This window comes from Bacillus sp. 3103sda1 (assembly GCF_024159135.1).
Lineage (GTDB): Bacteria > Bacillota > Bacilli > Bacillales > Bacillaceae_G > Bacillus_A > Bacillus_A rhizoplanae.
The window spans coordinates 973358-1088700 of record NZ_JAMYWS010000001.1 but is presented as its reverse complement, the minus strand read 5'-3'; the positions used below and the strand labels follow the sequence as shown (position 1 = coordinate 1088700).

At 36.5% G+C, this 115343-nt stretch carries 110 protein-coding genes and 8 pseudogenes (1 of these 118 cut by a window edge); 43 read left to right on the top strand and 75 right to left on the bottom strand.

What is annotated here, in order from left to right; translation table 11 throughout:
* Nucleotides 1-30 precede the first annotated feature (30 nt).
* Nucleotides 31-516, bottom strand: coding sequence for a DUF1648 domain-containing protein (locus tag NKR74_RS05490; RefSeq protein WP_253628893.1), 486 nt, complete (start codon nucleotides 514-516; stop codon nucleotides 31-33).
* 210 nt (nucleotides 517-726) lie between these two features.
* Here NKR74_RS05490 and NKR74_RS05485 point away from each other — a divergent pair, with 210 nt between their 5' ends.
* On the top strand, nucleotides 727-942 hold the full coding sequence (locus NKR74_RS05485; RefSeq protein WP_098306072.1) for a spore germination protein: 216 nt from the start codon (nucleotides 727-729) through the stop codon (nucleotides 940-942).
* Between the two features lie 163 nt (nucleotides 943-1105).
* Here NKR74_RS05485 and NKR74_RS05480 read toward each other — a convergent pair whose 3' ends face one another.
* Nucleotides 1106-2362 carry a M48 family metallopeptidase gene (locus NKR74_RS05480; protein WP_098306070.1) on the bottom strand — a complete coding sequence of 419 codons (1257 nt, stop codon included), beginning with the start codon at nucleotides 2360-2362 and terminating at the stop codon, nucleotides 1106-1108.
* A gap of 152 nt (nucleotides 2363-2514) precedes the next feature.
* Here NKR74_RS05480 and NKR74_RS05475 point away from each other — a divergent pair.
* Nucleotides 2515-3098: pseudogene (locus NKR74_RS05475) on the top strand (SCO family protein).
* Between the two features lie 311 nt (nucleotides 3099-3409).
* On the opposite strand, the gene NKR74_RS05470 reads toward NKR74_RS05475, so the two are convergent.
* The 5 genes from NKR74_RS05470 to NKR74_RS05450 form a co-directional block, all read right to left on the bottom strand.
* Entirely contained in the window at nucleotides 3410-4315 is a 906-nt protein-coding gene (locus NKR74_RS05470; protein WP_098306066.1) for an AraC family transcriptional regulator, read from the bottom strand.
* Nucleotides 4316-4453: 138 nt separating this feature from the next.
* Entirely contained in the window at nucleotides 4454-5389 is a 936-nt protein-coding gene (locus NKR74_RS05465; RefSeq protein WP_253628892.1) for an ATP-grasp domain-containing protein, read from the bottom strand.
* A gap of 91 nt (nucleotides 5390-5480) precedes the next feature.
* Entirely contained in the window at nucleotides 5481-7013 is a 1533-nt protein-coding gene (locus NKR74_RS05460; RefSeq protein ID WP_253628891.1) for a fatty acid--CoA ligase family protein, read from the bottom strand.
* A 135-nt stretch (nucleotides 7014-7148) separates the two neighbouring features.
* Entirely contained in the window at nucleotides 7149-8138 is a 990-nt protein-coding gene (lplA, locus tag NKR74_RS05455; protein ID WP_098306060.1) for a lipoate--protein ligase, read from the bottom strand.
* Between the two features lie 9 nt (nucleotides 8139-8147).
* Entirely contained in the window at nucleotides 8148-8882 is a 735-nt protein-coding gene (locus tag NKR74_RS05450; RefSeq protein WP_098306057.1) for an MBL fold metallo-hydrolase, read from the bottom strand.
* A gap of 190 nt (nucleotides 8883-9072) precedes the next feature.
* Here NKR74_RS05450 and yhfH point away from each other — a divergent pair, with 190 nt between their 5' ends.
* Entirely contained in the window at nucleotides 9073-9201 is a 129-nt protein-coding gene (gene yhfH, locus NKR74_RS05445; RefSeq protein ID WP_253628890.1) for a protein YhfH, read from the top strand.
* A gap of 40 nt (nucleotides 9202-9241) precedes the next feature.
* Here the strand turns inward: yhfH and NKR74_RS05440 are convergent, their stop codons facing one another.
* A complete protein-coding gene (locus NKR74_RS05440) occupies nucleotides 9242-10255 on the bottom strand; it encodes a LacI family DNA-binding transcriptional regulator (protein ID WP_253628889.1) in 1014 nt (337 codons plus the stop codon).
* Nucleotides 10256-10472: 217 nt separating this feature from the next.
* Between NKR74_RS05440 and NKR74_RS05435 the strand changes: the two genes are divergently transcribed.
* Both NKR74_RS05435 and NKR74_RS05430 read left to right on the top strand, forming a co-directional pair.
* Complete coding sequence (locus NKR74_RS05435) at nucleotides 10473-11417, top strand: helix-turn-helix transcriptional regulator (RefSeq protein WP_253628888.1); 945 nt, start codon at nucleotides 10473-10475, stop codon at nucleotides 11415-11417.
* Nucleotides 11418-11510: 93 nt separating this feature from the next.
* A complete protein-coding gene (locus NKR74_RS05430) occupies nucleotides 11511-12038 on the top strand; it encodes a DinB family protein (RefSeq protein ID WP_253628887.1) in 528 nt (175 codons plus the stop codon).
* 144 nt (nucleotides 12039-12182) lie between these two features.
* Here NKR74_RS05430 and NKR74_RS05425 read toward each other — a convergent pair whose 3' ends face one another.
* From NKR74_RS05425 to NKR74_RS05350, 16 genes are all read right to left on the bottom strand, one after another.
* On the bottom strand, nucleotides 12183-12410 hold the full coding sequence (locus tag NKR74_RS05425) for a DUF2187 family protein (protein ID WP_253628886.1): 228 nt from the start codon (nucleotides 12408-12410) through the stop codon (nucleotides 12183-12185).
* A gap of 202 nt (nucleotides 12411-12612) precedes the next feature.
* Nucleotides 12613-14961: a YhgE/Pip domain-containing protein gene (locus tag NKR74_RS05420; protein WP_253628885.1), complete on the bottom strand. Its 2349-nt coding sequence runs from the start codon at nucleotides 14959-14961 to the stop codon at nucleotides 12613-12615.
* Between the two features lie 184 nt (nucleotides 14962-15145).
* The gene (locus NKR74_RS05415) at nucleotides 15146-15718 is read right to left on the bottom strand and encodes a TetR/AcrR family transcriptional regulator (protein ID WP_098306043.1); all 573 of its coding nucleotides are present in this window, start codon (nucleotides 15716-15718) and stop codon (nucleotides 15146-15148) included.
* Nucleotides 15719-15983: 265 nt separating this feature from the next.
* Nucleotides 15984-18311: a DUF6359 domain-containing protein gene (locus tag NKR74_RS05410; RefSeq protein ID WP_375337693.1), complete on the bottom strand. Its 2328-nt coding sequence runs from the start codon at nucleotides 18309-18311 to the stop codon at nucleotides 15984-15986.
* A 486-nt stretch (nucleotides 18312-18797) separates the two neighbouring features.
* Entirely contained in the window at nucleotides 18798-20219 is a 1422-nt protein-coding gene (hemY, locus tag NKR74_RS05405) for a protoporphyrinogen oxidase (protein ID WP_253628884.1), read from the bottom strand.
* A 22-nt stretch (nucleotides 20220-20241) separates the two neighbouring features.
* A complete protein-coding gene (gene hemH / locus NKR74_RS05400) occupies nucleotides 20242-21177 on the bottom strand; it encodes a ferrochelatase (RefSeq protein WP_253628883.1) in 936 nt (311 codons plus the stop codon).
* A gap of 12 nt (nucleotides 21178-21189) precedes the next feature.
* Nucleotides 21190-22236: a uroporphyrinogen decarboxylase gene (gene hemE / locus NKR74_RS05395; RefSeq protein ID WP_253628882.1), complete on the bottom strand. Its 1047-nt coding sequence runs from the start codon at nucleotides 22234-22236 to the stop codon at nucleotides 21190-21192.
* A gap of 181 nt (nucleotides 22237-22417) precedes the next feature.
* On the bottom strand, nucleotides 22418-24520 hold the full coding sequence (locus NKR74_RS05390; protein ID WP_253631086.1) for a transglycosylase domain-containing protein: 2103 nt from the start codon (nucleotides 24518-24520) through the stop codon (nucleotides 22418-22420).
* Between the two features lie 213 nt (nucleotides 24521-24733).
* Nucleotides 24734-25471, bottom strand: a complete 738-nt coding sequence (locus NKR74_RS05385; RefSeq protein ID WP_098306033.1) for an anti-sigma factor — start codon at nucleotides 25469-25471, stop codon at nucleotides 24734-24736.
* A 10-nt stretch (nucleotides 25472-25481) separates the two neighbouring features.
* A complete protein-coding gene (locus NKR74_RS05380) occupies nucleotides 25482-26024 on the bottom strand; it encodes an RNA polymerase sigma factor (RefSeq protein WP_098306031.1) in 543 nt (180 codons plus the stop codon).
* Between the two features lie 131 nt (nucleotides 26025-26155).
* Nucleotides 26156-26647, bottom strand: a complete 492-nt coding sequence (locus NKR74_RS05375; RefSeq protein WP_098306029.1) for a COG4315 family predicted lipoprotein — start codon at nucleotides 26645-26647, stop codon at nucleotides 26156-26158.
* Nucleotides 26648-26905: 258 nt separating this feature from the next.
* Nucleotides 26906-28345: a PH domain-containing protein gene (locus NKR74_RS05370; protein WP_253628881.1), complete on the bottom strand. Its 1440-nt coding sequence runs from the start codon at nucleotides 28343-28345 to the stop codon at nucleotides 26906-26908.
* Complete coding sequence (locus NKR74_RS05365) at nucleotides 28338-28814, bottom strand: PH domain-containing protein (protein WP_098306027.1); 477 nt, start codon at nucleotides 28812-28814, stop codon at nucleotides 28338-28340. Before NKR74_RS05365 ends, NKR74_RS05370 begins: the two co-directional genes overlap by 8 nt.
* A 180-nt stretch (nucleotides 28815-28994) precedes the next feature.
* Nucleotides 28995-29711 (bottom strand): EcsC family protein, encoded by a 717-nt coding sequence (locus NKR74_RS05360; protein ID WP_253628880.1) that lies wholly within the window; start codon nucleotides 29709-29711, stop codon nucleotides 28995-28997.
* Nucleotides 29712-29770: 59 nt separating this feature from the next.
* Nucleotides 29771-30988, bottom strand: coding sequence for an ABC transporter permease (locus tag NKR74_RS05355; RefSeq protein WP_253628879.1), 1218 nt, complete (start codon nucleotides 30986-30988; stop codon nucleotides 29771-29773).
* The gene (locus NKR74_RS05350) at nucleotides 30981-31727 is read right to left on the bottom strand and encodes an ABC transporter ATP-binding protein (RefSeq protein WP_253628878.1); all 747 of its coding nucleotides are present in this window, start codon (nucleotides 31725-31727) and stop codon (nucleotides 30981-30983) included. Before NKR74_RS05350 ends, NKR74_RS05355 begins: the two co-directional genes overlap by 8 nt.
* A gap of 553 nt (nucleotides 31728-32280) precedes the next feature.
* Between NKR74_RS05350 and NKR74_RS05345 the strand changes: the two genes are divergently transcribed.
* Nucleotides 32281-32715 carry an HIT family protein gene (locus tag NKR74_RS05345; RefSeq protein WP_253628877.1) on the top strand — a complete coding sequence of 145 codons (435 nt, stop codon included), beginning with the start codon at nucleotides 32281-32283 and terminating at the stop codon, nucleotides 32713-32715.
* 107 nt (nucleotides 32716-32822) lie between these two features.
* Here NKR74_RS05345 and yhzF read toward each other — a convergent pair whose 3' ends face one another.
* Nucleotides 32823-33014, bottom strand: a complete 192-nt coding sequence (gene yhzF, locus NKR74_RS05340; protein ID WP_098306019.1) for a membrane protein YhzF — start codon at nucleotides 33012-33014, stop codon at nucleotides 32823-32825.
* A 114-nt stretch (nucleotides 33015-33128) separates the two neighbouring features.
* On the opposite strand from yhzF, the gene NKR74_RS05335 reads away from it, so the two are divergent.
* Nucleotides 33129-33491 (top strand): YtxH domain-containing protein, encoded by a 363-nt coding sequence (locus NKR74_RS05335; protein ID WP_098306017.1) that lies wholly within the window; start codon nucleotides 33129-33131, stop codon nucleotides 33489-33491.
* Nucleotides 33492-33788: 297 nt separating this feature from the next.
* Nucleotides 33789-34349 carry an HTH-type transcriptional regulator Hpr gene (locus NKR74_RS05330; protein ID WP_098306015.1) on the top strand — a complete coding sequence of 187 codons (561 nt, stop codon included), beginning with the start codon at nucleotides 33789-33791 and terminating at the stop codon, nucleotides 34347-34349.
* A gap of 2 nt (nucleotides 34350-34351) precedes the next feature.
* On the opposite strand, the gene NKR74_RS05325 is transcribed toward NKR74_RS05330, so the two are convergent.
* The gene (locus NKR74_RS05325; RefSeq protein WP_098306013.1) at nucleotides 34352-34690 is read right to left on the bottom strand and encodes a DUF1878 family protein; all 339 of its coding nucleotides are present in this window, start codon (nucleotides 34688-34690) and stop codon (nucleotides 34352-34354) included.
* An 89-nt stretch (nucleotides 34691-34779) separates the two neighbouring features.
* Between NKR74_RS05325 and NKR74_RS05320 the strand changes: the two genes are divergently transcribed.
* Nucleotides 34780-34995, top strand: coding sequence for a hypothetical protein (locus NKR74_RS05320; protein ID WP_141524955.1), 216 nt, complete (start codon nucleotides 34780-34782; stop codon nucleotides 34993-34995).
* A gap of 31 nt (nucleotides 34996-35026) precedes the next feature.
* Here NKR74_RS05320 and NKR74_RS05315 read toward each other — a convergent pair.
* Nucleotides 35027-35098 (bottom strand): annotated as a pseudogene (locus NKR74_RS05315) (YjcZ family sporulation protein); the annotation flags it as partial.
* 195 nt (nucleotides 35099-35293) lie between these two features.
* On the opposite strand from NKR74_RS05315, the gene prsA reads away from it, so the two are divergent.
* The gene (prsA, locus tag NKR74_RS05310; protein ID WP_098306009.1) at nucleotides 35294-36157 is read left to right on the top strand and encodes a peptidylprolyl isomerase PrsA; all 864 of its coding nucleotides are present in this window, start codon (nucleotides 35294-35296) and stop codon (nucleotides 36155-36157) included.
* A gap of 79 nt (nucleotides 36158-36236) precedes the next feature.
* Here the strand turns inward: prsA and NKR74_RS05305 are convergent, their stop codons facing one another.
* Both NKR74_RS05305 and NKR74_RS05300 read right to left on the bottom strand, forming a co-directional pair.
* Nucleotides 36237-37061 carry a hypothetical protein gene (locus tag NKR74_RS05305; protein WP_253628876.1) on the bottom strand — a complete coding sequence of 275 codons (825 nt, stop codon included), beginning with the start codon at nucleotides 37059-37061 and terminating at the stop codon, nucleotides 36237-36239.
* 247 nt (nucleotides 37062-37308) lie between these two features.
* Nucleotides 37309-38187: a radical SAM/SPASM domain-containing protein gene (locus NKR74_RS05300; RefSeq protein ID WP_253628875.1), complete on the bottom strand. Its 879-nt coding sequence runs from the start codon at nucleotides 38185-38187 to the stop codon at nucleotides 37309-37311.
* A gap of 278 nt (nucleotides 38188-38465) precedes the next feature.
* Here NKR74_RS05300 and NKR74_RS05295 point away from each other — a divergent pair, with 278 nt between their 5' ends.
* Nucleotides 38466-38975 carry a GNAT family N-acetyltransferase gene (locus NKR74_RS05295; RefSeq protein WP_253628874.1) on the top strand — a complete coding sequence of 170 codons (510 nt, stop codon included), beginning with the start codon at nucleotides 38466-38468 and terminating at the stop codon, nucleotides 38973-38975.
* A 101-nt stretch (nucleotides 38976-39076) separates the two neighbouring features.
* Here the strand turns inward: NKR74_RS05295 and NKR74_RS05290 are convergent, their stop codons facing one another.
* Nucleotides 39077-39808, bottom strand: a complete 732-nt coding sequence (locus NKR74_RS05290; protein ID WP_253628873.1) for a Crp/Fnr family transcriptional regulator — start codon at nucleotides 39806-39808, stop codon at nucleotides 39077-39079.
* A 105-nt stretch (nucleotides 39809-39913) separates the two neighbouring features.
* Here NKR74_RS05290 and NKR74_RS05285 point away from each other — a divergent pair, with 105 nt between their 5' ends.
* From NKR74_RS05285 to NKR74_RS05270, 4 genes and pseudogenes are all read left to right on the top strand, one after another.
* On the top strand, nucleotides 39914-40255 hold the full coding sequence (locus NKR74_RS05285; protein ID WP_253628872.1) for a DoxX family protein: 342 nt from the start codon (nucleotides 39914-39916) through the stop codon (nucleotides 40253-40255).
* Nucleotides 40256-40572: 317 nt separating this feature from the next.
* Nucleotides 40573-41313: a GntR family transcriptional regulator gene (locus tag NKR74_RS05280; RefSeq protein WP_253628871.1), complete on the top strand. Its 741-nt coding sequence runs from the start codon at nucleotides 40573-40575 to the stop codon at nucleotides 41311-41313.
* Nucleotides 41314-41913: 600 nt separating this feature from the next.
* Nucleotides 41914-43302 carry an MFS transporter gene (locus NKR74_RS05275; protein WP_253628870.1) on the top strand — a complete coding sequence of 463 codons (1389 nt, stop codon included), beginning with the start codon at nucleotides 41914-41916 and terminating at the stop codon, nucleotides 43300-43302.
* A gap of 179 nt (nucleotides 43303-43481) precedes the next feature.
* A pseudogene (locus NKR74_RS05270) lies at nucleotides 43482-43778 on the top strand (IS3 family transposase); the annotation flags it as partial.
* A 65-nt stretch (nucleotides 43779-43843) separates the two neighbouring features.
* On the opposite strand, the gene NKR74_RS05265 reads toward NKR74_RS05270, so the two are convergent.
* Entirely contained in the window at nucleotides 43844-45289 is a 1446-nt protein-coding gene (locus NKR74_RS05265; RefSeq protein WP_253628869.1) for a DEAD/DEAH box helicase, read from the bottom strand.
* A gap of 540 nt (nucleotides 45290-45829) precedes the next feature.
* On the opposite strand from NKR74_RS05265, the gene rluF reads away from it, so the two are divergent.
* Nucleotides 45830-46546: a 23S rRNA pseudouridine(2604) synthase RluF gene (gene rluF / locus NKR74_RS05260; RefSeq protein WP_176524518.1), complete on the top strand. Its 717-nt coding sequence runs from the start codon at nucleotides 45830-45832 to the stop codon at nucleotides 46544-46546.
* 217 nt (nucleotides 46547-46763) lie between these two features.
* Nucleotides 46764-47481, top strand: a pseudogene (locus NKR74_RS05255) (DUF4386 domain-containing protein).
* Here NKR74_RS05255 and NKR74_RS05250 read toward each other — a convergent pair.
* The 3 genes from NKR74_RS05250 to NKR74_RS05240 form a co-directional block, all read right to left on the bottom strand.
* Nucleotides 47478-48062 carry a Crp/Fnr family transcriptional regulator gene (locus tag NKR74_RS05250; protein ID WP_253631085.1) on the bottom strand — a complete coding sequence of 195 codons (585 nt, stop codon included), beginning with the start codon at nucleotides 48060-48062 and terminating at the stop codon, nucleotides 47478-47480. The pseudogene NKR74_RS05255 and the gene NKR74_RS05250 overlap by 4 nt on opposite strands.
* Nucleotides 48063-48182: 120 nt before the next feature.
* A complete protein-coding gene (locus NKR74_RS05245) occupies nucleotides 48183-49316 on the bottom strand; it encodes an MFS transporter (protein ID WP_483861591.1) in 1134 nt (377 codons plus the stop codon).
* A 140-nt stretch (nucleotides 49317-49456) separates the two neighbouring features.
* Nucleotides 49457-50083 carry an FMN-dependent NADH-azoreductase gene (locus tag NKR74_RS05240; RefSeq protein WP_253628867.1) on the bottom strand — a complete coding sequence of 209 codons (627 nt, stop codon included), beginning with the start codon at nucleotides 50081-50083 and terminating at the stop codon, nucleotides 49457-49459.
* 177 nt (nucleotides 50084-50260) lie between these two features.
* On the opposite strand from NKR74_RS05240, the gene NKR74_RS05235 reads away from it, so the two are divergent.
* The 3 genes from NKR74_RS05235 (at nucleotide 50261) to NKR74_RS05230 (ending at nucleotide 51603) form a co-directional block, all read left to right on the top strand.
* Nucleotides 50261-50734, top strand: a complete 474-nt coding sequence (locus NKR74_RS05235; protein ID WP_253628866.1) for a MarR family winged helix-turn-helix transcriptional regulator — start codon at nucleotides 50261-50263, stop codon at nucleotides 50732-50734.
* A gap of 78 nt (nucleotides 50735-50812) precedes the next feature.
* On the top strand, nucleotides 50813-50923 hold the full coding sequence (locus NKR74_RS24065) for a zinc-binding dehydrogenase (protein ID WP_098306261.1): 111 nt from the start codon (nucleotides 50813-50815) through the stop codon (nucleotides 50921-50923).
* A gap of 182 nt (nucleotides 50924-51105) precedes the next feature.
* Complete coding sequence (locus NKR74_RS05230; protein WP_253628865.1) at nucleotides 51106-51603, top strand: quercetin 2,3-dioxygenase; 498 nt, start codon at nucleotides 51106-51108, stop codon at nucleotides 51601-51603.
* A 155-nt stretch (nucleotides 51604-51758) separates the two neighbouring features.
* Here the strand turns inward: NKR74_RS05230 and NKR74_RS05225 are convergent, their stop codons facing one another.
* Nucleotides 51759-52883, bottom strand: a complete 1125-nt coding sequence (locus tag NKR74_RS05225; RefSeq protein ID WP_253628864.1) for an RNA-guided endonuclease InsQ/TnpB family protein — start codon at nucleotides 52881-52883, stop codon at nucleotides 51759-51761.
* Nucleotides 52884-53206: 323 nt separating this feature from the next.
* On the opposite strand from NKR74_RS05225, the pseudogene NKR74_RS05220 reads away from it, so the two are divergent.
* Nucleotides 53207-53341 (top strand): annotated as a pseudogene (locus tag NKR74_RS05220) (DinB family protein); the annotation flags it as partial.
* Between the two features lie 282 nt (nucleotides 53342-53623).
* Nucleotides 53624-55054 (top strand): IS4 family transposase, encoded by a 1431-nt coding sequence (locus NKR74_RS05215; protein ID WP_253628863.1) that lies wholly within the window; start codon nucleotides 53624-53626, stop codon nucleotides 55052-55054.
* 132 nt (nucleotides 55055-55186) lie between these two features.
* Here NKR74_RS05215 and NKR74_RS05210 read toward each other — a convergent pair whose 3' ends face one another.
* Together NKR74_RS05210 and NKR74_RS05205 are read right to left on the bottom strand one after the other, a co-directional pair.
* Nucleotides 55187-55729, bottom strand: a complete 543-nt coding sequence (locus NKR74_RS05210; protein WP_253628862.1) for a GNAT family N-acetyltransferase — start codon at nucleotides 55727-55729, stop codon at nucleotides 55187-55189.
* Between the two features lie 313 nt (nucleotides 55730-56042).
* Nucleotides 56043-57128 (bottom strand): hypothetical protein, encoded by a 1086-nt coding sequence (locus NKR74_RS05205; RefSeq protein ID WP_253628861.1) that lies wholly within the window; start codon nucleotides 57126-57128, stop codon nucleotides 56043-56045.
* 203 nt (nucleotides 57129-57331) lie between these two features.
* On the opposite strand from NKR74_RS05205, the gene NKR74_RS05200 reads away from it, so the two are divergent.
* Nucleotides 57332-58897 carry an MIR domain-containing protein gene (locus NKR74_RS05200; RefSeq protein WP_253628860.1) on the top strand — a complete coding sequence of 522 codons (1566 nt, stop codon included), beginning with the start codon at nucleotides 57332-57334 and terminating at the stop codon, nucleotides 58895-58897.
* A 462-nt stretch (nucleotides 58898-59359) separates the two neighbouring features.
* On the opposite strand, the pseudogene NKR74_RS05195 reads toward NKR74_RS05200, so the two are convergent.
* Both NKR74_RS05195 and NKR74_RS05190 read right to left on the bottom strand, forming a co-directional pair.
* Nucleotides 59360-59461: pseudogene (locus NKR74_RS05195) on the bottom strand (cysteine hydrolase); the annotation flags it as partial.
* A gap of 94 nt (nucleotides 59462-59555) precedes the next feature.
* Nucleotides 59556-59741 (bottom strand): LysR family transcriptional regulator, encoded by a 186-nt coding sequence (locus NKR74_RS05190; protein WP_375337649.1) that lies wholly within the window; start codon nucleotides 59739-59741, stop codon nucleotides 59556-59558.
* Between the two features lie 170 nt (nucleotides 59742-59911).
* Between NKR74_RS05190 and NKR74_RS05185 the strand changes: the two genes are divergently transcribed.
* Both NKR74_RS05185 and NKR74_RS05180 read left to right on the top strand, forming a co-directional pair.
* Nucleotides 59912-60802 (top strand): 3-hydroxyacyl-CoA dehydrogenase, encoded by an 891-nt coding sequence (locus NKR74_RS05185; protein WP_253628859.1) that lies wholly within the window; start codon nucleotides 59912-59914, stop codon nucleotides 60800-60802.
* A gap of 88 nt (nucleotides 60803-60890) precedes the next feature.
* Nucleotides 60891-61016, top strand: a pseudogene (locus tag NKR74_RS05180) (DDE-type integrase/transposase/recombinase); the annotation flags it as partial.
* A 450-nt stretch (nucleotides 61017-61466) separates the two neighbouring features.
* On the opposite strand, the gene NKR74_RS05170 reads toward NKR74_RS05180, so the two are convergent.
* Entirely contained in the window at nucleotides 61467-62024 is a 558-nt protein-coding gene (locus NKR74_RS05170) for a cysteine hydrolase family protein (protein WP_253628858.1), read from the bottom strand.
* A 270-nt stretch (nucleotides 62025-62294) separates the two neighbouring features.
* Between NKR74_RS05170 and gntR the strand changes: the two genes are divergently transcribed.
* From gntR to gntP, 3 genes are all read left to right on the top strand, one after another.
* Nucleotides 62295-63026, top strand: coding sequence for a gluconate operon transcriptional repressor GntR (gene gntR, locus NKR74_RS05165; RefSeq protein WP_253628857.1), 732 nt, complete (start codon nucleotides 62295-62297; stop codon nucleotides 63024-63026).
* Complete coding sequence (gene gntK / locus NKR74_RS05160; protein WP_253628856.1) at nucleotides 63019-64554, top strand: gluconokinase; 1536 nt, start codon at nucleotides 63019-63021, stop codon at nucleotides 64552-64554. Before gntR ends, gntK begins: the two co-directional genes overlap by 8 nt.
* A gap of 115 nt (nucleotides 64555-64669) precedes the next feature.
* The gene (gene gntP, locus NKR74_RS05155; protein WP_253628855.1) at nucleotides 64670-66016 is read left to right on the top strand and encodes a gluconate permease GntP; all 1347 of its coding nucleotides are present in this window, start codon (nucleotides 64670-64672) and stop codon (nucleotides 66014-66016) included.
* Nucleotides 66017-66180: 164 nt separating this feature from the next.
* On the opposite strand, the gene NKR74_RS05150 is transcribed toward gntP, so the two are convergent.
* The 13 genes from NKR74_RS05150 to NKR74_RS05090 all read right to left on the bottom strand — a co-directional run bounded on the left by NKR74_RS05150 (nucleotide 66181) and on the right by NKR74_RS05090 (nucleotide 77490).
* On the bottom strand, nucleotides 66181-66486 hold the full coding sequence (locus NKR74_RS05150) for an ArsR/SmtB family transcription factor (protein ID WP_253628854.1): 306 nt from the start codon (nucleotides 66484-66486) through the stop codon (nucleotides 66181-66183).
* A gap of 43 nt (nucleotides 66487-66529) precedes the next feature.
* A complete protein-coding gene (locus NKR74_RS05145) occupies nucleotides 66530-67294 on the bottom strand; it encodes an SDR family NAD(P)-dependent oxidoreductase (protein ID WP_253628853.1) in 765 nt (254 codons plus the stop codon).
* Nucleotides 67295-67353: 59 nt separating this feature from the next.
* The gene (locus NKR74_RS05140; protein WP_375337648.1) at nucleotides 67354-67707 is read right to left on the bottom strand and encodes a shikimate kinase; all 354 of its coding nucleotides are present in this window, start codon (nucleotides 67705-67707) and stop codon (nucleotides 67354-67356) included.
* A gap of 200 nt (nucleotides 67708-67907) precedes the next feature.
* On the bottom strand, nucleotides 67908-68972 hold the full coding sequence (locus tag NKR74_RS05135) for a GH25 family lysozyme (RefSeq protein ID WP_253628852.1): 1065 nt from the start codon (nucleotides 68970-68972) through the stop codon (nucleotides 67908-67910).
* Nucleotides 68973-69168: 196 nt separating this feature from the next.
* Nucleotides 69169-69726: a P-loop NTPase family protein gene (locus tag NKR74_RS05130; RefSeq protein WP_253628851.1), complete on the bottom strand. Its 558-nt coding sequence runs from the start codon at nucleotides 69724-69726 to the stop codon at nucleotides 69169-69171.
* A gap of 48 nt (nucleotides 69727-69774) precedes the next feature.
* Complete coding sequence (locus NKR74_RS05125) at nucleotides 69775-70239, bottom strand: GNAT family N-acetyltransferase (protein WP_253628850.1); 465 nt, start codon at nucleotides 70237-70239, stop codon at nucleotides 69775-69777.
* Between the two features lie 246 nt (nucleotides 70240-70485).
* Nucleotides 70486-70794, bottom strand: a complete 309-nt coding sequence (locus NKR74_RS05120) for a YrdB family protein (RefSeq protein WP_253631084.1) — start codon at nucleotides 70792-70794, stop codon at nucleotides 70486-70488.
* 368 nt (nucleotides 70795-71162) lie between these two features.
* Nucleotides 71163-71612 carry a DUF2690 domain-containing protein gene (locus NKR74_RS05115; protein WP_253628849.1) on the bottom strand — a complete coding sequence of 150 codons (450 nt, stop codon included), beginning with the start codon at nucleotides 71610-71612 and terminating at the stop codon, nucleotides 71163-71165.
* 323 nt (nucleotides 71613-71935) lie between these two features.
* A complete protein-coding gene (locus NKR74_RS05110; RefSeq protein WP_253628848.1) occupies nucleotides 71936-73387 on the bottom strand; it encodes an RNA-guided endonuclease InsQ/TnpB family protein in 1452 nt (483 codons plus the stop codon).
* 264 nt (nucleotides 73388-73651) lie between these two features.
* Entirely contained in the window at nucleotides 73652-74116 is a 465-nt protein-coding gene (locus NKR74_RS05105) for a hypothetical protein (RefSeq protein ID WP_098305959.1), read from the bottom strand.
* Between the two features lie 197 nt (nucleotides 74117-74313).
* Nucleotides 74314-74616 carry a hypothetical protein gene (locus NKR74_RS05100; protein ID WP_253628847.1) on the bottom strand — a complete coding sequence of 101 codons (303 nt, stop codon included), beginning with the start codon at nucleotides 74614-74616 and terminating at the stop codon, nucleotides 74314-74316.
* A gap of 218 nt (nucleotides 74617-74834) precedes the next feature.
* Nucleotides 74835-76736: a hypothetical protein gene (locus NKR74_RS05095; RefSeq protein ID WP_253628846.1), complete on the bottom strand. Its 1902-nt coding sequence runs from the start codon at nucleotides 76734-76736 to the stop codon at nucleotides 74835-74837.
* A gap of 361 nt (nucleotides 76737-77097) precedes the next feature.
* Nucleotides 77098-77490, bottom strand: a complete 393-nt coding sequence (locus tag NKR74_RS05090; RefSeq protein ID WP_253628845.1) for a hypothetical protein — start codon at nucleotides 77488-77490, stop codon at nucleotides 77098-77100.
* Nucleotides 77491-78541: 1051 nt separating this feature from the next.
* On the opposite strand from NKR74_RS05090, the gene NKR74_RS05085 reads away from it, so the two are divergent.
* Nucleotides 78542-78877 (top strand): hypothetical protein, encoded by a 336-nt coding sequence (locus NKR74_RS05085; RefSeq protein WP_253628844.1) that lies wholly within the window; start codon nucleotides 78542-78544, stop codon nucleotides 78875-78877.
* Between the two features lie 367 nt (nucleotides 78878-79244).
* Here the strand turns inward: NKR74_RS05085 and NKR74_RS05080 are convergent, their stop codons facing one another.
* From NKR74_RS05080 to NKR74_RS05060, 5 genes are all read right to left on the bottom strand, one after another.
* A complete protein-coding gene (locus NKR74_RS05080; RefSeq protein ID WP_253628843.1) occupies nucleotides 79245-80927 on the bottom strand; it encodes a glycerol-3-phosphate dehydrogenase/oxidase in 1683 nt (560 codons plus the stop codon).
* Nucleotides 80928-81060: 133 nt separating this feature from the next.
* A complete protein-coding gene (gene glpK, locus NKR74_RS05075; RefSeq protein WP_098305949.1) occupies nucleotides 81061-82551 on the bottom strand; it encodes a glycerol kinase GlpK in 1491 nt (496 codons plus the stop codon).
* Nucleotides 82552-82564: 13 nt separating this feature from the next.
* Nucleotides 82565-83386 (bottom strand): MIP/aquaporin family protein, encoded by an 822-nt coding sequence (locus NKR74_RS05070; protein ID WP_098305947.1) that lies wholly within the window; start codon nucleotides 83384-83386, stop codon nucleotides 82565-82567.
* 218 nt (nucleotides 83387-83604) lie between these two features.
* On the bottom strand, nucleotides 83605-84165 hold the full coding sequence (locus tag NKR74_RS05065; RefSeq protein ID WP_098305945.1) for a glycerol-3-phosphate responsive antiterminator: 561 nt from the start codon (nucleotides 84163-84165) through the stop codon (nucleotides 83605-83607).
* A gap of 410 nt (nucleotides 84166-84575) precedes the next feature.
* Nucleotides 84576-85007 carry a VOC family protein gene (locus NKR74_RS05060; RefSeq protein ID WP_098305943.1) on the bottom strand — a complete coding sequence of 144 codons (432 nt, stop codon included), beginning with the start codon at nucleotides 85005-85007 and terminating at the stop codon, nucleotides 84576-84578.
* 289 nt (nucleotides 85008-85296) lie between these two features.
* Here NKR74_RS05060 and NKR74_RS05055 point away from each other — a divergent pair, with 289 nt between their 5' ends.
* The gene (locus NKR74_RS05055) at nucleotides 85297-85677 is read left to right on the top strand and encodes a hypothetical protein (protein WP_253628842.1); all 381 of its coding nucleotides are present in this window, start codon (nucleotides 85297-85299) and stop codon (nucleotides 85675-85677) included.
* A gap of 97 nt (nucleotides 85678-85774) precedes the next feature.
* On the top strand, nucleotides 85775-86200 hold the full coding sequence (locus NKR74_RS05050; protein WP_253628841.1) for a VOC family protein: 426 nt from the start codon (nucleotides 85775-85777) through the stop codon (nucleotides 86198-86200).
* A 125-nt stretch (nucleotides 86201-86325) separates the two neighbouring features.
* On the opposite strand, the gene NKR74_RS05045 is transcribed toward NKR74_RS05050, so the two are convergent.
* Nucleotides 86326-87960 (bottom strand): FAD-dependent oxidoreductase, encoded by a 1635-nt coding sequence (locus NKR74_RS05045; protein WP_253628840.1) that lies wholly within the window; start codon nucleotides 87958-87960, stop codon nucleotides 86326-86328.
* Between the two features lie 612 nt (nucleotides 87961-88572).
* Here NKR74_RS05045 and NKR74_RS05040 point away from each other — a divergent pair.
* A complete protein-coding gene (locus tag NKR74_RS05040; protein WP_253628839.1) occupies nucleotides 88573-89445 on the top strand; it encodes a YitT family protein in 873 nt (290 codons plus the stop codon).
* A 172-nt stretch (nucleotides 89446-89617) separates the two neighbouring features.
* On the opposite strand, the gene NKR74_RS05035 is transcribed toward NKR74_RS05040, so the two are convergent.
* From NKR74_RS05035 to NKR74_RS05015, 5 genes are all read right to left on the bottom strand, one after another.
* Nucleotides 89618-90865, bottom strand: a complete 1248-nt coding sequence (locus tag NKR74_RS05035; RefSeq protein ID WP_253628838.1) for an esterase-like activity of phytase family protein — start codon at nucleotides 90863-90865, stop codon at nucleotides 89618-89620.
* 455 nt (nucleotides 90866-91320) lie between these two features.
* Nucleotides 91321-92640, bottom strand: coding sequence for an MFS transporter (locus NKR74_RS05030; protein ID WP_253628837.1), 1320 nt, complete (start codon nucleotides 92638-92640; stop codon nucleotides 91321-91323).
* 23 nt (nucleotides 92641-92663) lie between these two features.
* Nucleotides 92664-93848 carry an acetyl-CoA C-acetyltransferase gene (locus NKR74_RS05025; protein ID WP_253628836.1) on the bottom strand — a complete coding sequence of 395 codons (1185 nt, stop codon included), beginning with the start codon at nucleotides 93846-93848 and terminating at the stop codon, nucleotides 92664-92666.
* Nucleotides 93849-93971: 123 nt separating this feature from the next.
* Complete coding sequence (locus tag NKR74_RS05020) at nucleotides 93972-94634, bottom strand: 3-oxoacid CoA-transferase subunit B (protein ID WP_253628835.1); 663 nt, start codon at nucleotides 94632-94634, stop codon at nucleotides 93972-93974.
* A complete protein-coding gene (locus NKR74_RS05015) occupies nucleotides 94618-95304 on the bottom strand; it encodes a CoA transferase subunit A (RefSeq protein ID WP_098305924.1) in 687 nt (228 codons plus the stop codon). The genes NKR74_RS05020 and NKR74_RS05015 overlap by 17 nt, the downstream gene beginning before the upstream one ends.
* Nucleotides 95305-95511: 207 nt before the next feature.
* Here NKR74_RS05015 and NKR74_RS05010 point away from each other — a divergent pair, with 207 nt between their 5' ends.
* The gene (locus tag NKR74_RS05010; RefSeq protein WP_098305922.1) at nucleotides 95512-96117 is read left to right on the top strand and encodes a TetR/AcrR family transcriptional regulator; all 606 of its coding nucleotides are present in this window, start codon (nucleotides 95512-95514) and stop codon (nucleotides 96115-96117) included.
* 473 nt (nucleotides 96118-96590) lie between these two features.
* Here the strand turns inward: NKR74_RS05010 and NKR74_RS24245 are convergent.
* From NKR74_RS24245 to NKR74_RS04970, 7 genes and pseudogenes are all read right to left on the bottom strand, one after another.
* Nucleotides 96591-96788 (bottom strand): annotated as a pseudogene (locus tag NKR74_RS24245) (ABC transporter ATP-binding protein); the annotation flags it as partial.
* Between the two features lie 127 nt (nucleotides 96789-96915).
* On the bottom strand, nucleotides 96916-97116 hold the full coding sequence (locus tag NKR74_RS04995; RefSeq protein ID WP_253628834.1) for a sporulation YhaL family protein: 201 nt from the start codon (nucleotides 97114-97116) through the stop codon (nucleotides 96916-96918).
* Nucleotides 97117-97212: 96 nt separating this feature from the next.
* Nucleotides 97213-99606: an immune inhibitor A domain-containing protein gene (locus NKR74_RS04990; protein ID WP_253628833.1), complete on the bottom strand. Its 2394-nt coding sequence runs from the start codon at nucleotides 99604-99606 to the stop codon at nucleotides 97213-97215.
* A 232-nt stretch (nucleotides 99607-99838) separates the two neighbouring features.
* Nucleotides 99839-100783, bottom strand: coding sequence for a 3'-5' exoribonuclease YhaM (yhaM, locus tag NKR74_RS04985; RefSeq protein ID WP_098305916.1), 945 nt, complete (start codon nucleotides 100781-100783; stop codon nucleotides 99839-99841).
* 44 nt (nucleotides 100784-100827) lie between these two features.
* Nucleotides 100828-103689 carry an ATP-binding protein gene (locus NKR74_RS04980; RefSeq protein ID WP_253628832.1) on the bottom strand — a complete coding sequence of 954 codons (2862 nt, stop codon included), beginning with the start codon at nucleotides 103687-103689 and terminating at the stop codon, nucleotides 100828-100830.
* Nucleotides 103686-104927 (bottom strand): metallophosphoesterase family protein, encoded by a 1242-nt coding sequence (locus NKR74_RS04975; RefSeq protein ID WP_253628831.1) that lies wholly within the window; start codon nucleotides 104925-104927, stop codon nucleotides 103686-103688. Before NKR74_RS04975 ends, NKR74_RS04980 begins: the two co-directional genes overlap by 4 nt.
* A 234-nt stretch (nucleotides 104928-105161) precedes the next feature.
* Nucleotides 105162-105767 (bottom strand): hypothetical protein, encoded by a 606-nt coding sequence (locus NKR74_RS04970; protein ID WP_253628830.1) that lies wholly within the window; start codon nucleotides 105765-105767, stop codon nucleotides 105162-105164.
* 287 nt (nucleotides 105768-106054) lie between these two features.
* On the opposite strand from NKR74_RS04970, the gene NKR74_RS04965 reads away from it, so the two are divergent.
* Nucleotides 106055-106240 carry a YhzD family protein gene (locus NKR74_RS04965; protein WP_154711722.1) on the top strand — a complete coding sequence of 62 codons (186 nt, stop codon included), beginning with the start codon at nucleotides 106055-106057 and terminating at the stop codon, nucleotides 106238-106240.
* Nucleotides 106241-106267: 27 nt separating this feature from the next.
* Here NKR74_RS04965 and NKR74_RS04960 read toward each other — a convergent pair whose 3' ends face one another.
* Nucleotides 106268-106627 carry a hypothetical protein gene (locus NKR74_RS04960; protein WP_230574190.1) on the bottom strand — a complete coding sequence of 120 codons (360 nt, stop codon included), beginning with the start codon at nucleotides 106625-106627 and terminating at the stop codon, nucleotides 106268-106270.
* Between the two features lie 139 nt (nucleotides 106628-106766).
* Between NKR74_RS04960 and NKR74_RS04955 the strand changes: the two genes are divergently transcribed.
* Together NKR74_RS04955 and NKR74_RS04950 are read left to right on the top strand one after the other, a co-directional pair.
* Nucleotides 106767-106907 carry a YflJ family protein gene (locus NKR74_RS04955; protein WP_253628829.1) on the top strand — a complete coding sequence of 47 codons (141 nt, stop codon included), beginning with the start codon at nucleotides 106767-106769 and terminating at the stop codon, nucleotides 106905-106907.
* Between the two features lie 132 nt (nucleotides 106908-107039).
* Nucleotides 107040-107213 (top strand): hypothetical protein, encoded by a 174-nt coding sequence (locus tag NKR74_RS04950; protein WP_253628828.1) that lies wholly within the window; start codon nucleotides 107040-107042, stop codon nucleotides 107211-107213.
* Between the two features lie 285 nt (nucleotides 107214-107498).
* Here the strand turns inward: NKR74_RS04950 and NKR74_RS04945 are convergent, their stop codons facing one another.
* Complete coding sequence (locus NKR74_RS04945; RefSeq protein ID WP_253628827.1) at nucleotides 107499-107882, bottom strand: hypothetical protein; 384 nt, start codon at nucleotides 107880-107882, stop codon at nucleotides 107499-107501.
* A gap of 1 nt (nucleotide 107883) precedes the next feature.
* On the bottom strand, nucleotides 107884-109080 hold the full coding sequence (locus NKR74_RS04940; protein ID WP_253628826.1) for an alpha/beta hydrolase family protein: 1197 nt from the start codon (nucleotides 109078-109080) through the stop codon (nucleotides 107884-107886).
* A 57-nt stretch (nucleotides 109081-109137) separates the two neighbouring features.
* On the opposite strand from NKR74_RS04940, the gene NKR74_RS04935 reads away from it, so the two are divergent.
* The 7 genes from NKR74_RS04935 (at nucleotide 109138) to NKR74_RS04905 (ending at nucleotide 112945) form a co-directional block, all read left to right on the top strand.
* Nucleotides 109138-109521, top strand: a complete 384-nt coding sequence (locus tag NKR74_RS04935) for a DUF1433 domain-containing protein (RefSeq protein ID WP_253628825.1) — start codon at nucleotides 109138-109140, stop codon at nucleotides 109519-109521.
* Between the two features lie 82 nt (nucleotides 109522-109603).
* Nucleotides 109604-109987, top strand: a complete 384-nt coding sequence (locus NKR74_RS04930) for a DUF1433 domain-containing protein (protein WP_253628824.1) — start codon at nucleotides 109604-109606, stop codon at nucleotides 109985-109987.
* A gap of 82 nt (nucleotides 109988-110069) precedes the next feature.
* Entirely contained in the window at nucleotides 110070-110456 is a 387-nt protein-coding gene (locus NKR74_RS04925; RefSeq protein WP_253628823.1) for a DUF1433 domain-containing protein, read from the top strand.
* 82 nt (nucleotides 110457-110538) lie between these two features.
* A complete protein-coding gene (locus NKR74_RS04920; RefSeq protein ID WP_253628822.1) occupies nucleotides 110539-110925 on the top strand; it encodes a DUF1433 domain-containing protein in 387 nt (128 codons plus the stop codon).
* Nucleotides 110926-111500: 575 nt separating this feature from the next.
* A complete protein-coding gene (locus NKR74_RS04915; protein ID WP_253628821.1) occupies nucleotides 111501-111887 on the top strand; it encodes a VOC family protein in 387 nt (128 codons plus the stop codon).
* Nucleotides 111888-112247: 360 nt separating this feature from the next.
* Nucleotides 112248-112409: a DUF2639 domain-containing protein gene (locus tag NKR74_RS04910; RefSeq protein ID WP_253628820.1), complete on the top strand. Its 162-nt coding sequence runs from the start codon at nucleotides 112248-112250 to the stop codon at nucleotides 112407-112409.
* A 182-nt stretch (nucleotides 112410-112591) separates the two neighbouring features.
* Nucleotides 112592-112945, top strand: coding sequence for a DUF805 domain-containing protein (locus tag NKR74_RS04905; RefSeq protein WP_253628819.1), 354 nt, complete (start codon nucleotides 112592-112594; stop codon nucleotides 112943-112945).
* Nucleotides 112946-113327: 382 nt separating this feature from the next.
* Here NKR74_RS04905 and NKR74_RS04900 read toward each other — a convergent pair whose 3' ends face one another.
* Nucleotides 113328-115343, bottom strand: partial view of a bifunctional YncE family protein/alkaline phosphatase family protein gene (locus NKR74_RS04900; RefSeq protein WP_253628818.1) — the 3' portion only. It continues 420 nt past the right edge of the window; the window shows 2016 of its 2436 coding nt (coding positions 421-2436); the start codon falls outside the window, past its right edge; its stop codon occupies nucleotides 113328-113330.

Sequence of the window (115343 nt, the reverse complement as noted above, 5' to 3'; positions counted from 1 at the left end):
TCATAGATTCATATTTAAAGGGTAATTTTTTCATATCATCCGTAAACTTCTAGCTATATAAAATATGATTGTACTAAATAATATAATGAGAAATATAACAAAAGAAATAGTAGGAAATCCAACTTCCCTTTGCATTGCAATTTGTGCATTTTCCCAAGTACTATATACACCAAATGTTATAATCTCAAGTTGTAACCACCCTAATAATGTACGCGAGTGAATATACAATCGTTGTTTTTGTTCTTCTGTAACATCGGAAGGATAGTTAAATAACTGAGGAAAACGACTTAAAACATGAAATAATACATATAATCCTAAGCCAACAATTGGATGAATAAAAATATTCCCCTTTCCACCAAATCCGTCCGCTTCTCCATTTAACCCAAAATGAGTTGGAATCCTATGCGGTAAAGACGGCCAAATGAATCCAATATATATAAGCATCACAACTATTCCAATAAGTGACAAACCATCTAACCATCTTTCAAGATTTGTTTTCTGAGCAATCTTTTTCATTTCTATCCCCCCTTGCTGCATATTTTTATTTTACTATATTTTCCATAAACAAAAAAAAGAATGTCCTATCATTATACTTATTTTTATGAACAAACTTTTTTTCAAAATAAACAGCATACAATAAAGTGAAACTTCCCTCAGTGGTTTTTTCATCCCCCACTGATGGAAAACCCGTCCAATCAGGATAAAAATAAAAAAGAGGTGGAGAGCATGCCTGCAATTGTTGACAGCATTATCATTTCAAAATGTAATGGGAATGTAAATTTAGGTGACAAATACAATGTAAATCCTCAATTCCGAATTAAAGAACACCTTGGTTCTGGATCATCAAATGCAGCAAAAACACTAAAAATTTTTAATGGGGTTAGTACCGCAAATGTATTTGACTCTGATCTAAGTGATCAAGATATAACATTCACACTGTAAATTAGTGATTTAAACTGTAACAAGAAAAGAACAAGTAGATTCTAGTCTTTATAATAGACATCTACTTGTTCTTTTCGAATTTTGGTCTTAATAAAGTGAAACTTCCCTCAGTGGGGTCTTACTACCCGCGAATAGCGGGATAAACAATTGCTGTTTTTAACGATTATTTCCTCTTATACTCCTCGAACGTATGAATTCTCTCAAAAATTGGAGGATGCGTATACAAGAAAAATTTCACCAAAGCCGGCGGATTCACCTGACTTAAACTCGTCTTTGATAAATATTGAAATGTTTTGACCCCCGACTGATTATCCTTCGTCATGTCTAATGCATATTGATCGGCCGCTCTCTCTTCAATGCGCGATACGTAATTTGTTGCAGGACTTACCGCAAAGGAAAGCATGGAAGATATAAGAAAAAATAGTGGTAAAACTGAGAAACTAGCTATCTTAGAAATATGCAGTGTATCTCCCCACTTACGAATACACGCTTGAATAATGCGGTTAATAAGGTACATGCCAACGAAAGTTAAGGCAATATAACTTCCAACGCCCCAATATATATGCTTCATCACGTAATGACCCATTTCATGTGCCATAATAAATAATATCTCTTTATCTTTTAACTGCTCAAGTGTTGTATCCCATAAAACAATGCGAGAATTCGAGCCAATTCCCGTTACATATGCATTTAACGCATTTGTTTTCTCTGACATATTCACTTCATACACATGCTCCGCTGGAATATTTGCTTTATCTGCTAATGTTAAAATCTTTTTCTCGAGCTCCTTATTATGCAACGTGGAAAAATGATTATATAGCGGATCAATAACTACCGGCTGAATGAACGTTAAAAAGATGGTGAATGGAACCGAGAGCGCCCAGCCATATAGCCACCAACGTTTTGGATATTTTTTAATGAGCCATAATAGCACAGACACCGTGAGAAACATAAGGAAAAAGTTGATCCAAAAATCAAGCACATGTTCCTTTATCCAATTTGCCGTTGATTGCGTAGAAATGCCGTAATCAACAGACACTTGATGACCAATCCATTGCAGCGGCAATGATAGCGCTGTTGTCACAAGTGATAAATAAAACAAATAAATCGCAATTTGCAGTACCCGTACTTTTGTTGTATCTTTCGCCCATTTTTCAAACCGCTTTGATACACCGAAAATGAGTACAAATAATAAAACAATCCATTGCAGCGGCGTCGCTAAGAAAAATAATAAATTTTTCACCCGAGAGTAATCTTGACTAAGTGTCAGCTCCCTTGCATTCATAAATGTTGCTGGATCTGCACTCGTTCCTTTGTACATTTCTGGTATCATCTCATGATTCCATCCAAATAAATACCAATATATAAACAAAGCAAATAACACGTACAAAAAAAGTGCCCAGCTCATCACTTTTCGCATGTTTTCTCCTCCTCATCGCTGCCTGTCTATTATTATTGTAGTTCGTTCCTCGAAAAATAGAACAAGCTAATACGATGAATTGTCATGTAATATTCACTCATGCCTCCTCATTTTTCAGACTTTTCTTATAAAATAAAATTGGGGGGATTGGAATGAAAAAACTGTATATTACCTTTACGTTAGGACTTATTATCGCAATCGGGATTGGAATTTTTTATTTTACAAGTTACCGAAAAGTATCAGCGGAAATACCAAAGGGGATTGTTATGGAAGATGTAAACGGCGCATCTGTATCATTTGATCAATTACCGAAAAAATTAAAATTAGTAGAATTTATGTATACAAAATGCCCAGATATTTGTCCTGTTACAACATATAAAATGAAATATTTACGAGATGAGCTTGTGAAAGAGAAAGTTTTCGGAACAAAAATCGAATTTATTACAATTCCATTGATCCGAAATACGATACGAAAGAAGTGCTAGAACATTACTCCAAAACGTTTGACATGAAACAAACGAAAGGTTGGCACCTGCTGCGCGGCGATGAAGAAGAAACGAAACAATTAGCCGAATCTTTTAACTTCCGCTATCGCGATCCTGGAAGCGGCCTTTACATTCATACTTCAAACTCTTATCTACTAGATGAAAACAATCGTTTAATCGAAGTATTTGGTATGGGAGAACGCGGGTTTGATAGTAAACAAGTGTTAGAGAAAATTAAAGAGGAAATGTAAAAATACAAATTGAAAAACCGACAAAACCTTTTTTTAGGTGGGTAAGAGCATCTGGCCATGCCTAGAAGCGGTCAGGGCCTTTTCCTGCCACTGGCGAAGTTAAAACAAAGAGAGAAAGCAAGTGCAGGTCATTTTTTGTGCTGCATTGCAGCGATTTTTATGTTGAAAAATATCGCAACCTACCATATATATTGCTTCTATTGCAACAGACAAATAATACGATATCGGCGCTTCGGCAATATTCAACATACGTACACAGTAAGAGACTGCTCCCCAGAGGCAAGTAAGTGTCTTGGGGGAGCAGTCTCTTTTTACTTTTTCTTTTGCACCGGTAACCAAATCTCTAGTTGTGCAAGCTCGTGCTTATCTGCATGGCACCGCTCATCATATAATTCAAACTCTACAACGCCAGAATGTTCGTAGCCAGAATGCGGGAACCACTCTGTAAAGATGGCATTCCACGTTTGCTGAATCGATGCTACCATTTCTTCGTGCGGAACTTTTGGCGTTGTAAATACAGCGTACGTTGCTTCCGGGAATGTACGGCACGTCATCTCGCTTGATACACCATCAAAGCTTGTTGCTTCCATTCCGATAATATACGTAATTTCCCCTGTTTCTAAATTAAAATCTGTACACATTCCTAATTCTACACATTCGTTCGTATGCTTACGGTTTGGAATATTTTCCGACAAATTATTTTGCAAATACTTTTCCCACATCGCTGGGATATCTTTTAGATTTTGTCCTTCTTTACTTGTTGTCTTCATTTCATACCCAATCACTTGAAAAGCTGGCTTTGTTTCTATACGAAATTCCATTTGGATTCCTCCTAAATACGGATTAAATTTCCGCTGCATCACATTCACTTTGGAATATAACGGCGTTCGAATCTCTTGCTTTCGATATGCACTCGGCGTCATATGAAACAGCTTTTTAAAGGCCCGCGTGAACGTTTCATGAGATTGAAAGCCATGCTCTAGTGCAACATCGAGAATTTTCTCCTCTGTATGAGAAAGCTGATAAGCTGCCCGGGCCAGCCTTCTCTTTCGTACATACTCCATTACAGAGTCTCCAACTAACGCTTGAAACACGCGGTGGAAATGAAACTCTGAAAATCCTGCAATACGAGCCAGATTCTTTAATGTTTGCTTTTCCATTACATCTTCTTCAATATAATCTATTACCTTTTGAATTTGTATTTCATAACTTTCCATCTCTGTTCACCTGCCTTATATGTATTATCATAAAGGGAACTGGAATTTTCTTCTTGATGTTTTTTGCTTTTATTATATAAAACTTTTAACTTCTTAATAAAAAGAAAGCTACCGATTAGCAGCTTTCTTCCCACTCTATTATAATTTCTCTAATTCACTGCCAAGAAACTTCGCAATCTCTAACATACCGTGCTTCCCAACAACTGCTTCAGCGTCAGCATTATAGTTTGTGTTCGTATTAATATCATAAGTAAAGATTTCACCATCAGCATTTCGAATGAACTCAATGCCAGCGATTGCTATATTGTTAGCGGCCAAAACAGCCTCATATTTTTGAATAATTGGGTCGTTAAATCCTTCTACAATTTGAAACTTCGGTTTTTCCGGAGCTTTCTCGCCAACTGGACAGAACAAATCTCCAATTTGACAAGCATCAGCAGGGCATAATTCGAAACCTTTCGATGTATCGACTTGAACTGCATACACAAACTTTCCGCCTACAAACTCACAACGCGTAATATAAGGTTCAGGAGCTTGTATATATTCTTGAATCAACGTAATACCATCTACTGGCTCTTCAAACGCTGCGCTTTCTACATAATCTTTTAAAGAAGCAACAGACTGGAACAATTGAACTCCCAATCCTTTTCCAGCGCGGTTATGTTTCGTTATGAATGGACGTCCTTCAAATTGAGCTGCCGCTTCTATAATATGATCCTTACCAACAGCTGCGATTGTCTTTGGTGTACGAATTCCTTGAGCGTTTAGTGCCATATATTGTGCAACTTTACTTACTTCAAGTTGCAATGCTCTGCTTCCATTGAACACCTTTCGGTTATGTTGTTCTAACCAAGCAAGTACAGCAGCCGTAAGCTCCGGTGCAAAGCGGTGATTTCTCGTATGAGAAGAAGCGCTCATTCGGTTATAAAATACGCCTTCTGGCGGAACAGAAGAAAGATCAACAATACCTTCGTCTAAATGCCATTCTTCATATGGAAGTCCAAGTTCTTCCAACCTTTTTATAAGATGAGTTGTCCACTCTTTATTTTCATGAATAATGTGAATTTTCCCCATAGAAATACCCTCTTTCTAGATGTAATAGTTTCATTATACTATTTTTTCTGTACGGAAAAAGAAAAAGCTGTCTGTATGACAGCTTTTCATTCTACACTTGCAACGCCTTCTCTTTTAATGCCCTTCTCAAAATCTTTCCTGTCGTATTTTTCGGAAGTTCTTCTAAAAATTCAATACTGCTCGGTACTTTATATTTCGCAAGATGTAATGAACAGTACGCCATAAGCTCTTCCACTGTAACAGTATTCGTTTTTAGTACAACATATGCTTTCACTGCTTCACCTAAACTTTCATCTGGAACACCGATAACAACAACTTCAGCAACAGCTTCATGCATATATAACACTTCTTCTACTTCGCGCGGGTAAACATTATAACCGCCAACAAGAACGATATCTTTTTTGCGGTCTACAATATAAAAGTAACCTTCCTCATCCATTTTTGCTAAATCACCTGTATACAGCCAGCCATCACGAATTGTTGCTGCTGTATCTTCCGGCGCTTTGTAATAGCCCTTCATTACATTCGGGCCGCGAACGATTAATTCTCCAACTTCGCCAACTGGTACTTCCTCACCCATTTCATTTACAACTTTGTTTTCCACATTCTGAACATTCGTTCCGATTGAACCAGGCTTACGCGAACGATCAAGCGGATTAAAACAAGTGACGGGCGATGCTTCTGATAATCCATACCCTTCCGAAACAATAACATCAAACCTTTTTTCAAAGTTTGTAAGAAGGGCAACAGGCATAGACGCACCGCCAGAAATACAAAGACGTAGCGTATGAACATCTTCTGCACTGGCATCCTCATATAAATATAAATAATTGTACATAGTCGGTACACCCGCAAATATCGTAGCTTCGTATGTACGACAAATACGAAATACCTCTTTCGGGCTAAACTTTGGCAACATTAAAATTGTTGCACCGTTTACAATTGGCGCATTGACTGCCACCGTTAAACAAAATACGTGGAACATCGGAAGTGCTGCAATCACACGGTCATGCTCTGAATACTGTAAATACGAAGCAACATCGCTTGCATTACTGTATAAATTTTTGTGTGTTAACATTGCTCCTTTTGGCTTTCCTGTCGTTCCAGATGTATATAAAATAACGGCAACATCTTCTTCTTGTATATCTGGACCTTGAAAAGCGAGATCTCCGCTGACTACTAAATTCGTAAACGTTTTCATTTTTTCAGTTTCTTCATGAGTTGAATTTGCTGAGGTTTCACAAATGATGATGTTCTTGATGGAAGGAAGTCTTGATGTAAGTGATTGCATAACTGGTAGAAGGATGTCGAGTGTGATGATTGCTTTAACGTCTCCATTTTGTAAAATGTAATATAGTTCATCTGGTGTATAAATAGGATTGACTGGAATAACGGTGGCTCCTGCACGCATTGCTCCGTATAAACCAATTAAAAAGTGCGGTGAATTCCCAACAATTAATGCGACATTATCCCCTTTGCCAATACCCATTTTTGCTAAACTACTAGAAAACTTAATGACTAATTCGTTAAATTGGTCATAAGAGACCGATTGATCCTGAAATATATAAGCCGGCTTGTTCCCTTTCATTTTCACCGTTTCGGCTAATGATTGAACGAGATTCACAAAACCCCCACCTTTTATAAAATTTAAAAAATTCTAAATACATTATATTAAAAGAAAATTAAGGGTGCAAGTTACATTTCATCAAACAAATATAAAAAACAACCATACGTAAGATATGGCTGTTTTTTTATCTACTTAAAAGAATAAAGATAAGAAATCTTCTTTTGTTATATTACCAAAATAACGTGGCACTTCTACATCTGCTAGCGCCTCAGCAAATGCTCCCTTATCAAATACCTTACCACTTAAACGCTCTTCGATGTCATGCACATCTTCAACACCGAAAAAGTCCCCGTAAATCTTACATTCTGAGACTACACCTTTTTGTACTTCTAACCGAACATCTACTTGTCCAACTGGGAAACGGTGTGAATGCTTCAAGTTAAATTTTGGAGACTTCCCGTAGTTCCATTCCCAATTCCGATAACGTTCTTCTGAGATTTTATGGATTTCTTTCCAGTCATCTTCCGTTAATTCGTATGTCGGGATTTCATTTTCCCCTTCAAAAATATTTTCTAAAAGGAGCTGTTTAAATTCTTCAATTGTAATTTTCTCATTTAAAAACTCCGCAATATTTGCAACACGGCTGCGAATTGATTTAATTCCTTTTGATTGAATTTTATCCATTTTTACATTTAATGCAGATACAACATGGTCAATTTCTGAATCAAATAATAACGTACCATGACTAAACATACGGCCTTTTGTCGCAAACTGAGCGTTACCAGAAATTTTTCTTCCTTCCGCTAAAATATCATTACGGCCGCTTAATTCTGCGTTAATACCTAATTTCCCAAGCGCTGCTGTAACAGGTTCTGTAAACTTTTTGAAATTGTTAAAGCTATCTCCATCATCTTTCGTAATAAAGCTGAAGTTTAAATTTCCTAAATCATGATACACAGCGCCGCCTCCAGAAAGACGTCTTACAACATGAATTCCCTTTTCACGTACATAATCAGCATTAATTTCTTCTACTGTGTTTTGATTCTTGCCAATAATGATAGATGGCTCATTGATGTAAAACAGTAAATACGTTTCGTTAATATTTAAGTTTTTCACACAATATTCTTCAATCGCTAAGTTAATCGTTGGATCTGTAATTCCTTTATTATCAATAAATAACATCATTTCACCTCAAGATTCCCAAACGTAACCGCTATGAGCAAGCACCGTGCGGCCGTTAAAAATTTGTTTTGCTTCCGCTACTAAATCAGATAAATTGCCTGTATGCGGCAAATGAGTTAAAAGCAGCTCTCCTACATTTGCTTGTTTTGCAATTTCTCCTGCTTCTGTACTATTCATATGCCCAGCTTTTGATCCATCTTGATGCGCATACATGTTACATTCACAAATAAATACGTCCGCATTTTGTGCAAATGAAACAAACTTTGGCATGTAACTAGAATCTGCTGTATACACAACAGTTTTCTCACCAGCTGTAATACGCATCGCAAAACATATAGCAGGATGCACCGTTTGTAAGAAGGAAATGGAAAATGGACCAATTTGTAATGTGTCCGCTGGGTTGTAAGGAACCCCTTTTGTATACGGTGTATGTGTTAACGATGCAAATCCTTTTGCATCAAAAGTATGGCCATAAATCGGCAGTTCTGGTAATACACCATTTGTCATACTTGTGATTAAGCGAGCATATTGAAGTACCCCAATATCAGCAACATGATCGTGATGATAATGTGATAACAGAACAGCATCTATATCAGAAGGCGTTATGTATTTTTGAAGCTGTGCTAGTACACCGCTGCCACAGTCGACGAGTAAACGAAAGCCATCGTGTTCAAATAAATACCCAGACGTTGCTTCTCCCGCTTCTGGAAAACCGCCCCAAAAGCCAACAACTGTCATTTTCATATGTGTTCATCCTTTCTAATCCATTAATCATTGTTTTACATGCTCTGTTTAACTTCCTATTCTCCATTCTTAACTATAATGGATTTTCTACACATTTTCATTATTTTCAAATTTGTTATAAAACAGTTGTTGACTTTAATCATTTGTACTAATACAATAATAATAACAAATGGAAATGGAGGGATTTACCATGATGGATCAACCAATGGAGTTCTTCAGAAATTTACCGGCAAAAACTTGTTCCCAATGCGGAAGAGAGATTGATGAGCAACACGAAGCGTATCATAACAAATGCGACGATTGTACGAACGAAGAATAATAGATTGTAAACATAAGAAAAACCTAGCAGATATCATCTACTAGGCTGGCATCATTGTACCTTTCACCGTTGACCCTTTCACCAAGAGCTCCAGTTCAAACTCGTACACTTCTTTATTTCGATAATTTTTCGTATGAATTTTATCCATCATCAGTTCTACAACTTTACGCGCCATTTCATCAATTGGCTGATCGATTGTTGTAATACCTGAGTCTGTAATTTGTGATAAGAACTGATTCTCAAAACCAACTACAGCTAAATCGTCAGGAATGCTCCAGTCGTGTTTGTTTGCTTCTGTGATAATTCCTGCTGCGACTTCATCTCCCCCTGCCAAAATAGCGGTAGGATTTTTTTTGTCTTGTAAAAGCTCATAAAACATGTTTTTTCCATCCTCAACAGAGTAAGCGCTTTCAATGAAATCAATCGACTCAACTTGTTTGCTTTTCTCTGTTACAGCACGTAAAAAACCCATTTTTCTTTGCTGATTTATCACCTTTGTCTCTTTCCCCCGACAGAAGACAAGATGACGATATCCTTGATCTAACACATGCTTCGCTGCTATGTAAGCTCCTTGTGCATGATCAAAGTTTACAGTTGGAATGTTTGCTTCTTCAATATATTCATTGCATAAAACAATTGGTCCATGTTGTAAATAAGGCTCAACATCCTCCCACTGATTTTCAAGTGAACATAAAATAATTCCATCTACTTGTTTCGTAGATAACAATTGTAAATACTCCATCTCTTTTTCTGGTAAATATCTTGTTTGACAAATAATCAGTTTATATTTATGATCTGAAGCTACAATTTCAATTGCCTCAATAAATTTACTGAAAAAAGGATCTGTCACGCGCGGAACCAAAACTGCAATCGTTTCCGTCTTTTGCTTACGAAGTCTTCTCGCAGCAGAATTAGGAACAAATCCAAGGTGTTTCATCGCTAATTGTACTCTCTTTTTTTTCTCTTCCGATACATACGGATGGTTATTAATTACCCGAGAAACCGTTGTTCTTGATAACCCCGCTAATTTCGCTACGTCCTCGATAGTCGACACGAAATTCTCCCCCTTTGAATGAAAACGTTTTCTTATTTAGAATTATATAGTATATAATTGGAAACCGCAAGACACCTTAGAGGAAAATTACTATATTGATATTGCAAAACTTAAAAACTAGTCAATTAACTTTATAACTGCAGGAAAAAACACTCTATAGTTCGAATATATTTTGATGTTGTAACTAGAGCTTATAAATCAAAAAAGGATGGTATAGATGAATCGAACAGATCGTTTACTTTCCATTATTATGGAATTGCAACGAACAAAAATTGTAACAGCAGATGCTTTAGCAAAAAAATATGAAACTTGTAAGCGGACAATTTATCGAGATATGCAAGCACTATGTGAATCTGGTGTCCCCATTCTCTCTGTTCCAGGGCAAGGTTACTCTTTAATGGAAGGATATTTCCTACCGCCAATCCACTTAAAACCAGAAGAAGCTGTTACCCTTTTGCTAGGCAGTGATTATGTTGAACAAAATCTGCATAGCCATTTCCGTATACACGCTCAATCTGCCAAGGAAAAACTTGAAGCAATTCTCCCTGCTGAACAACAAAAAAAAGTAAAAGTATTACGAGGCACATTTCGTTTCCTTTCTACGTCTTTTTCTCATAATACCTTTGAAATTAAACAGGAACAGAAGATTTCTACTTTACAAGAATCCATCCAAAAACAGATAAATATCTCTTTTTATTACCGGAAACCAAATCAAGCCGAAGCACAAAAAGAAAAAAGAGTCGTTCATCCTTATGGCCTCGTAAACATTTCTGGATTGTGGTATCTTGTTGCTTATTGTTTACTTCGGAAACAAATACGACATTTTCGCTTAGATCGAATGAACGATCTAATACAAGAAAAGGAAACCTTTACAAAACCGAAAAATTTTTATTTACCAGAATACACACCAGAAAATAATCGTACTGTAACTATTCACCTTGTGTTTCAACATTCTGTTTTCCATAAAGTAATAGAAACCCGTTATTTTTATATAGATACATATGCCCTAAAAGAAGATGGTCTCCATGTTTTTCTAAAAGTAAGACAGCTAGATGAAATTTTCCAGTGGGTATTTAGCTGGGGAAGCAAAGTAAAAGTATTAGAACCACCCATGCTTGCAGAAAGAATAAAAGAGGAAGCAAAAAATATATTAAATATGTAATTTTTCATTTTTACTACTGACATAATGGTGTCAGCAATACTTCTTTATAATTAAGAGAAGAACTTAATGATAAGAAGAAAGGGAGTATGTAACATGAAAACAAGTATAGTTTTGGAGAAGTTTGAAGAGTTAGCAACATACTATATAAAAGAGCTGGAGAAGTACCCATTAGAACTATTTATACAAAAACCTTCCGATGAAGAATGGTCACTTGGACAAATGTACAATCATCTAATTTTATCAGCCTTCCATATGCAAATAGCAGCTATTGAAAAATGTGCAAATCAAACAGCTACTATTGGCGGGGATAAAACAGACGCCGGAGAAAAAATTTACACAATGCGAGCATTTCCTCCTATCCAAATTAAAGTACCTGATCGCCCTGGATATACACCAGAAAATCCAACGAATAAAGAAGACATTAAACAAGGCCTGTTACAACTTATCGAAAAAATGAAAGAAATTGAACCAAGATTATCAGCTATTTCAAACGATTATAAAGTAGAGCATCCACGCTTAGGTTATTTAAACGCAACGGAATGGTTTCAACTTATTTATATGCATTTTCAGCATCATCTTCGTCAAAAAGAAAGACTCGATTCATTACACGTTAACGGGTAAAAATTTCTCTTTTACTACAACATATCGTTATCCAAAATACAAAAAAGCTAGCACTTTGCTAGCTTTTTTTGAAGAGACTAGGAGTCTTTACTAAAAGGGCTTTCAAATTTTATTTTCTCTAATGGAGAATGTTTATCGTATTCATCATGAAACATTATCTCTCGAAATTTCTATTTTCTTGTACTGATTATGTTTTACCACTTGGCGAGCTTCGATATCTGGATGCTCTTCATTCTTTAACATTTCTGAAACATCTACAACAACTGTATTTATTAAAATGTTTACTACGTATCCAGTTAATTTTAAGGATGGGTTATCACGATAAGGAAACTGAACATAATCCCCAATGTTTACTTTGTTCATTTTTTCCATATTAAAACCTCCTATATGTACTTTATGTTTTTTCTTTATAGTTGTTTCGGCTTTTTCGCCCATTCTTCCTTCATAACAATACGCTTTATTACTAATTATGCAAAAAATCCCTGAAAATGCAAACAAATATGCAGATATACATGAAAACCACTCTCTATCATATAAAAAATCCTAAAGGCTACAAGCCTTTAGGATTTTTCATTTATTCTGCTTCCGCAAATTTTCCGAATTGGCGCTTATGCATCCAAGTTAATGTTCCAATTGTTCCAAGTGATAACAGAACGATAAAGATCATTAAAATACCTGCATTGTGCCACATAAAGCTGAAATCTCCACTTGAAATAACTGCTTTAAATCCTGATACAGAATATGTCATTGGGAACCATGCGTTAAATATTTGCAATGGTTTTGGAATTAACTCAAGCGGGAATGTACCAGCACTTGTTGTTAACTGTATAATCAATGTCAAGATCGCCACAAAACGTCCTGCATCGCTGAAAGTCGTTACTAAGAATTGAACTAACGCAATAAATGATAAGCTTGTAATAATACTAAACAATATGAAGTATGGAACACTTTGTACTTCAACACCTAACCCAAGCAGTAAAATCGCATCTGCAATAAGTGCTTGAATTACACCAACAGCTAAAAGTACACCAAACTTACTAATAAACCAGCTAAATCCTGATTTCGGTATACCAACTGTTTCGCGTAATGGGAACACGATAGATAATAACAATGCCCCAACGAATAAACCAAGAGATAAGAAGTACGGTGTAAAGCCTGTTCCGTAGTTTGGAACTTCTGCTTCCTTCTCAGTTTTCACTTTCACCGGAGCAGAGAACATGTCATATTTCTTCTCGTCGCCTTTTACTTCACTTGTTTCTTTAGCGCCTTCGCCAAGTTTAGTTGCGAGTTCTTTTGAACCGTCGTTTGCTTCGCCCAATCCATTCGTTACTTGACCAGAACCTTCTTGTAATTGAGTTAAACCACTTTGGAAATCCCCTTTTGGATCTACGAATTGACCTAAACCACCTGAGATTTGTTGTGAACCGTCAAGTAAAGCACTTACTCCACTTATTAATTGGCCGGATTGACTTGCTAATTCATTTAAACCGCCTGTTAATTGTCCTGATCCAGTGGCTAATTGATTTAAGCCAGTTTGGAATTTCCCTTTTGAATCTACTAGCTGGCCTAGTCCTCCTGTTATTTGCCCTGATCCAGTTGCCAACTGATTTAAACCAGCTATTGATTTTTCCGATAGCTGATTGATTCCATCATTTAACTGGCCAGCTCCACTTGCAAGTTGTGTTGCTCCGGCTTCAATTTTTCCAGCTCCTTTTTCTCCAGCTAGCCCTTCTACGCCTTGTGCAACTCCTGCTGTACCTTTAGAAACTTGTTGACTGCCTTCCATTATTCCTTGAACAGCAGGCTGTAATTGTTTTCTATATTCTTCTGGTAAATTTTTAATTTGTTCATTTAAATCCGCTAAGCTTTTTGAAACCTGTTGAGCTCCTCCTGCTGTTTGCTCTGCAACATTACTCAGTTGATCTGCTTGTTTCTTCCATTCGGATACCCCTTGTGAAAGGTGCGAAGCACCTGCGCTTACCTCTTGTGCACCTTTTTGAGCTGCTTTGAATCCAGATTGATAGTCACCTTGTGGATTAGTATACTGATTTAATCCATTTGTAATTTGTTGTGAACCACCCAATAACTGTCCTAAACTTGATTGCAATTCTCCTTTAGGATTAGCTAGTTCATTTAGACCACCTGTAATTTGTTGTGAACCATTTAATAACTGATTCACTCCACTCGGCATAGCACTTACTTTACTATTTAACTCACCTAAGCCATTCGTAATTTGATTAGAACCATTTGCTAATTGGTCCAATCCATCATTCGCTTTCTTAGATAAGTCACCTAAGCCATTTGTGATTTTCTGTGAGCCGTCTTTCAATTGACTCGTACCATCATGAAGCTTACCCGCTCCCTCGCTCGCATCAGCAAAACCTTTAGAAACATCTTTTAATGAATCAAACATTGTCTCAGCATACGTCTTCGTTACTGAATTTGCTACTTCACTTTTGATACTTTGAATGGCTGATCCACCAATTTGTGAAGATAAGAAGTTTAAGCTTTCATTTGGAATGTACTCTAGTTTTGATTTTTTAGGGTTTTCATCCAACAATGTTGTTGTATTTTTAGAGAAATCTTTTGGAATGCGGATCGTCATGTAATATTTACGATCGTCCATTCCCTCTTTTGCTTTTTTGTCGCTGACAAACTCCCATTTGAAGCTTTTATTTTCTTTCAAATTATCAACAAGTTCCTTACCGGCTTCAATCGGTTTTCCATTATATACTGCACCTTCATCAAGGTTTACAACTGCAACTGGTAAATCATCTAATTGGCTATATGGATCCCAAAACGCCCATAAGAACATACCAGCGTACAATACTGGAATAAATAATACTGCAATAATTGGAATTAAGATTTTTTTGCTTTTAATAATCGTCGCAAACTCTTTTCCAAGCAGTTTAAATCCTCTCATTGTTTCACTCTCCTCTTAAACTATTGACCATTTTGTTCATTTAGTCATTTTTTGCAAAAAAAAGAAGAAAATAACGACCAATTCATCTTCTCGTATGTGTTGCTATCTTCTTACAATTCCATCCTCACCAACTTATGACTAAACCATTCATTTGGTCATATTTTATAATAATAAGAGGATTATCTCATTTTGACAATCCCTTTAATAAATATAATTCAAAAAGTTCAGCGATATGCTCTTTTTCTAACGGTTCGTGATACTTTTCCCAGTCAGAAATAAGCGATACATACAGGCGATACATGATAAATGCGGTAATTTCTGGATCACATGCCATAATTTCACCTTTTGCAATTGCAACTTCAAGATAAGACTTAATAAATGTAATAATTTCAGAATCCAATTGCCGCATAACATCTTGCACTTCTTTTGTGCCCATATCTCGCTCTTCCTGAATGAGCTTAATCGTAAGCTGATGTTCTTTACGAAATTCTAAAATGCTATATAAGGCACGATGTACATTTTCAAAAAATGATACATTCGAATCAATTGCCGTTTCTGCGACTTGCTTCATTTCGGTAATTAAATTTGAAATGATTTCACCAAACAGCTCTTCCTTATTTTTAAAAAACGTATAAATCGTCCCTTTTCCAACATTTGCAAGTTTTGCAACTTGATCCATTGTTGTTGCTTTATAACCAAAAGCAGAAAAAGATTTTGTTGCAGCTTCAATAATTGCTCGTTTTCGATCAATTGCCATGTTGTCACCTCCAATAATGACTAAATGAACATTTCAGTCAATCAGTACGAATATGATATTACCATAGCTTACCAATGTTTTCAAGTTTTATTTTTAACGGAAATTCAACATTACTCCTTAAAAAATAAAATTCATTATCCCTCATTGTATCAAAAAATAACAAAAGTAAACAAACACACTCGTCTGTACGACAGACGAGTGTGTTTTATCCCGCATGAACGGGCAGTAAGACTCCCACTGATGGAAGTTTCGCTTTATCTTTCACTTATGAAGCTTTCTTTAACTCAATTTGTGCAAGTACCGGATCATGATCACTCATGCGTCCATCCTCTTCCATGACATTTGCATTTAAATGAACTGGATCAACAATTGTATGCGGTGCAATGTTATTCGTAACGAAAATATGATCTAACACTTGTGCATTTCCATCATGAATATACGTATAACGATTTTCTTGCGGAACTGTTTCAAGCATTTCTTTCATAATGTCGCCTTTTAATGCTTGCATTGGTTTTGAAAATTCAAAGTCATTCATATCACCGACTACAACAACTGGTGCATTTGTATGTCGCCCCTGAATACCTTTTACGAAACCATTGACTTCCTCAGCAAGTTGCACACGTTTTGCTTCACTTTTTAGTACAAGCGGCTGGATTTTTCCAAACGGCGATGCATCTCCTAATTTAGAGTTTAAATGATTGGAAATAACAACGATGTTTTGGCCTTGGAACGTAAACTCAGCAGCTAACGGTTTACGTGTATCGTCAAATAATGGATTGTTTTCTCCAATTCGTACAACATTTTTCTCAAGTAAAACCGGCTTTTGTGCTAATTTCACACGAGATGGATTATAGAAGAAACCAACACGAATATTTGCTCCTGGTGCACCGCCATCTTTATTGTTTTCTGGTGCAATCTCTACATACTCATACTTTGGTCCGCGAATTTCCTGAATCGCATCAATTAAACGTTTTGCACTAAGTGATGCATCTGTTGTACCGTCATTGATTGTTCCATTGTTATCTTGCATTTCTTGAACACCAATAATATCTGGCATCTTTAAATTGTATTTAATTGCGTAAGCAAGACGTCTTACTTTTTCATCAGATGTTTCTTTTATATTTGCTGAGAAGTTCTCAATGTTATATGTCGCAATTGTGAGTTTATCAAGGCGCGGTTGAATATTTGCACCAAGTTGTTTAAACCCACCATCTTGCAGCGCTGGAAGCTCTCCTATTGGAGCAATACGATAATTTCCGTAGTCGTAACCAACTATACCTGTTACATCTCCAAGAAGTTGATCTCCTGCTTTTGCTACATAATTACGTGCGACCTTAACGGAAAGGCGCTCTGGATTTAAATTGTCAGCTTGCAGCAGCGGCGTCCCGAATTTTGTCGTTACTTTCTGACTGCCATTAGCAATCGTTACATATAAATTACCGTTTTTTTGCGGTGCAATCACTTTTGGTTGTGGCAGTGTTACAACCATTCCTTCTAAACTTTCATAAAAATCAATTGCATCTTCTGCTGGATCAAACATACCGAATCCGTCATTATCAATAACTGTGTCTGGTATTTTTACACCGTTTTCTCCCAATACAACTGCTTCTGGCAATTTTTGATTACTCGCTTTAATTGTAACTTGCTTTGCTTTAATTTCTGTAATCGATAAATCTGTCTCAAAACGTTCTGCATATCCTGGTCCGATAAATTCCTCTACTTGTCCATCTACAGAAACGAGATCGCCTACTTTCACGCCCCCATCTTTTTTATAAACATAAATTCCTTCTGAAGTAGCTGGATCTTCATCAGGCTGCGGATCTTGCATATAAAATCCATATTTATCTACTTGTGTAACAATACCTGTAACGACTTTTACATCTTTTCCATCATAAGCAGAAACGTGCGATTTCCCTTGAATATCATGAATGCGAATAGGGTCATTTTTCACAATCGTAAACGAGAATGTTGCAATGCGAGAATCTTCAAATCCCTCTTTCACTGCAATCGCTTTAATGACACTATTTTCATTAAGTACAATTTGTTCATTATAAAGAATACTCTGAGCTGTTGGATTCGATCCATCTAATGTGTAATAGATAGCAGCACCTTCTGTTGCTGTTGTTAATGTTACAGCTGTTCCTTTTTCTACTTCGCCCCCATTTGGGCTAGCGATTACATCGCTCACCTTATGATTCTCATTATCTTGAAACGCATAAGCTGTAACAGATTTTAACCCTGGACTACTAAAATAACTATCTAACGTACCTGTTAAACGCACTTTTTTCCCTATATTTTCTGGGTGATCTTTTACATTCACTGCTTTACGAACTTCACCTATTGGAAGCTGAACTGGCATAATTTTATCCGCGTTTATTTCATTCGGAGAAGCAGCAATTGCAACATTTGTATCTCCAAATTTCGCTGGGTCTTTCGTATATTTACCTGGATTTTGCGTGTATCCAACAATATACCCCTCTACAACCGCTTGTTTCTTTCCTTGCTGCTGAAACAATTGAATTGCTTCATCAACAGTTAATACTTGTTCCTGTTCAGCCTTCGCTACAATATCTGTTACTAACACAACGAACACGAGTGAAAAAAAGATGATTGCTAGCTTTTTCAAAGAAATCCTCCCCCTAAATGTTTGTCCTATACCCTAGCATGTTCTATCATAGCAGGGATTCTTTATAAAGAATATTACATTTATGAGAATTTACAAAAAATTAATTTCGTACACAAATAAGAAAGGAGCCAACTTTTGAGTCAGCTCCTTCTACTTTTCGATACGATCCAGTTCCAGTGGACTACCCGCATGTTGAACATTGTCGAAAGGTCTTTATCCCGCATTAACGGGCAGTAAAACCCCCACCTTAAGATTCAGAGAAAAGCGAAGAAGATAGGTGGAGAATCACTGCCCGTAAAAGCCCGATTGGTTCAACTAACCTTCTGGGAAAAAAACGTTCCCAAAAGGAAGTTTCACTTTATATTCTGTCGAAGCGCCGATATATCGGCGGACACGTAAAAAAGGGGCTGATTCTAAAAGACACCTACGTGCCTTTTAGATCAGCCCCTCCTACTATTGTGCCATTAACTCTTTTTGATGCGTTTGTTCTAAATAAGATAATACATATTTTACCGCTGCTTCGCCTTGATCAATACAATCTGGCAATCCAGCGCCAGCATAAGAGCTTCCTGCTAAATAAATGCCAGGTAATTCTTCATTCATGAACTGTTTTAAAGTTTCCATACGCTCTTTATGACCAACCGTATATTGCGGCATCGCATCTTTCCAGCGGCTGACAACAGTAAACTCTGGCTCAGTTGTTATATCCATCGTCTTTTGCAGATCTTCTAACACGACACGAACCATTTCTTCATCTGTCTGCTCCACAATTGCTTCATCACCAGGGCGTCCCACATAACAGCGCAAGAGCACTTTTCCTTCCGGCGTCGTATGGGGCCATTTTTTATGCGTCCATGTACATGCTGTAATCGTAAAATCACTATTACGAGAGACAACAAATCCTGTTCCTTCAATATCACGCTGAATCGCTTCTTCTGGGAACGCTAACGCTACATTCGCAACTGACGTAGATGGAATGTTGCGGAAAAAACGGAACTGTTTATATTGAGAAAACATCGCTGGCAACCATTTATGAGATGCAGCCATAACAATAGCATCGGCTTCTATTTCTTTACCATTACTAAGTGTAATGCTATAACAATCACCAATTTTTGTGATTTTTTCAACGCGCGTTCCTTTCATAACCGTTTCATCTTCTAATCTTTCTTCAATTGCATCTACAATGGATTGTAATCCTGTTTTCAACGTTAAAAAGATTCCTTTTGCCTTCGCGTCCTTTGGCTTTTTCGGTGCCAATGTACGCATACCGAGCGAAATACTGCGATATTTTTGTTCTACTTGATAAAACTGCGGGAACGTCGACATTAAACTCATCTGATCAATATCACCAGCATAAATGCCTGATAACAACGGCTCAATTAAATTTTCAACCACTTCATTTCCTAAACGGCGACGGAAAAAATGACCGAGTGATTGATCCGATATTGGCTTAGAACGAGGAAGCACAAAATCAAAGCTTGCTCGCACCTTGCCGATAGGAGAAAATAACCCAGAAAATACAAATGGTTTAATTTGCGTTGGAATCCCCATCATCGAACCGCTTGGAATGCCATGCAAACGATTATTTACAAGGACAAACGATTTTCCTGTTGCATTGTTGACAAGTTCATCGCCAAGATTTAATTCTCGTGCTAACCTTGCTGCACTCTCTTTTCGCTCTAGGAACGAATCTGGACCACGTTCAATTGTAAATCCGTCTTTTTGCAGTGTTTGAATTTTTCCTCCGAGCCTACCTGATGCTTCAATAAGCATCGTATCAATCGGCAGCACTTGTTCACGAATTTCTTTTTGTAAGTAATATGCTGTTGTTAAACCGGAAATCCCGCCACCTATAATTACTACCTTCTTTTTCAAGTCTGCTTCCTCCTTCCTTGCTTTATGAAACTGCACTCCACTTTTTTATAACAACATCTGCTAAACAAGCAATAAATGCAGCACTTGCATTTGGCATTTCTGGACGATAATACTTTGCATTTATTTCTTCTGTTACAATTTTACATTCAATATCATTGTCATATAGTACTTCTAAATGATCTGCAACAAATCCAACAGGTGCATATACAAAAGAAGTGTATCCATATTTCTCATGCAATTCACGTGTTAAATCCTGCACATCTGGCCCAATCCATGGCTCTGGTGTATTACCGGCACTTTGCCAGCCTACTGCATAATTTTCCACTTCAGCTCCGCGGGCAATATAATCAGCCGTTTCACTTAATTGTTCTGGATACGGATCACCAAGCGCAATGATTTTCTCTGGCAAACTATGCGCTGATACGATAAGAACAGCTTTTTCACGCTCTTCAGCTGTCATTGTTTCATATGTTGCTTTTACTTGGTTAACCCAGTAATCGATAAATTTCGGTTCTTTATACCAACTGTCAATACCATGAATTTGCAAGCTGCCAAGCTTTTCTGCTTCTTCTTGCGCTCTTCCTACATACGACTTTACGCTGAATGTAGAATAGTGCGGCGCAAGAACAAGGGCAATTGCATCTTTAATTCCATTTTCGTGCATATTCTTCACAGCATCTTCAATAAACGGCTCAATATGTTTTAAGCCGAGATACATTTTAAACTCTACTTCGTCTTGCATTTCATTTAAATGCGCTTCTAACTTTGTTGCTTGCTCAAGCGTAATCTTTGCTAGAGGAGAAATGCCACCGATTGCTCGGTAGCGTTCTGTTAGCTCTTCTAACATTTCTGCGCTTGGCTTTCTTCCTCTGCGAATATGTGTATAGTAACGTTCAATATCTTCTTCTTTATAAGGCGTTCCATATGCCATCACAAGTAAACCGATTTTCTTTTTCATGCGGCTTCTCCTTTACTTCGCCAACTGTTCTCTTGAATAGTCGTGTATGAATGCAGTCATACGTTTTAACGTCTCTGGATTTACCTCTGGGAATACACCATGTCCTAAGTTAAATACGTATCCCGGCTGTTTCATTCCTTCGTCTAAAATCGCTTTTACATGCGGTTCAATAATATCCCACGGTGCAAGTAAAATAGATGGATCTAAATTTCCTTGCACCGCCTTTTGAATACCGCGCGCACGTGCGTCTTCAATCGGCAGACGCCAGTCCAGACCGACAACATCAAGTGGCAAGTCATGCCATTCATTTGCTAAATGACTCGCTCCAACGCCGTGCATAATAAGCGGTATATTCATAGAACGAAGCTCTGTGAAAATACGCTCCATTGCTGGTTTAATATATAAGCGGTAATCCGCAACATTTACTGTACCAACCCAAGAATCGAAAATTTGGATTGCTTTTGCACCAGCATTAATTTGCGCTTTTAAATACGTAATCGTCATATCTGCAAGCTTATCCATTAGCGCAAACCATGCTTTCGGCTCTGCATACATAAACGCTTTCGTTTTATGATAATTGCGAGACGGTCCGCCTTCAATCATATAACTTGCTAGCGTAAACGGTGCTCCTGAAAATCCGATTAGCGGAACATCAAGCATTTCCGTTGTTAATAACCGAATCGTATCTAATATATATGGAACGTCATCTTCAGGATGAATTTCTCCTAATTTTTCTACATCTTGCAGCGATTGAATAGGATTATCAATCACAGGCCCAATTCCAGATTTAATCTCTACATCCACACCAATCGCTGGAAGCGGTGACATAATATCTTTATATAAAATCGCAGCGTCAACGTTATATTGATCAACAGGCAGCTTCGTTACATAAGCACAAAGCTCTGGCTGATGTGTAATTTCAAACAAAGAATACTTTTCTTTAATCTTTCTGTATTCCGGCTGAGAGCGACCCGCTTGGCGCATATACCATGCTGGTACATAATCTGTACGCTCTCCTCTGCATGCTTGTAAAAATGTTTCATTGATTTGTCGTACCAAAACCCTGTTCCCCCTTCTTTTCTAATGCAGCTAACGAACCCTATCCTTTTTATCTTTTCTTACTATACAATCTGTAAAAACAAAATGTACAACATTATGTACGATGTTCATGAAATTGACACAAACATATGTCTAAATCCCTTCTTTTTTCGGAACATTTTCATTATAGCACAAGCTGAATTTACGGCTTAACCTCTTTTGTTTTTTCTCCTTCTCGATTCGTTTGCGGATTAAATGGTACAACATAAAAACGAGGTGCTTTAAAAACGTTCATAAACTTTGCTTCATATTCACCTTTTCCTGTTACTGTATCTATATGAGTTGCTTTCCCATTGTCTATTTTGTAAATTCGATATTGAACTCTCTTATCAGGAAGTTGATTCCATGTTAGTTTTGCTGTAAATAAACCAAGCGGGGTAAACATTAACTTAGCTTCTAAACCATCCACTTTACTTAAGCGAATCGGCATCCCAATCGTTTCAACACCGCGTGGCTGTACAAAATTCTTTTCATCTTGTACATTTACTTTCGCTAAAATTGTTTTAAATAGTTTTGTTGGATAGGCACTGCTGCCACGCACATAATGTTTGTCATCAGTGCGGTCATACCCCATCCAAACAGCCCCAACTAAATCTGGTGTATAACCAACAAACCAAACATCTCTTGCTCCGTTTTCTTGATTTGGCAAAGAGGTTGTTCCTGTTTTCCCAGCAAGTGCTCCTTTATATACACCATCTTGTGCAGTTCCTTCTTTCACAACACCTTCAAGCATTTTTGTCATATACCAAGCAGTTTGCTTAGAAAAAATTTTTATTTCTTTTCCTGTTGCTTGTCCAATGATTTCTCCGTGTCGATTCAACACCTTCTCAATTACATGCGGTTCAACGATTTTTCCACCCTCTACAAATGCACGATACATTTTCACAAGTTCAAATGGGGAAACTCCTTCTTTTAAACCGCCAAGCGCAGTACTAAGACCGTGTTCAGGAATATAGATATCTCCTTTTTCTAAATATCGCATTCCTTCCTCCACGCCAATTTCATGCAGAAGAGATACAGCTGGAACATTTGCCGATTCTAATAGCGCATCATACATCGTTACTTCCTTCGAATATTGATTGTTATAATTGTGCGGTTCATAGCCATCAAACGAACTTTGTTCATTTGTTAATAAAGAATACGGTGTATATTTTTTCGTTTCAAGTGCTGGTGCATATACGAGAAGCGGCTTTAATACAGATCCCGGCTGCCGCTTTGCGTAAATTCGATTTAACCCGCGTGCTAAGTAATGCCTTCCTCCAACTGCAGCTCTTATCCCGCCTGTTCTACTATCCATTAAGAGAACAGCACCTTGCATCTCATCGTCTTGCATTGGAAAATTACGGACATTTTGCAATTGTTCATACGCTACCTTTTGCATCTTGTCATCCATTGCAACAACAAATGTATATCCTCCGCGCAATACTTCTTGATGAGATAATCCATACGTACGAGCTGCTTCATCGACTACCATATCGATATATGGCATATAAGCAAGCTCCTGTTCATTTCGATTTGTATGAAGAGCAATCGTTTTCCCTTGATAACGAACTGTTTCTTCTGCCGATAAATATCCTTGCTTATGCATTAACGATAAAATTAAATCCCGGCGTTCCTTACTTTTTTCAGGATGCAAAAACGGAGAATAGCTATTCGGTGCTTTCGGAAGAGCAGCGAGCATCGCACCTTCTTCGACCGTTAACTGCTGTGCGTCTTTATTAAAATAAAATTTTGCAGCTGCTTGAATGCCATATGCCCCGTGCCCAAAATAAATATGATTTAAATACATTTCTAAAAGCTGCTGCTTCGTATATTTCTGCTCCAAGTGAAACGCAATTGCAACTTCCTTCATTTTTCGAAATAACGTTTTTTCATGTGACAAAAAGACATTTTTCACAAGCTGCTGTGTAATCGTACTCCCGCCTTCTACTTTCTCTCCAGCTAAAATATCTTTATAAAGTGCTCGTATAATAGAAGAAAAATCAACACCATGATGTTTATAAAAACGTGAATCTTCAACAGCTAAAAACGATTGTTGAACAAATGTTGGGATATCTTCAATATGTACCAATTCTCGATTTTCCACGTAAAGTTTCGTGATTTCTTTACCTTTCTGATCAACGATACGTGATGAAGAGTGAAATACAAGACGCTTTTCATCCATCATATAACCACCAGCAAATATAATCAGTTTATATAGAACAATTGCAAATATAAAAATTGAAACAAAGCCAATGAGAAACATCTTTGTATTCTTCACGCCTCACCCTTCTTTCCAAATGATGGTACGTTTATTATTTGAAAAAACATATCCTTTATGTATCATCTTCGAAGGTTTTTACACGTCTTGATATAATGAAGAAAAATAAAGTGAAACTTCCATCAGTGGGGGTTTCTTCATACCCCACTGATGAAAATTTCACTTTATAAGAAAATTGAATTCACTGTAACATATGTTTTAAGTTCCTAGTACCTTTTTGCCAAGAGGTTTCGTACTATTCGAATCTGGTTCAAGTGTAATACCGATGTTATCGAAGGACTGTTTTTGTGAAATTTCATATGTCAGAAGTCCCGAACCAGTTTCATCAGGTTTAAAGATTCCAGCGTTTTTTCTTTCGCCATCTTTCAATAACCAAACTTGATACACTTCTGAATTTTTCACTTGTGGCAAATGATCCGCTTGTACAACTAATTTTTTCTTATCTCCTTGTTGTATAACAAACATATATCCCTTTGTATTTTCATGATTTTGATCGGTTGATACTAATGGACGAGTAGAAATTACTTCAATTGGATCGCTGTTTAATTCATGCTTAGCTAAAGGTTGTGTTTTTAATTGTGAATTTTCGATTGTTAATGCTACTGTAATCACTAACATTGTTACTAGTACTCCTGTTGCCAACGGTGTAAATTGTTTTTTTAGTAAAGCCGTCCATTCTTTCCATTTCGCTGTTACTCTGTTATCTTCATTCGTTTGTTCGTCTGCAAATATAAAATCAAACACTTCAGCTTTTAATGTTGCTGGTACTTCTTTCTCCTCAAAATCGAAATGCAGCGCTTCCCAAGCTGGCTGCATTGATTGATACTCAGCTTGACATTTCGGGCATACCTTTAAATGTTCTTTAAACTTTTTTTCTTCTTTATCATCAAATGTATTCGTAACGTAGGATAATAAATGCTCACATTCTCTCTCCATACTATCCCCTCTATTCTAGATATTTTTTTAATTGCTTTAAAGATTGATGAAGACGACTTTTAGTGGTTCCCAATGGTTCATCTTCCATTTTAGCAATCTCACTAAGGGAATAACCTTTCCAATAGAGCAAGTCGATTAATCTTTTTTGAGACGTAGACAAATTCTGCTTTGCCTTTTGAATTTCAACACTGTGCAGCCTTTTCTCGATTTCATTCTTTGAATCTGCTATATGTATAGGTTTTTCAGCATCATCAAACTTCCTATACATAAGTTCTTTATTTTCTTTTCGGACATAATCAATACATATATTCCTCGTAATCGTAAGTATCCAATTTACGAACTCACCTTTTGAAGGATTATACATACTTTTCGTTGTCCAAAGTTTTAAAAAAACTAATTGAACAACTTCTTTTGTTTTGTCTTCATTTCCCTGAAAAAATTTAAAAGTGAAACTATATGTCAACTTAATATATCGTTCATATAGTTCTTCTAATGCAGGACGATGGTTTCTTTTTACTAATTGCATTAACTCATAATCATTTTTTTCTTTCATTCTCACCTGCACTCCCTGTTTTTTCATTTATTTCTGATAATTTGTAATTTATTCAATTATATAATTCAGGAAGAAAAATAGGAACCACCAACAATGCTGGTCGCTCCTTTTAACAGAATATTTACCACTGTTTACTGTTTAAATGTAGTTTCACTATTCAACACAAACCATATATCTTTAACCCCTTGTCCATTTATATCTCCTTTTGATTTATCATTCGCAAAGTAGTAAAGGGGATAGCCTTTATACGTTACTTGTTGTTCTTTCGTATCTTCTCTTGTTATCGTAGCAAAGTCTTTTTTATCAAATCCTTTTGGCACTTCAAAATCTTTTGCAACAAATGGCGGCCAAAGTTTTACACAGTCACCACTACAATTACTTACCTTAGATGTGTCTTTTGCAAAATAATAGAGTGTCTTTCCGTTTGCATCTGCTAAGTATTTTCCAACCTTATCGTTCTCTAATAATTGTAAACTAGAAGATTCGTCTTTATTACTAGAAACTTCACTCACGTTTTCTCCACTCGTTTTCTTACTTTGAGCCCCTTCTTCCTTATCGCTATTACACGCTGCTAATAAAAAAATGCTCGCTAATATGGATACAACACATTGCCATGCTTTCATACTGACTCCTCCTTCAATTTTTTATTTATATGTAAGGTAACGATTGAAAGATTGAATCGGTTTTATAGAAAATAAAAAAAGATGCAAGCCTTTCCTTCTGCTTACATCTCTTTCTAACTCTATCAAATTTATTCTGCTATTCGCAGGCAGTAAGCCCCCACTGCTGGAAGTTTCACTTTATGTAAACTGAAGAATTTTTATATGTTTCTATATATTGAATATCGTTATATTAACAACACTTTATACTCAAACGCTCTTTCAGTCTACAACTATTTTTTCATCTTTTTGCTTATACCAACTATGCATCTTTTCCGCATCTTCTAATCTCGTATGTTTTAATTCATAATGCCGTCCCGCACCTGATGATGCAACCGCAAACATATACGTACACAATTGATCTTTATGCTGGAAGTAAGACTGACTTTTCTTCATCGATTGAATATGTCTTTTTCTCACTAATCCCGTATATTTAGCAATGCCGCGATATACAATTATGAGCTGATTAGGCTCTAGCGCATATCCGCCTGTTGTAAATTTTCCATATCCAAGAGCTGTAAAAGTCATAAACAATGGAATTAATACAAATAGCCCTATATATTGTTTAAAATATATACTTACTCCGGCAATTGGTATCGCAAATATCATACAAATGACCCAACTATAAATGAGGTAGCGACGCAGTGCAGCCTTTGGTAAATGTGTTACACGCTCCTCTACTTCGTATGGTAATTGCAAGTGCTCAAATAATTGTTGCACATCCTTTTTTTTCATAAGGGGATGCAACGTAACATTCATGTCATTTTTTCCAACGCTTTGAATCACTTCTACGTGCACCGAGCAATAACCAAACGGTTGGCGAAGCAGCGCTTCTTTAATCGTAATAGCTTGGATCCGGTGTAACTTTAACACAAGTTCCTTTTTCTCAAATAGCCCTTGCGAAATGCGAATTTCATCTCCTCTTCGATAAACAGTAAAATTCGCATGTTTAAATGCATATGAAATTGTTGAAATAATCCATGAAAATACAAGTAAAATAGCCGCCATATACATCCAGCCGTACATATCACTATTTTCCACATATTTTTCGACTGCATTGATAAGATGCTGTGGAAGATAGTCTTTTAGCTCTTGCGCAAATATGAAAAGAAACGAAAATAACAACCCAAACTGACCGGATGTAATAGATGCAAGGAGAATTTCTTTTACTGTTAGTTTATAAACAGCTGTATTCGTTTCATTCGTTTGTGTATGCTGTTCTTCTTTTAACTGTTCTTCTATTTTCGCTTCTTCATTTAGAAGAGAAATTATATGCTTTGCCTCATCATTTGTAATCCCCGCTAAGTTTACCTCTGGCTCATGGCCTCCGCCAGCCGTTTCAATTTTTAATTTCGTTAAACCTAACAATTGATAAACAACATTGGAGCTTGTATTGATTGTTTGCACACGCTCTTTATTTAAGTAGCTTTCTTTTTTCACAAATAATCCATGTTTAATATGTAGAGTATTATTTTCAATCCAATACACTTTGTAATACCATTCAATCATAGTAGAAAGAATGGTAAATGCGAAAATACCAAATGGAATCAAATACCAAAATGGAAATTTACCTTTCGTACTAAAGAGAAGTAGAAATGTTGGCAGAAGATCTTTAATCTTTAATTCAAATAAAATGGTAATTGGATGCTGCCTCTTATACATCTTCATCACTTACCTTTGCCAGTTCAGAAATTTGGCGTTTTAATTGTTCTGCTTCTCTCATCGTTAAACCAGGAATACCGTGCGTCATTGCAGCTGTAGATACTTTTAATTCTGTTAAGCCATACTTACGCATTATTGGACCTTGTTCAATCGTTATGTGCTGAATACGAATCATCGGCACTAATACGCGCTGAACAACGAACATTCCATGTTGAATTTCCATCTCTTCTTCATTTAATTGATAACTATGATAGCGTTGACGTAAATTTGGAAAAACAAGATAGCTGAGCGGCGCATACGCAAGAAGCCCTATTACAAGCGCACCAAATATCCAGCCTGTCCAATCAAATTTAATCATAAATATAAAATAAGCAATTGTAATAATAAGACCGACTCCAGATGTAATGAGCGAACTAATTTGCCATACCCGTACCATGCTGGAATGAATTTGATTTTCTAATGGTTGCATCGTTTCACCTCTATTTCATCATCTAGTACATCTTTTCTATGAATCTATAACCTTAGTTACCAAACTGCATTAATCATATAAAAAACATAATTGGAAAACAAGTTATTTTTAGTAAATGTTTTCCTTTTTTGAAGGTATAAAAAAACTTTCGCATCTGTATAGATACGAAAGTTTTTCGCGTTACATTATTCCTTTTTGCTGTAAGAAGCGCAGCCGATAGCAGTTCATTGTCACTTCACCGAGCCGCTGTAAAAGTTGATAGTTCGCGTACGCCCCCACCGGCGCACCGATGATTGGTACAAGCTGCAGCATCTTGGCTAAGTCAATATAATCCCGGTATTCTTGCTGAAATTTCTCCCAATCAATATGATTTTCTATATTCGTATCCCACGTTTCAATAGCCTTCCATATTTCTTTTCGATGATCATCACTTGAGAAAGCGAGTTGGAATACATGAAGAATGAATAACCGCTCTTCTTTTTTACTCGTATCATAGCCGTACAATGTCGCCGCATCAAATAAAAATTTAATTTTAATGCTAAGCAAAAGCGGGAAGTCAGCAAGACCGAGCAAGAAACCTCCTGCTCCTGTTCCAGCTCCTTCCGCGGCTGCAATCTTTTTATATTCATCCATTTTCTTTAACACTTCTTCATCTCTTCTTTGCAATGACCAATCCGTTTCTTTTAACTTCGGTTTGATGAAATTTGAACCGATGCTAATTCCTTGCACCATCGTTTTAATCGTTTCTGTTAATATGTTTTGCACTTTTGCTGGAATGAATTGCTGCACTTTCGTTTGCATTGCTTTTGAAAAACGTGTCATTACGGAAGAGTTTTTTATAATTTTTCTTTTCCACTGCTGCAATTCTAAGATGACCTTTTGTTCATATTCAGTCATACTTTTCTTCCTTTCAATATACAGTGAACCTTCCATTCATCAGATTTTTCACCTATATTTTAAGTGCGGGATAATTTTTTTAAGCGCTTTGCGCCGTATTGATATACAAATCCAACGCTAAATAACATATTTTCAAAAAATACGATTCCTGTCATCATCATATCCTTCGTTGCAACCGCAAATAGCACGGTGAAAATTACACCACCTACGCAAAGGACAGCACATAATAATGCGAGAAAATCCTTCATCTTCGCTTCCTCTGAAATAGGATATAAATCCATCCATAACTTCAAACGATGATGCTTCCATAAGCTTAGCAACTGATAGCCAATTAAATATAAAAACACGACACTAACAATAAGACGTGCATATAGAAATGGAACAAAGTATAAAATCAAGCTGCCAATTATAAGTAGACGAACATACAATCCAAGATAATTTCCTGAACGTAAAAACGTACGAACAAATAAGAATAAATATGGTCGTTTTTCTGGTACGGTATTGAGAATAAAATCAAGCCATTTCCGGCGAGATACACGTTCCTTTAACGCTGGCACATCGACAAACATATTGGCAATGCGGTATAGCAATAACATTTTCTTTCCTTCTTCAGCAATTAAGTATTCCCAGTTTAGCGGTTTTCCTCTTACTTTTCGCTGCAAAAATACAAGATAAACCACCATCGCAAAAATGATTGCGCCCATATAAACAGCCGAAGCGCGCACTACAAGGAAATACACAAAGAAAAAGTTAAGCACAAAACGGACCAACCAGTCAATGAGGTGAATACGGTTATCCGTCATATAAGACTTTTCCCAAGTGACAAATAAATTCCAAGCTTTACTTAACACAATAGCGAGCACAATTACTATGTATGTTATTCCGGATTGTTTCATCTGCTGGAAATAGAGCGGAGCAATCGCTGCACTGGCCATCGCTACCAGATACAACTGGATGAGAAACGTAAATTGAAATGCTTTTGTGAAATATGCTTTTAATTTTTCTTCTACCGGCAGTAAATATACAAGATCCGCTTCTTTTAATAACGTTTGAATCGATCCTGCAGTTAATACAAGGCCCAATAGAACTGCTATAATAAATGCTGCTGGAAATGAAGGTGTTAATGTTTGTAACCATTGCTGATAATAATATGCACCCGCACCGATGATAAATACAAAAATAAATTTTAAATGATCATTAAACACATATTTACCATATGTACGAATTTCTTTTAAAAAATGACGAAACCGTTCGCTCCATAACTTTTTACTATTCATCAGCATCTTCTTCCTTCGTTAGTGCAATGTAAATATCATCAAGCGTTGCACCCGACATGTTAAACTGCTGTTGCAGCTCTTCAAGTGTGCCCTGTGCACGAATTTCGCCTTGATGCAAAATAATGAACGAATCACAATAACGCTCTGCTGTTGCTAAAATATGTGTACTCATTAAAATGCCAGCACCACTTTTCTTCATTTGATCCATCATTTGCAAAAGCGATTGAATGGCTAACGGGTCTAATCCAATAAACGGTTCATCCACAATATACAGAGAAGGCTGCACTAAAAAGGCGCTCATAATCATTACTTTTTGTTTCATCCCTTTTGAAAAATGGGATGGAAACCACTTTAAACGATTTTTCATGCGAAACTCTTTTAACAGTTTTCCTACACGTTCTTCATATTCTTTTTCCTCAACGCCATATGCCATTGCTGTTAGCTTTAAATGCTCTTCTAATGTTAACTCTTCATATAACACAGGTGTTTCTGGAATAAATGAGAAACTAGAGCGATATGCTGTCATATCCTCTTTTAATGTCTTGCCGTTAATCGTAATGTGACCTTGTTTCGGCTCCATCAATCCGATAATGTGCTTAATTGTTGTACTCTTGCCTGCACCATTTAAACCAATTAAACCGACAAGTTCTCCTTTCTTAACGGAGAATGAAATATTTTGCAATACAGGTCGTTTTGTATATCCACCTGTGACATTTTCCACTCGCAATAATTGTTCCATATGACACCACTTTCTTCTTTATGTATGTGTAATCATCTTACCAAAAAATTAAAGCTTCTACATAGTACGGAACTTTTTTAAAAAGAAAAAATTTCCTTTACATAACTTTTACAAAAGCGGACATCATAATTAGTGAGGAAGGAACACATTGAAAAAGCAACCATAAAAGTGATGAACACAGCATAGCGAAATCATCATGAAATGGGGTGTCTATAATGGACAAAGTGAGTGAGTTTACACGGAGCAGATAATTGTTTAATTTTAGAAACGGGGTGTCTCGAGGAGAGTAGATACTGTTTTATAAAATAAACAAGTCATTTCAGAAGGATTGCAACATCATTTCATTGTAAATGGGGTGTCGACGGCAGAGTAGATGTCGAATTACCACGCATTTCCTAATAAATGAGGTGTCTGTTAAAGGTAGATTAAACGAAAACGCTTTTTCAACCCTTCTTCAGAAGGCAGGAAGCTTAATTAGCTTCCTGCTTTTCGTGTTTTTTCTACTATGTAATTATGGTAAAATACGGCTAAGACTACTGAAAGGATGAGGAATATGAATCATACAGCAGATAATTGTATTTTTTGTAAAATTATTGAAGGGCAAATTCCTTGCGCAAAAGTATATGAAGATGAGCATGTACTTGCTTTTTTAGATATTAGCCAAGTTACAAAAGGACATACACTCGTAATTCCAAAAGTACATAAACAAGATGTATTTGCATTAACACCAGAAATTGCTGCACACATTTTCTCTGTCGTTCCAAAAATTTCGAACGCTATTAAAGCCGAGTACAATCCAGTTGGCTTTAACTTACTGAATAATAATGGAGAAAAAGCAGGCCAAACTGTCTTTCACTTCCATCTTCATTTAATTCCACGCTACGGCGGGAAGGACGGATTTGGCGCTGTGTGGAAATCTCATCAAGGTGATTACACAATGGAAGAGTTACACAACATTGCAAACACAATTGCAACTAGTGTAAAGTAGTATAACACTTTCATCGGGACTGATGAGTTGAAAAGATCAGATTTTGCAGATAATCTTTCTTATATAACATATTAAGACAGACTAACCGTTTCATCTGAATAGATAACCTATTGTAGTATGTACAATAGAATTGTACATACCATACATATCCCGCCAATAAAAGCGAACCTAACGGTTTGTTGTTTCACCAAAAGTATTGGCGGATACGATCTTTTCTGTTTTAAAATGAAAAGTAATTGCATTGCTCGTACAAGAAAGAAAAGACTGACAATAAAACAAATTGTTGTAATCCATTTCACTTTTCTCCCCCCTTGTCTTATGCATATGCACGTTTTTACACATCATGAGTACAACGATAAAGTAAAACTTCCATCAACTGATGGTTAGTTGAACCAATTAAGGAGGTCCTTTTTATGTCAAAATCTAAATTCTTCCTAACTGGCGTCATTTGCGGCGGAGCTGTCGCTGGACTTGCTGTGCTCTTTTCCACTCCTTCATCTGGAAAAGATATGCGAAATAAGTTAAAAGAAAAAGGAAATGATATAAAGAAAACATTATCTGATATTACAGCAGATACTAAATTATTAAAACGACAAATTGTTGAAACAGCTTCTGAAGGAAAAGAGGTAATTCAAGAATTAAGAAATGATATGCACGAAACATTCTCTGTATGGAGACAAGATATTTCTCAAAACAAGCGCCATATTGAACAAGAAATTGAAGACATTCAAAAATCAATTGAAAAATTACAACAAGCAGTTCCTGATAAAGCGTAACTTTTCGTATATAACAAATATTTTTGATTCGGCTCTTCTCTTACACGGCACATGACATACATGTGCCGTATTTTTTATACAATTACACTGTTTCCTTTTTTCATGCAAATGAGAATAAAATTACGTTAATCTTTACCCTAATCCGCAATGAAACGCTTCCAAATCAACTCGGAATTTGTATAGTTTTGTCATTTTTCCGAAAAATTTTCACAATTCTAACAAAAAGACTTTATTAATTTTTATTTTACTGGCATAATAGATACTAATGAATAAGAATTGTATAAAGTGGGTGAATAAATGAAAAGCGGGGAAAAAAGTTATTCGATAAAAGAAGCGATGATTTTCAGTCAACGCATCGCTCAACTATCAAAAGCGTTATGGAAATCTGTAGAAAAAGATTGGCAGCAATGGATAAAACCATACGATTTAAACATTAATGAGCATCACATTTTATGGATTGCGTATCATTTAAAAGGGGCTTCTATTTCAGAAATTGCAAAGTTCGGCGTAATGCATGTATCCACAGCTTTTAACTTCTCTAAAAAACTAGAAGAGCGCGGTTTACTTATTTTTTCAAAAAAAGAAGATGACAAGCGAAACACGTATATCGAGATTACGGATATGGGAGAGCAATTGCTGCTGCAATTAATGGAGGAGTATGACCCTGAAAGTAATTCTGTCTTTAATGGCGCTTTGGCTCTTCGTAATTTTTATGGTAAATTCCCAGAAAATATCGAATTAATCGCCATTTTACGAAATATTTACGGGCAAGATTTTATCGACATTTTCGAGAAATCCCTGGATAATATCGAGGACAATTTTACAGAACTCGATGAAAAACTTGTTAAAAAATTTTAAATTTATTCTTTTAATGCCATCATACGTATAAATTCTTGCATTAATGGTTGAAATAAACCTTGACGTTCAAGCGCTTCTGCGGTCTCTTTTCCTTCGAGGCTTCGTGGAAGCGCTTTTTCAAATTTATCCAACAGTGCATCAAATAAAAGTAAACCTTCTTGCTTTTCGATTATGTATTGCTCGTTCATTTCTTCACAAAGAACTAACAAACGTTCTACATCACGTCTCATCACTTTCTTCTTTATAATTAAAGAGTAAAATGGACACTTTTGTTCATCTATCATTTTAAAAAGAAGCGATACATAATATTCTGCTTGTTCTAAGCGCTTGACAACGTCCATTTTCTTCCCTCTCTTTCTAATACAAGTTTCTCTATTTCAGAATTTTATAACACGAACAAAATATCGTATGATACAATAGATTCAATTATATGTATTTTCGCCAAAGGAGGACTCTCCTCGTGACAATTATATTTATCGCTTTTGCACTTATTGTTCTAGTTTATACGAATTTCATGACGCACACACTGTGTCAACAAAAACAAATGTCTGATCGACGTAAAACGGGTGTCTTTCGATTCATTAATGTATGTATCACTATTTTATTAATTTCTAGTTATATAGAAATTATATTTCATGCAAAGTGAGGAAGGGAACCCCCTTCCTCACTTTTTTCCTTTATAAACAAATTATACCTACTATCACCAATAAAATAAATAACACAAGCAACAAAATTAATTGTCGATTCATTATAATTTCAACCCCCTCACCTTATTTTGTATGCCTATAAACCTAAAATGGTGAAATGGCCTAATCTTACAATACTCACCTACAAATGGTTAATTTTCCTTTATCAATAGGAAAACATGTTGAAATATGTTATATTAAATTTAGTACATATTGCTTATACTATAAAAAATACATAATAGTAGGAGTGTTTATTTCATGAAGAAAGCAATACTTGCTCTAGCTGTAACAAGCGTGTTCACATTATCAGCATGTGGCACTTCGGACAAAGTTGTAACGTCAAAAGCTGGCGATATAACAAAAGATGAGTTCTATGATGCAATGAAGAAACAAGGCGGTCAAAACGTCTTACGTAACATGACAATGGAAAAAGTATTCACTAAAAATTACCCAGTAAAAGACGATGCCGTTAATAAAAAATATGACGAATATAAAAAGCAATACGGTGATCAATTCGATGCTTTATTAAAGCAAAGCGGTATGACTGAGAAACAATTAAAAGATTCCGTTCGCGCTGAGCTTTCAATGAGAGAAGCTGTAAAGGCAAGCATCACGGATGAAGAAGCAAAAGCAAATTACAAACCTGAAATCAAAGCAAGCCACATTCTTGTAAAAGATGAAGAAACTGCGAAAAAAGTAGAAGCTGAACTAGCACAAGGAAAATCTTTTGAAGACTTAGCAAAACAATACTCTGAAGATACAGGTTCAAAAGATAAAGGCGGCGACTTAGGATACTTCGGACCAGGTAAAATGGTAAAAGAATTTGAAGATGCTGCATATAAATTGAAAAAAGATGAAATCAGTCAACCTGTAAAATCACAATTTGGCTACCATATCATCAAAGTAACTGACATTAAAGAATTGAAACCATTCGACCAAGAAAAAGATCGTATTAAAGAGGAACTTGTTGATAAGAAAATCCAAGATCCACAATTCATGAACGATCTTGTTACAAAAGAAATGAAAAAAGCAGATGTGAAGATTAACGATAAAGATTTAAAAGATATCTTCGAAGCTCCGAAAGCAAGTACATCTGGCGCACCTAGCTCATCTAGCAAATAATAAAAAAGCTCGGCATATGCCGAGCTTTTTTATTTTCATCATACATTCTACTGATTTAAGAATATTTTCTATCTCTTGTCTATTTGATTACACCACCAGCAACCCCAGACATTACCATAATATCAATTACTTTTTCCGATGCAGTAGGTCCTTTTCCATTTTCATAGTAGGCGTTTAACGCATCAATAAACCAATATGCATCAGCAGTTATAGATCTCCCTGCAGATTTCATTGATTCAATCACGGTTTGAACAGCTATGAATTTCTCATCAAACGAGAACGAAACCCATTCTCTTCCAGTAGCATTTTTAATTTGCTCTATTTCATCGTTTGTTGATTGAGAAGAAACTGTCGATGTTGATGTATTACTTTGTTCAATTTCACCAGGCTTAACATATTTTCCATCTTTAGTACCTGCATCATATATAATATTATTTTCACTTTTATCTTTATCATCTAAGTGAAGCCAATCTCCAACTAAACCAGAAGGATTATAGTTTGTGTAGTATTCATGTTTCTCTGTTTTCAATACGATATTATCGAATACACATTTTATATCTTTTCCGCAAAAGAACTGACCTTCACCATTAATTCCTTGTGGTGTTCCACTATTTTTCTTCACTATCTTTGCTACAGATACCAAGTATTCATATTGTTCTTTTGGAGACAATGTATCAAATTTATTATCCAGATAAACTACAATATCATAAGCATAAGATTGTTCTTCTGTTTGCGAATCAGATTTTTCGATTTCTTTGTACGTTATAGAGTTAAGGTACTTCTTAATATCTTTATTTTTAGAAGCCTCAGAGACAATTTTATCTAAATTTTCAGTAGTAAATTTCGCTCCACAACCAGATAAAATTAGCATCGCTGTGATCATAGTTAAAATAAGTTTTTTCATTGTTGTCCTCAATTCTTGTGATTTTTATCTTACGGTTCATCGTGTTTGTATTCCTCGAGATCCGTTTAATTAGTAAAATACACCTGAAAGTATATATAACAACTATAAAATTAAATATAATAATAATTAAAACAAAAAAATAACGTAACAGGAAATTAAGTGATTTTAATCTCCTGTTACGTTTTCAGCAGAGGTAAATGGTCCAGATGAATCCGTCTAACTTATTCAATTCCGACCATTTACCTATCTATTTCCCAAATCTTTTACGATATCCGCATTTTCTACATAGTTCTTCGACTGCTTCTCTTCGTGAAAACCCATCTACGAGGTTTTTTGCTCGGTCCCCTTCGATAATATCCGAAAATGAAGCATCATTAATATTTCCAAGGTTGATAATTCCCTCACCATCTAAACAACAAGGAATAACAGTTCCGTTTGCTAAAATACCTGCTTGATTTCGAAGGCCATAACAGAATCCCTTTCCATCGTCCTCTTCTTCATGCAGTGCAGGCCACTGAAATTCATAATCTTGATTGATGAAGATACGTTCCGCAATTTTCACGCCACTTCCTGGTGTAACCTTCTCTTCAATTTTGTATGGTAAATCAAATTCTTTCTCAATGATTTCTAACAACTGTCTGTTTCGTTGTATTTCAATATTCGTCTTATTGTCTTGCGTTAGGTTCCATAGTCTCAGCGAAACAATCATTTCCGATTGGCTCGTCGCTTCTTTAATAAAGGAAAGTATACTTCGCACATATCCTTCCTTATCTTTAGAACCTTCATGGCCATCAAAGCTATGAAGTGAAAAATTCATCTGTCTGAGCGCAGGTTTATTTAATAATTTGTCCCTCTTTTTATTAATTAACGTTCCGTTCGTTGTAATGTTAACTTTAAATCCTTTTTCATGACACAAGTCTAACAATTGATCTATTTTAGGGTGAAGCAAAGGCTCACCTTTTACATGTAAATAAATATAGTCTGTGTGAGGCTTAATTTGATCTAATCGCTTTGAAAACTCCTCCACAGAAAGAAATTGCTTCTGCCGTTCTGTTGGCGGACAAAAGCTGCATGCAAGATTACATACGCTTGTAATCTCTAAATAAAACTTCTTAAACTTTTTCAATCTCAATTCCTCACTTCTTTGACTACTTAGAACAAGATAAACTATTGTTCTATCACTATTACAGCATAATTTTTCATAAATGAAAACATACTTATTCAAGGAAACTCATGTTACTATTTTCCCGGTTTGGAAGAATGCAATTGTATTTGGATCATGACTGTAATTTAAAAATAAAGTACTATCCGCTATTGGAGAGGGTTCATTCAAGAAGGAATTTAATTTCTGGGTAAAGAATTATTGCATAGAGACCGTATTAAAGTCATTTTGAGGTGATTGTATTGAGTACTGATGTAAAAATTGAACGATTATATACAGTTGAAGAAAATCTTTCTGAGCTTTCTGAGCTTTTAATACATACAGTAAAAGATGGGGCTTCCATTGGTTTTTTATTACCGTTTGAAAATGTAGATGCACGAAAATATTGGACATCTGTTTTAAGTCCGGAAGTGATTTTACTTGTGGCAAAATTCAACAATCAAATTGTTGGAAGTGTACAATTACACTTATCTACAAAACAAAATGGAAATCATAGAGCTGAAATAGCTAAGTTAATGACACACCCTAATTATCGACGTAGTGGTATTGGTCGCCTACTCATGCAAAAAGCTGAAAAAATAGCAAAGAATGAAGGCAGGTCATTATTAGTTCTTGATACTAGAGAAGGAGACCCTTCTAATATCTTATACACATCATTGGGATATATCAAAGCTGGTCGGATTCCAAACTATGCTAAGTCACCGAATGGCGAATTAGCTGCTACCATTTATTATTATAAAGATAACAAATAGGTGCTTGAACTGAATAAAAAAAGAGGACTTTCTTGTGAAGTCCTCTTTTTTTATTCAGAGCAACAATCTTTTAGAGCATAGCTAAAGGAAAACACAACTTCTTATTTTATAACTGAAATATTATTTTGATTATTTATGCCACTTTCTAATTCATCTATTAATCTCCCTAAGTGAATTTGTAATAATTTACGTGGAGCTGCTTTTCGAACAATTCCTTCCTGTGTTAAATCATTTAATAAACCCGTTACCGTTTCACGAATACTCCCTGTCATATTTGCTAATTCTTGATGAGTAATGGAAATTTCAACTTGTCTCCAATCTTCTGCAGCTTCCACTGCTATTCCAAATTTTTTCGATAATTTATACAGTAAAAAGAGCAATCGTTTCCGCGCACTACTATGTGCCATATGCTCTAACAGCTCTTCCATTTCCTTTACACGAATAGATAGTATCTCTATGAATTTTAAAGCGATATCGGGTTTATCGTGTATGAGTTTTTGAAACTGAGTTCTATCTATTTTACAAATTAGAGAATCTTCCCATGTTTCAGCATATACACCTTCAGATCCCGTTGTAAATGTACCCACCGCTCCAAACACATGCCCTGCACCTAATATGTCGAGTGTAAGCTCTTTTCCATCTTCAGATACTTTATATAAACGCACTTTACCCGCTTTAACTAAATATAAAAACTGTTGTTCCATATGCGGAGAGGTAATCATCGTCCCTCTTTTCATTACATCAATAGAAGTATCCGACTCAATTTTCTTTAATTCTTCTAACTCTAGCTCATCAAATAAACGTATTCGCGATAAATATTTTATTTTATCCATGAACTTTCCTCCCATTGTAGTCTCGACTACATATTTTCAGAATGATACATACTACACTCTTATGTGAAAGTATTTATTTTATTATCTTATCAAGGGGGAAGTCATATGGATATCGTTATCCTTAGCATTCAATTTATTTTGATTAGTATATTTTCAATATCGTTTTTCCTAAAAATTTCACGTGCAAAATCAATGGTTCATCACTGGAATGAATATCGCTATCCTATGTGGTTTATGAATGTTATTGCCTTATTGGAGTTCATCGGGGTTATAGGAATCATCATTGGTTTTTGGAGTAATAGCTTCTTGCAGTATGCAGCTTCTCTTATTATTGTTCTTATGTTAGGAGCCTTACATGCTCATCTCTTCCGTGCGAAGCATAAACCCATTATGGCACTTAATGCGTTTATTATGCTTGTTCTTTCTATTACAATTCTACTCTTGTAAAAGAACAGGAAGTTTAAATCATAGTCAGCGGAGGAATCAACTCCTTCACTGACTCGGCAAGAAGGAGTTAATAAACTAACTTATAGAAATTGAATTTTTCTTCTTTCAACTTTACGAAATTCCTTTCAAGAAGGTTCTCAAACCATTCAAAGCTATTTTTAATTATATACGGTATCTCTCCTCTTCCGTTTGCATGACAAATACACATAGCGCAACTTTTAATGGATTTTTGCAAGCGTATTAATTTCCATGGAAAAATAAGTTACAATAGACCAAAGAAAAGAAACGGAATTTATAAACTATAGGGGTATAAGAAAATGAACAATAAACTTCATGAACTCAATAAACAAAAAAAACCGCTATTCGTCATTGTGTATGACCAATTGTATAAATTAATCATGGATGGAACATTTCCTCAAGGCAGCAAGCTTCCAACAGAACCTGAATTGGCTAAAATATTTGGTGTGAGCAGAATGACATTACGACATGCTTTGGCACTTTTACAGGAAGATGGATTGGTTAAAAATATCCATGGAAAAGGAAATTTCATTACAAAATTTCACCATAATGAAAGTATGGATGGCTTGGAGAAGTTGGGGAATCCCTTATATAAATGCTATACGGAAAAAATAGATGATATCGAACTGAATTTCCGAATTGACCTAGTAACGGACTATGCAGTGCAAGTATTAAATCAACAAATGACTGCAGTTGTTGCGTTGGAACGCTGGTATAAAAGTAATGATAAGATAGTAGCTTTTGCTTTTACAATGATGCCAATAGAAGCCGTTTCCCAATTAAATCTTGACTTACAAAACGAAAAGCAAGTATTGGATATGTTAGAAGAGAAAGTATATGAACTGGCTAATTCCTCTACCATTGAAATTAAACGTTCTAATTCCGTCAATACGCCGTCATTAAAACATCAAATTTTCCACGGGGAAGAATGTGATTTAATTTTAGAAAGTGTATATATTAGTGATAAATACCCTGTGGTTTATAATAAATACTATATACCAACAGAATTTAGTCAAATTAGGATTAAAACATCTAAATAAAGTTTTATACTTAATTTGGAAGCGATGTATTTCATACGAAATACATCGCTTTTTTTTGTAACAAAAAAGACAAATTCCGAAAGAAAGATGGGTTGTGAGCACAAGAAAGGTATGGTATCCTTTTCATTGTTAAGATATATACAAGTTTTTAGACAACCATACAATATTGTATAGTCCCAAGAATTCTCATACATTACCATGAAAGCGTCATCAAAAAGGAAGATGTTTTTGGTTATTTATGTAAGTGCTTCCTTATAAACATCATAAGCAGGAAAGATATCCTTTTCATTGTCTAGATTCATACAAATTTTTAGACAACCATACGATGTTGTATATTTTGAAGGGTTATCATGAATGATTATGAAAACGCAATCAAAAAGTGAGATTTTTTCACCACTTATGAAAACGTTTCCTTCTTAAACATCATGAAAGAACCAAAATGGGTACAACTGTGCACAAGGAAACCCCGCGTATGAAACAAATGGTATAGAAATTACTGAACTGCTCCTTTTTACGAAAGGATCAATTCGTAGTTAAAAGCGTGACAATTATGACTCAGGAAGACAATTTCCTGCAAAACAAAAGGAGAGGAATATAGCTATGTCTACAATAACTGCAGATGTGAGCATGAAGAAAACTCAGGAATATAATGCTAAGAAAGCAGTACCTATTACCTTACTGTTATTTCTATTATGTTTAGTAATTGACAATTCGTTTAAGATTGTTTCTGTTGATATGGCAAAAGATTTTAATATTTCAGCGACAACAGTTAGCTGGCAAGCAACTCTAGCTGGCCTTGTGATTGGAATTGGAGCAGTTGTTTACGCAACTTTAGCAGATTCCGTTAGTATCAGAAAACTTTTTAGCATTGGTATTATTTTAATATGTGTTGGTTCAGTCATGGGATATATTTTTCAACACTCGTTTTTATTAGTTGTTATCTCACGAATGATCCAAACTGCAGGTTTAGCATCAGCTGAAACATTATATGTTATCTTTGTAACAAAACATTTACCTGCAAATGAACAAAAGAAATTTTTAGGATTAAGTACAAGTAGTTTTGCTCTTTCACAGCTTATAGGTGCATTAACTGGAGGTTATGTTTCTACATACTTCCATTGGACAACTCTATTTTTACTTTCTTTAGTAACACTTTTCACCCTTCCATTTATTTTGAAATATCTTCCTAAGGAAGAAGCGAAAAACAGTAATGTAGATGTATTAGGATTATTTCTAGTAGGAATCATTTCAGCATCCCTGCTACTATATATTACTGATTTCAATTGGATGTACCTTATCTTGTTTATTGTTGCAATTACATTGTTCCTTACTTATATTAGTAAGAACTCAAAAGCTTTTATCGGAATATCATTCTTTAAAAATAAACAGTTTATCTCATTGCTTGGAGTTGCTTTTGTAATTTACTCTGTACAGTTAGCATATATTTTCTTATTTCCATTCTTGCTTGAAAAGATTTACGGTTTGCAGCTAGATACCATTTCATTATTATTAATTCCAGGCTATATAGCAGCTGCTGTTGTCGGAGCTCTTTCCGGAAAAATCGCGAAGATTCTGGGAAGCAAGCAATGTATTACAATCGCTATGTGCAGCATTATGGTCAGCTTACTATTAGGCGGATTCTTTATAAAAACTTCTGTTGTTGTATTCGTGATATCCATGATTTTATTCTCTAGTTCATTTGCACTCATGTATGCACCATTACTTGATTCTTGCATTTGTACAATTGAAAAAGAAAAAACAGGAACAGCAATCGGGTTTTATAACTTAACACTTAGTGTCGCTATGTCAATCGGAATTGCCTATACAGCAGCAATGATGGACCATTCCGCAATGCGACAAAACTTCTTCGGGATTACAAGCAATTTGGATGCTTCCATGTTTAGTAATATCCTATTCATTCTCGTACTCATTACCCTTTTCAGTTTATCTCTGTACTGGGTATTAGTAGGACGAAAAGCGACAAAGTAAATTATCTATGAGTTAACTAGTCATATAGAATTTATTTGTAAGAAAACTTTAAAACGATTATTTCAGAGTAGAACCCTAAGACTAAAAATGAACTGTACCCCGAATCGTGGACACTTAAAAAAAAGCCCATGATTCGGGGTTTTTGTGTATTTTGATTAGGAAAAGTGATTCATCCTGAAGCGCTTCTACACTCAGATCAATGTGTTCACTATACACATCTTGAATTTCAGAAACGTGTAAAAGAAATGGGAATCAGACAATCTATGTCACGTAGAGGAAACTGCTTAGACAATGCCCCGATGGAATCCTTCTTTTGTCATATGAAAGATGAATTAAATTATAAAGGCTGTCAAACATTTGAATCTCTTCAGCTTGCCATAAAGGATTATATGGAGGATTATAATTATAATCGTTATCAGTGGACACTAAAAAAGATGGCTCCAGTAGAATACCGAAACCATCTTTTAAGTGCTTGATTTTTCATGGTCTTTTTATGAAACTGTCCATTTTATAGGGTACAGTTCAAAGTGGATAGCTCCTTTTATTTAATTGCCTCATGAACCTTTAACTGCTTCCCTTTTATCGTTGTGTTTTTCATTACTTTTAAAACAAGTGGTCCTTTTCCATTTAATATTTCAACATAAGAAACATTATCCTGTATCGTAATAATCCCTATATCATCCGCTGTAACACCTGGAATTTTGGCAATTGTACCAACAAAATCCACTGCTCGGATTTTCTTTTTCTTTCCACCATTAAAGTAAAGCTTCATGATTCCCTTATTTAGACTAGCACTTTTATCTTTTTTAATAATTGGCTTAGCATTTATTTTTTCTTCAAATGCCGCCTTTCTTTTTGTAACTTCTTCTTTTAAAGGTGCATCTATTTTTAAAATTTCAAAACCGATATACTCTTCGATTTCTGCTAGAAATCTCTCTTCATACGGAGTTACAAATGTAATTGCTTTTCCGCTATTACCAGCACGTCCTGTTCTTCCTGTACGGTGTACGTAACTTTCTTTTTCTAATGGAATATCGTAATTGATGACGTGGGTAATATTCTCAATATCAATTCCTCGTGCTGCTACATCTGTCGCTACTAAATAGCGGAATTTCCCTTTTTTAAAGTCATTCATTACTGCAAACCGATCTTCTTGCACCATACCACCATGAATTTTATCACAAGGATAGCCAGAACGTTTTAACTGTCTAAATACATCATCTACATTTTCTTGCGTACGGCAGAAAATAATGCAACTATCTGGATTTTCAATAGTTGTTACATCTTTCAGAAGAGAGAACTTCTCTTCTTCCCTCACTTCTAAAAGACTATGTTCAATTTTATCTGTTGTAATACCAGATGCTTTAATCTCGATGTTGATTGGTGATTCCATATATGTACGAGACAAATTTTCAACATCTTCTGGTAATGTCGCAGAAAATAGCATCGTCATTCGGTTCGTAGGTAGTTCGTCAATAATTGCTTCTACTTGATCGATAAAGCCCATATTTAACATTTCATCTGCCTCATCAATCACCAAATATTTTAAACACTCTAACGAGAAAGTCCCTTTTTCAATATGATCTAATACACGTCCAGGAGTGCCGACAACAATATGTGTCTTTTGCTTTAGTTCTAATTTTTGACGCGCAAATGGAGATTTTCCGTAAACCGCAGTTGCTTTAATACGCTTAAATCTGCCTATATTCGTAATATCTTCTTTTACCTGCGCAGCAAGTTCCCTTGTTGGTGTAAGGATTAACGCCTGCGGCTTATTTTCTTCCCACTCAACCATTTCACAAAGCGGAATCCCAAAAGAAGCTGTCTTACCGCTTCCTGTTTGTGATTTTACAACAAGATCTTTCTTTTCTAATGCAATTGGGATAACTTTTTCTTGCACTTCTGTTGGCTTTTCATATTGTAAGCTAGCAAGTGCTCTTACAATTTCTTTACTCAATGCGTAATCTTTAAAACTTCGTGGACTCATGTACTAACCTCATTTTGTTATATATTCTTTTATGTATGTTTCACCATTATATAAATATCATATGCATAAATACAATATTTTTCCCTTGGCATCATGAAGTGAAACTTCCATCAGTGGGGGTTTTCTTCATCCCCCACTGATGGAAAGCTCTCACCAATCGGGCTTTTACGGGTAGTAACCCCCACCTATCTTCTTTGCTTCTCTCACTCTTGAGGTGGGGATCTTACTATCCGCGAATAGCGGGATAAACTTGAAATCCAAGTTTCAGTCTTAAATGTCCTAAAATCATTTCCTTTATCGAAAAATTGGCAAGAAAACTCCATCTTCAAAACCTGTAGGGCATAGCCCAGTTTAAGGTGGAGATGAATTGCCATCGCATTTGTAAAAATATTTTTGTAGCCAAAGATCTCGATCATCTACCATAAAAAGTCTACGTCATTTATGCTACCACCGATACTAATCTACATAAGATTTTAATAAGCCCTTGAAAATCTTATGTGAAACCAATATTCTAATACTATTAACTCTCTACTTAAGGTTGTGTTTAACATGCGTATTAATAAGTACATTAGTGAATCCGGAAAAGCATCTAGACGCGGTGCAGATAAATTAGTCAATGAAGGAAGAGTCACGATAAATGGAAAGGTTGCGAAAATAGGCAGCCAAGTCGAGCCTGGGGATGATGTTCGTGTAAACGGTAACCCAATACGGATGGCAAGAAATTATGTTTATATTGCCTTAAATAAACCCGTAGGTATTACGAGTACAACAGAAAAAAATGTTAAGGGTAATATTGTTGATTTAGTCAATCATCCATTAAGAGTTTTTAATATCGGGCGACTAGATAAAGATTCAGATGGCTTAATACTCCTTACGAACGACGGTGATATAGTCAATGAAATTTTACGTGCTGAAAATAAGCATGAGAAAGAATACATTGTTACAGTAGACAAGCCGATTACTCCTGAATTTTTAAAACGAATGGCTGAAGGTGTAAAAATTTTAGGTACGAAAACGCTGCCTTGTAAGATGGAACAACTTTCTAAATATGTTTTTCAAATCACTTTAACACAAGGACTAAATCGTCAAATTCGTCGCATGTGTGAAGCGCTTGGATACGATGTTTATAGACTACAGCGAACTCGAATTATGAATATTCATTTAGGTAATCTACCCGTTGGACAATGGAGAGACTTATCTAAAAAAGAGCGCAATCGATTATTCCAAGACTTGAACTATGAGCCAAAGGAATGGTAAAAAAGATGGACCAAAACAGTAAGAAACTGTTTTGGTCCATCTTTTTTTACTGTACACGTTTTGCGTGGCACTCGTTTTCCTATCTATTTTCCAAATCGTTTGCGATATCCGTATTTTCTACATAGTTCCTCTACTGCCACTCTTGATTTAAGTCAATGACCAGTCATAACCTTCCCATTAAGATGAAATTCAATAATGTAATATAGGGGATTATCTTATGGCTATCACAGTAAAAGAACGATCGGATCAGCGAAAATCCGCTCTGACTGCTGGCACATCACTTATCATCATGACACTTGCTGCATTTTTTTCCTATGGCTTTGCCCATGAAAGCCTTGTTGTGCAGGGCGATGCCGGCGCCACATTTCACAACATCATGTCATCAAATATCCTTTTCAAGGCCGAAATCTTTGGTTGGATCATCATCCTTATAAGTGACATTGTTGTCGCCTGGGCTTTCTATATCTTCCTGAATCCCATTCATAAAAACCTTTCATTGCTCGGTGCGTGGCTTCGTCTTACCTATGCGACTATATTGGGAATTGTCATACTGAATTTAATATTTGCGCTACTTCTCACGAAAAATAAAGACTATTTATCATTATTTACAACCGATCAACTTCAAGCACAGATGATGCTATTTTTAGATGCATTTGAATCTATTTGGTCTATTGGTTTAATCATTTTTGGTGGACATCTCATGATGTGTGGGCTACTTAGCTTTCAAATCAAACACCATACCAAAAGTCATTAGCATCTTATTATTACTTGCTTCAATAGGCTACATTATCATTCACCTGTGCAACACGTTTCTTCCAGAATACGATGGAGTCATTTCAATACTTACATTTGTATTTACTGTGCCGATGATTGCAGGAGAATTGGGCTTTGGTATATGGTTGCTGTTCAAGGGAGGAAAAGTCCGGGCTTCCTAAAAATTATTTTTATAGATTCGTTTCTTAATTCTACTTAATGACTCTGGGGTAATACCAAGATAACTTGCCAACTGATGTTGAGGTACACGATCAACTAAATGAGGTCGTTTCTGTAATAGTGCTTTATAGCGCTCTTCAGGTGTAGATGCAATAAATGCAGCCATTTCATCTTGCATGTCACCTAGTTTTTCCTCAATCATCTTGCGTGTCATTGTTTCCAATTGTGTATATTTGTTATACATGTCCTTTTCGGTATCAAGGTCACCAACGACCAATATACAGTCTTCTACACAAGTTAAAAAATACGCCGATGACTTGTCTTGTTTATGATGATTGAAATTCGCAATTGCTTGTTCTTCTGTGTAGAAATTAGATGTAACCTCTTTTCCCGTTTCATCTATAGAATACTGCCTAACACAACCCTTCAATACGAAATAACATGTAGTAGGAACATCTCCTTGTCTAAGGAGCATTGTTCCTTTTTTATATTCTTCAATAAGTATATCTTTAACGATTGCTTGTTGCTCTTCTTCGTTCAACGTTGTAAATTTAGTCAAATACTTCAATAATATGCTTTCCATTTTGCTTTTCATTCAACTCCTTTGATTGAAACTCATCTTGAATAGAAAGGTTCATAAAAAACGCTATCCTTTTTATACATTTCTACAAAAAGAATAGCGCTTTTTCCATCATTTAAAAAGTTATTTTAATGTCTTTTTTACAAACAAAATAAACATTAACAGACTAATAAGCCCAGATACAGCACAAACAATAAATAGCATTTGATATCCCATGAGCTGTGAAACAAATCCTAGAATTATAGAGCCTAAACCAATCCCTAAATCAAAAGCAGTAAAGAATGTAGCGTTCGCTACCCCTCTTTTCTCTGGTGGAGCTAATCGTATCGTTGCTACTTGAAGAGCTGGTTGTGCTGATCCGAATCCAATTCCGTACAAAATAGCTGTAATAACTAGTCCAACAAGCCCGTTTGTCATTGCTAGGACGAATAGTGCAATTATCATTATAAAAAGCGCAGGAACAATAATGACTCCTTCTCCATGTTTATCAGATATTTTCCCTGCAATCGGTCTAATTACTGTAAGTGTAACAGCATAAACTAAGAAAAAAGTACCAGCATTAACTTGAATTTTTGCCGCAAACAGTGGTAAAAATGTTGTAATGCCACCAAAAGTAAGGGATAGGAAAAATGTAACAATAGCGATTGGTAAAACTGTTTTTTCAAAAAATGATATTGGTTGTTTTGATGTATGTTGAACCGCTGGTATTTTTGTACCAAGCGCAAGTATGAATGCAATAATTGCTAATACTGTGCATAGAAGAAATAGGTAGTGAAATGAAAATGATTTTGCTACCCAAAGACCTAATATTGGTCCTAAAGCCATACCTAAAGTCATTGCAAGTCCATACCATCCCATGCCTTCTCCACGGCGAGATGGTGGAATCACATCAGTCACAGCCGTTCCAATCGAAGTTGTAGCAATTGCCCAGCTAATTCCATGAAGGATACGTAATACCACTAAAAATATAACTCCTGTTACCCAATCATAAAAATACATTGTAATTGCAAAAAATAGTAATCCGCTTATTATAAATACTCGTCGACCATATCGATCCATTAATCCGCCAACAATAGGACGTAAAATGACTGCCGATATTGTAAACACTCCAATAATGAATCCAACTTGAGATTCACTTCCACCTAATTGTTTAATAAATATAGGTAGTGTTGGCATTAATAAATAAAAACCACTAAACAGTAATAATGCTGTAAGTGTCAGCATTATATAATTCTTTGTCCATAAACGTTCCATTATAATGTAATCCTGCTTTCTATCATTTAATAAATTGAGAATGTTCTTACCGCCCAAAAGTAGCGAGATAAGCGAATAAAAAAGCAGTACCACCGCTATAAAAGTGTTGGTACTGCCATATTGAGTGACAAGTGTTTTGTGAATTAGAACGCACTTGCTACTGTAACAGCCTTTTCAAGCCCTGCTGCAATAATTTCTTCTGCTTTATCTGGGAACTTGTTGTGACCTTCAATTACTACTTTCTCCATATCTTTCACACCGAAGAAGCCCATCATACTTGCTACATATTTAACAGCCATTTCCATTTCAGCTGCTGGTCCTTCAGAATATACACCGCCACTTGCGTTTAATAATGCAATTTTCTTATCTCCAATAAGACCTACTGGACCTTCTGGCGTATATTTAAATGTTTTGCCCGCGCGGTTTAAATAATCAATATATGTGTGCAGTACAGCTGGGATTGTTAAATTCCATAACGGGAAACCAAATACAACTTTATCAGCTGCAAGGAATTGATCTAAATATTTATCAGCAACAGCTACTGCTTTTGCTTCCTTTTCTGTTAAATCAAGTCCTCTACTAGCCTTAAAAGTGCCGTTAATCATATCTACTCCTACATATGGCAATTCTTCATTGTATAAATCAAGCTCTACCACTGTATCATTTGGATGTGATTCTTTGTAACTTGCTAAAAAAGCCTCATATAATTTCACACTAACCGCTTGGTCTGCTGGACGATTGTTTGCTTTTACAAATAAAACTGTTGTCATTTTCTGTTCCTCCTATTACTCACTCTTACGTTGTTATATATTTACTCATTAAAAATGGGTATCCCATTTCTTTTATGACAAAAACAATATAGTCAACTTGATTGACTATATTACGCATAGTACAATGGAATTTAAATAAAGTCAACCTAATTGACTTTATTTAAGGAGGTTTTATGTATGAATCATCAAGTATTGAGTGAATTGGATCTTACATCACTTTTGTCATTATCCTTTAGTACATTGATTGATGAACTAAATGACAAAATGAGTGAATTAGGGTTTGGAGATATTAGACCTGCACATGGTTTTATGTTTAAACGTATCATCCCTGATGGGGCAACAGGGATAGAACTAGCCGAATATTTAGGAATTACAAAGCAAGCTGTGAGTAAAATGGTGGATTCTCTTGAGAAAAGTGGTTATGTAATGCGTCAAACTCATCCAACTGATAAAAGAGGGAAAATTATTGTTTTAACCGAACGAGGTTGGTTAGCAGTGAAAGCAAAAGATAAAATACTAACTGAGATTGAACAACGGTGGATTGAAAAGATAGGTGCTGAACGAATGCAAATGCTCAAAGAAGATTTAACAAAATTAGTTTATGAAGCAAATGAAGGTAAATTATTATCGAGGTTAAGACCTGTTTGGTAAATATAGAGTTTAAAAAGAGGACTAATCGTGCGCCTATTAACTTAAGAAACAGATAATTTCTTTAAACGATATGGAAAAATTAAAACGTTTATATCAAAAACATTTGCTCTTGATGAAGCTCCAAAAGCCCACGAATTCAGTCAGCGTGGACATGGTCGTGGACGAATTGTACTTCATATTGTTGATTAATGTTGAGTTAGAATATTTTAAAGCCGATCCTTCATCAGTGTGCAGGAAATCGGCTTTTTCTGTTTAAAAAATTGTTTAAATGAAATCATGTTCATTAAATTAATAGCTGAGCATAAATATTTTAATTGTTACACCTTATATGCCACGTTTATAAATGAATACTGAGCAAGGGAGATGGTGAAATGTCTGTTGATAAACAAAACAAAGTAAAGATAATGCACCGTAACACCCATGAAAATAACACATACCTTTTTTTAAATAGTGTCGCTTCTATTCTTGTAAGTGGTGAAGATACTAATGGAGAATTTTGTGTAATTCATACTTTTAGTAAGAAAAGTGATGGTCCTCCGTTACATGTTCATGAAAAAGAAGATGAAACATTTTACGTGTTAGAAGGAGAAATCACATTTTTCGTGGGCGATGAGATCATCTCAGCAAAAGCCGGCGATTATGTATTTGCCCCACGTGGTATTCCTCATACACTTAAAGTTAGTTCAGATACAGCTAAATGCCTGGTTACTGCATACCCTTCAGGTTTTGACAGTTTTATAAAAGACTTAGGTGTACCTTATCGAGATGGAATGAAAATACCTGAAGGTCTTCCTCCTCTAGAAGTATTACAAAAGCTTATTAAGACTTCAGAAAAGTATAATATTTCTTATCCAAACTTAACTCTGTGAATAACCCCTCCTTATCCACCTTCCAGTCTGATTGAAGAAGGAGCTTCCTGTTTCATAGACTGTTGCATAGTGGGGTGTCCCACTGCGTCTTACACAGTCTCCACAGGCGAAGATTATACTGTTCGGAGATAACCTTGCCCTACAGTTTGTGGACTTTAGTTTGTGGCAAACAATTCTTCTAATCCTTTTTGTAAGATGTTCCGGCTCGCGTTATAGTCTCTATCTAATACCGTTCCACACTTTTTACAAATGTGAGTACGAATAGAGAGAGACTTCTTCACACGATTCCTACAAAAAGAACAGTCTTGTGAAGTATACTTTGGTTCTACTTTGATGAGTACACCGCCATGATTTTCACATTTGTAAGCAAGCATGTTTCGAAACATTCCCCACCCTGCATCAGAAATAGATTTCGATAATTTTCTGTTTCTAACCATGTTACGAATGTTCAGATTTTCTACAACGATAACGGAATAATCTTTCGCTAGATTGTAACTAAGTTTATGAAGAAAATCTCTGCGTTGGTTTGCTACTTTTTCATGTAGCTTGCGAATACGCTCGACTTGTTTTATGAAGTTAGCAGAACCTTTTTTCTTCTTAGAAAGTTTCCGCTGTGCTCTCTTTAGTTGTTTTTCTTTTTCGCGGAGAAATCTTGGGTTTTCAAACTCTAAACCATTAGAAAGAACGGCATACTTATGTAATCCCACGTCAATTCCTATTGCACGATTGGTATCGATATCAGATGGTGCCACTTGTCTTTCGACACAGAAAATAGCGTACCATCTTTTCCCTTGACGTTTGAGAATCAGTTGCTTGATTGTTCCTTCGAGTGGTCTGTGAAGTAGGATATCTATTTCTCCCAGCTTTGTATTGTATAATTTACCGTTATCAGAAAAAGACATGGCATAGCGATGCTTTCCGTTTCGTTTGAACCCAAATTGCGGAAATGTCATACTCGTGTAGTCTTTATACTTTTTCTGTTTTGGATACTTTGCATCTTTACGAAAGAAATTATCAAACGTTTTTTGCAGACGTGCAAAAACTTCTTGTAGCGGCTGAGAAGGCATTTCCTTCAGAAAAGGATACGTATCCTTGTCCAATGTAAGTTGTCTTTGCATATCATAACGATTGTAATTTTCTTTATTTTGTTTATATTTCCGTTCTTTGTCTAGCAAGGCAGAATTGTAGGTTTGACGACAATATTGTAGCCAACGGTCTAACACTTCTTTTTGCGCTTCTGTTGGAAAGATTTCATATTTTTGATTCAACAACATTGTCATCACCTCCCATTCGTTTTGTCCTTGTGTTTCGGTATTGATTTAGAATTTCTAATGGTGCACTGCCTACAGTCAGCAAACAATAACTTTGAGATTATTAGTATTCTTTACTATAATTTCTGTCTCATTTGAGGGAATTCCTTTTACATTCCTTTGGCTTACGCCAACCAAAATTCATCCCCTCCCTACTCATTGGGATTCACCCTTCTCATTCCTTGAGGAAGGAGAATTCTTTTGGAAGTATGTTAAAAGATCGTGGCACATCCGAATGTAATAGTGTCCACTATCCTACGCTCAATCAATCTCACTTTACACATTTCGCAATTCTTTTACTATTTTTAATCCAACATCAAATACATCATCGAGGACAAATGATAAAAGCGGGTTTAATGGTTCCTGGTATTTATAGTCCATCGAAAGATGAATGGGCTAACATAGGTATGGAAGCTTCTAAAATGTAATAATATCCTGAAAGGAAAAAGTGTATTTTGATCAATCTTTTTTCAAAATACACTCTTTCTGTTTCTTCTTTTATTAATGTTTATAGAGTTAATTCAATCAACCTTTATTTTAAAGCTACAGTCATACAACTACCCAAGTTTTTGTCGTCCGACATCAAAATGTTAGCTTGATAGTGATGTGGCGCTACCCCACATCCATCAACTTAAGGATTTAGACTATTTTTGAAGCTAAAAGCACGTTACTATTCTCTTATGTTAATGAGAAAGGGTGACGTGCTTTTTATGAATATGAATCAAAAACAAGAATTATCTTTATTCGCTGAAGAGTTATATCGATATATGTCTCCCGCTACACTTAATCAATTAGCTATAGAAGCAGGCGGGATGAAACGAAAACGTAAGTGCCACGGGCACCATTTCTTATCTTTGTGTGTATGGTTAAATCAACAAGTCGCTACTACCTCTCTTACTCAACTATGTAGTCAATTAGAAACTTCAACAGGAGTTTTATTAAGTCCGGAAGGACTTAATCGACGATTTAACTCGGCTTCTGTAGCCTTCTTTCGAACTGTATTCACTACACTTCTACAAGCTAAAATTGGAGGCGTATCTAAGATTTCTCATTCTCTTTCTGCCTACTTTGAGCGCATTCGCATCCTTGATTCTACAACCTTTCAAGTTCCAGATCGATTCGCATCTACTTATCCTGGTGCCGGAGGATGTAGTCATAAAGCTGGTGTGAAAATTCAACTAGAGTATGACTTGTTGAGTGGAGAATTTTCTGATGTGAAAATTGAACCAGGAAAACGAAGTGATCAGGCGTATGGTGCGACTCGAACAGGCATGATACAAAAGAATGAGCTATATATTCGTGACTTAGGATATTTTCGTCTACAAGACTTTAAGTCTATTCAAGACAAGCAGGGATATTATTTATCCCGTCTTAAGTTACCAACTAAAATATATAGAAAAGAGTTCGAAACAGTGGTTTTTAAAACAAAACCCGCTCAATTGAGACCGGTATATATACAAATTCATTTGGAAGACATTATGAAACAACTACAACCTGGCCAAGTGTATGAATTACATGATGTATATGTAGGGAGTAAAGACAAACTGCCTACTCGTATTGTAGTTTATAGGTGTACCGAGGAGCAAAAACAGAAACGCCTACGTGACCGAGCTATTCGCGAAAAGAAAAAAGGAATTACATATACAGAGCGCACGAAGCTTTTACAAGGTATTACGGTATATATGACAAACATTCCTACGGAATGGGTACCAAAAGAGAAAATCTATGATTTATATTCATTACGTTGGCAAATTGAGCTGTTATTTAAAATATGGAAATCTTGGTTTCAAATTCATCGTTGTAAATCTATTAAACAAGAGCGATTAGAATGTCATCTTTATGGGCAACTCATTAGTATTCTATTATGTTCTTCTACTATGTTTAAAATGCGAGAACTCCTATTACGTAAGAAACAGAAAGAGCTAAGTGAATATAAAGCGATGTACATAATTAAGGATTATTTTTTACTTTTTTACCAAGCATTACACAAAAACACCCAAGAATTATCAAAGGTTCTCCTTCGTCTGTTTAACCTCCTACAGCACAACGGACGAAAATCTCATCGATACGAGAAAAAGACAGTCTTTGATATTTTGGGTGTTGTTTATGAGTATACCACTTCTACTCATCAGGTAGCATAGTAAAAAAATTGAAACCCGTCAGGGTTTATTTGATATGCCCACTTTTATAAAATCTACAAAAGATAATAAAAAACTATATGGAAAGACCGCATTTTGTTTGAAAATATACCTTAAGTTGATGGATGTGTGGCGCTACCCCTTGTAATAATCAGACTTTGTCAAACCATAAACAACAGTATCTTCATAAACTCCCCAGTACAAACAGCTCTGTTTAAATGTTCCTTCATGTTTCAATCCTAATTTTTGCATGACTTTACTAGAGGCAGGATTTTTAGTGAAAGCATCAGCATAAATACGATTTAGACTTAATTCTTCAAATGCGTACTTAACGATGACTTTCCCCGCTTCTGTACAGTACCCTTTACCCCAGTATGATTTACCTACCCAATAGCCCAGTTCTCCTTTGTTGTGTTTTTTATTGATAAAAAGATATATACAGCCTATAAGCATATTTTGCTCATTAACCATTGCAAAGTGGAAACTGTCCCCTTTATCCATAGCTTTATAAGTAGATGTAATCCACTCTTCTGCCCAGCCATCTGGATATGGATGAGGAATAATTGTAGTAGTTTTTGCCACCTCTTTATCCCCTGCTAATTCTTGAACTTTCGGAGCATCATCCAATTGAAATGGGCGTATTGTTAATCTCTTAGATAAGAACGCTGGATATTGCATTTCTTTTCCCCTTTCTAACCCCAAGAATAAGTTACTAAGTTTATAACATATAATTTTTTTATTGAAGCGCTACTAAATCTTGCGCACGATATTTGCTTCTTCATTGAATAGATCCTACCTCTCTAGCAAAATGCTCTAAAGCATGCGGTGACATATATTATTGGAGAAAGTTCTAAAACAACTTCTATACCACTTAGAAAACGTGTAATCATCGGTATTTACTGATTATTGAAGGCTTTACCATTTAATGAATAATATAAAAAGACCCACAGTTGTTAAAAAGAAAACTGTGGATCTTTTCATTTAAAACAAGTTACTGGCGAACTTTCCCAAAATACATCAGATCCCATATCGCCTTTTCGTTCAGTGTTTCCACCACTTCATCACCTTCAAATCGCTCTAGCTGAACATCACCAGTGAATCTCAGATAAGCCCCATCAAAGCCGGACTGTATAGCTGATTCTTTTATTTCACCTGTTAATTCATCTATAAATTTGTGGACTACAAGATTTTTCTCTCGTTCAAATGTAATAGTGTAATGGTGTATATCATCTTTGTAGTCGTACACAGTTGTGTTTGCTACTGGTTTTCCAGTAACAGGGTCTACATACTTATTACATGCCGTGAAACGAACGTTTCTTTCGTTATCAACGATAATCTCATTCTCTTTAGCCAGCATGAAAATAGGGAATGCTTCGTATCCGTACTTTTGTTCAGTCGTAATAAATGAAGCGATCACTGTATAATCCCCAATTTGTGCACGCGCCCAATACCAGTTATTCATAAGCTCCATCATGGGAGTATTCCCCCAGTTATGATCGTGGTATCCAGTACCAGTATAATGCTGAATAGTATTATCTATTTTTATGTCTGCTTCTACGATTCCATAGGGAACAGATGGTAACCAGGCAAAATACTTCTCTTCACCGTTTCCATAGAACCAATGACCAGTTTCTGGCCTCCAAGAGGGAACCGCACCTTTAATCGTGATATCAGCTAAGACATCCTCTATTTCGATATGGATTTGATAAATATTTAAATCACCTTTGAAGATGTTTGGTCCAATACGAACTTCACATTGATCGTTAGATGCGAAAAAGTCTTGCTCCGAAGTCTGATAGATTTTTTTAATAGTACGTCCATCAGAAAGATCAAGATTAAAAGTAACAAAAGGAGTAAGTGGTTTGTTACTTTCAATATATGGTTTTGTAAAGAATACAATCACCAGTTTTGAACCATCATTCAAATGAGCATCGAAGTACCACCATTCATAAGTCCCTTCACTTCCATCCGTACGCATACCGTCTTCCCATTTTTCTATTTGTCCTTTTTTAAGGCCTAATTTCTTGTAATGTTCTGGTGTTGATCCTAATACAGCGTTCATTGTTTTCATACTCATCGTTATTTCCTCCTAAAAAATGATATGACTCATATATCATAATTTAATCCATACTTTCATTTTTAGAAGAAAATTTTAAAGGATTTTTCACCTGTTGTCGCTCCATGGAAAATTGAAGTGATTGAGACACTTTCTGTTGAATAGATTAAGAGGTAGCCATTGGAAATGGTAACAAAAAAATTCCAGAATGGAGTGATTAAAGGATGGCAAACCAGCTTCAACCAGGGCAGGAACTCCTGACAAACCAACAGATCACCGCGAACAATGGTCGAGCATTTCTGATCATGCAGGGCGATGGAAACTTCGTACTTTACGAAGTACATAAGGGCCAACACATCCCTGTCTGGGCGTCGGGCACCGACGGTAGTGGTGCCGAGAAAGCAGTCATGCTGGATAATGGCAACCTTGTCGTCTACAAGGCGAATGGCCAGGAGGTCTGGCAATCTGGCACCGTGGGGAACGCCGGAGCATACCTCATTCTTCAAGACGATGGGAACGCGGTAATTTACACTAACCAGGGAAACCCGCTCTGGGACTCGGGAACGTGGCGCCATAGTCGAAAGCTTGCTTTCGATCCGGCGGTTCACGGCTTTTTGTTTAGAAACAATTTCATCAATGCTGTGGCTAACATTCCGGGCTATGGGCAGGTGACAACACAGGGACGCTGCGGCGGAATGGCTTTTGCCGCACTCGACTACTTCCTCAAGGGCACTCCGGTTCCAAAATACACCGGGAACCTGTTCAACGCAGAGGTTCCCCCGGATGGACACTGGCTTGCGGATTACATTTACAGTCGACTTGTGGACAGCTTCGTTGTGCCTTCCTCCATCAAGTATATTAATTGGACCTTGGCGTCAGATCATTCTACCGTCTTTGGAGGAAAGGGAGTCACCCGCTGGACGAAGGAGGAAGAATTTCCAAAGCTACGATCGCGCATCGACACCGGCCAACCGGTCGTCCTCGGGCTGGTAGATGCAACAAGCCTAGGGGAGATCGGGTCGAAGAATCACCAGGTTCTAGCCTATGGGTATGAGTGGCACTCGAAGGCTGACATTATGAAAGTGTTCGTGTACGATAACAACACGGTAGGTCAGGAGGTAGTTTTGTCCTCCGAACCGGGTAATCCCCACTTTGACGCCACGAACACCGACCCCTGGAGAGGCTTTTTCGTAGTAGACTATCAGCAGAAGACTCCGCCCGTGTTCACGACCAATCCGCCGGCGGCCAGTGCTATGGTCCGATACGGTCAGACCATTAAGGTAAGTCATCTCATGACGGGGCTGACTCTCCATTCGCACGCACTGAACTACGGCCACAGCGGCAGCTCAGGTCAGCAGCAGGTAACCTGCTTCAAAGGGGCTGATGACAATGACCTCTGGAGGATCAAGGGACCCGATGGTACGCAATCGAACCACAGGAACGGTGAAATAGTCCAACATGGCGATGTGATCCGACTCGAGCACGTGCTCACGCAACGCAACCTACACAGCCACTTCGGACACCCTTCCCCTGTCACTCGTCAGCAGGAGGTGACCTGCTTCGGATCCGGAGGTCAGGGAGACAGCAACGATAACTGGCGGATCGAAGTCGATGGTGGGGGGCCGTGGAATGCGCAGAGACGAGTCCGACTTGTCCACCTGAACACCAACCATGCGCTCCACTCCCACCGCGGGTTCAGCGACCCCCGCTGGACAGCCGGCCAACAGGAGGTAACCGGCTTCGGTAGCCGTGACGACAATGACTGGTGGTGGCTCCTCGAAATTCGATGAGAGTGGCCTGGTTTTAAGACGTCCGTACTTTGATCGTAAACTTCAACCACAGCCGGTCGATTATTGAGCTCGCGGTGCCAGAGTCACATCGAAAAGCGTTTTTCTGTATTTCGAAGTCTATCGTAACCGGTGAGGATCGCAACCTTCGTTTATGTGCAGCCGCGATTATGGAGTGGGACATTTTATTATTCTGATTGGAAAACTTGATACTCATTTTGTATTTAGCAATTAAAAATTGTTGCTTATGTCAGTATGTTTTTTAAATGTAAAAAAGCCGAAAATATGCAATAAGTGAATAAAAACTTGCATATTTTCGGCTTTTTGATAATTTTAGATATTGAACAAAATCACCCGTTCGAAGAAACAAACAGCCGGCTATGGCAGCCCGGCTGTTCAAGTAATGCGCTCGATTGCCGAAGATCAATCATGTTTTTCCAATCTTCCTAAGTTAAGAGGAGCGATTTACCGGTAATTGTTATGAATCGGTTGAAACAAATCTTCTTGAGCACTCCGAACAACAGAAAAATTGTCAACATTGTAATGACCATGAAGTATTTCATTATGGCTTCTTCGTTGAACAAATCCTACTTCTCTAACTAAATGCTCTAAAGCATGTGGTGACATATATCGATGTAATTCTTGAGAAAACAATTCTAATTCAACAAAAACCGATAAAGTGAAACTTCCATCGGGTACGAGTAAATAATGTAACACCTAATTCGCTTTCTAATAATGAGATTGATTGACTTGTTGCGAATAATGTAATATGTGATTTTTGTGCCGCCCTTGTTAATGAACCAAATTTTGAAACTTCAATTATGTATTGTAATTGTGCAAGATTCATTTGTTGCTCCTATATTATAAGTACTGTTTAATTGTTATTTAATATATCTAATTTTTATTAAATATAAAAATACTTATATAATTAAGAGGAAATATAAGTCTATAACTTGAATATGGACACTGCCTTATTAAAACTAAGTTATTCTTTTTTAAAAAAAGGGGGGACTTGTTATGAACTACAAAAATATCACTGTTGCTGGTGGTGGCGTTTTAGGAAGTCAGATTGCTTACCAAGTTGCTTTCAAAGGATTTAATGTATGTGTATATGACATTAATAATGAAGCATTAGACCGTGCCAAAGAAAGAATCATGAATTTGAAGCTGCGTTATCAAGAAGATTTAGGGGCTACTGAGGAAGATGTCAATGCTGCTTATAATTGCATTTCTTTCAACTCTGATTTATCAAAAGCAGTTTCAGAAGCAGACCTCGTTATTGAAGCAATTCCTGAAGTTGTTCAAATTAAGACTGATTTTTACAAGGAGTTAGGGAAAGCAGCTTCTGAAAAGACAATTTTTGCAACAAACTCTTCTACTTTATTACCAAGCCAATTTGCGGAAGCGACAGGCCGACCAGAAAAGTTTTTAGCGTTACACTTTGCGAATGAAATTTGGAAAAACAATACGGCAGAAATCATGAAACATCCGGGAACGGATATGAAAGTGTTTGATGATGTGATTGAATTTGCAAAAGCAATTGGAATGGTTGCTCTACCTTTACACAAAGAGCAACCGGGCTATATTTTGAATTCTTTATTAATTCCTTTTTTGGAAGCTGCTCAGATGCTTTTATTAAATGAAGTTGCTGATCCAGAAACAATCGATAAAACGTGGATGGTTGCAACAGGAGCACCCCTAGGTCCTTTTGCCATTTTAGACATAGTAGGAATTAATACCGCTTATAATATTGCACATACAAAAGCACAAGCAGGTATTCAAGAGTCTGAAAAATTGGCTAAGTTATTGAAAACTGAGTATATCGATAAAGGAAAACTTGGAAGAGAAACGGGAGAAGGATTCTACACATATCCCAATTTCATGAAACCAGAGTCTTTAAAGAGTTAATGAATTCGTTTTTTGTCATTAAATGAAATAACATGTGCATCAATGGTAATATTCTAACTAGTATTCTAAAAAAGGACGTGATTAGTGTGGTCCTGAGTTGGACAAACGAATCCGTCGTTATCTCAAGCAAACCAATGATTCCTGGAGAGTTAATGAAACGTATGTGAAAGTAAAAGGTCAATGGATGTATTTATATCGTACAGTCGATTCAGAAGAAATTATAATTATATGCCATTGAACAGTTTAATATCAAACACGGTGAACCGTACCATAAGTAAATGAGATTAGAGATTTTTATATTTATAGAACAAAGGGAGATTATCTTGTCAGATAATCTCCCTTTGTTAGATACTAACTAAAATTTTCAAAAGACCTTCATTTTAAAGAAAAAGAGGCTGTTTAGCTCTCCTTTATCTAGACCATATACCTTAATAATCTCTTGAGTAATACTATTTCCAGCATCATCCCAGGAACTGGCCCGAAGTGAGACAAAGCTTCCCGGCTTATTTGGATGCTTACTCTCAATAAGCAATTCCGCTGAACATTGAATTCAAAATCAACGATTAACAAGCCCGCTTTTATATTGCTTTTGTGTAACACCGGTAAACTTTTTAAAGCCCTTCGTAAAATAGCTTTGGTCATGAAAATTTAAAAGGGTGGCGATTTACCGGTAATTGTTATGAATCGGTTGAAACAAATCTTCTTGAGTAGTCCGAACAACAGAAAAATTGTCAACATTATAATGACCATGAAGTATTTCATTATGATGACTTATTATCTGTTCGGCAGATAAAGTTGAAGAATCTGTCGTCGAATGACCATCCCCAACTAAAGTAACATCAAAATGATTCACCGTTGCCGTTCTAACCGCTGTGTCAATACAATGTTCTGTTTTACATCCCATAATAACAAGATGTTCAATCTCATTGTCCTTTAAAAAATCCATTAATGGCGTACCATAAAACGAATTTGTAGCCGCTTTATCAAATATTTTTGCAGTGGTTGGCACCTTTAATTTTGGGTGTATTTGGAACCCTGGACCTTTGCCGTCAGCAACATCTATATCCCTTATAAAGACGATTAAAGCTTGTGATTCTAATGCCTTATTAATAACCAAATTAATGTTATCTAATAATACGTCTTTATTCAGTACACTTTTGTTTTTATCATTTCCATCAACTAATTCTTGTTGAACATCAATAATAAGCAACGCTTGTTTCAATAGAAAAACTCCCTTTTATTATAATTTTTATACATGCTCTCCAAACCGTTCTTCATTTTCATGTTCATCATATCGCCCCCCTTCATCTTCTAAACTTATTTCGTTGTAGAACCGTAACATCCTTTTTTTCAATCTGGTATGATTTGAATACTTTTTCCCTTTTATTACTATCGAAAAGAATCGAAACAAAAAGTAAAAGCGCTTGCATAATTAAAAATCCGAGTTATAATACTTGTATACAAGTATACTTGATGAACATGAGGTGAAGTTATGACGGAATCAATGGAATTTCTTTATCCTGAAAAATGGCTTTCAAAAGCTTCTACTGGTGATCGTGTTGCAAGCGAACTGAGAATGCGTATTATTGCAGGTAAAATTGAAAGCGGTACCATTCTATCGGAAAATAAATTAGCTGCCGATTTTTCTGTAAGTCGGTCACCCGTTCGTGAAGCATTAAAAGTACTGGCATCTGAAAATATCATTCGCTTAGAAAGAATGGGCGCAGTTGTCATTGGTTTAACCGAAAAAGAAATCGAAGAAATATATGATGTCCGCTTACTTATAGAAACGTTTATCTTTGAACGGCTTGTGAAGATGGACACGAATGAGTTAGTAAAGGAACTCAATAAAATTATGGAAATGATGAAAATCGCCATTAAATATCATGATGCTGATGAGTTTTCTTATCAAGATCTCTTATTCCATGAAACGATTATTCGCACCATTCAGCATTCCCACATCCTGATGATTTGGAATAATTTAAAGCCTGTTATGGAAAGCCTCATCCTTTTATCAATGCGTACCCGTTTCAAAGAAAAGTACGAAGACTTTGAACGGATTATCAAAAATCATGAGCTTTATATAAAAGCAATCGAAACAAAAGATCGAGCTCTCATGATTGAGGCCTTACATCAAAACTTTGATGATGTTCAAGGAAAAGTTGAAGACCTCTGGATGTCACAACAAATGTTATCTAAAGGAGTAGAGCAAGAACATGAGTAGCTATATGTTAGGTATAGATATTGGTACAACAAGTACCAAAGCAGTATTATTCACTGAAAAAGGCGAAGTCATCCAAACAGAGAATATTGGTTACCCACTTCGCACACCGGATATTTCCACAGCTGAACAAGATCCAGAAGAGATTTTTCAGGCTGTTTTGCGAGCGATTTCAAATATAACGAAACATCATTCAGATAAAAAACCATCGTTTATTTCATTTAGCAGCGCTATGCATAGTGTCATTGCCATGGATGAAAATGATCAGCCGCTGACACCTTGTATCACCTGGGCAGATAATCGCAGTGAGGCATGGGGACATAAAATCAAAGATGAACTGAATGGACATGAAGTTTATAGACGAACAGGAACACCTATTCACCCCATGTCACCATTAAGTAAAATTACTTGGATTGTGAATGACCATCCTGAAATCGCTGCCAAAACGAAAAAATATATCGGAATCAAAGAATATATCTTTAAGAAATTTTTTGATCAATATGTTGTCGATCATTCCCTCGCTTCATGCATGGGGATGATGAATCTACAAACGCTAGATTGGGATGAAGAAGCTTTAAAAATTGCTGGTATAACACCTGCTCAATTATCTGAGCTCGTACCAACCACTACGATATTTAGCAACTGCAATCCGGATTTAGCCAAAAAGATTGGTATCGATCCACAAACACCATTTGTCATTGGTGCCAGTGATGGAGTGCTTTCTAATCTAGGTGTGAATGCAATTAGAAAAGGCGAGATTGCGGTCACAATTGGGACAAGCGGTGCTATTCGAACCATCATCGACAAGCCGCAAACGGATAAAAAAGGAAGAATATTCTGTTATGCCCTAACGGAAAAGCATTGGGTAATTGGTGGACCGGTAAACAATGGCGGAATGGTCCTTCGCTGGATTCGCGATGAACTTGCTTCATCAGAAGTAGAAACTGCAAAAAGACTAGGAATTGATCCATACGATGTATTAACGAAAATTGCTGAACGCGTGAGACCTGGCGCAGACGGATTGTTATTCCATCCATACCTCGCAGGTGAACGTGCGCCATTATGGAATCCAGATGTACGTGGCTCATTCTTCGGTTTAACGATGTCACATAAGAAGGAACATATGATTCGGGCAGCCTTAGAAGGCGTTATTTATAATTTATATACTGTATTTTTAGCATTAACTGAATGCATGGACAGTCCTGTGACCCGTATTCAAGCAACAGGAGGCTTCGCAAGGTCTGACGTTTGGCGACAAATGATGTCCGATATTTTCGCATCTGAAGTCGTTGTTCCCAAAAGCTACGAAAGCTCCTGTCTAGGTGCATGTATATTAGGTCTCTATGCTACAGGAAAAATTGATTCTTTTGAAATCGTTTCCGAAATGGTTGGCAGCACCTACAAACACACACCGAAGGAAGAAGCAACAAAAGAATACAGACAATTACTGCCGATATTTATTAACTTATCTAGAGCATTAGAAGAAGATTATACACGAATTGCTAATTATCAAAGAAATTTAATAAAGTAAAACTTTCATCAGTGATCCCCCACTTCCTCGTCTCTCATTGAAATTTGAGGTTGGGGATTACTGCAAAAAAATAGGGGATAAACACAAATACAGCTAATATTAGGGGGAAATTACGATGCCATTAGTCATTGTAGCAATTGGGATTTTAGCATTACTTTTACTGATAATGCGCTTTAAATTAAATACATTTATTTCATTAATCATTGTATCGTTCGGCGTTGCTTTAGCACTTGGAATGCCGCCAGAAAAAATTGTTAAAACCATTGAAGCAGGATTAGGCGGCACACTTGGCCATTTAGCACTCGTTTTTGGACTTGGTGCGATGTTAGGTAAGTTGCTCTCAGATTCTGGGGGCGCACAACGCATTGCCATGACTCTTGTGAACAAATTTGGTAAAAAGAACATTCAATGGGCTGTCGTGACTGCCTCATTTATTATCGGTATTGCATTATTTTTTGAAGTAGGATTAGTATTATTAATTCCGATTGTATTTGCCATTTCAAGAGAATTAAAAGTTTCCATCTTGTATCTCGGTATTCCGATGGCAGCAGCTTTATCTGTAACACACGGATTTTTACCGCCACACCCAGGACCAACCGCTATTGCTGGTGAATTGCATGCAAACATTGGTGAAGTATTACTTTATGGTTTTATGATAGCGGTTCCAACAGTTATTTTAGCTGGACCTGTATTTACTAAAATTGCGAAAAAGCTAGTACCTGAAGCATTCAACAAAACTGGTAATATAAAATCTCTAGGTGAACAGAAAGTATTTAAACTTGAAGACACACCTAGTTTTGGAATCAGTGTTTTTACCGCTTTACTACCTGTTATTTTAATGGCAATCGCTACGATTATTACTTTGTTGCAAAAAACAATGGGATTTAAAGATAATAGTTTACTAGCAGCGATCCAGTTTATTGGGAATGCGGATACTGCCATGTTAATATCCTTATTAGTTGCGATCTATACAATGGGATTGGCAAGAAATATTCCAATCAAAAACGTGATGGAATCTTGTACAACAGCGATCTCAAATATTGGAATGATGCTATTAATCATTGGTGGAGGCGGAGCCTTCAAACAAGTATTAATTGATGGCGGTGTTGGTAACTATGTAGCCGAATTATTCAAAGGAACTTCATTATCACCAATCTTACTTGCATGGATTATCGCTGCCATCTTACGTATTTCCTTAGGGTCTGCTACAGTTGCTTCATTAACAACTGTCGGTTTAGTGATTCCGATGTTAGGTCACTCTGACGTTAACCTTGCTTTAGTTGTCCTTGCAACAGGAGCTGGTAGTTTAATTGCTTCACACGTGAACGATGCTGGTTTCTGGATGTTCAAAGAATATTTTGGTTTAAGCATGAAAGAAACATTTGCAACATGGACCTTACTTGAGACTATTATTTCCGTATCGGGATTAGGATTTACGTTATTACTCAGCTTATTTGTTTAGATCTTTCTAGACAGTAAAACCCCCACTTAAGTGGGGGTTTTACTGTCTATTTATCTAAGAAAAAGGGTTCCAAAGATATGAGTATTTTTTACGTCATAAAAAACCTCATGTACTTATGATACGGTTTACCATACTGCATTTAATAGAGGTCGTGAAATCCATCTTTAAAGAGAACATTCTTTCTCAACAGTTTTCACCAACTGTTTCAATTGCTCGACACCTTGCTGTAAAGAAAGTGAATAATAGCGCTGTGTGCCTTTTTGGTCTATACTTACTAAATGATTGTCACGCATAATTTTCAAATGATGAGAAATTGCGGGACGTGATAAATTTGACTGCTCAGCAATTTCATTTACACTAAGCGGTTGCCTTTCTGCCAGCAGCAAAATAATATCTTGCCTCACTGGATCACTTAAAGCATTAAATAACGGTATACAACTCCGAAAAACATCACTAGCTGTTTGAATCATGTTAGCATCCTTCCTTTTCTGAAAGTCCAAGTTAAACAAAAAACTATTTTTCTTCTGTAACATATTTGGCTAGTTTTGCAGCTACACTTCTTGGAACAAACCTTACCGAAAAAGCACCAATCTTATTTAATGCTCCCGTAACAATTGTACGTTTTCCTTTCATCAATGCATTATACCCTTTTTTAGCAACAATATCAGAAGGCATCGCCACTGAAGATAGTAGCGATTTCTCAGCATTTGCATTCGAAAAGAAATTTGTTTTAGTAGGACCTGGACATAGAGATGTAATGGTAATCTTAGTATTTGATAGCTCTTCAATAAGCGCTTCTGACAATGAAAGTACATAAGCCTTCGTCGCATAATACACAGCCATTAGTGGTCCCGGTTGAAAGGCTGCAGTACTTGCTATGTTCAAAATCTTACCACTGTTCCGTTGCTTCATTTTTGGTAGGAAGTAATACGTCAATTCTGTCAATGCATTTACATTTAAGTGAATCATGTTTAATTGTTTTTGAATATCTATTTCATCAAATTTACCAAATAATCCAATACCGGCGTTATTAACTAAAACATCAACTTCCATTCCTCGTTTTTCAACTTCTTCGTAAATTTCTTTCACTGCACCAGGTAGGCTTAAGTCTTGTGAAATAACAGTAACTTCTACGTTCCTGATAGATTTCTTGATTTCTTCTAACTTTTCACTGTTCCGTGCAACTAAAATCAGATTATATCCATCATTCGCAAACAGTTTTACAAACTCATAACCTAAACCGCTTGTAGCCCCTGTTATCAATGCTGTTTTATTCATATTTCCTCACTCCTTAATACTTCCAAACGTTTAAACACTTAAACATTTAAAATTACACACTAATAATAAATACAAAATATTCTCTGTGTCAAATATTCAAAGGTGTATATGATTATATCCGTATATTGAAAGATTCGAGCTACCCATGTATGATGAGCACCTTCAACAATCCAAGCATTTGAACCAACAATATAATGAAGCTGCTCATCCCTTTCTTCAGGCGTACTTCTTATATCTCCATTTTCAGACCTTCTCCACACAACGTTATCTAGCTCGTAATATGGAATGTTTAGCTTAGAAGATAATGTTCTTGCTAAAGTTGTCTTCCCGCTGCCGACAGAGCCGATGATGTGAACTTTATTAGGATTTTTCCTTTTCAATACGATCACCGTTTTATGAATTTCTATATACACATTTTCTTTTCCTATAATCCAATTGCCTAGCTACATCTTTTCCAGTCTTTGAAGGATTTGTGGGAATAAATGATAGTGTAAGAGTTGCAACTGTTCTGTTAGTGAAATATCCATAAAAACGCCATCCTTTTCAATGAGTCTACTAAAAGGATAGCGCTTTTAACAAAAGTAGCGTATACTCTTTTAAGTTTGTCCATTGTTTAACAATCAGAACATATAGAAAGTAATTTATAATCTATATAGCTAGGGTCATAGTAAATGAATTGATTTCCCCCTAAGTTTAACCATCCATTTTGTTCGTAAAATACTTTATACGACTCATTATGATGTAATTTTCCAATCACATTGCCATTCATAGAAGGTTGATCCCTTAAGTTCACATTATCACCTGTGATTGTAGCAATCCCTATATAGTTACAGTAACAAATATAACTAGGGTCGTAATAAATAAATTGATTTCCCCCTAAGTTTAACCATCCATTTTGTTCGTAAAATACTTTATACGACTCATTATGATGTAATTTCCCAATCACATTGCCATTCATGGAAGGTTGGTCCCTTACATTCACATTATCACCTGTGATTGTAGCAATTCCTATATAGGTGCTACTAATTCCATTATTATTACTGGTACCCAAATCTATATAGGTGCTACTGGTTCTATTATTATTACTGATATTCAAATCTATATAGGATATATTACAATCGACATTCCCATTAATACCTTGTACTTTTCCACTCTCTGTGTATTGCCAGATATCACAATTAATTCCTGCACTTCTTTGATTATAACGCGCAATCCACAATAACGTATTTTGTAAACGCGAAGGGTTTAGACTATTTTCAAAGAAATATAGATTGCTATAAACTCCGTTATTTGTATATCCCGCATTTTTTAATTCCGTTAAAAACGCACTGACAGCATCTGTTAATGTATTTGGATCTAAATTCCCATCATTGACTTCTACATCCACAAATACAGGTGCAGTTAATGTTACACTCTTTAAATTTCGAATAAAGAAAGCAGCCTCTTGTTTCGCATCATTAACAGAGATTGCTCGAAAAAAGTGGTAAGCTCCTGTAAGTATGCCAACATTATTAGCACCATTTATATTGTATTGAAAGGTTGGATCTACATAATTTGTACCTTGCTCAGAACCCTCTGTTACTTTTGCAAACATAAAGTTTACTTGGTTACGATCATTCTTTACTTGATTCCAATCAATTGTCCCATTATGGTGACTGACATCAATTCCAAATGACATGATATAACACTCCTAAATCGTTTATTTAATCTTGTGTAATATTAATTTATATTCTCAATCAGTTAAGGCATCTATAAAAATTCTACTATTGTCATTTAAAATAATATAGGGGGTGACCGCATGTCCATCAAGCTAAGGTTTTGAAGTACCCCCTAAATGAAAATTTTCTTTCTCTACAGTTCATTATTTTGAGAAGTCAGCTCATTTTTTCGTTTTGGAGGTATTTACTTTTCTTAAGTTGATGGGCATGTGACATATCATCTTCTCCGTTATCTTTTAGAACAAAAAATTTATCGTTATACTGACTCAACATATACAAAATTTCAGCTCTACTCTCCCTTTCAAAGTCGTTCGTCCACTTAAACATCTTCAGAAACATTTTGAAAGTAGGTTTATAGTTCGCCTTTTCAAGGCTTAATAATTGCAAAATAAACCGTTTTATTATTCTATACATCCTTTTCGAAAGCGCTACATCTAAAAATATGATCATATCTGCATGTTGAAAACTTTGAGATACCCATTTATGATGAGCGCCTTCAACAATCCAAGCATTTGAACTAACAATATGATGAAGTTGCTTATCTCTTTCTTCAGGCGTATTTCTTATATCTCCATTTTCAGACCTTCTCCACACAACGTTATCTAGCTCGTAATATGGAATCTGTAACTCCGAAGATAACGTTCTTGCTAAAGTTGTTTTCCCGCTTCCAACAGAACCTATGATATGAATTTTATTAGGAAGTTTCCGTTTCAATACGACCACCGCTTTATGAATTTCTATATATACATTTTCTTTGCCTATCTACATCTTTTTCCCCATTCTCCAACAACGCTGATTGTAAGAATTTCGCTCTCCCCCTATTATTTCGAGTCCTTGTTTTTCATAGAATTTAATAGCTCTCAAATTGGACTGCGCAACGCGGAGATGATATTCAAGCAAATTACGTTTTTTAAATTGATCCTCCACATATTGAAAAAGCTTATGACTATATCCCTTCCCGCGGCCCTCGGGAATTACATATACAAAACTTACATAACCAATCTCTCGCCCTTCATAGTTATCATACCGAAGCACTAACTCTCCAACTGCATGTTGATCACGTTCCAATAAAACGAATCCCTCAGGAAAATTCAATTGTTTCTGCCTCGCATACTTTATATATTCATTCTCATTAAACTCTAATTCTTCTCCTTCACCTGTATCTGTAAAAAATCTAATAATAGTCTGTTTATCCTTTTCTACATCGACAAGCCGAAACGTAAACATTGGCATCATTTCCTTTCACTTCATACTTAATTTCATCGTACAATATCTTTTATTCCGGTAAAATGATCCGAAACTTTATGATACATATAAGAGATACTTATCAATCTAACAACCTCTTATTCCATTACCCTGCTCCGTTAATTAAATAGCTCTGTTAAATTTAACTGTTGATTTTCTTATAAAAAAAACGAGAAGTAATGCGTGGCATCAACCTATTACTTGCGCTGAACTAGTTGATATTTCTAATTATTGTTTCCAAATAATGAGTAAAATGCGGTTAATTATAAATACCATTCCAAGAATAATAGCTAAGATTGGTTTATCAACAAAATACAGAGCGGATGAGGTAACTCCGAAGATTACGAATTCCAGAAGAAACCTGTACGGTTCTGGCAGTTTCAACGATGCTTTAGGTGCAATGAAAGTCCCCCATAATATCGCAAAAAGTAGTGGTGAGCCAATACCAAAAACAAATTTTGTATACACACTTTTCCCGACTTGAGATCCCCAATAACCTAGTGATGCAAGGGCACATAACTCTAGAAGAAAGCGAATAGCTAAATTTACAGATTTGTCACTTTACCTATAAGTTGGCCACAGTTGGAAACATAAGTTGGCCAAAAAAACAGTTGTTTTTTGTAGGTGATTATCTAATTTTTTAACGAAACTAGAAGCATAAGTTGACCGTGAATTAATTATTAGCCCATAAGCTGTCCGTGAGTAGCCATTGATAAAACGGGAATGGATATTGCTAAAGGTTTTTATAGACTTCCGGACACAAGGACTATTGTAGCTTTGGTATAATGTTTGATCAAATTAATACTAATAACCTTGATAAACGAGCAAAAAGAAAGAGCGTGTTTTAATCAATCTTTTTTCAAAACACGCTCTCAATATATTCAATTTAGAATTGAACTAAAGAATTAATACCAACGAGTAGCTAAAGGTACATAAGAACCACCACCACCATATACAACGAGAACATTAGCAGTAGCACGTGCAACATAATATGCATCATTAACCTGTCTAGTATAACAAGATGTTTGTCCTAGTGATTTTTTAGCATAACATGAATATTTTACGCCATCATTTCGTGTAATTATTGCACTTCCTTCTTTTATTGCTGGATCACCACCAAGGGTTAATTTAGCCCAAGTACTTCTACAACTAGGACTATAGCGAAGTTCAATTGCAGCACTACTATACTGACTGTAGCCTACTGTTTTTGCATCTCTAGCACATCCTGTAGCAATCGGGTCTGATCCATTAGTAACTGCGGCTGCTACTTTGGGTGCTGGTACTGCAAAAGAAAATATAGAAACTAACATTGTCACAGCACCAATCATTGTTGCCCATTTCTTAAGAGCTTTCATTTCTTAATCCCCCTTTTAAAATGGTTTTAAAATACATAACTATCCTAACATGGAAAAATTTGAAAATAAACATTATTTTTAATATTTACATTCAAGGTTACAAGCATAAGCCGGCCGTAAACTAAAAGAAGCATAAGTTGACCAAAACGGCCATCTTATGCTTCTTATTACAAGATTTTATAAACATTAAAGAACACTCCTTTGAAAAACATGTCTTTTTGATATATCCCAGTTCTTCGTCAACAACGTTTTCTTTTGATTATGAAAACTCCCGCCACTTATCTCCTTCGGATCTTGAAGTGGGGGTTTCTCGTGTATCACCTTCAAGAGATGTTTAACACGAGTGGAGTTGACACAGCTGCCTGATGGCACAACCCCTCTATTCCATCGGCAAATGCCTTTGGAACTGCTTTTTTTAAGATGTTATAGGAACCATTCACATCTGCGTTCAGCAGTTTATTCTCTCTCGTGCGATACAAGCCACGCGTGATCCGTTTTCCACTGAACTCAGGAATGTCTTCCTCACCGTAAGTGGGGATATCATCATTGTCTAGAAAGGATGCCTTGCTTGTATACGATTCTTCCACGACTTGTACAGTAATACCTCTTCGTTTTGCCTTATAGGTGATCATTTCAATGAGTAGATTGTGTGGGATATGGCAAAAAGATTGATTCTGTCGTTTTCCCATCTCACTGTTTTGTTTCCATGATGTATTTTTCCCAATCACAATCATAGAAATCTCATGTTGAATCGCGAACTGAACAATATGATAACTAATTTTATGGAAAAGGTCTTTTATTTTGAGAAATCGTTTTTCATGAAGCCTCTCTAGACGCTTTGATGTGTGTGGTCCTTCTTTTGATTCTTTTCCATGACGAAGAATACCCGTGAAATAAGCCTTTTTCTTGTTGTAGTATTGATTGATGCTTTTGATGACATTGCCCTTTACTAACACAGGAGTAGCCCCTGTATTCGTTATGATAGTTGCAATGTTATTGATTCCTAAGTCCATACTCATATAACGGTTGTTGTCAACATCCTCAGGTGCTGGTTCGGACTGTTCTGTCACAATTTCCACCTTAAACTTTCCATAAGCAGGGGAAACGCGTACTTCTTTGAGATTTTCGATATACCCAAACAATTTACCAATATTTAATTTTATGCTTGTTTTTGGAAAACGAATATACTTCTCTTGGAGTTTACACACTTGATTGGTGAATACAACTTCTGTCATAGAAGATTTGATATACTTTGGAATGCGAGGTCTGCCAGTAAAAGTGGAAGGATGCTTTTGGTATGCCTTGATGGAAGCGAAGAATGATTTCCAGTTTTGATAGAGTTTTTTCATGACCGCTTGATTCGTTTGCGCTGGCAAATTCATATAATCTTGTTGTTTCATTGTTTTAAACAAGCAATCTAAGAAATGATACGATAGGAACGATTTCTCTTTTGTCGGGAATGTAAACAAGTTACATTTCATTTCTTTTTGTTCTTTAACAGGTTTTTCTTTCTGTTTTTGCACGCGTTTTTGGTATGCATGAAGTTGATTTTCATTCATGATTTCAATATGTGCTTGTAATGTATGAAGGACTTCTTGTTGAAGTGGCTGTAATGGTCGCTCTGTACGTAAGGCTGTATACACTTGGCGAATATAGAAGTTTGTTGTATTGTAGAGATTTTTTGCATTTTGACACATTTCCATGAAGTAGGCGTGCAATTTATGACCTTTCTTGATCCATATTTGATAGGTTATATATTCTTTTTCTTTCGTCATGATTTTCACCTCCTTCTTTTCTTCATGATACTACAAAACAGCCAAAAAGAACATACATTCGCAATGTTACAAAAATATTTTTACAAATGCAATGGCAATTCATCTCCACCTTAAACTGGGCTATGCCCTGCATGTTTTGAAGATGGAGTTTTCTTGCCAATTTTCCGATAAAGTGAAACTTTATAGATTATGATTTTTATTTTCTTTCCATTTCAATGTATATCTATCACAAAAAAACGACCCGCGTTGTGGGATCGTTAAAGTCTATTTTTCTTTCAAATGTTGTTGTAATTCGTCTATGACTTTTTGTAAAACAACGTGCTGTTCTCGTGCCATTTCCAATTCTTCCTTTACTAAAGTCAATTCCTCCATCACTGTACCATGAGTCTCACTTATAATCTTTTCAACCTTTTGTAAAGTATCGTACTGTTCTCGTGCTAGTGCTAATTCTTCCTTTACTAGAGCCAATTCCTCCATCACCGTATCATGAGTTTCACCTATGACCTTTTCATCTTTTTCCCCGGCAATCCTTGCCACATATCCGATGACAGGTAAGGCAATGCCTTGAAAGATCGTCTGTACTACGTACTCTACCCATTCCACAAGAGTATTTGGATGCTGAAAGAAAAGCGGCACAATTACAAGCCCAAAAATGATATAAAAGCAAGCCATTGTAGAAAACCATAGGGCCAGTTTGTCACCAAGCCATGCATTAAAGCGTCTTATCATTTATCACTCCTTATCTAAAATAAAGTTGCTCTTTTGTACATTTGAAGAAAAGAATTTGCGTTCTGTTCCATTTGTTTCGCTATTTAAATGAATTTATCCCGCACTAACGGGCAGTAAGATCCCCACCTCAAGATGCAGAGAAAACGAAGAAGCTATGTGGGGGATGAAGCCCCCACTGATGGAAGTTTCACTTTATATCAATCTTTTTTACGGTGTTCCAGTGACTTAATAAATAGAATGACAGCATTAATGAGAAGATATACAGCTGCAAATCCCCAAATGATTTGCTCAACAGGTGGAAACTTCGTCTTATAAATAAACGGTCGAACGCCCACATAAAAAAGAGCATGATATACGATTAACAAGTTCATCCACTTAAGGAATAATCTCCAATTTTTCACTGTGATTCCGGCTACAACAACAAGGATTGTAAAAAAAAAGAAGCTAAGTAGAAGTCCTGTTAAAAATCCTGTCGATTCATTAATCATTTCAATTATCAAAAAAATATCACATCCTTTCATGCATAATGTACTATCATACTATGCGCAAAAGGGACAAGCTGTTTGTACACGTGTACTTTGCAAAAAAATATCATATGTGATTCGTGTATATGTCAATTTCGGCGCCATTTTATCAAAAAATAAAAAGCCAAGAATTTAATCTCAGCTTTTTTGTAGGAGAAGCTTATCATGACGTAAAGGTACTATTTATCTATGATTTACTCGATTAATCTAATCATGTTGTATGCGTATCTGTTTGCATTTGGAATACTATTAGAAAACGAAGGTTCTGTACCAATATCAACAACCCAATCATTAATTTTTTTATCATATACTCTCATTGAGCTCGATCCCGATCCATCTAAAAGAATAATATTGTTTTTATCAAAACCTAATTCCTTAAGACGAGTTTCCATACCCTTAATCGACACCCCTTCAAGCGTAATCATTAAATACGCATAAATGGTTCCATCTTCTTCCTGGAAACCTAACACTGTTCTTCTAACTGGAAGAGGGAATGAAAATTGCATCTGATTATTAAAGTATTCTAGTGTAAATTTTTGTTTAAAACTTTCCCAGCTGCTAAAATCCTCCCAAGTAATTGGGTAAAGTCCGATATGCTCAGGATCAAAACCTTTCCCACCAATAGCATTTATTATAACTTGATTAGAATGATGCTGATGATCATTCTTATCCAGATTTTCAAAGTGATTTTTTATTTCATCTATGCTTTTAGCATCAATAATCTCTGCTTTTGTTTTTTTCAAATCCTTATCGTAATAAGTAACGAAAGTTGGTCGAGAAAGGTGTTTGCCAGAGCAACCATTAAAATCATATCCATCAGTTGATCCATCAGTTAATCCTCTAGGATTATAATAAGTCATTGAGCAAGGCTTATAAACATAATCATCATTTGATGGATCATACTTTACTGGATCATATGATGGATTATAATATCCTCCGTTTATTCCAATATAGTTCGTTTCACTTACAGGTTTCCTAATAACTTCAGTTCGAATATTATCAATTGGAGTTTTAATAACACGTAAGCTTACGGTATCAAGTAAAACTTTTGTGGGCTGCAGATAGTAATCGTAATTTTTTGGAATTTCATCATCCACTTTAGCTTCAACTTTCTCCGCTGTAGATCCCTCCAATACATTGAAATTGAGGATCTTTTTTTGTTTGCTCATAGCTTTAATCACATCTCTACCTTCTTTAGGTACAGATGCAAAATACTCATCATAGTTGTTATAATAACCCATTGCAAGGTTTTCAGTTATTAGATAGGTTTTACCATTCTTAACATCAAGAACACCAATATCCCCCATCGTTTCCTGTTCTTCCTCGGAGTATTCCCTATTCTCTACATAGATGTTAAACAAATAGATATCATCATATACTTTCCCATCGAACTTAAATTTAAAGGTTACACCACCACTATCATTTTCTTTAACAATATAATGATTTTTCCAAAACTTTGGAAGCGTTAGCTCAAATCCTAATTCTCCATTAATATATTTAATCCCATTGGCCGTTTCTTGATTTGTTTCTTCTTCTGCTGTTCCTCCATTTTTTCCTTGCTCTTTTGGTTTCACTTCTCCTGCTGTATCTCCTCTTGCTCCAGTTTCATTTGTCTCCAACATTTTGAAACTATCAAAAACCTCGGGTATTTGACCAAGCATATTTAAGACAGTATCTTGTTCTTCTCCAGGTGGAATACTATCTCGATAAAGATGTAGAGCATCATAGTAGCAGTAATAACCCATGTTATTTTTAGTACCAAGCTCACTCACCCATCTTATCCCCTCGTTCCACCCTTCTTCTTTCTTGCTGTCGTATTTAATAGTAAACAAAGGAGGGATATCATCATTTTTTTTACCTTCATACGTAAACACAAATCTTACTAAATTATTATCTTCTTCGATTTCATAATTTCCTTCCCAAGATTTTGGGATTATTAGTGAGAATCCCAATTTTTTATTCACATATTCAATACCATTAACCTGTTTTTGATTTGTTGCTGCATGAACCATAGACGATTCTAAAATGGCGGGGACAATACAAGTAGTAAGCATCACTAGGATTAATAACAAATAACAGATATTTCTTTTAAACATTTTATTTACAGTCTCCTCTATAAATAAAGTTATGAATCTTTCCTTCCGTTAAGAAGGTAATATCTGCTGCGGAACCGCTAGTAAGAGTCACACTGTATATGACATGAGAAGGAATGAATCGTTGCCGTATCCTCTTATCTTGTAAATACGTCAATTTCCTGATTGAGGATACACTTTTATTAAGATAATTCTTAATCGGCTTAAATTATGGTTGTAACTAAAGAACAAGTACACCTTTTTTGATACATCTGCTAAATCATTTTGTATCAAGGATACTTTTGTTAAAGTTTTAAAGCAACAGTGCGGTTTATTATTGTTTAGCTTCCTCTATCAAAAAAATGTTTTTGAAGCTCACTACCATTTAGTCCGTTTTTACAGTTTCCTTATATTCACAAACCAGATCTTTCGTACCAACTTGAAGAATACCATCAATAATTTTAGCATTTACAATTGCTTTTTCATCATTATGTTTCAGTGTGAATTCATACTGATTATCTTTTTTATCAACTGTAAAATTCGCATTATCTCTTACTTCTCCATTTTCCTTGTCATCCCATCGTACAAATTCTAACTTGCCAGTCTTTCCATCATCTGAGAAAGTAACGCTTCCTCTGCAATCACTCTCCCACTCATGATTCTCCCAATGAGTACCGGCTAATTCATTTTTATCTGACGAACAAGCTGAAATAATGAAAGTTGTTCCCAGTAGGATACTCGTTAATGTTGTTATTTTTAGCGTTTGTTTTATAAACATAAAAGAACCCTCCCTTTTAATTTGTTTATATTAATATTCATGTGCTTTGTTTGTATTATTATTTAGATCATCAGGATATTCCCCAACACAAGCAGTCAAAAATAAAAAGGGCATTAAGAATAGCACTCTCTTCATATAAATTCCCATTCACATTTATTATTTGGATAGAGATATGTTGCTAGTAAAAACGAACAAACGATTACAGTTTCACATATTTCCAACTGAAACAATGTTGTCCCCCTTTTCCTTTTAATTAAAGTTACAGATAAAAAATAAACAAAGTACTTCTTTCAGAGGCCTTTTGCTTTTTATTGATTTAACAAATTAACAAGTACCGACTAGTCAGTACTTGTTAATTTGTTATATACCAGAAATTTATTCAAAATAATGTAAATATATGAAATTATATAAAAATAATTTCGTGTTGAATTTTTATCAGAAACAATCAACAAACATAATTAACATATTAATGCAATCAGGGGAAAAATTATTTTCTAAACGGAGCTACTCTAGAACAAGTGTTAATCAGAGTGTAAAACATGCTAGTTACTCTAAAAGTGCTTTCTAATGAATTACCTCAGATAAAAGAAAGGCTTATCCTTCAGATGGAGGAATGGAGGTCATTCCTTACACATTTTTTCAGGAGATGGAGGACAAAGGCATCATAGGACGTCCATTAGATGCTAGAACTTTAGCAACAGCAGGAATAGCTCTTCTTAATGGATTTAATTTACAGCATTTTGTTGACAATCGTATTCAACTACAGAACATGGTTAATGTTTTTTTGGACTGCTTCAGATTCAAAAAACTAGTAAGACAGATGAATAATGACAATTATTAGTGCGTAATAATCTATGTAAAATGTATTAGTCTTTGTTGATTTGCAAACTAAAAAGGAATTTTTACATGCCCGATTATAATTGTTTTACAGGATTATAATCCAACTTTATTTCAAAACCACACTTGATTCTTAATTATTAGGAAACATAAACAAAATAATCTTTTATTATCTATGAAATATGGAAGTGTTTAATGAAAAGGAGGAATAAGCATGAAAAAATTAGTCAAAGGATTACTATGCGCGATTATCCCGTTATCAATTTTATCTGCATGTGGTTCTGATAAAATTGTAGGTACATGGGTACCGGTAAAGGATTGCCCATATCGTGATACAGAACTAACTTTCACAAAAGAAGGGACCGTTCAACTTGTAGATTTAGATGAAAACGTAACAATAGGGGGAAAATACGAAAAAAATACCGATAATGTATATACGTTTAATCTAAATACGTTCCATATAACAGGAACTTTACATGAAACCACACTTGATATATTAGGAGGAGGAGATGGTGACGAACGTTGTACATTTAAAAAGAAGAAGGATTAACTGTGTAATATGGTATTAACATTACAAACTCACATTTTCCTTGTTTACTAGTGCATGTGATTAATAGGGCAACGCTTACTGACCTTCTTATAAAAGAACAGAATAAATTTTGTTCCTTTATGAGAAGGGTTAAAGGGTTTTGACACGGCAAAAGAAGCTTTTTGTGTAGCTTTAAAATTGCAGAAGGTGTTGTTTAAGTAAGATATAACATTTACCAAACATAGATAGGAACACCCATTGACAAGGAACAAAAAAAGTAAACTACCTCGTACTAGATTGAGTAATTATCCTTATTCAAAATGCTATCCATTCATATAAAACAAAACCACACCATCTCTAAAACCCTAGAAATGGTGTGATTTTCATTTTACGCTAACGCAGCTGCATGCTCTTGTTGATCAACCGGAACAACCGCATCCGTTAATGCTGCTTCTAATTCAGCTGCATATTTCAGCTTCTCTTCCCCGCTCCAGTTTAATGTCGCTGCCATGTAATTGATTACAGCATCTTTCCATTTATATACCCAGTGAATGTTAAAGAACACAGCGCCCATACGGCGTACGAAGAAATCAACTGGCTTTGTTGTCATTTCGAACTCCATCGCATATACGAGTGGTAAAAGTACGTCAAGCGGCATGTTATGGCGCTCCGCATCTCCTTTATATTCCTTCGCTAATTCAAAGAGTACATCAACGTTTGAACCGTAGAACTTCGCAAATTGTTCTGCTTGCTCTGCTGTTAAACCGTATTTTTTACCTTCTTGTGCTTTTTTCGCTATGAATGTTGGGAAGTTTTTAGAACCGCCAACATGACCGCCAGAGATTGGCATATGTTTCGTTGAACTTGCTGGGTATGAACCGTGACCTTCTTTTTGCAGTAAAGATGTTACATAGTCGACAACCATCTCCGCCATTTTGCGGTATCCTGTTAACTTTCCGCCGGCAATTGTAATTAAACCAGATTCAGAAGTCCAAATTTCATCTTTACGAGAAATTTCAGATGCGCTCTTTCCTTCTTCATAAATTAATGGACGAACGCCTGCCCAGCTTGATTCAATATCCTTCTCTGTAATGTTTACAGTTGGGAACATGTAGTTAATCGCGTTAATAATGTATGTGCGATCTTCTGTTGTCATTTTTGGCACTGCTGCGTCTTTATCATAGAATGTGTCTGTTGTACCTACGTATGTTTTACCTCCGCGCGGAATCGCAAATACCATACGTCCATCTGGTGTGTCAAAGTAAATTGCTTGCCCTAATGGGAAACGTTTTTGATCGATAACAAGGTGAACACCTTTTGATAACTGCAATACTTTCCCTTTTTTCGAATTATCTTTTTCACGAAGCGTGTCTACCCAAGGACCTGCTGCATTGACAATTTTTTTACCGTACACTTCATATACTTTTCCGTCTAATACATCGACTACACGTACGCCGCATACTTTTCCATCTTTGTATAAGAAGCCGTCTACTTTTGCATAGTTGACTGCTTTCGCGCCATGTTTGATCGCTTCTTTCATAACTTCAATTGTTAAACGCGCGTCATCTGTACGATATTCTACGTAGTAACCGCCGCCTCTTAATCCATCTTGTTTCACAAGCGGCTCTCTCTTCATTGTTTCTTCGCGGCTAAACATTTTTCTGCGCTCACTTTTCTTAACGCCTGCTAAAAAGTCGTATACGCGAAGGCCAATTGATGTACTAAATGCACCAAACGTACCGCCTTTATGGAACGGAAGCAACATCCACTCTGGTGTTGTTACATGGGGGCCGTTCTCATATACAATCGCACGTTCCTTTCCAACTTCAGCTACCATTTTCACTTCAAATTGTTTTAAATAACGTAAACCGCCGTGAACAAGCTTTGTAGAACGACTTGATGTACCTGCTGCAAAGTCTTGCATTTCAAACACAACTGTTGATAATCCGCGTTTTGCTCCGTCTAATGCAATCCCAGAACCTGTGATTCCGCCGCCGATAACAATGACGTCTAACTCTTGTTTATTTACTTCATTTAAAACATTTTGACGTTGTTTACTTGAGAATTTCATGGTAATTCCTCCTTTTAATTACGAAAAAAAGAGACCACAAACATCACCATAGAATTGCTTCTATAGCGTGTTGTGGTCTCTCCAAATCTCCTACCGAATTATTAACTTATCATCATTATAACACTGTTTATAATTATTTAAAAGCTTTCGTTGCTTCAATTGCTTTTTTCCAGCCAGCATATAGCTCTTCACTTGTACCCGCTTCCATTGCTGGTGCAAAGCTCTTATCCATATTCCACTGTGCTGCGATTTCCTCTTGATCTTTCCAATACCCAACTGCAAGACCCGCTAAATATGCTGCTCCTAAAGCTGTTGTTTCGTTTACTTCTGGACGCTCTACTGGCACGCCTAAAATATCACCTTGGAACTGCATTAAGAAGTTATTTTTCACTGCGCCGCCATCTACACGTAATGTTTTTAACTCAATACCAGAATCAGCTTCCATCGCACATAATACATCTTTTGTTTGATATGCTAACGATTCAAGCGTTGCACGTACAAAATGTTCTTTCGTCGTACCGCGTGTTAAACCGAATACAGCGCCGCGTACTTCACTATCCCAATATGGTGTTCCAAGTCCAACAAATGCCGGTACAACATATACACCTTCTGTTGACGCAACGCGAGTCGCATACGCTTCACTTTCACTTGCATCCTTGAACATACGCAGTCCATCGCGCAGCCACTGAATTGCAGAACCTGCTACGAAAATACTACCTTCTAATGCGTATTCTACTTTCCCGTTTAGGCCCCATGCAATTGTTGTTAATAAGCCATGCTCAGATGCTACTGCTTTTTCACCTGTATTCATTAACATAAAGCAGCCTGTTCCGTACGTATTTTTCGCCATACCTTCACTGAAGCAAGCTTGGCCAAATAATGCCGCTTGTTGGTCACCTGCAATACCTGCAATCGGTACATTTTGACCGAAGAAATGATAGTCAACTGTATGACCGTATACTTCAGAAGATGGACGTACTTCTGGAAGCATGCTCGCTGGCACTGTTAACATTTCAAGAAGCTCTTCGTCCCATTTTAATTCATGAATGTTATACATTAATGTACGAGATGCATTGGAATAATCTGTTACGTGAACGTTACCACCAGATAGTTTCCATACAAGCCACGTATCAATTGTTCCGAATAATAATTCACCGCGCTCTGCTTTCTCTCTTGCACCTTCTACGTTATCTAAAATCCATTTTACTTTTGTACCAGAGAAGTATGCGTCAATTAAAAGACCTGTTTTTTCACGAACCATATCGTTATAGCCTTTTTCTTTTAGCTCGTCACAAATGTCAGCTGTTTGGCGAGATTGCCATACAATTGCATTGTATACAGGTTTTCCTGTTTCTTTTTCCCATACAACTGTTGTTTCACGTTGGTTTGTAATCCCAATACTCGCAATTTGCTCTGGTTTTACGTTTGCTTCACTTAAACAACTTGCAATAACCGCTAAAATTGATCCCCAAATTTCTTGTGGATTATGCTCAACCCAACCTGGCTTTGGAAAATGTTGTGTAAATTCTTTTTGCGCAACATGTACAATTTTACCTTCTTTATTAAAAAGAATCGCACGTGAACTTGTTGTTCCTTGGTCTAATGAAAGAATAAACTTTTCCATATGTATTTCCCCCTTATGCTACTTTTCTACTATTTGTATTTTTTCCGCTCTGTTTACTTGTCATATAAGAGATTGCTAGAACAATCACTGTTACAATTACTACATAGATAAGTGCTGAGTTTTGCTTTCCTTCAAATACAACTTGATGGAATAGTCCTGCTAATGATCCGCCTAAAATCGGTCCTACAACTGGAATCCATGCGTATTTCCAGTTCGATCCGCCTTTTCCCGGAATCGGTAGAAGGAAGTGTGCAATACGAGGTCCTAAGTCACGTGCTGGATTGATTGCGTAACCAGTTGTTCCTCCTAATGATAAACCAATACTTACAATTAAGAAACCTACGACAAATGGATTTAAACCATCCGCAAATTTATTTGCTCCAATTGCTAAAATACCAAGTACTAAAATAAAAGTTCCAATAATTTCACTTAAAAGGTTTGCAAATGTATTTGGAATTGCCGGTCCTGTTGCAAATACGCCTAACTTTGTGCCTGCATCTTCTGTTTCTTTCCAATGTGGTAAGTAATGTAAATATACAATAACTGCCCCAATCATTGCCCCCAGCATTTGTGCTGCGATATAACCTGGTACGTCACTCCAAGGAAATGCTCCTTTAAACGCAAGTCCAATTGTTACCGCTGGATTTAAATGCGCTCCGCTAATTGATCCAACTGCATAAGCAGCTATTGAAACTGCTAAGCCCCATCCCATCGTAATAACGATCCATCCTGAATTTTGCGCAAACGATTTCTTTAAGCTGACACCAGCACAAACACCGCCGCCAAGAATGATTAGTATTGCTGTCCCTATTAGCTCCCCTAAAAATGGTGACATATAACCCCTCCATAATCAAATTAAAACGCTTTCAGTGAAAGAGGAAAATTGAATGGCCATTCTTTTTTTCAAAAGAAAAAATCCACAAATACAAGTTTCTATAGAAACATAGAAACAATGAAATGTGGATCTCTTCTTTTCTCCGTCACGTTTATTAACTTGTTTATAATGTTAACCGCAAATGAAAGCGGTGTCAATTAAATTTTTCCACATTTTTGTCACTTTTTATGAAAATGTTTCCATAACTCTTTTTTTGATGTTGTAATCGCTGTTGCACCAGCTTCTAAAGCTCTTTCCACATCATCAACTGTACGTATAAATCCACCTGCTAAAATAGATAATCCGGTCCGTTCTTTCATTTCTGCAATCACGTCCGTTAAAGCTCCCGGCAGCACTTCAATGTAATCCGGCTTTGTCTTTTCTAAAAGAGCACAACTTTTTTCCATTGCACTAGAGTCAATTAAGAAAACGCGTTGAATCGCAACGACACCTTTTTGCTTCGCTTTCATAATTACGCTAGATTTTGTAGATAGCACACCATATGGACGAAACTCCTGGCATACATATTCTGTTGCATACGCATCACTTTGCAAGCCATGAATTAAATCAACATGTAAAAAGACTTTCTTACCATGCTGCTTCGCTAACGCCACGACACTTTTCAACTGACCGACATGAATATCTAAAATTACAATATATTCATACGAACTATGTAACAACTTTTCTAAATCCTTAATTTGCCGAACAGCTGGTAATATTTTTTGTTCATGAAATTCCATTCGAAAATCCCCTTCTATATATGTCTTTCTATCTCTTATAGTACACAAATTAAGGAAAAAGAAAAGATAGTCCACTGTCTTTTTACGTGTCCGCAAAAATATCGGCGTTATTTGCGATATATCGGCGGAAGTGGTGCATTTATCGGCGTTATTTGTAATATATCGGCGCTTCGACACAATATAAAGTGAAACTTCCATCAGTGACGCTTTTCTCACTGATGGTTAGTTGAACCAATCGGGCTTTTACGGGCAGTTTTCTTCCCCGCTCTTCTCCAGCCTATACTGCCCGTTAATGCGGGATAAAGACCTTCCGACGATGTTCGATATGCGAGTAGTCGGGCCACTAAAACTGGATAATATCAAAAAATAGAAAGAGCTGACCATTTATAGTCAGCTCTTTCTTATATAAATTATTGTTGGCAAGCAACCGTTGAAACTTGCCATTGTACACCGAATTTATCTTTCAATTGGCCGTATAATGGGCTCCAGAAAGTTTCTTGAAGCGGCATTACGACTTGACCGCCGTCTTGTAATTTTGCAAATACTTCTTTTGCTTTTTCTTCACCTTGTATATGAATTGCTATAGTCACTTGCGATCCAACAACTTCGTCCGGCTGACCTGGGAACGTATCAGAAATCATCAGATCCGTATTCCCAATTTTTAAATGTGCATGTAACACACGATCTTTTGCCTCAGCAGGAAGTGGGTATTCCGGGTTTTCTGGCATTTCTCCAAACGTTTGAAGCATTTCAACCTTTGCATCCAATGCCTTTTCGTAAAACTTAACCGCTTCTTGTCCATTACCATTCGTCACTAAATACGGGTTAATACCTAAAATCATCACAAGCACCTCTTTCTAAAATATTTAGCAGTCATAAACATATGTAACCACAGAACAAAAACAGAACATATGTTTCCGTTTTATTTTATCATATATTACTTGTTTATGGAACTCTTTTACTTCATTTGTGCAATAAAAAAAATCGACACTTCCTATGAGGGATTTAGCCTTAACGCACAAAATTCGCAAAATGATTCTTGAAGTATGGCATCCTTTCGATTACACACGAAAGTGTTCTAAAGGGGGAAATGCATGAAATATAAATATAATGAAAAGGAGTGAGATGCTAATGGAAGCAAGCACCTTTTTAGGACTGTTTTGGGGATGGGTAATGGTTATCGTATCAGGAATACTTTTCATACGTCCATCAGTACTACGTGAGCTGAAAAAATTAGTAGTCGAAGACAGAGGGTTTGGGATTATGTATGGCTTTCTATCGATTTTTTTAGGGTTAGGCACTATTATCCTGCATAATGTATGGGCATTCAACTGGCAGGGATTCATCACACTCATTGGATGGCTCGCGCTATTAAAAGGAATTTACGTAATTGCATATCCTGAACCATCCAAGAAAACCGACTTCGAAGTACGGATACTATCTACGCGTATAACACTTGCTATCCTTGGTGCTTTGGCTCTATGGATGCTTATAGTAATCTATATGAAATAATCTGTAATTCGAAATAGGTCTCAGTAGATTCGTTAAGATCAGGGTAGTTGTAAATCTGCATTTCCTAACACTCCCCCGTTTAAAAGGAGATGAGTAAATGAAGCTGAATCATTTGAATTTATGTGTTGATGATTTATCGGCAGCGAGAGCTTTTTTTGAAACATTTTTTGATTTTCAATGTTTAGAAGAAAAAGGAAAAGCTCTTGTAGTGATGAGTGATAATGATGGATTTATTCTTGTATTAAGTGATCCAAAAGCGTTTAAAGGCGGAAAAGATGCGACATACCCAGAAGCTTTTCACATTGGTTTTTTAGTAGAAGAACCAAATGAAGTTGATCAAGTATATAATCGCTTAATAGAGGGTGGTATTGAAATAGATAAAGAACCTTATAAGATGAGAGGTAGTAGTTATGGCTTCTACTTTACAGTATTCAATGGATTGTTGATTGAGGTTTCTTGTCTTGATTATAAAGACGGTAAAAGAATCTCAAAACCTAATGTTGCTAAAGATTCTAAACGTTAATGAACTACCGGATGCTTTATATGAAAAAAGGCTCTCTAAATTTGAAGAGCCTTTACTAGTTAATTATTATTTCTTTATCGTAATAGTAGTTCAGTACCTAAAGACTTTAAATACAGTCCTCAAAATTATTTTTCATTTAAAGATGAATTGCATAATAGGCAATTCATCACCTCTTCAAGTACTAAGTCAGGGGTTAATACTCCTTCTTCTGTACGCCAGCCAATACATCCATCTGGTCTTACGAGTACAGCCCCTTTAGGATTTATTCCATATAACATTCCAAAAATGTTGTCCTGATCAACAAAATCTCCTTTTGGACAAACACGGTACACATGAATGCTCGTTCCTAAATGGGAAGCAACAGTATGTGCCGCAGTTGACCAAGAGTTATGTTCTGAACCAGTAAATAGTACAAAGTCTCTCCCCAGTAAATCAAGTATGGAAATACGCTTTCCTTCATAAGTACCCCACATATGCGGAGCGCGTGTTCCTGGCCTTCCGCCAAGCTCTAAAAGATCCATCCTATGTGGAGTTGTATCTTGATCGATAATTGCTGCCGAACGGTATTTGTAACCTACAGTAACAGCTAGGCTATCCATGTTATTCAGATTATCATCTTCTTTATTCGCAGCACGGAGCAATATACTGCTTGCGTAATCCGTAGTTAATTGTACAACGGGATGCCTTTCCTCATGGTAGGTTTCCAGTAATTTCGGATTAGCTTGATGATGTATAACAGCAGCTAATTTCCAAGCTAAATTGTGAGCATCCTGAATACCTGTATTTGAACCAAATCCTCCCGTAGGCGGCATAAGATGAGCAGCATCACCAGCTAAAAAAACTCGATTATCCTGAAAACGTACCGCTGTACTTTCTGTCGCTTCCCAAGGTGAAATGCTTAGTATTTTCACATTAAGATTTGGTATCCCAATGGCTTTTTGAACAATTTTTTGACAACGCTCTGCAGAAAAATCTTCAGGTGTTTCTCCTTTTAAAGGATTATAGGCAACATGATAAATCCACCGATCGTTATTATTGACTGGAATAAGTGCACCTAAAACTTCAGGGTGTAAAATCATAGAGAAACCAAAGGCATCTCCTTTTATGAGATCGCTCAAATCCGCTTGAAAGTAAATGTTTATATAATGGCCTCCGATATTACCACGACCAGTAGTTGGAATGTCTGCATGTTTACGTATAGAACTTTTGGCACCATCTGCTGCAATTAAATAATCACTATGAATCATCTGTTCTTCCTTAGTTTCACGATCTCGTACAATAGCGGTTACTCCTATATCATCCTGCTCGTAAGAAACAAGTTCATGATTAAACCACAGCTTCCCGCCTAATTTTTGGGCCTCTTGCAGCAACATCGGTTCTAAATCAATTTGATAACAAGCTGTTACCTTTGACGGACTAATCTTTCTAATTATTTCGGACATACTTTCATCATTTTCGGCCTGAGCTATTCTAGCCCTTTTTAACTCTTCAGGGTCTGCTTCAGCCATTGTATTTACAGCAATCCTTCCACGGCAATTCTCTAGTGACTCTCCTGCAGCGCGAATGTTTTTTTCTAATCCTAATTCTCGGAATAATTCCATCGTACGAAAAGTAATGCCCCCTGCCTTCGGATGAATAGCAGTCGTAGCATGCCTTTCAATAAGTAAATAATCGACTTTATGACGCGCAAGAAATAATGCAGAAGTTAGACCTGTCAAACCTCCTCCAATAATTAAAATTGGAACGTGATTAGATCTCATGTATATGCCCCTTTCATATAGTACTTACATCATTTTCACTGGGCTCAGTAGTCTAAATATAATAAGGAAATTCAGAAAAATATAGACTTATTTTTCAAAATTATTTATCATATAGATAGAGTACGCCCCAAAATATATTAAGATATATGTAATAAGGGCAGTAATAAAAGTCCTTCAAGCTGGACATTCAAGAAGAAAAGCTGAAATATCTTATTTTGATTAAAATAAGATATTTCAGCTTTTCTTTTTTATAAACAGCGAAACTTCCATCAGTGGAAGTTTTCTTCATCCCCCACCTATCTTCTTCGCTTTCTCTGCATCTTGAGGTGAGGGTCTTACTGCCCGCGGGATAAACTCGTCGATATAATCCCCGTGATGAAAGATTAAATAGAAAAAGCATGTTTTGAAAAAAATGTTTTATTAAATAAAAGCTTAAAAGAAAATTGGATATCTTTTTTACATTTTGAAGAGATTGTTAAAATTCCTATATAAAGGGGCCGCGTCAAGAAGTATTTTGACGATAATATGTTAGAATAGTTATTAGGAATGAGTCTAACTCATAAAAAATGTGTAGGAACGAAAAGAGAACATAGTTTGAAATGGAGGAATTATATGAGTATAAGCAAAAAACGCAAGCCCAATAAACTAAAAATCGTTTTTCGAGTATTAATGATTATTATTGGGGCATTTATAACAGCATATGGACTAGAATCGGTATTAATCCCAAACAACGTTTCAGACGGTGGTGTGACGGGTTTAAGTATTGTTAGCTCACAACTACTTGGATTACCATTAGGACTTCTAATTGCAATCATTAACATCCCTTTTGTTTGGTTAGGGTATAAGCAAATTGGTAAAAATTTTGCTATTTATTCGATTATCGGTATTGCTTCACTAGCAATCGGTACTATTCTTATGCACAACGTACGAACTATTATTCACGGTGATACATTGTTAGTTACCGTTGTTGGTGGGATTATCATCGGTTTTGGTATGGGGTTAGCATTGCGTAATGGCGGAGCTTTAGATGGAATTGATATGTTAGCCGTATTACTTTCTCGAAAATTACCTTTTGGGACAAGTGACCTCATCTTATTTTTAAACATGTTTATCTTTATTGTTGTCTCAACAGTATTTGGTCTTGAAGGGGCTATTCTTTCAGCAATTGCTTACTTTATTGCTTCTAAAGTAATTCACATCGTTGAAGTAGGTTTAAGTGGTTCTAAAACATTTAAAATTATCACAAAGGAACCTAAATTAATGGTAGAGACAATTCGAGAACGCTTAGGTCGAAGTGCAACTTATAATGAAGTTTACGGCGGTTATTCACATGAAAAATTTAAAGAAATCACTTGTGTCATTAACCGTTTAGAAGAAAGCAAAATGAAAGAAATCATACATGAAATTGATGAAAATGCCTTTGTTACGGTATATGACGTAGCAGAAGTAAAGGGCGGTAATTTCAGAAAACATGATATTCATTAATTATAACTTAGAAAGTTTTAATATAGTTTCACAAAAAATCACCTTTTAGTTAAACTAAAAGGTGATTTTTATACTGGATTTTTATCCCGCATTAACGGGCAGTAAGAGCTCGATTGGTTCAACTAACCATCAGTGGGGGATGAAAAAAATCGACATCTGTTTATGTAAACCGTCATTTTTTGATAGGTGCCTTTTTTGACAATACTTCAAATGCTAAGAATTGTGTTACCTGGCTAGAGTTGAAATTATTATCTGAAACTAGTACAAGACTGTCGTTCCCGTTTGCAAGTTTAGGGCCCCAAGAAATGCCTTCGATATTGTCAAGCTTAGATAAACCTAATGCGTTCAAATCAAGAATCAGACGCTTTTTAACAGGCTTAAATTTGCCTTCTTGTAACGAATCTATATGACTAATATCACTAGCTCCGTTAAGATCAATCTCATAAATACGAATATAGTTTTTAAAGGTTCCATCTGCACCTTGTACACCAGAACGTTCAACTGTTAATAACTCGTGGTTGTTTACCGCGAGAATCTCTGACACGCCATTATCTGCGTATTTGCCAGACGCTGGCGTTGCTGGAATTGAATCAACAGGGTATGCATACTGTCCTAGTACATTCCCTTTACGATCGTATTGAGTGATCCGTGAAAGTGCCCCGGAGTTTGGAGTAGGTATAAGCCCGTCCTGATATAATGGACCTTCCATTGCAACCCATAGCGACTTACCGTCGGGTGCAAACGTAGAACCTTCAAAACTCAGGTTATTACGTGCTCCAGTCTCTTGTGTTGGTGATACTTTAAATATTTCTGGCAAAGGCAATGTAGATAAGTATTGTCCATCACGAGTGGCATGTTTCACGAACGGATTTAAGCCAAGAGAACGATCACCCTCACTCGCATACCAAATACTCCCATCTAGAGGATCAATGTTTATGGATTCAAAATCGGGAACTTCTCCACCATGAGTGGTGTATTGTGTTTGATTGGGATAAACGCTTCCATCGGCTTGCTTTAAAAAATTCACTCCGGTCAATTGAATAGACTGAAAACCTTGAATATTATAGTTGAGCCTAGCATTATAAAAACGTGCAGGATTATAACTTGATCTGTCGTCGCTTATCATAACCCATGTGTTACTTTTAGAATCGTACCTAAGTCCTGAAAGACCACCCACAGTAGTTCCTTCAAAATTCTCATTGAACGGGATTTTTTTCTCTCCAATAAACCTTAGACTCTTAACAGAATGTTTTTCGTTTACGTTGTTTGCATCATCCTTTTTCTCGCTAGAATGGTCATCATTTTCCTGTGATACATTTTGCTCAGCAGCATGAATAGTAATAGGTGATAAAGCTAGACAAGCACTTAATGCAGCAACACTTAAAACGTTAAAATACTTAGGTAACTTAAATTTTTTCATAATACTCTCCCTCTTCCATGTTTATTTTTATACAGCCCCATTTCCTTCATACAAAATTACCCCTCTAAAATAACACCCAGATATGAATTTCCATTTAAGAGACTATTAAAAAAATGTAAAGCATTGTCAAAATTTTAAACAACTTAAATATAACGACTTTCTTTCAAAGCCCCACAACGAAAAAGGATGGCAACCTCTCGGCTGCTCATCCTCTAACATACAACTATTAAAGCAAAACAGAATCCTCATCCTTGTCTTGATGACGTCGCTCCCGTTCTTCTACTAAACGTCTCATCAATACACTTGTTAACTAAATAATTATCTTTAGCAAAATAGGTTAACTTTTTTCTATATTTAACATCTTAATAATTCTCACGGGGGTTGCTTGGTGACATCTTGTTTATGGTACACAGCTCCGTTTTACTAAAGATTAGCGTCCCTTTAAATATTATCCGTTATGATTGAGTAACAATTGGCTGTGTTTCTTTGACAGTGTCCACACTATTATTACTTGTCAATTTTAATGTAATTAATGTGAAAAGGCCGATTATTAGTAATCCTGATAAAATAAACATCCCAAGGGTAAATGCTACAGATCCAAGAATCATCGGTCCTACAAATCCGCCTAATGCCGCAAATGAATTGACTAAAGCGATACCAACAGGTGCAGTAGACTCGGTGAAGAAAAATGTCATGTAGGCAAAGAAACATCCAGTAAATCCATATAATCCGGCAGATGTAATTGTTAACATAAGTACCATCATAAAGACGCTTTCTGAAAAGCCACATCCGATAAAGCCCAATACTGAGATAATAAAGCAAACAATTAAATGTTGTTTGTACGCATTCGTTCGATCCGAATACCATCCGACAAATATAATAGCCGGAATACCTACTAATGAAGGAATCATGGCTAACCAGCCTATTTCTAAGTTGGTCGTGGCATTTTCTGATAAGGATTTAATGATGGTTGGCATCCAGAATGACAAGCCATAGATACCTGTATAAACAGCAAAATATAGCATAGATAACTTCCAAACCTTTGAATCCTTCAGCATGTCTAGTTTTGAGACTTTATTTACTTTTGAACTTGCTTGCCGTTCAGCACTCAATTCGCCCTCCAGCCAATCTCTTTCTTCCTTCGATAACCATTTTGCATTTGCAGGTCTATTTGTTAAGAAGAAAATAGTAAGAACACCTAAGATAATGGCTGGGATGCCCTCAAGGATAAACATCCATCTCCATCCTGACATATTGAGCCAAAATATGTTATCAATAATCCACGTTGACACTGGTGCGCCGATTAGGCCGCCTATCGGTAAAGCCAGCAGTAATGCAGCTGTTGCTCGTCCTCTTTCACGGGCTCTAAACCAATAAGTTAAATACAAAACAATTCCAGGAAAAAATCCGGCTTCAGCAATACCTAATAGAAAACGCAGGGTGTATAAATGTGTCGTCGTTTGCGCGAAACCAGTTAAGATTACTATAATTCCCCATGAAAGCATAATCCGGGCAATCCAAATGCGCGCCCCAACTTTATGCATAATCATGTTACTTGGGACTTCAAAAAAGAAATAGCCAATAAAGAAAATACCGGAAAGAAGACCAAAAACTTCAGCAGATAAAGCTAATTCTGCATTCATTTCTAAAGCAGCATAGCCTAAGTTTACCCGGTCTAAGTAAGCAACAACATATAGAATTAATATAGTTGGAAGAATGCGTTTCATCGTTTTACGGATTGTACTTTCTTCTATAGCCTTAATATTCTGATTCATCAAATCCCCCCCTATCTGTTTCATCAGCTTTGTACATTTTCTAAAATAATGGCAATGCCTTGTCCGCCGCCAATACAAAGCGAAGCTAATCCATATTTAACGTTTCTTTTCCTCATTTCAAGTGCTAAAGAATAGGTGATTCTAGCACCACTTGCGCCTACAGGATGTCCTAATGCAACAGCCCCTCCGTTCACATTCACCTTTTCCTTATCGACACCTAACTCTTTAATTACAGCAATAGATTGTGAAGCAAATGCCTCATTAAATTCGAACAAACCAATATCCTCTAAGCTTAAACCAGCCTTTTCTAATGCTTTTTTGCTTGCTGGTACGGGGCCAATACCCATAATGCTCGGGTCAACTCCTGCAACGCCCCATGTTACAATTTTCGCAAGTGGCTTTAAGTTATGTTCACTCACATACTCCTCAGATGCGACTAACACAGCAGCTGCACCATCATTAATGCCGCTCGCGTTCCCTGGTGTAACAGTCCCATCCTTTTTAAAAGCGGGCTTCAATTTCGCTAAACCTTCTACAGATGCACCTTCACGAATATGCTCATCCGTATCAAAAATGACTTCCTTGCCTTTTCTGCCTTTTAACTTAATCGGAACAATTTCCTCTGCAAAACGGCCGCTATCTCTTGCTGCAATGGCCTTTTCTTGTGATTCCACAGAAAACTGATCCTGCTCTTCTCGGGAAATTGAATATTTTTCAGCTAAGTTTTCAGCTGTCATCCCCATTCCACAGCCAACGTAGTTATCTGTTAATGTTTCCCATAACATATCATCAACCTTTGGTGCTTTATTTGGTGAGCCGAAGCGCGTGCCTCTTAATACATGCGGTGATAAGCTCATATTTTCGGTTCCTCCAGCGACAACTACTTTTGCATCTCCAGAAGCAATGGACTGTGCGGCAGATACGATAGACTGCATGCCCGAACCGCATAATCTATTAAGTGTAAGCGCAGATGATGACTCTGCCATGCCGCTTTTTAAACCGATATGTCTGGCTAAATAAGCAGAGTCGCTGCTTGTATGGATAATATTCCCAAATATGATTTCATCTACATTAGAAGCTTGAATTCCGCTTCTTTTCAATGCCTCTTCCGTTACTGCTACACCCAAATCGATGTCGGTCACATCTTTTAATGCCCCGCCAAAAGTACCAAAGGCTGTTCTTGCTCCGTCAACAATATAAGTTGCCATTCTTTTTCCTCCTCTTTTTTTATTACATGCCGCCTGCGACTTTAATATGTTCTCCTGTAATACCGCCTGCTGCACCTGTCACAATAACTGTTCTTTGCTTGTCCATGTGTTGCCCTTCATTCTTCACTTATTACTTACGAGTGTTAAATCATTCACATACTCTAAATCAAAACCAACCTTTTCACTTAATTCTTGTATTGAAATCTCTTCCATCATTTCTACAACTTTTACGCCTTTATCCGTAAATTTAAAAACAGCGTAATCGGAAATAAATAAATCTACTTTTCGAATTCCGCTAGTTTTATATGATAATTCTTTGACTAATTTAGACGTTCCATCCTTTGCAAACAAGGTAGCTGCGACAATAACCTTTTTTGCTCCTGTCACCAAATCCATCGCTCCACCAACGCCTAAAATCGGCTGATTCGGAACGGCCCAGTTGGCAATTTCACCATGAACATCCACCTGAAGTGTGCCTAAAACCGCTACGTCAATATGACCACCTCTAATCAAAGCAAAAGAATCAGCACTATTAAAAAATGATGCACCTTTCAAATAGGTAACCGGTTCTTTTCCTGCATTAATTAAATCAATATCTAAATTTTCCTCTGCAGGAGAAGGTCCCATACCTAACAATCCATTCTCAGATTGTAAATAAACCTCTTTATCACCTAAATAGGAAGCAACCAAAGTAGGAATTCCAACTCCTAAGTTAACAATCTGTCCATCTTCTAATTCTTCGGCAATTCTCTTAGCAATAATTTGTCTTTTATCTTGACTCAACATAATCACTCCCTATCTTTGAATATTTGCTTTGGATGACATAATCCACATACGCATGAGGCGTCACAACAAATTCTGGGTCCAGCTCACCAACTTCAACAATTTCATTAACTTCGGCAATGACTATTTTTCCAGCTGTAGCCATCATAGGGTTAAAGTTTCTAGCTGTCGTATGGTACACTAAATTTCCAATTCGATCTGCTTTATCCGCCTTTATAATAGCGACATCACCTTTAATAGCCTTTTCAAAAATGTATCTCTCTCCATCAATTTCTCTTTCCTCTTTGCCCTTGCTTAATTCAGTACCAACGGCGGTTCTTGTGTAAAAACCACCTATTCCGGCACCACCGCAGCGAATTGCTTCAGCTAATGTACCTTGAGGCAGCAAATCGATTTCAAGCTCGCCTTTAGACCAGGCTATTACCGCTTCTTTATTAATGGAAAAAAAGGAGCCAATTGCTTTTTTGATTTTTCCCTGCATGAATACTTTATGTAATCCTTGTCCAAGATCCCCTAAATTATTACTAACAATCGTTAAATCACGAATATCTGTTTCTAATAGTTCATCAATGATCGTTAAAGGTGTACCTGATAAGCCAAAGCCTCCTGTTAAAATTACATCACCACTCTTGAAATACTTTCTTATTTCACTAGACTCAATGACTTTATCCATTATTTCCCCTCCATTTCTTTATAAAGCGCTTTCTTTTTTGGTTAGAATAAAATAAAATTAGAAATCGTTGTGATAGTCGAAATCTATGAGGTAGACTTGAATAAAACATCAACTTGTTAACTAGACTGCAGTCTGTTTATAATTAGACCGTAGTCTGATTTTATAAAAATATAAATATTCTGTCAATTTATTTCCGGAGGATTTTTCATGCTAGAATCAAAAAAAAAGCAGCGCAGAGGAGAAGTAACACGCGATAAAATTTTAAAAACAGCTTTAAAACTTTTTAGCCAAAAGGGTTATGACAAAGTAACAGTCGACGAAATCGTGAAAAAAACCGGCACTTCAAAAGGTTCATTTTACCAACACTTTTCGGCTAAATCGGACATATTTTTAGAGAGATTCACAGAGGTCGACAATTATTATTTAGAAGTTTTCCATTCTTTCCCGAAAGATATGGACCCATTTGAAAAACTATTTATTTTCACTCAGAAATTATTGCGCTTTCTAGAAGAAGAAATGGGTAAAGATCTTATGAAAGTCATTTATAGTTCCGCTCTAAATTCAAAAGAACACACTTACTTTTTAAATTCAAACCGTTCACTCTTTCAAATCATCTTTACACTACTTGAAGAAGCTAAGGACCAAGGATCCATTGGCACTGACCAATGTGTGGAAGTCATTTCTACAATGGTCACACAAAGTCTAATGGGAATCATCTATCACTGGGGTATACACGACTCTGACCAAAGTCTAGAGTCATTATCAATACCGCTGATTAAAACAATCCTTGAGGGATTGAATATGAAGAACTAAAACAAATTTAGAGGCCATCCGCGAGAAGATCTTTGTAGAATTGGACTTATGATGGGTACACAATAAGAAGACCGTTCTCATGCGAGAACAGTTTTCTTATATATGGAGGAGCTATAGCAGCCCTTCCACTCGTAAGTTTATTAAGCATTATTTGGTTATATATTCAAGGTGAAGCAAGCGAAAGTTTGAGTAAATTTGCTCTTGGTATTCTTTGGGGATTTCCAGCTACTGCGGTTTTATTACTTATCGTTTATCTATTATTAAAGAATACAATAAACCTATATGCATGTATTTTTGTTGGCATAAGTGGCTGGATATTTTTTTAATCCTTAAACAGAACCTAATTAATTTTGTAAAAACAAATTTTCTTAAATGATAGAAGTCTTAAACCACACCTATTGAATTAATAGAGGTTATTCCAGAAAAGGGCGCGATTGTACAATAACAATTAGATTTAAACAACTTTATTGTTGTATTTTTAAGTGCAGTGAAGTAGTCTTCCCCGCTCCATTTGGTCCAACTACTCCGTAAAATGATCCACTTGGTACTATTAAGTCAATATGATTGACTGCAATAGACTAGCCGAATCGTTTATACAGATTAAGAAGCTGTAGCGCTGGAGAGGATTCATCAAATGTGGATTCCAATGATATTGATTTAGAGCTTTTCATAACCATAGTTCCTCCTTCAGGATTTTATCCCGCATTAACAGGCATCAGAATTGTAAAAATCGCGGATATACCATAAAAAAAGGATGGCAACCGTTCATTCGGCTACTCATCCTCTAACATACAACTATTAAAGCAAAACGGAATCCTCATCCTTATCCTGATGACGTCTTTCCCGTTCTTCTGCTAGGCGTCTCATATATATTTCGCCTTCTTTTTCAATAAACTCATTATCAATTTCTTGCTCTTTTTTCGACGTGTATAAGACCATATAACCGCTCACAATAATCCCAATAATAATGAAATAAATCCACCATGGTAAAGTTTCCATTCAAATTCCTTCCTTTCATAAGACAAGCTTTGTTAGTTTCACTGTATGAATGAAAGGAAGGTTTTATGACTCTTTTATTTTGAAAGGACCTTCAACTTATCGATGAACCCAAACTGCCCCTGCTGACTTATCATCAGCTTGACCTACTACTTCAATTTTAATTCCAAGATTCGGAAGTTTTCGTCCTGCATCTGGAATTACGCTGTTCATATATGATTTAGAATCATTAAATTTAGACACACCTGGTAATCCTTTATAATCAAAGATTCCGCGCGTCGGTGAATTTACTTTCCATGCTGGCGTTTGATCAAACGAGAACGCAGCATCTGCAATTTGATAACGAGTACTATTTTTCACACTTGGCTGTCCATTTAATGTTCCAATAATCGCTTCCGGATGAGAATCCACTACTCCAAGGAATCCTTCGCCTGGATGCACGCCAACCCAGTTATCTGTAAAGCTTTGATCTGCATACCATACAACAAGTCCTGTATTGTAAACTGGACCGCGTCCATATTGCAATGCTTCGTCAGAACCTGCATAGTTTCTCCACTCTAAATAATAATTATTTTTCTTCTGCTCAAATCCATCAGAAACAGTAAATCCTTTTACAGTAAAGCTCGGTTGTTCTTCTGCATCATCAGAGAAAACAACTTTATTGTCTACCGTTAAAGTAGCATTATCAAGCGCAAAGCCTCTGTAAGCTACAGCAACATCTGTTAAATATTCAAATTGCAGTTTTACTTTCTTCCCTTTGAATTGACTTAAATCATAAGACTTGTCAATCCACGTATCATTCGTTGTATCCATGCCATTCTTTACGTCTTTGTCACCCATTCTATCAATCTTTGTTTTCGTTCCATCTTCCGCAATAGCATATACGTCAAGGAAATCATATTTTGCTTCCAATTCATAGAATGCTTTATAATCAAATTTCGCATTCGTTGCATTTGTTAAATCGAATAATGGCGTCTCTAAAGTTGTATGTATATCATTTCCTTTTGTACTATAATAAAATTTCTTTCCAAAGCCAGGTTCAATATTTTTCAAATTTTTATCCGGTAAATTTACACGAATAATTCCTGGACGTTTTGATTTTGTAACACTTTGATCTAAATACGTCGAAAAGCCGATACCTGTGCTAAGTTTATCATAGTTTACCTCTACAATATTCGCCCAGTTCCCTTTCATATTCTTTTGGAAGAACTCTTTGTTTTGCGGAGAGAAACTTGTTGGTTCTGTTCCTGCAATTCTTCCAGCCCAGCTGCCGCCGCTCATAATAGACCAAGCTTCAATTGGCTCACCTTGTCCTGAATACTTTGTATCATACTCATCAGGTAAACCTAAGTCATGACCAAATTCATGAGCAAATACACCAACTGCACCGTCTTCAGGCTCGATTGTGTAATCGTATGCCGCCATCTTTCCGCCCCAATTTGGAACAGATGCGTTTGTGCCATCGATTGCGTAAGGTTTTGCACCAAGTTTTGAACGATGAGACCAAATCGCATCATCTTTCAATTTGCCACCGCCAGCTTCTTGTCCAACACCAGCGTGAACAACCATTAAATGATCAATAATTCCATCTGGTTCATTTTTATTACCATCACCGTTGTAATCATACTGATCGTATTGATCAAAATCAGCTAAATTAATTCCTTTTGCTACCGCTGCGTTTAACGCGTCTTTTACTAAATCACGCGGTCCTAAAGGCGCTTTATTATCATGACCACTTCCTGCATCATCACCGTAATCAGAAGCTTTACCTGGAACAGTCAACCATTCCGTTACAGTTCCATCAACTGTATAGCTACCGCCTGATTGCTCTTCATAATATTGCTTAAATGTTTTAATTTTTGAATCATTAAATAACGTAAATGGCTCATCGCCAAATAACATGTTTTGATAATGCTCACGATTAAAATCATTCGCATACATATATCCTGGTTCTTGATCAATATTGTTATGTTTAAAATCGCTATACTCTACAAGTAACACAAGAACTTTATCTTTACGAACAGGCCCGTTATATTGCGCTTGCTGCGCTGAAGACGTCGGCACTTTACCATTTCCATGTATCTTTCCATTTAGTCCAGGTACTTGCCCAGCTAATGGACCATTCTTTGACTGATGCTGGTTCTCTTTCTCTTCCATTTTCGCATCTTTTACTTTTTTCATAAAATCACTGGCATCCTGAGTAAGACTGTCTTCTGGCGTTGTTTCCTTTCCAGGATTTTCGCCTTTTTTCTTCTCTACATATTTTTCTACAGCCTTCGACGTTTCTGCTTGTGATGCAGATGGATCAATTACCCCGCGTTGCTTCAGTGCATTTGCCAAACGTTCCTCCGGTATTAAATGCTCATCTATGAAACTAGATGGCTCTGATGATGATTCAGCATAAGCAGCATGACCACCGAAAGCGAACATAGAACTTAGCATAGCCCCTGTCGCCAACACTGAAAAAGTTTTTAATTTTCTGTTCTTTTTCAATGCAATCCCCCCTATTGTGTATAAGTTGTCGACTTTTTTTGTCGATATGTACATATTATTATCGATTGATGTAATTTTCAATATTTTTGTAATATACAGACTATTTAATATAATTTATTTTATTATAATAATTTTTCTGCAGTAGAGCTGATCATTTTTTTGTTCCACTTCACTTCAATAATCATAAAAAAAAGATTCTACCACGATAGTAGAATCTTTTTTGCAATCTTTTTTAGTTATGGAAAGTAGGTTTATAAAACGAACGATTATCAAGCGCAAAGACACGCTCTGTATATTCACCTGGTTTCGTACGGCTTAACGCACGATCCATCATGTTCATCTTCGCATCTAAGTTATCGATATAATGGAGAATTTCTGCTTCTTTTACAAGCGGCGGCTTCGGACTGCCCCACTCTGCTTTGCCGTGATGCGATAAGACGATGTGCTGAAGAATCAATATTTCTTCTGCTTCAATTTGCAACTCGTCTGCTGCTTTGCCAATCTCATTTACCATAATCGAAATGTGACCAAGCAAGTTCCCTTCTAACGTATATGTTGTTGAAATTGGACCTGATAATTCAATAACTTTACCAAGGTCATGTAAAATTACACCCGCATATAATAAATCTTTATCAAGAGACGGATATAACGCCGCAATTGCTTTTGCTAAATCAAGCATTGATACAACATGGTACGCAAGTCCTGAGACAAACTCATGATGATTCTTCGTCGCTGCTGGATAATCTAAAAATTGACTTTGATATTTATTCAGCAAATGTCTCGTAATGCGCTGAATATTAGAGTTACTCATTTCAAATATGTACTGTGTAATTTTCTCAACCATATCTTCTTTTTTGAGTGGCGCCTTTTCCACAAAATCCGAGATATCCGTTACTTCATTCGAATTTGCCACTCGAATTTGTTTTACGCGAAGTTGAATTCGCCCTTTATAATTTTGAATATCTCCCGCTACTTTTACGATTGTTTCTGCTACATATTGCTGCTCTACTTCAGGTGATACATCCCATAGCTTTGCTTCGATATCTCCGCTTTGATCTTGCAAAATAACTGTTAAAAATGGTTTTCCATTACTTGCAATCCCTTTTGTTGCCGACTTAATCATTAAAAATAACTCGACTTGCTCACCAACTTCATACTGTGCAATTTTCTTTTTCATATTCTTTCCTCCACCGTCATCGATATTGTTAGTATAGCATAACCTCACTGCTTTAACCTTTGCATTTCCTCTTCTTCAAAGAAAGATAGAAGATGTTTATGACAAGTAAAGAAAATGACTTGCCGCTCTTTCGCTAATTCCTTCATAAGATGCACAGTCCGCTCTGTCCGCAGTACATCAAAATGTACAAAGCTATCATCAATAATAAACGGATACTGCCCTTCAAACGTATGCGCTAACGCAAACCGCAGCGATAAATAGAGCTGCTCTGCTGTCGCTTGGCTTAATTCATGACTGTAAAAACGCAGTCCATCTTCTCTCTCTACAATAAACGGCTCCTCTGCATCTGGCGAAAAGACTTTTACATATTTTCCGCCTGTTAAATACACAAAATATTCTTCTGCCTTTTGCAAAATGCGCGGCAGCTGCACTTCATGATAATACTTCTTCGTTTTTGTTAATACAGCCTTTGCCGCAGCATATGCAGCCCACTTTTTCACTTGCTCACGCACTTGTGATTTTTTTAGTTCCCATTCATGAAGCACATCACCGTACGTACGACCATCTTCTAATTGGGAGATATCAAGACGCAGAGCTGCCAGTGTATTCGTCAATTCTTTTTCCTCGCGCATCAATTGTTCTAGCTGCTCCTGCTCTTTTTGGCGCTCCTCTTCGTAGCCTTCTAAACGGTAACCGGTCTCCAGCGCCGCAGTCATTAATCGTTCTTCCAACAAATCCATTTGCGGAATTAACCGATCAAGCTGCTGCTGCTTTTCTTCAATCTGCTCCGCTTGCTTTGCCGCCGTTAAAAAGGCCTCTTCATCAGTTGCCGCGGCAATGTCCCAAAGCTGCTGACGTTCTTCTAATAGATGATAAATCTGCTGCTCCACTGCCGCATACTCTTCTTTCCACGCAGCATCCTTTTCTTCCAGCTGCTTTTTCTGCAATTGCTTTTCCTTTTCTTTCTGCACATCTTTACTCATACCATGTAAAAATAACGACGGTGTGTCCATGTTTCCTTCTGTAGAAACAGTTAGCTTCATTAGTTTATGTTCAAACTGCGAAATCATGTCTTCCTGCAGTTCTTTTCGTTCTTGCTGCTTCGCTAACTCACGGTACAATTGCTGCATCTTTTCAAGCCGTTCAAACGCCGGCAATATATGAGCATACGTAAAACCATCTGGCAGTGCGTACATCTCTTTATACGATTTCACCTGCTCATTCACCTGAAACAAATCATGCTCCCACTCGTCATATTCAGAAAGAACGCGTTCATATCCTCGCTCAATTTGCTTTAACTTAAATTCCTCGCGCTCTAATAGCTTCCGCACTTCATCATCCTTCTCCAGACGATACCTTACTTCAAGCGCTTCATTACTCTGATGTCCATCTGACTCAAGCCCTTTAGAAGCAGAGCCCATATACATCACATACAAAACGACAAGGCCAATTAAAAGAAAAACACCAACAAACAATAACTTGCGATTATCCATTAAAACGCCCGCAAGCAGCAGCAAAGCATTCATAACGAACAGTACCATCGTAGCTTTATTCATCTGCGGTGCGGTGTTACTTCGTTTCTGTCTTTGTCCTCTTTGCTGGGACGCTGCACTTTGCGCTTTTGGCAAATATCTCTCCCGTTCTTCCGCTGACATCGTTTGCGCTTTGAGCCTGTTAACTGCTTCTTCTTGCTCCTCTAACTGTTCCTGATCTGTTTTAAATCTTTCATCTAACTGTTGTTTTCGCTTCTCTAACTCTTTTGCTTGCTGCATCATCTGCGTAATTGTTTCCTTCATAGCCAAGCTCGTCTGAAAAGAAAGAACATCCTCACGCGCAAACGCTATCCCGATTTGCTGCTGCAAATCTTGTATTTCTTCTTCTATATGTGAAATACGCCCCGTCAAATCCCGCACTTCTTGCAGCGCTGCTTCATAAGACATATGCTGCAAACGAAGCTCTTCCACATACACCTCTTGCTGAAGCAATTCTTCATTTACTACTAGTACTTCTATTTGAGTTTGAGCTGCATTCAATCTCTTTTGCAGTGCATCTCCTTGCAGCTGAAGTGGTTCAAGCCGTGCTTTTACCGCTTCATAACGCTTTAGACCATCAACTGGAAACGCATGTCCCGCATGTTGTTCTAAAAAGCGTTCACACGCACGTTTTTCTAGAAACAGTGGCTGCAACGCTTCTAGCACTTCGTAATCTTGTTTTCGTTTTCCTGCTTCTTGCTGCTCTGTGCGAATGACTGTAAGGCGCTCTTCTATGCCCTTTTTCTTTTTCACAAGCTCTTCATACGCCGCAATCTTTCCTTGCCAATCTGCGAGCTGATCTTGCAGCTTTTTTAGCTCCTGCAATGCTACATTAATTTCGGGCTTACGGCCATTTGGCTTAAAGCGCTGCTCCATTTCTTTCTCAAGCATTTTTTCGAGTCGTAATAACCCGTCGCTGCCAACCGCACTTGCCGAAAATAAATAGTTGCCAATATCGTTTTCACCGATATGGTGAATATTTTGCAAACCATGCATATCAAATGAAAAAACAGAATCAAACAACTGCTCATTCATTCCGTTTAACAGCTGCTTTAAAACATCTTCGCCACCTGTTTTTCCATCCGCAAAATAAACTGTCACTTCCCCGGCCGCTGTTTTCGGAAGACGTTCAATTTTTAAACTTCCATACTCCTCAGTAAAAACCGTAATTGCTCCGCCGTATTTCCCGCCTTCTTTCGGTTCATAGCGGCGCTGTCCCCTCGTTGGAAAACCAAATAAGATGCTTTTCATAAACGAACGAATCGTTGACTTACCCGCTTCATTTTCTCCGTACAATACAGTAAGCATGGAAAGGTTCAGCTCGACATTTTCTAATTTTCCATATCCGTAAATATGAAGCTTTTCAATTCTCATGCTTTGCTCCTCTCTTGCTCTAGTAATTGCTCTAAAATAATATTCTCGGCGCCCCTTTGAATCTCTTTCTTTTCTTCCTCAGAAAATGAATGAAGCACCTTCCTCGCAACCGGTGAAGTCCAAATCGTCCGCAGCACCTCATCCATACTAGAAAATGACTCAAGCTCCTGTAGCACATTCCCAATAAAATGATTCTCTTTCTTCAACTTCTCAATTTCCGCAAACGAAATCGTTTCATTCTTCCATTTCACGACGTGTACAAAATTACTGCGCTCCTCACCTGACGCTACAATATGAAGGATTTCCTCGACGCGCTTCTCATCACGTAAATAAGAAGCAAGCGGGCCTTGCCCTGTAAACGTCATCGTCACAAGTAAACCTTCCTCTTCTCTTCGAACACCGTTCATACTCTCTGTACACGCATGAATAAGATCATCAACTGTCTCTAGCTCATCAATGTTGATAGAACTCTCATCCCAAACAACATCTGCCGTACTGAAAAATCCTAGTTCCGTCCCTTGCTTAGACAAGGAAACAACATACGCACCTTTCTCTCCTGTTTCCTTTCGGTGCCGCCCTTGAATATTGCCAGGATACACAATGCACGGTTCTTCTAATAACACTTCACGCTTATGTATATGACCTAGCGCCCAGTAATCAAACTGCTTTTCCTTCAATTCACGAATTTGAAACGGCGCGTACCGATTATGCTCGGCATCTCCTTCCACGCTTCCATGAAGCATACCGATATGAAACGGCGCATCACTCATCTTTTTATATTGCTCTGTCATATTATCCGTCACAGCTTGCTGCTGATAACTAAATCCGTAAATGGAGGCAAGCAGCTCACCGTTTTTATAAAATGATTTTTCTTCTATATAAGGCTCTGTAAAAATATGTACATTACTCGGAAACTCAATTGCCGCCCAGCTTCCCCCTAAATGATCATGATTACCGTGAATCACATATATCGGAATATCATACTGCGCCAAACGTTTCATTTGCTCACGAACAAACACCTGCGCCCGTAAACTTCTCGTCTCCGCATCATACAAATCACCGGCAAGCAAAACAAAATCGACCTGCTCTTGAATCGCTTTATCCACAATGCGCGCAAACGAACGAAACGTACTTTCCTTCATTCTTTCCCATATAAAAGCTGGCACATTCAATTCCATCCCTTTAAACGGACTATCCAAATGCAAATCTGCCGCATGAATAAACTTTACTTCTTTCACACTGTAACGTCCTTTCTCCGTCATACTTGGCTCTATTTTAACACGGAATGTCACATGCTTGTCTTATTCCAAGGCTAAAAAAAAGAAGCAACTGAACGTCATAGTCTTCAGATTAAAAGTTTATATAAAAAAAATTTTAGTCTTCTATAAGACAATGAAAATAAGCCCGATGTAAAAAACATCCAGCTTTTTTCATTACTTCGCTCATTAGATTTTCCTGTTTATACTTTAGTCTTATTTTACTTTCGCTTCCTCACCTTGTGTTTCCAATTTATTAAGTAATTCGTGATATCTTTGCATTTCTTGCTCACTATTATCCCAGTTTTCTCCGTAAATATGATTCACTGTTTTCCCTGACATTTCTAAAATAAAAGTGCTATCATCACTTTTCACTGATAAGTACGTATTTGTTCCTTCCTGATAAATTTTAGCAGGATTTGAATTTTTTAATTTCTCTACACTTTGTTGCCCAGCCTTTTCCATGACAACTGGCACATAAGGATCTGCTACAATTTGGCGAAGCGAATTTTCACTAAAATCACTTGTTTTTAATGAATGTAAAGTTAATGCAGCCGTGTACACACTTAGATTCGTTTGTTCTTCTTTTAGTTCCTTATCTCCAGACTCAACAACAGCCTCCCTATCTTCTTGGCTTATATTCGGCATCGTATTTCCATTTGTTTTATGATAAAGGTAATATAACTTCCCGGCACGGTAAACGAGAGTAAGAGACAGCGTAATTAACAAATAAATATACCATTTGTTAGATCGCCAAGATTTACTTTTTTGCTTCATCTCTTCCATCCTGCCAGCATCTATCTTGTCATGATTTTTCTCCACTTCATTCATCCTCTTTTCTCATTTACGCATAAACAAATGCATTCAGCTTTCGTAATTGCATATTTCTCTAATTCTGTAAAAATATCATAACAAATAAAACACCTTTAATCTGTCATATTTCGTCGAAAACATATAAAAAAAGGGGTTTATACCTTTCTATTCAAAATAAAATAGATACAAAATTCATCTTACTTATTACCAATCATGTCACATATTTCTTTTGCATAATCGCTCGTTTTATGACACAATAGTTATAACATTCTGATTATTTTTTGGAGGGAATTTTCATGGGCGTATACACACTAACAGTTTTCGAAAAAGACGGTTCCAAAGTACTAGACGAATCATTTGAGGCTGCGACTGAAACAGAAGCAAAATCAAAAGGTGAAACCCTTTTACGAGAAAAACAATTGTATGACCACACACACCGCTGCACATCTTCAAGCGGAAAGCTTGTCTTATTCCAGCGCTAAAAAAAGAAGCGTCTGACCGCTTCTTTTTCACACTATATCTTCTTCACACCACAGAAACACAACTTCTACGATTCGATTACCTAATCGAACGCGCTTATTCCACATTCCTGCTTGAATAAGGCGCTTTAACTCATCCTTCATTTTATCCGTCCAATCAAGAATACTCTCTTTCTTATCGTACGGATAAATACTTGGAAACTCTTCATGCAAGAGACGCAAACTTTCCGCATCTAGATGAAAATGAAAAAAATAATTCGCAGTAAGAGAAGGCTCCTGCAATTGTAAAAACTGGTGGTCAATTTGCTTTTTATTACGATAAAACGTAAAAATATTGACCTTCCCACTCGTAATCTGATCAATTTGAATTTCGTGCTTTTCAATAATCACGCTGTTCAAGCCACCTCAACATATACTACTTCTAGTATATATGTCTTCGACGGAGAAGTTAACTACTTTCATATGGAAATTCATCATTCCGCCAAAAAATACAATCAGAACAACCAAAAACGAGAAAGGAAGCGATCATATGCATTTCGGTAGCAAAGGTTGGTACGTAAACGAACTTAAGAAATTAGGAATCCGTTATTACGAAGGTAGAAAACTAGAGTCATATCGTACGCATATTTTGGCTGCGTTGTTAGAGAAGGTTAAGAAACATTCGGCTTGATGTAGGGAAGCTCCTTCTTAGTTGGAAGGAGCTTTTTTTTAACACTGTTTTCGTAAACTTTGTTGCTTTTTGTTAGAATTGCTTAACAAAAATAAAAGTTGATAAAAATAGGGATTTATTGAGGTGAGTAGATTGTTAGTAAATGTTTTAATCACGTTTGTCTTAGTTTTAGCTGTTTTTGCTTCAATTGCAGCTTGGTTAAATACCCAAACCATTTTAAGAGATTTAACTGAAATTAAGACAAAGTTAGGTATAAAAGAAGAAAAGAAACCTCCTTTTCTTGATAAAGATCTTGATAATGATTAAAAAACCTCCATCAAGAAAATTATTTCTCCTTCACTAGGGTCATATCGCACGCATATTTTGGTTGGGTTGTTGGGGAAAGTTAAGAGGCAGTCGGCTTGATGTAGAGGAACTCCTTCTTAACTCGAAGGAGCTTTTTCATTGAAATTCTTATATTTTCAATCATTTCTAGAATATGACCGCGTACTAGTTTATTATAGACTGACATCGCAGCTCCTCTCTTTTCACTTTTTCCATCACACAAAAATCACCTTGTGAATTTTAAATAAAGTATGCTAAATTGAACTCTTATTTTTTACCGCAACTATCGTCTAAATCATACTGCTTTGAGATTAGTTGATTACGAATTTTATCTAATTGTCCACTTATTGATTTTTTTATTTCATTACCTGTACGGCTTTCAAAACTTTGATTTAACTCTATAGCCTTTCCTGTTAATTCTTTACATACATCATGAAATAAATCATGATTTTTCCGAAGGATATATTGCTCTTCATCTATAATTTGATTTATTTTAAACGATACTTCTGTTTTTAAAAACGTTCGTTGCATTTCTGTTTCCAAATGTTTTTTGGCAGCTTGTAATTCATCTATAACATGCGTTGCAACATCTTTTGCAGCACTTTCAATTTCCTTTTCAATCTTTTTAATTTCCCCTATAAAATCCACCACGTTATCTCCTCACTAATCCTGTAAAGTTAGTCGCTAATTCATTGTCTTTGTCTCGTAATGATTTTGCTGCATAAGCAATATCTTCTCCCAAATAGCCTAAATCTCTTTGTTCTTTTCGTAAAAGATGGATTAACTCTTCCGCCAAATCCACATCATAAAAATAATCTTTCCCGTTTCTTCTTGATCTGGCGATTTCAGCAACTGCCTCATCTACATCATGCTCACTTAACAAATGATATTTTCCACCTGAACCTGTCTCATGCTTTAATTTTCTCTTTAACTCCATAATTGCTTCTTCTTCTCTTCTTTGAAATTCTTCTATATTTCGTGCAATATCTAATAATTTATCGCTTATTACTTGAATGTCTCTTGCTTGTCTAATAATTTCTTCGGGTTCAAATTTTAATTGAACACTTCCATTTGAGTGGAACATACCCTCAAATGTATTCATCGGATGTTCCCACATGAATACTACAGCAAGAATTTTATCTAATTTCCCGTTACCTTTTACTGTATATTGCTTTCCGATTATAGATGCTCCAAATTGTGCAAAGTTTCCTACTGCATCTTTCCTATGTGTATAATCAACAACCTTTTGATCCATTTCTCCAGAATCTACACGTTTCTTTGCTTCTGGACTTAGTAATCGATATATATTAGGTGCAGCATATGTAGTTGCATAAAAATTTCGTTCTGTCGCTACATATTGAGCTAATCCAGCACCTAAACTATGGCCTGTCGCATGAACAAAAGTTGGATGGTATTTTTCATTTACTTTATCTACCCAATTTATTGCAGTATCGAATTGTGTTTCCTTATTTGACTTTTCTAATTGTGTTGGATATATACCATTTCTTTTCACTTGAAGATTTTTTTGATTTCCGAGAAAAACTTGATTAGTATCTGCAGTTAAATCGCCATCAAATTTACCAAACTCTGTTCCACGAAATACGAATGTGATATTTTCATAGTCTAATTTATCCTTTTTATAATCTTCTGCCGGGACTACAGCAATGGCTTGTAAACCATTTTTTACTTTTTGGTGATTTGCATCTATGGATTCTATAATCTTCCATAATTTACCATCACTTCCTTTTATCTCTTTTCCCTTTTCTAAAACTATATCCTCATAAACGTTACTTGAAAGTTTAAAATAATCTTCGTCATTTGCAATTGGATTTTTTTTCAATTCATTCATATGTACCAACTCATTCCATGGTATATTTTAACTATATTTGAACAAAGGGGTTGACTTATGAAAAAGGTAATTATAATCATATTATCCATTATTTTCATTATATCAGGAGGTTATATAGGAATGAACTACTTAAAACAAAAAGAAAAAGAAAAACAGTTTTGGAAGGAACAAGAGGCTCGGATAGAAAAATATATTCATTATAATGTTAAAGATGTGCAATCTATTACTTTTACAGAACATAAAGTAAATCCGATGGGCGTTCCTTCTGTAAGTGGATATATAAATGGTGATAAAGAATTAGATTTTCTAGCTAGTATAATTACTACGAAAAATTTTGAAGATGATTTCACACGTTCTGATAAATTAGGAAAACTTATCAATAAACCTGAAAAATCTGTATCTGAAATTGAAAAAGAAGAAAAAGAAAAGAAACAAGAGTAGTCAAAAAAATAATCTTATTTTGTACAGCATGTTTTGAAAATAAAAAAATAGTTAATCAACTTGTAAGATACAAGGAGTTTCTATGCAGAAAAATATCATTTTGTTTATATCTGTCATGCTCATTCTAGCAGGAGGGTATATAGGAATGCGGTACTTCAAACAAAAAGAAAAAGAAGAAAAATTTTGGAAAGAACAAGAAGCAAGGGTAGAAAAGTATATTCATTATAATATTAAAGACGTAAAATCTATTACATTTGAAGAACACGGTGTAAGTCCAATGGGCGTTCCTTACTTAAATGGATACATAAATAAGGATACAGAATTGAATTTTAATGCTAATATCATTGATTCAAAAAATTTCGAAGAAAATTTGAACTGTTCCGGAGAATTAGATAAACTTATCCAAAAACCTGATAAGTCAGTATCAGAAATTGAAAAAGAAGAAAAAGAAAAGAAACAAGAGTAGTTAAAAAAGCTACTCTTCTTTTCTACATCATGTTTTAAAAATGAACAATAGTTAATTAGTTTGTAAGATACGAGGAGTCTCTATGAAGAAAAAGATCATTTTGTTTATATCTGTCATGCTCATCATAGCTGGAGCGTATTTTACGATAGAGTACTTCAAACATAAAGACAAAGGAGAACAATTTTGGAAGGAACAAGAAGCAAGAATAGAAAAGTATATTCATTATAATGTTAAAGACGTAAAATCTATTACGTTCACAAAACATAGTGTAAGTCCTATGGGCGTTCCTAGATTAAAAGGTTATATAAATAATGATAAAGAATTATGGTTTATAGCTAATATTAGTACTACAAAAAATTTCGAAGATAATTTTTCATCTTCTGGAGAATTATATGATAAATACACAAAGAAACCTGAAAAATCTGTATCCGAAATTGAAAAAGAAGAAAAAGAAAAGAAACAAGAGTAGTCAAAAAAGCTACTCTTCTTTTCTACACCATGTTTAAAAAATGAAAAATAGTTAATTAACTTGTAAGATACAAGGAGTTTCTATGAAGAAAAATATCATTTTGTTTATATCTGTCATGCTCATCATAGCTGGAGCGTATTTTACGATAGAGTACTTCAAACAAAAAGAAATAGAAGAGCAGTTTTGGAAACGCCAAGAAGCCCGAGTAACAAAGTATATTCATTATAATATTAAAGATGTAAAATCTATTACTTTTACAGAACATAAAGTAAATCCGATGGGCGTTCCATCTATAAATGGGTATATAAATGACGATAAAGAATTATCGTTTAATGCTAGTATCATTGATTCGAAAGACTATGAAAAGGATTTCTCATGTTCAGGGAAATTATATGATAATTATGTAAAAAAACCTGAAAAATCCGTATCCGCAATTGAAAAAGAAGAGAAAGAAAAGAAACAAGAGTAGTCAAAAAAAACTACTCTTATTTTGTACGACATATTTTAGAAGAAATTTAAAATAATTGCACATCCTCCAAATGCCATTGTCACTATAAGCCATTCTAGAATCAATTATAAAACCATATATCAATATAACTATGTAACAACCTAAAATGGATAATATAGTTTTATCCCCTATTATAGAAAATACTCTATATTTTTACTTTATGGTTTATGACAACTTCACATTCAACACGTATACTGCTGCTGGTACATACTGCATGAACGGTCCTCAAGAAAGTGTTGATTGACGATACAGTTATTTCATTTGTGCGGATAACAGAGCAGGGTCGTTACATTAAACATGAAGGAATATTGAAATCAGTGACGAATTGTTCGAATGAGTAGTGATAGTGTCGGCTCTTCGATAAAGTGAAACTTCCATCAGTGGGGGTTTTCTTCATCCCCCACTGACGGTTAGTTGAACCAATCGGGCTTTTACGGGCAGTTATCCCCCACCTATCTTCCTTGTTCCTCTCCGCTTCTTGAGGTGGGGTCTTACTGCCCGTTAATGCGGGATAAATTTTTTAGGAGATGATTGATTTGAAGTTGTTGCAAATAAGACTTTTGGTCAAAGATTTTAAGAAAAGTGCCATGTTTTATAGAGATTTATTGGAGTTTCCAGTTAGTTGGTACGAGGAAGACATGGAATATGCGCTTTTCAATAATGGGGAGACGAAAATTGAGCTTGTATCTCGAAAAATGATGGCCGAATTGGTCAGAGAGGGAAATAAGCCTTTAGAAGCTGAGTCTCAATCAAGATTCTTGCTTCAATTTGAAGTTGAAGATGTCGATAAGACTTATAACCGGTTCAGAGAAAAAGGAATTGAATTTGTTAATGAACCGCACGATCGTAAAGAATGGCGATCACGTATTGCACATTTTCGCGACCCTGATGACAACTTAATTGAAATATATAAAATGCTATAATTTGATTGGTCAAAATGAAATTTTATAATACTAAACACCTTTAATCACACAGTTCGATTTATTTGAACTGTGTTAATTTTATTTGTGAGAGTAGAATTTTTACGGTAAACGAACAAAAAGGACGGTGTTTTTTTACGTATTTCTTCTATGTATTCTTTTTCATTTAAAGTTCTTGTTGTAAACTGGCATCGCAATTCCTCAAATACTTTAATTCTATTATTTTACCACGTAAAATTTACCATTATCCTTGAAATACATATATGATATCCGCAGAAAAATCCACACTTTCCGCAAGTAAAACAAGCTTTCCTTTTCATACTCAAGCATATACTGTTAAAAATTCTAAAGGAGCATGTTCACATGTATTACGGAACTAAAGGCTGGTACGTGTATGAGTTGAAAAAGCTTGGGATTAATTATTATGAAGGGCGGAAGTTGGAGAGTTACCGGGCGCATGTTTTGCGGAACTTGTTGTTGAAAGAACAGGAGGAAAGAGAAAAAGAAGAAAAAGAAGATAAATAAGACCTCTACATTAGCGGCGTAGAGATTAGAGGGCACTCATATAAAGCCAAGAGAAACCTTAAGAAATTAAGGTTTTTTTCTATAGAATTGAGGTTTTCCTTTTATTGTCTAGACAGTATTACCAAGAAATGTTATATTACCATTTTGTAATTATCATGAAACTAAAAAAGGAGGAACCTTGCATGCAATGGTATTTACAAGCATTTAAAAACTATGCCGGATTTCAAGGGAGAGCTCGTCGTAAAGAATACTGGATGTTTTTCCTTATTAACTTAATTGTCACTATTATATTAGAAATTCTTGTGGCAGTATCATTTGTATTTTTGATACCTTTCTTACTTTATGCTCTTGCAATCATATTACCATCTTTAGCTGTTGGTGCTCGCAGACTGCACGATACTGGAAGAAGCGGATGGTGGCAACTGCTGAGCCTTATTCCTGTCGTTGGTGGTATCGTTCTCATTATATTCTTTTGCCAGGATAGTGAAGAATACGATAACAAATATGGCCCATACCCTAAGTTTAAAACGAACTAATGCTATTATTCTAACTACATAAGCAAATAAATAGCCCGTGAAGATTTTCTTCATGGGCTATTTCTCTTTTTCTTTTATTTGTGGTACAGTTCACCGTAATTAACCGTAAGGTGAAACTTCCGTGGGGTTTTCTTCATCCCCCACTGACGGAAAGCCCGCCCAATCGGGCACATGCCAGCAGTTATCCATCACCTAGCTTCTTTGCTTATCTTTGAATCTTGAGGTAGGGGTCTTACTGCCCACGAATAGCGGGATAAACGAGAAATGACTTGAGTTGCTACATGTGTAGCCTCAAGTCATTTTTCTATTTACTGGATGATTAGCCACAAAATCGGTCGATAGTTCGGTATTACTAAAGTGGCTGTCGTTTGGCTATACTAATCTACCATTTGAAATTAACTGTGCCCCTATCTTCCGCTTCTTCTGCACCATTGATCTGTATTGGTTCACGGAAGTTTGATTTTGGTTCAGGCATTTCGCTGTCGGCGCCTTTGACGCTTTTCCAGATCGCTTCGTTAAGCAGCGGTTCGGACGCGCTGTCTACGGCTTCAAAATTCATTTGGGCTGACTCGGCGGCCATTGGAGCGTTCCTTGGATTTAACTCGTCAAGTGACTGCTTTGGAACGATTGCCTTATAAGGTTTATAATTCGGCTTATCCGTAAAGCTATTTACCATCGGAGTTGCTGCTGCGTCAAATTGTGTCATCGGCGGTACTCCAACAATCAATTCCATCGTGCGCAGCATGGAAGTGGTCGTATAGAACGTAGAATCCACCTCGCCCGTTTGCGTATATGGGCTGATTACAAGAGCTATCGTACGATGAGCGTCAACGTGATCGGTGCCAGATTGTGCATCGTCCTCGGTAACGAAAATCGCTGTATCCTTCCAAAATTCGGAGTTTGAAACAGCTTCTACGATGCGGCCTAACGCCAGATCATTATCCGCCATCATCGCTTTCGGAGTCGGTTTTCCTACTGATGTACCTACAGTATGGTCATTAGGCAATCGGATAAACTGAACCGTCGGCATCTTGCCTGCCTCTTCAAAAGTCCTAAACTCTTTTAACCACTCATCCGCTCTCTTCTGATCTTTGATGTGCAAACCATCGCCTGGGTAGGCGGCATCTGTTTTTGCTTGCAGCTTCGGCATCGTGGAAGGCGCTATGCCGTTTCGAGCATAAAATCCGTAATTACGATAATCGATGCCAGCTTGGTCCAGACTGTCCCATAAATAGGCATTATCAACATCAGCGCTTGGTGCCGTAGATAACTTGTTTTCGCCTTCCCAATCATAACTACGTCCCCGTCCGCTGTACCAATGAGGAAAGGTCTTTTGCGTATACGAATTGGCCATCGCTGCCGTGGCCCAATTCCAGCCCTCCGCAGAAATCCAGGCATCCGCATAAAAATTGTCAATCGTGCTGAATTGGCGGGCCAACTGCCGTTGATTCGGCACCGACTCCTCCCCGAACAGATTCACGCTTGGATCCCCATTTCCTTTTTCCAAAGAACCAAATAGTTGGTCATAAGTCCGGTTTTCCTTCACAATGTAAATCACATGCTTAATCTTGGAGGGGTCCCCGACATGGCGAGGAATAACTTCCTTCGCCTTATTTGAGCTGATGCGCACCTTGTCCCGTTCATCAAACCCGTTGTTTTCAACCACCTGCTTTGTATACTTGTTAAGCTGCTCTTCGTCCGGTACATCGATGATGGAAAGTGCTCCCGTCATAGGATTTGGGACTTTCGAGTTAGGACCGCGTCCGAACCCTTTGGCACTGCCCACAAACAGCTGTTTTCCATCCTTGGATATCTCCACCCCAGTTGGATACCAGGCAGTTGGAATCATCCCCTTGATCTTTCCGTGTTTGGTATCGATGACGGCCACATCGTTATTACCGGCGTTGGCCACATAGAGCTTCTCTCCATCCTCAGAAACGGCCAGTGCGTTGGGGCTGCTTCCCTCTTGTGCACCTTTGTAAGGAGAGAGATCAATCGTTTGCTTCACCTGGCGGGTCTCGGTGTCAATAACAGAAACACTGTCGCTATCACTGTTGGTCACATACAAAAGTTGTCCATTTGTATTTAACTTCATGGCGCTCGGATGGGAACCGACCTGGATAGGATCCACCGCTTCTCCTTTTTCCGTATCGATGACCGAAATCGTATTCCCGCCCCAGTTGCTTACATACGCAAACTTACCGTCATTGGAAAGCTTAACAGTGTAAGGATTATGCCCGACCGGAATCGTTTTGGTCACCTGTCCGGTTTGGACATCAATGATCGACATGGAATCTTTCAGGTTATTAGCCACGTACAAGAATTTACCGTCCTCTGAAACATCCAGTCCTGCCGGGAAAAAATTTATTCCTTTCGGTAGTACGATCGGATTCTTTTC

Coding starts and splice junctions, on each gene's coding strand:
- NKR74_RS05490 (WP_253628893.1), bottom strand. CDS start 516: ATGAAAAAGATTGCTCAGAAAACAAATCTTGAAAGATGGTTAGATGGT.
- NKR74_RS05485 (WP_098306072.1), top strand. CDS start 727: ATGCCTGCAATTGTTGACAGCATTATCATTTCAAAATGTAATGGGAAT.
- NKR74_RS05480 (WP_098306070.1), bottom strand. CDS start 2,362: ATGCGAAAAGTGATGAGCTGGGCACTTTTTTTGTACGTGTTATTTGCT.
- NKR74_RS05470 (WP_098306066.1), bottom strand. CDS start 4,315: ATGGAAAGTTATGAAATACAAATTCAAAAGGTAATAGATTATATTGAA.
- NKR74_RS05465 (WP_253628892.1), bottom strand. CDS start 5,389: ATGGGGAAAATTCACATTATTCATGAAAATAAAGAGTGGACAACTCAT.
- lplA (WP_098306060.1), bottom strand. CDS start 8,138: ATGTTATTTATTGATAATAAAGGAATTACAGATCCAACGATTAACTTA.
- NKR74_RS05450 (WP_098306057.1), bottom strand. CDS start 8,882: ATGAAAATGACAGTTGTTGGCTTTTGGGGCGGTTTTCCAGAAGCGGGA.
- yhfH (WP_253628890.1), top strand. CDS start 9,073: ATGATGGATCAACCAATGGAGTTCTTCAGAAATTTACCGGCAAAAACT.
- NKR74_RS05435 (WP_253628888.1), top strand. CDS start 10,473: ATGAATCGAACAGATCGTTTACTTTCCATTATTATGGAATTGCAACGA.
- NKR74_RS05430 (WP_253628887.1), top strand. CDS start 11,511: ATGAAAACAAGTATAGTTTTGGAGAAGTTTGAAGAGTTAGCAACATAC.
- NKR74_RS05425 (WP_253628886.1), bottom strand. CDS start 12,410: ATGGAAAAAATGAACAAAGTAAACATTGGGGATTATGTTCAGTTTCCT.
- NKR74_RS05420 (WP_253628885.1), bottom strand. CDS start 14,961: ATGAGAGGATTTAAACTGCTTGGAAAAGAGTTTGCGACGATTATTAAA.
- NKR74_RS05415 (WP_098306043.1), bottom strand. CDS start 15,718: ATGGCAATTGATCGAAAACGAGCAATTATTGAAGCTGCAACAAAATCT.
- hemH (WP_253628883.1), bottom strand. CDS start 21,177: ATGAAAAAGAAAATCGGTTTACTTGTGATGGCATATGGAACGCCTTAT.
- NKR74_RS05390 (WP_253631086.1), bottom strand. CDS start 24,520: ATGTTTCTCATTGGCTTTGTTTCAATTTTTATATTTGCAATTGTTCTA.
- NKR74_RS05385 (WP_098306033.1), bottom strand. CDS start 25,471: ATGGAGAGAGAATGTGAGCATTTATTATCCTACGTTACGAATACATTT.
- NKR74_RS05380 (WP_098306031.1), bottom strand. CDS start 26,024: ATGAAAGAAAAAAATGATTATGAGTTAATGCAATTAGTAAAAAGAAAC.
- NKR74_RS05375 (WP_098306029.1), bottom strand. CDS start 26,647: ATGAAAGCATGGCAATGTGTTGTATCCATATTAGCGAGCATTTTTTTA.
- NKR74_RS05370 (WP_253628881.1), bottom strand. CDS start 28,345: ATGTATAAGAGGCAGCATCCAATTACCATTTTATTTGAATTAAAGATT.
- NKR74_RS05365 (WP_098306027.1), bottom strand. CDS start 28,814: ATGCAACCATTAGAAAATCAAATTCATTCCAGCATGGTACGGGTATGG.
- NKR74_RS05360 (WP_253628880.1), bottom strand. CDS start 29,711: ATGACTGAATATGAACAAAAGGTCATCTTAGAATTGCAGCAGTGGAAA.
- NKR74_RS05355 (WP_253628879.1), bottom strand. CDS start 30,988: ATGAATAGTAAAAAGTTATGGAGCGAACGGTTTCGTCATTTTTTAAAA.
- NKR74_RS05350 (WP_253628878.1), bottom strand. CDS start 31,727: ATGGAACAATTATTGCGAGTGGAAAATGTCACAGGTGGATATACAAAA.
- NKR74_RS05345 (WP_253628877.1), top strand. CDS start 32,281: ATGAATCATACAGCAGATAATTGTATTTTTTGTAAAATTATTGAAGGG.
- NKR74_RS05335 (WP_098306017.1), top strand. CDS start 33,129: ATGTCAAAATCTAAATTCTTCCTAACTGGCGTCATTTGCGGCGGAGCT.
- NKR74_RS05330 (WP_098306015.1), top strand. CDS start 33,789: ATGAAAAGCGGGGAAAAAAGTTATTCGATAAAAGAAGCGATGATTTTC.
- NKR74_RS05325 (WP_098306013.1), bottom strand. CDS start 34,690: ATGGACGTTGTCAAGCGCTTAGAACAAGCAGAATATTATGTATCGCTT.
- NKR74_RS05320 (WP_141524955.1), top strand. CDS start 34,780: ATGTATTTTCGCCAAAGGAGGACTCTCCTCGTGACAATTATATTTATC.
- prsA (WP_098306009.1), top strand. CDS start 35,294: ATGAAGAAAGCAATACTTGCTCTAGCTGTAACAAGCGTGTTCACATTA.
- NKR74_RS05305 (WP_253628876.1), bottom strand. CDS start 37,061: ATGAAAAAACTTATTTTAACTATGATCACAGCGATGCTAATTTTATCT.
- NKR74_RS05290 (WP_253628873.1), bottom strand. CDS start 39,808: ATGGATAAAATAAAATATTTATCGCGAATACGTTTATTTGATGAGCTA.
- NKR74_RS05285 (WP_253628872.1), top strand. CDS start 39,914: ATGGATATCGTTATCCTTAGCATTCAATTTATTTTGATTAGTATATTT.
- NKR74_RS05280 (WP_253628871.1), top strand. CDS start 40,573: ATGAACAATAAACTTCATGAACTCAATAAACAAAAAAAACCGCTATTC.
- NKR74_RS05275 (WP_253628870.1), top strand. CDS start 41,914: ATGTCTACAATAACTGCAGATGTGAGCATGAAGAAAACTCAGGAATAT.
- NKR74_RS05265 (WP_253628869.1), bottom strand. CDS start 45,289: ATGAGTCCACGAAGTTTTAAAGATTACGCATTGAGTAAAGAAATTGTA.
- NKR74_RS05250 (WP_253631085.1), bottom strand. CDS start 48,062: ATGGAAAGCATATTATTGAAGTATTTGACTAAATTTACAACGTTGAAC.
- NKR74_RS05240 (WP_253628867.1), bottom strand. CDS start 50,083: ATGACAACAGTTTTATTTGTAAAAGCAAACAATCGTCCAGCAGACCAA.
- NKR74_RS05235 (WP_253628866.1), top strand. CDS start 50,261: ATGAATCATCAAGTATTGAGTGAATTGGATCTTACATCACTTTTGTCA.
- NKR74_RS05230 (WP_253628865.1), top strand. CDS start 51,106: ATGTCTGTTGATAAACAAAACAAAGTAAAGATAATGCACCGTAACACC.
- NKR74_RS05225 (WP_253628864.1), bottom strand. CDS start 52,883: ATGACAATGTTGTTGAATCAAAAATATGAAATCTTTCCAACAGAAGCG.
- NKR74_RS05215 (WP_253628863.1), top strand. CDS start 53,624: ATGAATATGAATCAAAAACAAGAATTATCTTTATTCGCTGAAGAGTTA.
- NKR74_RS05210 (WP_253628862.1), bottom strand. CDS start 55,729: ATGCAATATCCAGCGTTCTTATCTAAGAGATTAACAATACGCCCATTT.
- NKR74_RS05205 (WP_253628861.1), bottom strand. CDS start 57,128: ATGAGTATGAAAACAATGAACGCTGTATTAGGATCAACACCAGAACAT.
- NKR74_RS05200 (WP_253628860.1), top strand. CDS start 57,332: ATGGCAAACCAGCTTCAACCAGGGCAGGAACTCCTGACAAACCAACAG.
- NKR74_RS05190 (WP_375337649.1), bottom strand. CDS start 59,741: ATGAATCTTGCACAATTACAATACATAATTGAAGTTTCAAAATTTGGT.
- NKR74_RS05185 (WP_253628859.1), top strand. CDS start 59,912: ATGAACTACAAAAATATCACTGTTGCTGGTGGTGGCGTTTTAGGAAGT.
- gntR (WP_253628857.1), top strand. CDS start 62,295: ATGACGGAATCAATGGAATTTCTTTATCCTGAAAAATGGCTTTCAAAA.
- gntK (WP_253628856.1), top strand. CDS start 63,019: ATGAGTAGCTATATGTTAGGTATAGATATTGGTACAACAAGTACCAAA.
- gntP (WP_253628855.1), top strand. CDS start 64,670: ATGCCATTAGTCATTGTAGCAATTGGGATTTTAGCATTACTTTTACTG.
- NKR74_RS05150 (WP_253628854.1), bottom strand. CDS start 66,486: ATGATTCAAACAGCTAGTGATGTTTTTCGGAGTTGTATACCGTTATTT.
- NKR74_RS05145 (WP_253628853.1), bottom strand. CDS start 67,294: ATGAATAAAACAGCATTGATAACAGGGGCTACAAGCGGTTTAGGTTAT.
- NKR74_RS05135 (WP_253628852.1), bottom strand. CDS start 68,972: ATGTCATTTGGAATTGATGTCAGTCACCATAATGGGACAATTGATTGG.
- NKR74_RS05125 (WP_253628850.1), bottom strand. CDS start 70,239: ATGTTTACGTTTCGGCTTGTCGATGTAGAAAAGGATAAACAGACTATT.
- NKR74_RS05115 (WP_253628849.1), bottom strand. CDS start 71,612: ATGAAAGCTCTTAAGAAATGGGCAACAATGATTGGTGCTGTGACAATG.
- NKR74_RS05110 (WP_253628848.1), bottom strand. CDS start 73,387: ATGACGAAAGAAAAAGAATATATAACCTATCAAATATGGATCAAGAAA.
- NKR74_RS05105 (WP_098305959.1), bottom strand. CDS start 74,116: ATGATAAGACGCTTTAATGCATGGCTTGGTGACAAACTGGCCCTATGG.
- NKR74_RS05095 (WP_253628846.1), bottom strand. CDS start 76,736: ATGTTTAAAAGAAATATCTGTTATTTGTTATTAATCCTAGTGATGCTT.
- NKR74_RS05090 (WP_253628845.1), bottom strand. CDS start 77,490: ATGTTTATAAAACAAACGCTAAAAATAACAACATTAACGAGTATCCTA.
- NKR74_RS05085 (WP_253628844.1), top strand. CDS start 78,542: ATGAAAAAATTAGTCAAAGGATTACTATGCGCGATTATCCCGTTATCA.
- NKR74_RS05080 (WP_253628843.1), bottom strand. CDS start 80,927: ATGAAATTCTCAAGTAAACAACGTCAAAATGTTTTAAATGAAGTAAAT.
- glpK (WP_098305949.1), bottom strand. CDS start 82,551: ATGGAAAAGTTTATTCTTTCATTAGACCAAGGAACAACAAGTTCACGT.
- NKR74_RS05070 (WP_098305947.1), bottom strand. CDS start 83,386: ATGTCACCATTTTTAGGGGAGCTAATAGGGACAGCAATACTAATCATT.
- NKR74_RS05065 (WP_098305945.1), bottom strand. CDS start 84,165: ATGGAATTTCATGAACAAAAAATATTACCAGCTGTTCGGCAAATTAAG.
- NKR74_RS05060 (WP_098305943.1), bottom strand. CDS start 85,007: ATGATTTTAGGTATTAACCCGTATTTAGTGACGAATGGTAATGGACAA.
- NKR74_RS05055 (WP_253628842.1), top strand. CDS start 85,297: ATGGAAGCAAGCACCTTTTTAGGACTGTTTTGGGGATGGGTAATGGTT.
- NKR74_RS05050 (WP_253628841.1), top strand. CDS start 85,775: ATGAAGCTGAATCATTTGAATTTATGTGTTGATGATTTATCGGCAGCG.
- NKR74_RS05045 (WP_253628840.1), bottom strand. CDS start 87,960: ATGAGATCTAATCACGTTCCAATTTTAATTATTGGAGGAGGTTTGACA.
- NKR74_RS05040 (WP_253628839.1), top strand. CDS start 88,573: ATGAGTATAAGCAAAAAACGCAAGCCCAATAAACTAAAAATCGTTTTT.
- NKR74_RS05035 (WP_253628838.1), bottom strand. CDS start 90,865: ATGAAAAAATTTAAGTTACCTAAGTATTTTAACGTTTTAAGTGTTGCT.
- NKR74_RS05030 (WP_253628837.1), bottom strand. CDS start 92,640: ATGAATCAGAATATTAAGGCTATAGAAGAAAGTACAATCCGTAAAACG.
- NKR74_RS05025 (WP_253628836.1), bottom strand. CDS start 93,848: ATGGCAACTTATATTGTTGACGGAGCAAGAACAGCCTTTGGTACTTTT.
- NKR74_RS05020 (WP_253628835.1), bottom strand. CDS start 94,634: ATGTTGAGTCAAGATAAAAGACAAATTATTGCTAAGAGAATTGCCGAA.
- NKR74_RS05015 (WP_098305924.1), bottom strand. CDS start 95,304: ATGGATAAAGTCATTGAGTCTAGTGAAATAAGAAAGTATTTCAAGAGT.
- NKR74_RS05010 (WP_098305922.1), top strand. CDS start 95,512: ATGCTAGAATCAAAAAAAAAGCAGCGCAGAGGAGAAGTAACACGCGAT.
- NKR74_RS04995 (WP_253628834.1), bottom strand. CDS start 97,116: ATGGAAACTTTACCATGGTGGATTTATTTCATTATTATTGGGATTATT.
- yhaM (WP_098305916.1), bottom strand. CDS start 100,783: ATGAAAAAGAAAATTGCACAGTATGAAGTTGGTGAGCAAGTCGAGTTA.
- NKR74_RS04980 (WP_253628832.1), bottom strand. CDS start 103,689: ATGAGAATTGAAAAGCTTCATATTTACGGATATGGAAAATTAGAAAAT.
- NKR74_RS04965 (WP_154711722.1), top strand. CDS start 106,055: ATGGGCGTATACACACTAACAGTTTTCGAAAAAGACGGTTCCAAAGTA.
- NKR74_RS04955 (WP_253628829.1), top strand. CDS start 106,767: ATGCATTTCGGTAGCAAAGGTTGGTACGTAAACGAACTTAAGAAATTA.
- NKR74_RS04940 (WP_253628826.1), bottom strand. CDS start 109,080: ATGAATGAATTGAAAAAAAATCCAATTGCAAATGACGAAGATTATTTT.
- NKR74_RS04935 (WP_253628825.1), top strand. CDS start 109,138: ATGAAAAAGGTAATTATAATCATATTATCCATTATTTTCATTATATCA.
- NKR74_RS04930 (WP_253628824.1), top strand. CDS start 109,604: ATGCAGAAAAATATCATTTTGTTTATATCTGTCATGCTCATTCTAGCA.
- NKR74_RS04925 (WP_253628823.1), top strand. CDS start 110,070: ATGAAGAAAAAGATCATTTTGTTTATATCTGTCATGCTCATCATAGCT.
- NKR74_RS04920 (WP_253628822.1), top strand. CDS start 110,539: ATGAAGAAAAATATCATTTTGTTTATATCTGTCATGCTCATCATAGCT.
- NKR74_RS04910 (WP_253628820.1), top strand. CDS start 112,248: ATGTATTACGGAACTAAAGGCTGGTACGTGTATGAGTTGAAAAAGCTT.
- NKR74_RS04905 (WP_253628819.1), top strand. CDS start 112,592: ATGCAATGGTATTTACAAGCATTTAAAAACTATGCCGGATTTCAAGGG.